Annotated in this window: 102 protein-coding genes and 1 pseudogene (2 of these 103 cut by a window edge); 70 read left to right on the top strand and 33 right to left on the bottom strand. The window is 38.6% G+C overall.

Annotation, left to right across the window (positions count from 1 at the left end; all coding sequences use genetic code 11):
* Together DD649_RS02975 and DD649_RS02980 are read left to right on the top strand one after the other, a co-directional pair.
* Nucleotides 1-1033: the 3' end of a fimbria/pilus outer membrane usher protein gene (locus tag DD649_RS02975; RefSeq protein WP_294103447.1), read on the top strand. It extends 1469 nt beyond the left edge of the window; 1033 of the gene's 2502 nt are visible here — the last part of the coding sequence; its start codon lies off the left edge, out of view; the stop codon is at nt 1031-1033.
* A gap of 8 nt (nt 1034-1041) precedes the next feature.
* Nucleotides 1042-2082 carry a fimbrial protein gene (locus DD649_RS02980; protein WP_294103449.1) on the top strand — a complete coding sequence of 347 codons (1041 nt, stop codon included), beginning with the start codon at nt 1042-1044 and terminating at the stop codon, nt 2080-2082.
* Nucleotides 2083-2219: 137 nt separating this feature from the next.
* Here the strand turns inward: DD649_RS02980 and pyk are convergent, their stop codons facing one another.
* Both pyk and DD649_RS02990 read right to left on the bottom strand, forming a co-directional pair.
* Complete coding sequence (gene pyk / locus DD649_RS02985; RefSeq protein ID WP_294103451.1) at nt 2220-3662, bottom strand: pyruvate kinase; 1443 nt, start codon at nt 3660-3662, stop codon at nt 2220-2222.
* A gap of 200 nt (nt 3663-3862) precedes the next feature.
* The gene (locus DD649_RS02990) at nt 3863-4708 is read right to left on the bottom strand and encodes a MurR/RpiR family transcriptional regulator (protein WP_336428991.1); all 846 of its coding nucleotides are present in this window, start codon (nt 4706-4708) and stop codon (nt 3863-3865) included.
* Between the two features lie 578 nt (nt 4709-5286).
* On the opposite strand from DD649_RS02990, the gene zwf reads away from it, so the two are divergent.
* Nucleotides 5287-6762 (top strand): glucose-6-phosphate dehydrogenase, encoded by a 1476-nt coding sequence (gene zwf, locus DD649_RS02995; protein ID WP_294103455.1) that lies wholly within the window; start codon nt 5287-5289, stop codon nt 6760-6762.
* A 123-nt stretch (nt 6763-6885) separates the two neighbouring features.
* Here the strand turns inward: zwf and DD649_RS03000 are convergent, their stop codons facing one another.
* The 5 genes from DD649_RS03000 to fepB all read right to left on the bottom strand — a co-directional run bounded on the left by DD649_RS03000 (nt 6886) and on the right by fepB (nt 13031).
* Nucleotides 6886-7665 carry an ABC transporter ATP-binding protein gene (locus DD649_RS03000; RefSeq protein ID WP_294103457.1) on the bottom strand — a complete coding sequence of 260 codons (780 nt, stop codon included), beginning with the start codon at nt 7663-7665 and terminating at the stop codon, nt 6886-6888.
* 94 nt (nt 7666-7759) lie between these two features.
* Nucleotides 7760-9841: a TonB-dependent receptor gene (locus DD649_RS03005; protein WP_294103459.1), complete on the bottom strand. Its 2082-nt coding sequence runs from the start codon at nt 9839-9841 to the stop codon at nt 7760-7762.
* Nucleotides 9842-10000: 159 nt separating this feature from the next.
* A complete protein-coding gene (locus DD649_RS03010) occupies nt 10001-11062 on the bottom strand; it encodes an iron chelate uptake ABC transporter family permease subunit (protein ID WP_294103461.1) in 1062 nt (353 codons plus the stop codon).
* Complete coding sequence (locus DD649_RS03015) at nt 11059-12066, bottom strand: iron ABC transporter permease (RefSeq protein WP_336428992.1); 1008 nt, start codon at nt 12064-12066, stop codon at nt 11059-11061. Before DD649_RS03015 ends, DD649_RS03010 begins: the two co-directional genes overlap by 4 nt.
* Nucleotides 12067-12077: 11 nt before the next feature.
* The gene (fepB, locus tag DD649_RS03020) at nt 12078-13031 is read right to left on the bottom strand and encodes a Fe2+-enterobactin ABC transporter substrate-binding protein (RefSeq protein WP_336428993.1); all 954 of its coding nucleotides are present in this window, start codon (nt 13029-13031) and stop codon (nt 12078-12080) included.
* A gap of 114 nt (nt 13032-13145) precedes the next feature.
* Here fepB and DD649_RS03025 point away from each other — a divergent pair, with 114 nt between their 5' ends.
* Complete coding sequence (locus DD649_RS03025) at nt 13146-14441, top strand: NtaA/DmoA family FMN-dependent monooxygenase (protein WP_294103468.1); 1296 nt, start codon at nt 13146-13148, stop codon at nt 14439-14441.
* Between the two features lie 53 nt (nt 14442-14494).
* On the opposite strand, the gene pdxK is transcribed toward DD649_RS03025, so the two are convergent.
* Nucleotides 14495-15343, bottom strand: coding sequence for a pyridoxine/pyridoxal/pyridoxamine kinase (gene pdxK / locus DD649_RS03030; RefSeq protein WP_294103470.1), 849 nt, complete (start codon nt 15341-15343; stop codon nt 14495-14497).
* A 655-nt stretch (nt 15344-15998) separates the two neighbouring features.
* On the opposite strand from pdxK, the gene mdtJ reads away from it, so the two are divergent.
* Both mdtJ and mdtI read left to right on the top strand, forming a co-directional pair.
* Entirely contained in the window at nt 15999-16427 is a 429-nt protein-coding gene (mdtJ, locus tag DD649_RS03035) for a multidrug/spermidine efflux SMR transporter subunit MdtJ (RefSeq protein WP_294103472.1), read from the top strand.
* Nucleotides 16428-16429: 2 nt separating this feature from the next.
* Nucleotides 16430-16762 carry a multidrug/spermidine efflux SMR transporter subunit MdtI gene (gene mdtI / locus DD649_RS03040; RefSeq protein WP_294103474.1) on the top strand — a complete coding sequence of 111 codons (333 nt, stop codon included), beginning with the start codon at nt 16430-16432 and terminating at the stop codon, nt 16760-16762.
* Between the two features lie 121 nt (nt 16763-16883).
* Here mdtI and DD649_RS03045 read toward each other — a convergent pair whose 3' ends face one another.
* Nucleotides 16884-17231 carry a RidA family protein gene (locus tag DD649_RS03045; RefSeq protein WP_294103476.1) on the bottom strand — a complete coding sequence of 116 codons (348 nt, stop codon included), beginning with the start codon at nt 17229-17231 and terminating at the stop codon, nt 16884-16886.
* 152 nt (nt 17232-17383) lie between these two features.
* Between DD649_RS03045 and DD649_RS03050 the strand changes: the two genes are divergently transcribed.
* From DD649_RS03050 to dbpA, 4 genes are all read left to right on the top strand, one after another.
* Nucleotides 17384-19309, top strand: coding sequence for an ATP-dependent DNA helicase (locus DD649_RS03050; protein ID WP_336428995.1), 1926 nt, complete (start codon nt 17384-17386; stop codon nt 19307-19309).
* A gap of 117 nt (nt 19310-19426) precedes the next feature.
* The gene (gene tsaB / locus DD649_RS03055) at nt 19427-20125 is read left to right on the top strand and encodes a tRNA (adenosine(37)-N6)-threonylcarbamoyltransferase complex dimerization subunit type 1 TsaB (RefSeq protein ID WP_294103873.1); all 699 of its coding nucleotides are present in this window, start codon (nt 19427-19429) and stop codon (nt 20123-20125) included.
* Nucleotides 20126-20568: 443 nt separating this feature from the next.
* A complete protein-coding gene (locus tag DD649_RS03060; RefSeq protein WP_336428997.1) occupies nt 20569-21165 on the top strand; it encodes a Slp family lipoprotein in 597 nt (198 codons plus the stop codon).
* 218 nt (nt 21166-21383) lie between these two features.
* On the top strand, nt 21384-22757 hold the full coding sequence (gene dbpA, locus DD649_RS03065) for an ATP-dependent RNA helicase DbpA (protein WP_294103479.1): 1374 nt from the start codon (nt 21384-21386) through the stop codon (nt 22755-22757).
* A 462-nt stretch (nt 22758-23219) separates the two neighbouring features.
* Here the strand turns inward: dbpA and DD649_RS03070 are convergent, their stop codons facing one another.
* The 3 genes and pseudogenes from DD649_RS03070 to DD649_RS03080 all read right to left on the bottom strand — a co-directional run bounded on the left by DD649_RS03070 (nt 23220) and on the right by DD649_RS03080 (nt 27108).
* The gene (locus DD649_RS03070) at nt 23220-24092 is read right to left on the bottom strand and encodes a DmsC/YnfH family molybdoenzyme membrane anchor subunit (RefSeq protein WP_294103481.1); all 873 of its coding nucleotides are present in this window, start codon (nt 24090-24092) and stop codon (nt 23220-23222) included.
* A 2-nt stretch (nt 24093-24094) separates the two neighbouring features.
* Nucleotides 24095-24718 (bottom strand): annotated as a pseudogene (locus DD649_RS03075) (DMSO/selenate family reductase complex B subunit).
* Entirely contained in the window at nt 24715-27108 is a 2394-nt protein-coding gene (locus DD649_RS03080) for a DMSO/selenate family reductase complex A subunit (RefSeq protein ID WP_336429001.1), read from the bottom strand. Before DD649_RS03080 ends, DD649_RS03075 begins: the two are co-directional and overlap by 4 nt.
* A gap of 564 nt (nt 27109-27672) precedes the next feature.
* Here DD649_RS03080 and fadD point away from each other — a divergent pair.
* From fadD to DD649_RS03110, 6 genes are all read left to right on the top strand, one after another.
* Nucleotides 27673-29361, top strand: coding sequence for a long-chain-fatty-acid--CoA ligase FadD (gene fadD, locus DD649_RS03085; RefSeq protein ID WP_336429003.1), 1689 nt, complete (start codon nt 27673-27675; stop codon nt 29359-29361).
* A gap of 104 nt (nt 29362-29465) precedes the next feature.
* On the top strand, nt 29466-30587 hold the full coding sequence (gene rnd / locus DD649_RS03090) for a ribonuclease D (protein WP_294103487.1): 1122 nt from the start codon (nt 29466-29468) through the stop codon (nt 30585-30587).
* A gap of 496 nt (nt 30588-31083) precedes the next feature.
* On the top strand, nt 31084-31830 hold the full coding sequence (locus DD649_RS03095) for a Slam-dependent surface lipoprotein (RefSeq protein WP_294103489.1): 747 nt from the start codon (nt 31084-31086) through the stop codon (nt 31828-31830).
* A 90-nt stretch (nt 31831-31920) separates the two neighbouring features.
* A complete protein-coding gene (locus tag DD649_RS03100) occupies nt 31921-33327 on the top strand; it encodes a surface lipoprotein assembly modifier (RefSeq protein ID WP_294103491.1) in 1407 nt (468 codons plus the stop codon).
* Nucleotides 33328-33346: 19 nt separating this feature from the next.
* The gene (locus DD649_RS03105) at nt 33347-36376 is read left to right on the top strand and encodes a TonB-dependent receptor (protein WP_294103493.1); all 3030 of its coding nucleotides are present in this window, start codon (nt 33347-33349) and stop codon (nt 36374-36376) included.
* A gap of 64 nt (nt 36377-36440) precedes the next feature.
* Nucleotides 36441-37214: an energy transducer TonB gene (locus tag DD649_RS03110; RefSeq protein WP_294103495.1), complete on the top strand. Its 774-nt coding sequence runs from the start codon at nt 36441-36443 to the stop codon at nt 37212-37214.
* A 193-nt stretch (nt 37215-37407) separates the two neighbouring features.
* Here DD649_RS03110 and minE read toward each other — a convergent pair whose 3' ends face one another.
* From minE to minC, 3 genes are read right to left on the bottom strand one after another with little or no spacing between them, the layout of a single operon-like run.
* Nucleotides 37408-37683 carry a cell division topological specificity factor MinE gene (gene minE, locus DD649_RS03115; RefSeq protein ID WP_294103497.1) on the bottom strand — a complete coding sequence of 92 codons (276 nt, stop codon included), beginning with the start codon at nt 37681-37683 and terminating at the stop codon, nt 37408-37410.
* A 3-nt stretch (nt 37684-37686) separates the two neighbouring features.
* Nucleotides 37687-38502, bottom strand: coding sequence for a septum site-determining protein MinD (gene minD, locus DD649_RS03120; RefSeq protein ID WP_294103499.1), 816 nt, complete (start codon nt 38500-38502; stop codon nt 37687-37689).
* A gap of 23 nt (nt 38503-38525) precedes the next feature.
* Nucleotides 38526-39248, bottom strand: coding sequence for a septum site-determining protein MinC (gene minC, locus DD649_RS03125; RefSeq protein WP_294103501.1), 723 nt, complete (start codon nt 39246-39248; stop codon nt 38526-38528).
* A 129-nt stretch (nt 39249-39377) separates the two neighbouring features.
* On the opposite strand from minC, the gene DD649_RS03130 reads away from it, so the two are divergent.
* From DD649_RS03130 to DD649_RS03145, 4 genes are read left to right on the top strand one after another with little or no spacing between them, the layout of a single operon-like run.
* Nucleotides 39378-39647 carry a YcgL domain-containing protein gene (locus DD649_RS03130; protein WP_294103877.1) on the top strand — a complete coding sequence of 90 codons (270 nt, stop codon included), beginning with the start codon at nt 39378-39380 and terminating at the stop codon, nt 39645-39647.
* A 48-nt stretch (nt 39648-39695) separates the two neighbouring features.
* Complete coding sequence (locus DD649_RS03135; protein ID WP_294103503.1) at nt 39696-40784, top strand: lytic murein transglycosylase; 1089 nt, start codon at nt 39696-39698, stop codon at nt 40782-40784.
* Nucleotides 40785-40804: 20 nt separating this feature from the next.
* Nucleotides 40805-41461, top strand: coding sequence for a fumarylacetoacetate hydrolase family protein (locus tag DD649_RS03140; protein ID WP_294103505.1), 657 nt, complete (start codon nt 40805-40807; stop codon nt 41459-41461).
* 20 nt (nt 41462-41481) lie between these two features.
* A complete protein-coding gene (locus tag DD649_RS03145) occupies nt 41482-41925 on the top strand; it encodes a YcgN family cysteine cluster protein (RefSeq protein WP_294103507.1) in 444 nt (147 codons plus the stop codon).
* Between the two features lie 288 nt (nt 41926-42213).
* On the opposite strand, the gene DD649_RS03150 is transcribed toward DD649_RS03145, so the two are convergent.
* Entirely contained in the window at nt 42214-42465 is a 252-nt protein-coding gene (locus DD649_RS03150; protein WP_294103509.1) for a hypothetical protein, read from the bottom strand.
* A gap of 270 nt (nt 42466-42735) precedes the next feature.
* On the opposite strand from DD649_RS03150, the gene DD649_RS03155 reads away from it, so the two are divergent.
* The 5 genes from DD649_RS03155 to DD649_RS03175 all read left to right on the top strand — a co-directional run bounded on the left by DD649_RS03155 (nt 42736) and on the right by DD649_RS03175 (nt 49604).
* The gene (locus DD649_RS03155; RefSeq protein ID WP_294103511.1) at nt 42736-43086 is read left to right on the top strand and encodes a hypothetical protein; all 351 of its coding nucleotides are present in this window, start codon (nt 42736-42738) and stop codon (nt 43084-43086) included.
* 1639 nt (nt 43087-44725) lie between these two features.
* Nucleotides 44726-45325, top strand: coding sequence for a fimbrial protein (locus DD649_RS03160; RefSeq protein ID WP_294103514.1), 600 nt, complete (start codon nt 44726-44728; stop codon nt 45323-45325).
* Between the two features lie 101 nt (nt 45326-45426).
* A complete protein-coding gene (locus DD649_RS03165) occupies nt 45427-46128 on the top strand; it encodes a fimbria/pilus periplasmic chaperone (protein WP_294103516.1) in 702 nt (233 codons plus the stop codon).
* Nucleotides 46129-46137: 9 nt separating this feature from the next.
* Entirely contained in the window at nt 46138-48621 is a 2484-nt protein-coding gene (locus tag DD649_RS03170; RefSeq protein ID WP_294103518.1) for a fimbria/pilus outer membrane usher protein, read from the top strand.
* Nucleotides 48612-49604: a fimbrial protein gene (locus DD649_RS03175; RefSeq protein WP_294103520.1), complete on the top strand. Its 993-nt coding sequence runs from the start codon at nt 48612-48614 to the stop codon at nt 49602-49604. The genes DD649_RS03170 and DD649_RS03175 overlap by 10 nt, the downstream gene beginning before the upstream one ends.
* A 267-nt stretch (nt 49605-49871) precedes the next feature.
* Here the strand turns inward: DD649_RS03175 and DD649_RS03180 are convergent, their stop codons facing one another.
* Nucleotides 49872-50183 carry a helix-turn-helix transcriptional regulator gene (locus tag DD649_RS03180; protein ID WP_294103522.1) on the bottom strand — a complete coding sequence of 104 codons (312 nt, stop codon included), beginning with the start codon at nt 50181-50183 and terminating at the stop codon, nt 49872-49874.
* Nucleotides 50184-50851: 668 nt separating this feature from the next.
* Between DD649_RS03180 and grxB the strand changes: the two genes are divergently transcribed.
* Nucleotides 50852-51490 carry a glutaredoxin 2 gene (gene grxB, locus DD649_RS03185; RefSeq protein ID WP_294103879.1) on the top strand — a complete coding sequence of 213 codons (639 nt, stop codon included), beginning with the start codon at nt 50852-50854 and terminating at the stop codon, nt 51488-51490.
* A gap of 52 nt (nt 51491-51542) precedes the next feature.
* Here the strand turns inward: grxB and DD649_RS03190 are convergent, their stop codons facing one another.
* Together DD649_RS03190 and DD649_RS03195 are read right to left on the bottom strand one after the other, a co-directional pair.
* On the bottom strand, nt 51543-51980 hold the full coding sequence (locus DD649_RS03190) for an META domain-containing protein (RefSeq protein ID WP_294103524.1): 438 nt from the start codon (nt 51978-51980) through the stop codon (nt 51543-51545).
* Between the two features lie 2 nt (nt 51981-51982).
* Nucleotides 51983-52984, bottom strand: a complete 1002-nt coding sequence (locus DD649_RS03195) for a 2-hydroxyacid dehydrogenase (RefSeq protein WP_294103526.1) — start codon at nt 52982-52984, stop codon at nt 51983-51985.
* Between the two features lie 241 nt (nt 52985-53225).
* On the opposite strand from DD649_RS03195, the gene DD649_RS03200 reads away from it, so the two are divergent.
* The 3 genes from DD649_RS03200 to DD649_RS03210 are packed head-to-tail and all read left to right on the top strand — an operon-like array spanning nt 53226 to nt 56363.
* A complete protein-coding gene (locus DD649_RS03200) occupies nt 53226-55814 on the top strand; it encodes a YdbH family protein (protein ID WP_294103528.1) in 2589 nt (862 codons plus the stop codon).
* A 49-nt stretch (nt 55815-55863) separates the two neighbouring features.
* Nucleotides 55864-56037, top strand: a complete 174-nt coding sequence (locus DD649_RS03205) for a YnbE family lipoprotein (RefSeq protein ID WP_336429017.1) — start codon at nt 55864-55866, stop codon at nt 56035-56037.
* Nucleotides 56034-56363: a YdbL family protein gene (locus tag DD649_RS03210; protein ID WP_294103530.1), complete on the top strand. Its 330-nt coding sequence runs from the start codon at nt 56034-56036 to the stop codon at nt 56361-56363. Before DD649_RS03205 ends, DD649_RS03210 begins: the two co-directional genes overlap by 4 nt.
* Before the next feature lie 39 nt (nt 56364-56402).
* Here DD649_RS03210 and DD649_RS03215 read toward each other — a convergent pair whose 3' ends face one another.
* Nucleotides 56403-56783, bottom strand: coding sequence for an NAD(P)H-dependent oxidoreductase (locus DD649_RS03215; protein WP_336429187.1), 381 nt, complete (start codon nt 56781-56783; stop codon nt 56403-56405).
* Nucleotides 56784-57115: 332 nt separating this feature from the next.
* On the opposite strand from DD649_RS03215, the gene hrpA reads away from it, so the two are divergent.
* Entirely contained in the window at nt 57116-61015 is a 3900-nt protein-coding gene (hrpA, locus tag DD649_RS03220; RefSeq protein WP_294103534.1) for an ATP-dependent RNA helicase HrpA, read from the top strand.
* Between the two features lie 296 nt (nt 61016-61311).
* Here the strand turns inward: hrpA and DD649_RS03225 are convergent, their stop codons facing one another.
* Complete coding sequence (locus tag DD649_RS03225; RefSeq protein ID WP_294103536.1) at nt 61312-62703, bottom strand: amino acid permease; 1392 nt, start codon at nt 62701-62703, stop codon at nt 61312-61314.
* A 375-nt stretch (nt 62704-63078) separates the two neighbouring features.
* A complete protein-coding gene (ydgH, locus tag DD649_RS03230) occupies nt 63079-64029 on the bottom strand; it encodes a DUF1471 family protein YdgH (RefSeq protein ID WP_294103538.1) in 951 nt (316 codons plus the stop codon).
* A 383-nt stretch (nt 64030-64412) separates the two neighbouring features.
* Between ydgH and pntA the strand changes: the two genes are divergently transcribed.
* Nucleotides 64413-65942, top strand: coding sequence for a Re/Si-specific NAD(P)(+) transhydrogenase subunit alpha (gene pntA / locus DD649_RS03235; RefSeq protein WP_294103540.1), 1530 nt, complete (start codon nt 64413-64415; stop codon nt 65940-65942).
* A 13-nt stretch (nt 65943-65955) separates the two neighbouring features.
* Entirely contained in the window at nt 65956-67344 is a 1389-nt protein-coding gene (gene pntB / locus DD649_RS03240) for a Re/Si-specific NAD(P)(+) transhydrogenase subunit beta (protein WP_294103881.1), read from the top strand.
* A gap of 132 nt (nt 67345-67476) precedes the next feature.
* On the opposite strand, the gene uspE is transcribed toward pntB, so the two are convergent.
* Together uspE and DD649_RS03250 are read right to left on the bottom strand one after the other, a co-directional pair.
* The gene (gene uspE / locus DD649_RS03245) at nt 67477-68421 is read right to left on the bottom strand and encodes a universal stress protein UspE (RefSeq protein ID WP_294103542.1); all 945 of its coding nucleotides are present in this window, start codon (nt 68419-68421) and stop codon (nt 67477-67479) included.
* Between the two features lie 125 nt (nt 68422-68546).
* Entirely contained in the window at nt 68547-69302 is a 756-nt protein-coding gene (locus tag DD649_RS03250) for an FNR family transcription factor (protein WP_294103545.1), read from the bottom strand.
* A 363-nt stretch (nt 69303-69665) separates the two neighbouring features.
* On the opposite strand from DD649_RS03250, the gene DD649_RS03255 reads away from it, so the two are divergent.
* The 5 genes from DD649_RS03255 to DD649_RS03275 all read left to right on the top strand — a co-directional run bounded on the left by DD649_RS03255 (nt 69666) and on the right by DD649_RS03275 (nt 75218).
* Nucleotides 69666-70676 carry an NAD(P)H-quinone oxidoreductase gene (locus DD649_RS03255; protein WP_294103547.1) on the top strand — a complete coding sequence of 337 codons (1011 nt, stop codon included), beginning with the start codon at nt 69666-69668 and terminating at the stop codon, nt 70674-70676.
* Between the two features lie 406 nt (nt 70677-71082).
* The gene (locus DD649_RS03260; protein WP_294103549.1) at nt 71083-73023 is read left to right on the top strand and encodes a pyridoxal-dependent decarboxylase; all 1941 of its coding nucleotides are present in this window, start codon (nt 71083-71085) and stop codon (nt 73021-73023) included.
* A gap of 82 nt (nt 73024-73105) precedes the next feature.
* Nucleotides 73106-74254, top strand: coding sequence for a tyrosine transporter TyrP (gene tyrP, locus DD649_RS03265; protein ID WP_294103882.1), 1149 nt, complete (start codon nt 73106-73108; stop codon nt 74252-74254).
* A gap of 219 nt (nt 74255-74473) precedes the next feature.
* A complete protein-coding gene (locus tag DD649_RS03270) occupies nt 74474-75016 on the top strand; it encodes a PadR family transcriptional regulator (protein WP_294103550.1) in 543 nt (180 codons plus the stop codon).
* A 1-nt stretch (nt 75017) separates the two neighbouring features.
* Nucleotides 75018-75218 carry a DEAD/DEAH box helicase gene (locus DD649_RS03275; RefSeq protein WP_294103551.1) on the top strand — a complete coding sequence of 67 codons (201 nt, stop codon included), beginning with the start codon at nt 75018-75020 and terminating at the stop codon, nt 75216-75218.
* 315 nt (nt 75219-75533) lie between these two features.
* On the opposite strand, the gene DD649_RS03280 is transcribed toward DD649_RS03275, so the two are convergent.
* Nucleotides 75534-77276: an ABC-F family ATP-binding cassette domain-containing protein gene (locus DD649_RS03280; RefSeq protein WP_294103555.1), complete on the bottom strand. Its 1743-nt coding sequence runs from the start codon at nt 77274-77276 to the stop codon at nt 75534-75536.
* Nucleotides 77277-77684: 408 nt separating this feature from the next.
* Here DD649_RS03280 and DD649_RS03285 point away from each other — a divergent pair, with 408 nt between their 5' ends.
* The 6 genes from DD649_RS03285 (at nt 77685) to ahpF (ending at nt 85996) form a co-directional block, all read left to right on the top strand.
* A complete protein-coding gene (locus DD649_RS03285) occupies nt 77685-78161 on the top strand; it encodes a GNAT family N-acetyltransferase (RefSeq protein ID WP_294103557.1) in 477 nt (158 codons plus the stop codon).
* 420 nt (nt 78162-78581) lie between these two features.
* The gene (locus DD649_RS03290; protein WP_336429027.1) at nt 78582-79652 is read left to right on the top strand and encodes an HlyD family efflux transporter periplasmic adaptor subunit; all 1071 of its coding nucleotides are present in this window, start codon (nt 78582-78584) and stop codon (nt 79650-79652) included.
* Nucleotides 79649-82405: a ribosome-associated ATPase/putative transporter RbbA gene (rbbA, locus tag DD649_RS03295; RefSeq protein WP_294103561.1), complete on the top strand. Its 2757-nt coding sequence runs from the start codon at nt 79649-79651 to the stop codon at nt 82403-82405. Before DD649_RS03290 ends, rbbA begins: the two co-directional genes overlap by 4 nt.
* A 5-nt stretch (nt 82406-82410) precedes the next feature.
* Complete coding sequence (locus DD649_RS03300; protein ID WP_294103887.1) at nt 82411-83535, top strand: ABC transporter permease; 1125 nt, start codon at nt 82411-82413, stop codon at nt 83533-83535.
* 186 nt (nt 83536-83721) lie between these two features.
* The gene (ahpC, locus tag DD649_RS03305; RefSeq protein ID WP_294103563.1) at nt 83722-84285 is read left to right on the top strand and encodes an alkyl hydroperoxide reductase subunit C; all 564 of its coding nucleotides are present in this window, start codon (nt 83722-83724) and stop codon (nt 84283-84285) included.
* Nucleotides 84286-84421: 136 nt separating this feature from the next.
* On the top strand, nt 84422-85996 hold the full coding sequence (gene ahpF / locus DD649_RS03310) for an alkyl hydroperoxide reductase subunit F (protein ID WP_294103565.1): 1575 nt from the start codon (nt 84422-84424) through the stop codon (nt 85994-85996).
* A 261-nt stretch (nt 85997-86257) separates the two neighbouring features.
* Here the strand turns inward: ahpF and DD649_RS03315 are convergent, their stop codons facing one another.
* Entirely contained in the window at nt 86258-87244 is a 987-nt protein-coding gene (locus DD649_RS03315; RefSeq protein WP_294103567.1) for a tyrosine-type recombinase/integrase, read from the bottom strand.
* A gap of 63 nt (nt 87245-87307) precedes the next feature.
* On the bottom strand, nt 87308-87607 hold the full coding sequence (locus DD649_RS03320) for a helix-turn-helix transcriptional regulator (RefSeq protein WP_004254765.1): 300 nt from the start codon (nt 87605-87607) through the stop codon (nt 87308-87310).
* A 102-nt stretch (nt 87608-87709) separates the two neighbouring features.
* On the opposite strand from DD649_RS03320, the gene DD649_RS03325 reads away from it, so the two are divergent.
* Genes DD649_RS03325 through DD649_RS20040 form a run of 3 tightly spaced genes read left to right on the top strand, consistent with a single transcriptional unit; the run spans nt 87710 to nt 88471 of the window.
* Nucleotides 87710-87976 carry a Cox family DNA-binding protein gene (locus DD649_RS03325; protein ID WP_076913935.1) on the top strand — a complete coding sequence of 89 codons (267 nt, stop codon included), beginning with the start codon at nt 87710-87712 and terminating at the stop codon, nt 87974-87976.
* Nucleotides 87973-88170, top strand: a complete 198-nt coding sequence (locus DD649_RS03330; RefSeq protein ID WP_154611080.1) for a hypothetical protein — start codon at nt 87973-87975, stop codon at nt 88168-88170. The genes DD649_RS03325 and DD649_RS03330 overlap by 4 nt, the downstream gene beginning before the upstream one ends.
* Nucleotides 88160-88471, top strand: a complete 312-nt coding sequence (locus tag DD649_RS20040) for a hypothetical protein (protein WP_336429044.1) — start codon at nt 88160-88162, stop codon at nt 88469-88471. Before DD649_RS03330 ends, DD649_RS20040 begins: the two co-directional genes overlap by 11 nt.
* Before the next feature lie 21 nt (nt 88472-88492).
* On the opposite strand, the gene DD649_RS03335 is transcribed toward DD649_RS20040, so the two are convergent.
* A complete protein-coding gene (locus DD649_RS03335) occupies nt 88493-88654 on the bottom strand; it encodes a hypothetical protein (protein WP_272534032.1) in 162 nt (53 codons plus the stop codon).
* Nucleotides 88655-88885: 231 nt separating this feature from the next.
* Between DD649_RS03335 and DD649_RS03340 the strand changes: the two genes are divergently transcribed.
* The 5 genes from DD649_RS03340 to DD649_RS03360 all read left to right on the top strand — a co-directional run bounded on the left by DD649_RS03340 (nt 88886) and on the right by DD649_RS03360 (nt 94441).
* Entirely contained in the window at nt 88886-89107 is a 222-nt protein-coding gene (locus DD649_RS03340) for a hypothetical protein (RefSeq protein ID WP_336429048.1), read from the top strand.
* Nucleotides 89100-89321, top strand: coding sequence for a TraR/DksA family transcriptional regulator (locus DD649_RS03345; protein ID WP_336429050.1), 222 nt, complete (start codon nt 89100-89102; stop codon nt 89319-89321). The genes DD649_RS03340 and DD649_RS03345 overlap by 8 nt, the downstream gene beginning before the upstream one ends.
* 73 nt (nt 89322-89394) lie before the next feature.
* Nucleotides 89395-92055 (top strand): toprim domain-containing protein, encoded by a 2661-nt coding sequence (locus tag DD649_RS03350; RefSeq protein WP_294103582.1) that lies wholly within the window; start codon nt 89395-89397, stop codon nt 92053-92055.
* Nucleotides 92056-92619: 564 nt separating this feature from the next.
* Nucleotides 92620-93510: a type II restriction endonuclease gene (locus DD649_RS03355; protein ID WP_294103584.1), complete on the top strand. Its 891-nt coding sequence runs from the start codon at nt 92620-92622 to the stop codon at nt 93508-93510.
* A 7-nt stretch (nt 93511-93517) separates the two neighbouring features.
* Nucleotides 93518-94441 carry a DNA cytosine methyltransferase gene (locus DD649_RS03360; protein ID WP_294103586.1) on the top strand — a complete coding sequence of 308 codons (924 nt, stop codon included), beginning with the start codon at nt 93518-93520 and terminating at the stop codon, nt 94439-94441.
* A gap of 45 nt (nt 94442-94486) precedes the next feature.
* Here the strand turns inward: DD649_RS03360 and DD649_RS03365 are convergent, their stop codons facing one another.
* From DD649_RS03365 to DD649_RS03375, 3 genes are all read right to left on the bottom strand, one after another.
* Entirely contained in the window at nt 94487-96358 is a 1872-nt protein-coding gene (locus DD649_RS03365) for a hypothetical protein (RefSeq protein ID WP_294103588.1), read from the bottom strand.
* Nucleotides 96359-96791: 433 nt separating this feature from the next.
* Complete coding sequence (locus DD649_RS03370; RefSeq protein ID WP_294103590.1) at nt 96792-97847, bottom strand: phage portal protein; 1056 nt, start codon at nt 97845-97847, stop codon at nt 96792-96794.
* A gap of 2 nt (nt 97848-97849) precedes the next feature.
* Nucleotides 97850-99574: a terminase family protein gene (locus tag DD649_RS03375; protein WP_294103592.1), complete on the bottom strand. Its 1725-nt coding sequence runs from the start codon at nt 99572-99574 to the stop codon at nt 97850-97852.
* A gap of 148 nt (nt 99575-99722) precedes the next feature.
* Between DD649_RS03375 and DD649_RS03380 the strand changes: the two genes are divergently transcribed.
* The 19 genes from DD649_RS03380 (at nt 99723) to DD649_RS03470 (ending at nt 111695) form a co-directional block, all read left to right on the top strand.
* Complete coding sequence (locus DD649_RS03380; protein ID WP_294103594.1) at nt 99723-100544, top strand: GPO family capsid scaffolding protein; 822 nt, start codon at nt 99723-99725, stop codon at nt 100542-100544.
* A gap of 46 nt (nt 100545-100590) precedes the next feature.
* Nucleotides 100591-101640: a phage major capsid protein, P2 family gene (locus DD649_RS03385; protein WP_294103595.1), complete on the top strand. Its 1050-nt coding sequence runs from the start codon at nt 100591-100593 to the stop codon at nt 101638-101640.
* A 20-nt stretch (nt 101641-101660) separates the two neighbouring features.
* On the top strand, nt 101661-102356 hold the full coding sequence (gene gpM / locus DD649_RS03390; RefSeq protein ID WP_294103596.1) for a phage terminase small subunit: 696 nt from the start codon (nt 101661-101663) through the stop codon (nt 102354-102356).
* A 103-nt stretch (nt 102357-102459) separates the two neighbouring features.
* The gene (locus DD649_RS03395) at nt 102460-102948 is read left to right on the top strand and encodes a head completion/stabilization protein (protein WP_294103598.1); all 489 of its coding nucleotides are present in this window, start codon (nt 102460-102462) and stop codon (nt 102946-102948) included.
* Nucleotides 102948-103151: a tail protein X gene (locus DD649_RS03400; RefSeq protein ID WP_154611095.1), complete on the top strand. Its 204-nt coding sequence runs from the start codon at nt 102948-102950 to the stop codon at nt 103149-103151. Before DD649_RS03395 ends, DD649_RS03400 begins: the two co-directional genes overlap by 1 nt.
* A gap of 18 nt (nt 103152-103169) precedes the next feature.
* Complete coding sequence (locus DD649_RS03405) at nt 103170-103457, top strand: potassium channel protein (RefSeq protein ID WP_154611096.1); 288 nt, start codon at nt 103170-103172, stop codon at nt 103455-103457.
* 1 nt (nt 103458) lies between these two features.
* A complete protein-coding gene (locus DD649_RS03410; RefSeq protein WP_336429058.1) occupies nt 103459-103995 on the top strand; it encodes a lysozyme in 537 nt (178 codons plus the stop codon).
* A complete protein-coding gene (locus tag DD649_RS03415) occupies nt 103995-104516 on the top strand; it encodes a lysis system i-spanin subunit Rz (protein ID WP_336429060.1) in 522 nt (173 codons plus the stop codon). Before DD649_RS03410 ends, DD649_RS03415 begins: the two co-directional genes overlap by 1 nt.
* On the top strand, nt 104513-104671 hold the full coding sequence (locus tag DD649_RS03420) for a preprotein translocase subunit SecG (RefSeq protein ID WP_294103614.1): 159 nt from the start codon (nt 104513-104515) through the stop codon (nt 104669-104671). Before DD649_RS03415 ends, DD649_RS03420 begins: the two co-directional genes overlap by 4 nt.
* Entirely contained in the window at nt 104671-105129 is a 459-nt protein-coding gene (locus tag DD649_RS03425; RefSeq protein ID WP_336429063.1) for a phage tail protein, read from the top strand. The genes DD649_RS03420 and DD649_RS03425 overlap by 1 nt, the downstream gene beginning before the upstream one ends.
* Nucleotides 105122-105760, top strand: a complete 639-nt coding sequence (locus DD649_RS03430; RefSeq protein ID WP_336429065.1) for a phage virion morphogenesis protein — start codon at nt 105122-105124, stop codon at nt 105758-105760. The genes DD649_RS03425 and DD649_RS03430 overlap by 8 nt, the downstream gene beginning before the upstream one ends.
* Entirely contained in the window at nt 105757-106386 is a 630-nt protein-coding gene (locus DD649_RS03435; protein ID WP_336429067.1) for a phage baseplate assembly protein V, read from the top strand. Before DD649_RS03430 ends, DD649_RS03435 begins: the two co-directional genes overlap by 4 nt.
* Nucleotides 106383-106724 (top strand): GPW/gp25 family protein, encoded by a 342-nt coding sequence (locus DD649_RS03440; protein ID WP_294103624.1) that lies wholly within the window; start codon nt 106383-106385, stop codon nt 106722-106724. The genes DD649_RS03435 and DD649_RS03440 overlap by 4 nt, the downstream gene beginning before the upstream one ends.
* Before the next feature lie 4 nt (nt 106725-106728).
* Nucleotides 106729-107640 (top strand): baseplate J/gp47 family protein, encoded by a 912-nt coding sequence (locus DD649_RS03445; protein ID WP_294103626.1) that lies wholly within the window; start codon nt 106729-106731, stop codon nt 107638-107640.
* A complete protein-coding gene (locus tag DD649_RS03450; protein ID WP_336429072.1) occupies nt 107633-108244 on the top strand; it encodes a phage tail protein I in 612 nt (203 codons plus the stop codon). The genes DD649_RS03445 and DD649_RS03450 overlap by 8 nt, the downstream gene beginning before the upstream one ends.
* On the top strand, nt 108241-109923 hold the full coding sequence (locus DD649_RS03455; RefSeq protein WP_294103630.1) for a phage tail protein: 1683 nt from the start codon (nt 108241-108243) through the stop codon (nt 109921-109923). The genes DD649_RS03450 and DD649_RS03455 overlap by 4 nt, the downstream gene beginning before the upstream one ends.
* Nucleotides 109923-110549, top strand: a complete 627-nt coding sequence (locus DD649_RS03460; RefSeq protein WP_294103632.1) for a tail fiber assembly protein — start codon at nt 109923-109925, stop codon at nt 110547-110549. The genes DD649_RS03455 and DD649_RS03460 overlap by 1 nt, the downstream gene beginning before the upstream one ends.
* A 267-nt stretch (nt 110550-110816) precedes the next feature.
* Nucleotides 110817-111287 carry a hypothetical protein gene (locus DD649_RS03465; RefSeq protein WP_294103634.1) on the top strand — a complete coding sequence of 157 codons (471 nt, stop codon included), beginning with the start codon at nt 110817-110819 and terminating at the stop codon, nt 111285-111287.
* A 69-nt stretch (nt 111288-111356) separates the two neighbouring features.
* A complete protein-coding gene (locus DD649_RS03470; protein ID WP_294103636.1) occupies nt 111357-111695 on the top strand; it encodes a hypothetical protein in 339 nt (112 codons plus the stop codon).
* Nucleotides 111696-111823: 128 nt separating this feature from the next.
* On the opposite strand, the gene DD649_RS03475 is transcribed toward DD649_RS03470, so the two are convergent.
* Together DD649_RS03475 and DD649_RS03480 are read right to left on the bottom strand one after the other, a co-directional pair.
* Nucleotides 111824-112255, bottom strand: coding sequence for a phage tail protein (locus DD649_RS03475; protein WP_336429076.1), 432 nt, complete (start codon nt 112253-112255; stop codon nt 111824-111826).
* A 3-nt stretch (nt 112256-112258) separates the two neighbouring features.
* A protein-coding gene (locus DD649_RS03480) for a phage tail tape measure protein (RefSeq protein ID WP_294103642.1) crosses the window boundary here: on the bottom strand, nt 112259-115343 show its 3' portion. Its footprint extends 80 nt past the window's final position; the window shows 3085 of its 3165 coding nt (coding positions 81-3165); the start codon falls outside the window, past its right edge; its stop codon occupies nt 112259-112261.

The following is a 115343-nucleotide window of genomic DNA, read 5'->3' on the forward strand; positions in this document are numbered from 1 at the left end:
AAAACAACAAATTCAATTATCAGTATCACAGTCTCTCGCTGATATTGGATATTTATCGCTTAATGGCTATCAACAATATTATTGGGATAAATATGCAATAGATAAAAATTTAACACTGAGCTTCAGTGGCTATTATAATAGGGTAAATTATGGTATTTCTTATTCATATTATCAACAAGATAACGATAAATCAAATGACGAAATGCTTTCTTTAAATTTTCATATTCCCTTTGATTTGGCGAAAAAAAATAATTGGTTAACTTACAATTACAATACCAGTAAAAAAGGTGATTTAATGAGTGCTGTGAGTATGAGTGGAACGAGTTTAGTAAATAATAATCTCCAATATGATATTTCCCAAAAATATAATCATAACCGAAAAGAATACAGTAATTCTGTGGATATTAATTATTTCGTATCGTTTGGTGACTATAATGCGGCATATCATTATGACCCACGTTATCATTCAGTTAATTTAGCGGCTACAGGGGCATTATTATTTCATTCGGATGGTCTAACAGCTGGACGTACTATGTATGATGCAGCCGTATTAATTAAAGCAAAAGGTATTAACAATCTAAAAATAAATAATGGACAATCGCTTTATACCGATATTTTTGGTTATGCTGTTATTCCGTCAGTTACGGGTTATGAGCGTAATCAAATTAGTGTAGATACTGCAACACTTAGCGCAAATGATGATGTAGGAAAAAATACGATAACAATAGTACCTACACAAGGTGCGATTGTGCTTGCAGATTTTGAAGCAAAACGCGGCGCACGAATTTTATTGAAATTATCTTATAAAGGTAAATTGATTGCCTTTGGTTCATTGGTATCTGTCTTTACTAATGGAAAGCTCATCACTAATGGGATCGTTGCAAATGATGGTGAGGTTTATTTAAGTGGTATTCCTAAAGAGCATCACATAGTTGTTAAGTGGGGAGCGAAAGATGAACAACAGTGTGGATTATCGGTGCCACTTTCATTAGATATTGGTGAAATTCAATTCATTGAGCGAATGTGTCAATAGGAGCTGTTATGATAAAATTAGGTTCTGCTAGTTGTGTATTGGCTTTTATATATTCTCAATTAGTGCATGCAGAATTTAGCGCTAACGTTAAAACCAAGTTTAGTGCTGAATTTACATCACGAACAGTACCTATATTATCACCTATTTATGTACCAAGAACGGCACCGATTAATAGCTATTTAGATTCTGTTGATTTAGGAACATACACGCCTTGGGTTTGGTGGAATGCGACCGGAATGACTGAGGTTGGCATTTATTTACCGGTTATTGTTGGAACAAATACAAGAATGTTAGGAGGCGCTTATGTCAAAGAGATAAATCGCTCAGGTATTGGATTTGTATTATATGGTAGCGTTAATTCTCCCTGTTCTGGTGGCGCTTACGTAGATGGTGTAAATACCAAAGATGATAATCTAAGTAATCGTATTCTTTGTGGCACAATGAGTCGTTCTAATTATTATTCGGTGACGTTAAGAGCTGCATTTTACAAGATCAGAGATCGCGTTCAAACTCAAATATTACCAAGCACACGAGCTGCTATGTTAGTGCTATATAATAATGGTTTTATTACTTCAGATAGTAATGGAAATCTAGAACCTAACATCTGGATGGGACCTATAAATGTGGTATCGGGTGGCTGTGACATTATTAATAAAACAATTACAGTTCCGTTCGGTAAAGTGGATAAATCAACTTTTTTTGGGGTTGGTTCAACAAGTGCTAACAGCCAACGTCACTTTCAAATTAATTTAGATTGCGACCCTATATCGCCGATTAAAATTACCTTTATTGGTACTGCGGATTTGAATAAAACACCAGGAACTATCGCATTAAATGATCCTAATGGCAGCCACACAGCAAAAGGATATGGGATACAAATAAAATATAATAACCAGCCGATTAAATTAAACCAACAAATGACAATTTTAGAATCCAATAATACTGGACAATATAGCATTCCACTTGAAGCGTCTTATATTCAAACCTCGTCGATAATGAAGTCAGGCAAAGCAAATGGCACGTTGCAGTTTAACATGCAATATCACTAAACTTATTAGATTCAAAATATCGAAAAATATTTATTTGAGTCGGGCAAGATTAGAAAAAATGCAGTAAAAAGAAAAGAAGTAGGGGAGCTATTGCTAGCCCCCCTAGATTAGTTATATTGGCTTACTATTTCGTTTATTTATTCGACTTCTAATATGCGGCAAGTATTGGTACTACCGATAGTGCCCATCAAGTCACCTTGGGTGACAAGTACAAGGTCGCCTGTCATTAGATAGCCGTTATCACGTAAACGAGTTACCGCTTCGTTTGCAGCTGCAATTCCATCGGTATGGGTGCTACAAAATACAGGGGTCACACCACGATAAAGTGAACATTGGTTTAAGGTTTTTTCGTGGCGAGACATAGCAAAAATAGGTAAACCTGAACTGATACGTGACATCATACGTGCTGTACGGCCAGACTCCGTCATTGCAATAATTGCTTTAACCCCTTTAAGGTGGTTTGCAGCATACATAGTTGACATGGCTATCGCATCTTCAGGGCTGTTAAACTCTGCATCTAAGCGGTGTTTAGAGATATTTAGACCTGGCATTTTTTCTGCGCCAAAGCAAACCTGAGCCATTGCTGCTACGGTTTCTGCTGGGTATTGACCTGCAGCAGTTTCTGCCGAAAGCATGACGGCATCTGTGCCATCCAGAACGGCGTTAGCAACGTCCATAACTTCAGCACGCGTTGGCATCGGATTAGTAATCATCGATTCCATCATTTGTGTCGCAGTAATCACAACACGGTTTAATTGACGTGAACGACGGATTAATTTTTTCTGTACTGCGACAAGCTCAGGATCGCCAATTTCAACACCTAAATCGCCACGGGCAACCATAACAACATCAGATGCAAGGATCACTTCGTCCATGATTTCATCAGTAGCAACCGCTTCTGCTCGCTCAACTTTTGCGACAATTTGGCATTCACAGCCTGCATCACGTGCTAATCGACGTGCATAATTTAAATCTTCACCTGAGCGAGGGAAAGAAACCGCTAAATAATCAACATTAATTTTTGCGGCTGTTTTGATGTCTTCTTTATCTTTTTCAGTCAATGCTTCAGCAGAAAGACCACCACCTAATTTGTTGATGCCTTTATTATTTGATAGTTGGCCACCAACAGTGACTTCAGTGAAGACTTGTAACCCTTGAACTTCACGTACTTTTAATTGAACGCGGCCATCATCAAGTAATAAAATATCACCAGGAACAACATCAGCAGGTAGGCCTTTATAGTCGATACCGACTTTTTGTTGGTCGCCTTCACCTTTACCTAAGTTTGCATCTAATGTGAATTTGTCACCAATATTGAGGAAAACCTTACCATCTTTAAAGGTTGAAACACGAATTTTTGGTCCCTGTAAATCACCGAGGATAGCAACGTGGCGACCCAATCTAGCGGCGATTTCACGCACTTTATTAGCGCGAATAATGTGGTCTTCTGGAGTTCCGTGAGAGAAATTAAGGCGAACAACATTAGCGCCAGCATTAATGATTTTTTCGAGGTTATTATCGCGATCAGTTGCTGGACCTAGTGTTGTAACAATTTTAGTTCTTCTAAGGCGTCTAGACATGTATTACTCCGTTGACCTGTAATGGTACTGATAAAAGGATGAAACCGTTTCACCCCATTTCGAAACCTGTTTACTGCAAATAGTGATGCTGACACGAGCACAGCTATTATAGTCTGCTAATTATTTTATGCTATCAGGACTGTAAAAGTATTAAAGCCTGAAAAGCGAAGAAAACAGCTTCATTTGAACAGTTATCTGTTTCATGCATTATCAAACCGCGAATCGCGTAATGCTTCTTTGACGCGTTTCAAGTTATCTCTAAATTTTTCGCCTCTTCTTAAAGTAAAACCCGTCGTTAAAACATCAATCACAGTTAATTGTGCTAAACGAGAGACCATTGGCATGTACATATCAGTATCTTCAGGGACATCAATGATAATAGAAAGTGTGGCCTCTTGTGACAGCGGGGAATTTTCTGAGGTAATGGCGATGACTGTTGCATCATTTTCACGCGCTAAACGTGCCATATTCACTAATGCTTTGGTTCTTCCTGTATGAGAAATCAGTACGATGACGTCACCCTCGCTACTATTGATACAGCTCATACGTTGCATCACAATATCATCAAAATAAATGACAGGAATATTAAAGCGAAAGAATTTATTCATTGCATCATGTGCTACGGCAGCAGATGCACCAAAACCAAAAAAGCTAATTTTGCGTGCTTGTGTTAGTAAATCAACTGCTCTATTGATGGCGCCGATATCAAGCGAGTGTTTGACATTATCTAATCCCGCCATTGCTGATTCGAATATTTTATGCGTATAAGTGTTAACGGTGTCGGTTTCTTCTATATGCCGATTAACATAGGGTGTGCCGTTCGCCAAGTTTTGCGCTAGACGTAGTTTAAAATCAGGAAAGCCCTTGGTATCCATTTTACGGCAAAATCGATTGACAGTAGGTTCGCTGACTTCAGCGAGTTGTGCCAAGGTGGCAATACTGAGATGAATGGCCTTTTGTGGCATACCCAAAATGACTTCAGCAACTTTTTTTTCAGATTTACTCAAAAAATCAAGACTGGTTTTCATTTGTTCTAAAATATTCATATAGCAAAAGTGCCTATTTCATCAAAAGGAGAAATTTTTCTGCCATCACGATATCCTGTGCTAATTATTGGTTATAGTTTTAAAGGCAGTCTGTATAAATGAAAATATACTATGTGTTAGCGGTGAGTTATCTAGCCATAGGGAATAAATGACTGATTTTTTGTGAAAGTTTGACCAGTATCTAATTTTCATATCAGTAAACTCACTACATATTTTGTTGTTTTATTTCAATTGTGAATTTTATTTAGCTTATAAATTAAATGTAGAGATAAAAGACACTAAAAATGCCTAGTGATTTGCTGTTTTTTTCAGCATAAAAACTGTGAGCTGCATCATCAATATTTACTGAGCACTTGCAAAAAGGTACATTAGCAAGAAGTAGCGCTAATTTTTAACAAAATGACAATAACAGCCTATCCCATTAGGCTATTTTTACCCGCTAAATTGAAATTAGGTCGTCTTAAAAACTGCTATGTATCAGTGTATGCTTTGATTTTTTAGCGATTTGGATTCAAATTAGCATTAACATTATGCCTAATGGGATAGGCTCTAAATTCCGCAAATTGAGGAGAACCAATATGGCGGTAAATAAAGCTGCTCAAGCTTGTGACTTGATTATTTTCGGTACTAAGGGAGATCTCGCTCGTCGTAAATTGCTTCCTTCTTTATATCAACTAGAAAAAGCAGGTTACATCCATCCTGATACACGTATTATCGGTGTGGGTCGGGCGCAATGGAGCCAGAGCGATTATATCGAATTCGTTAAACATGCATTAGATGAATTTTTAAAAGAGAAACTTGACACCGCACTTTGGGAGAAATTAAGTGCGCGTTTAGATTTCTGTAATTTAGATGTTAACGAAACGGATAGCTTTGTACGTCTGGCTGAGATGCTGAAACAAGATTGTCAGCCTGCAATCCATTATTTTGCTATGCCACCGAATACTTTTGGCGCAGTATGCCAAGGGCTTGGTCATGCAGGGTTAAATAAAATGCCAAACCGCGTGGTGATGGAAAAACCATTAGGAACGAACTTGGCATCTTCTCAAGAAATCAATAATGAAGTTGCAAAATATTTTGATGAAAGCCAAGTTTATCGTATTGACCATTATCTTGGTAAAGAAACGGTTTTAAACTTATTAGCATTGCGTTTCGCTAACTCGTTATTCATTAATAACTGGGATAATCGAACAATTGATCATGTCCAGATAACAGTTGCAGAAGAAGTTGGTATAGAAGGGCGTTGGGGTTATTTTGATCAAGCGGGTCAAATGCGTGATATGGTGCAAAATCATTTACTGCAAATTTTGACCATGATTGCGATGTCACCGCCTGCAGATCTCACAACTGACCGTATCCGTGATGAAAAAGTTAAAGTTCTGCGTTCATTACGCCGTATTGACCACACTAATGTACGCGAAAAGGCGGTACGTGGACAATATACTGGTGGTTTTGTGCAAGGTAAAAAAGTGCCAGGCTATTTAGATGAAGATGGCGCGAATAAACAAAGCGCAACGGAATCATTTGTTGCGATACGTGTGGATATTGACGATTGGCGCTGGGCAGGAGTTCCATTCTACCTGCGTACAGGAAAACGCTTACCGGCAAAATGTTCCGAAGTAGTTGTTTATTTCAAAAAACCAGCGTTGAACATTTTCTCTGAAAGTTATCAAGATTTACCTCAGAACAAACTAACTATTCGTTTACAGCCAGATGAAGGCATCGATATCGAAATAATGAATAAAGCGCCGGGGCTAGATCATAAGCACCGCTTGCAAACCACAAAACTCGATTTGAGCTTCTCCGAAACTTTTAACCAGACGCACCTTGCTGATGCTTATGAGCGTTTATTGCTTGAAGCAATGCGTGGTATTCAAGCGCTGTTTGTTCGCCGCGATGAAGTTGAAGAGGCATGGAAATGGGTTGACTCAATCATGGATGCTTGGGCAATGGATAATGAGCCACCTAAGCCGTATCAAGCGGGGACATGGGGTCCTATTGCCTCTGTCGCAATGATCGCTCGTGATGGTCGTTCTTGGAATGAATTTGAGTAATATTTTACCTTATTTTTAGGGTTGAAATAGCCTAATAATTCAAAAAAGCATCGTCAATAACACCCCAATGTTAGGTTTTAATATTGGGGTGTTTTTATGTCAAAAATAAAAATTTGACTATATTTATCGGGGAACAACCATTGGTGTACCAGTAATAGGATCGGGAATGATTAAACAGGCTAAATTAAAGACTTGTTGAATGAGCTGCTCATTAATAATATCTTGCGGTTTCCCTTGAGCAAATATTTGCCCTTTTAACATCACAACTAAATTATCTGCATAGCGACAAGCTTGATTCAAGTCATGCAACACTGTCACAATAGTGCGTCCTTGTTCTTGATTTAATAATTGAAAAATAGTTAATAATTCAATTTGATAAGAAATATCGAGATAAGTGGTAGGCTCATCTAATAACAGAATTTCTGTCTGCTGTGCTAATACCATCGCTACCCAAACACGTTGGCGTTGTCCACCAGATAAAGCTTCCACGGGCTTATTTGCATATTCGGTGGTTTGTGTCACTTGCATTGCATTTTCTACCGCGTTCTTATCCTCATGGCTCCATTGGTGAATTAGACCTTGGTAAGGAAAACGACCTCTCGCCACTAAATCTATCACGGTGATACCGGGAGGCGCTTGCATGGTTTGTGGTAGTAGCGCAATTTGGCGTGCAAGAATTTTAGTTGGATAATGAGATAAGGGTAAATTATCAAGAGAGACATGACCTTCCAATGGTTTGAGTAAACGACATAAACTGCGTAGTAAAGTCGATTTACCACAGCCATTAGGACCAATAATCACCGTGACCTGTTTATCTGGAATAGTTAATGAAATATCTTGGCAAATAGTGGTTTCTTGATACCCCAGTTTTAATTTGTGCGTTTGTAATCGGTTAATATTCATGAAGGATTCTATTATCTTTGTTTGAGAACGAATAAATCTGAAAATAAACAAATATTAAAGGTGTCGGTTAATCTAACACCTTTATTAATCATGATTAGAAGCGTAATTCTACAGTAGCTCCTAGCATTCTAGGGCGCTGATAAATTGCAGTTTCAATGTTGTTATCTGGAATAAGAATACGTTTATCAGAATCAAATAGATTCTGTGCGTAAAGGGTTGTACGTCCCCATTTGAAATCATAACCTAACTGTAGATTAGCAAGCCAAAATGAGTCGACTTTAGAGGTCTCGGTATTATTCGATTGAGAGAAATAATCGCCAGAGAACTGTACATTACCACTAACGTCAATCGATTCGGTTAATTGATATTTTGCCCCTATGTTTGCTGTGTAATTAGGTGCACGAGCAAGTTCCTTGCCCTCAATTCCGCTATCGCCAAAATCTTTAATTTTCGTTTTTAATAATCCTATTCCCGTATTGAGCTCTAATGATTCAATAGGTTGATAAGCAATACTTAATTCTGCACCATAGGTTTCTACTTTTTTCGCATTACGAATAGTTGTTGAATCAGGACCTAGATAGAAAGGTAATTGCATATCCTTGTAATCGTTATAAAATAAGTTGGTCATAATAGACAATTTGTTATCAAGCAAACTATTTCGCCCGTAGAGGCTATAGTTCCACACATACTCAGGGGAGTAGACGTAAGTGACAATCGGTTTTCCTAATGTGACACCTGCGCCTCCTCCGTTGTAGCCTCTCCCAACAGCAAACCCAACCGTTTGATTTTTTGCAGGTTTCCATGCTAAGTCAGCTTTAGGTAAAAATGTATTATAGGTTTCATCAAAATCAATCATCACTGTAGAGCTGCCACCTTTACGTGTATGTTGTTCGCGCTCAAAACGACCCGATAATGTGATATCAATTTCAGGGACCACAGTGTAAGTCAGTGAACTATAAGCTGATGCGGTATTGGTTTTATCATCGAAATAGCTGCCACCGAATAAATTCACAAATTCATCTTGTTTTGAGTGAAAATAACGCAAACCAACTATTCCACTGAGTATTTCATCGTCAGTTTTAAAACGAACCATGGGTTCGAGTTCAAATTCTTTTGCTTCAATATCGGCGCGTGGGCTTGGTGCTTTGGTTAAGCGGTGAGTTGTAAAGTCGGTATAAATGAGCGTATTTTCTAGTGTGATATTTTCATTCGTTTCCCATGAAGTGTTCCATATACCGCTGGTGGTTCTGCGCTCAATAACGGGACGGAAACGTGCTGGTGCTTCTGGCGCTAAGTTACTGGCCATTTTTGCTTCATTTTGTGGCGACCGACTATCAAGATGGCTAAACGTTAACTTACTTTTAAATTCAGGCATATCAAGAGGTTCATATAAAAGCTTACTACGGATTGTTGTTGATTCAATATCGCGGGGGTTACCTGCGGGGGAATAGCTATCCATTTTTGTAAAACTTTCACGTTCTTGTTTCTCGACAGTAAAGCGGAATGCCAGTTTGTCATCAATTAATGGGCCTGAAACCATCGCCGCAGTTTGTTGTGAGCCTTGTTGCCCTAATCCGCCTTTTACCGCACCTTCCCAATAAAACGTGGGGTCAAGTGTTTTGACTAAAATAGCTCCTGCAATCGCATTACGGCCTTGCACATAACTTTGTGGGTCACGAAAAATTTCAACTGTATCAACATCCCAAAGTGATTGTGCACCATAACCAAACTCATTATAGGTAAATGAACGGCCATCTACTGAAAAATTGACACGAGGGCGGGTACCACCTAAGAAGGCGATAGCCCCTTGTGCTGGGCCAGAACCATCAACACCACGGATAGCGGGAAGGGCATTACTATTTCCGGTATCAACAACATTGGGTGTCATCTGTAAGAGCGTATTTACGTCTGCATTTGGAATAGCTTCAATTTGTTTAAAATCATAAACCGTGACACTAGAACCTGTGTCATAAATAGATTTATTTAATTTTTCGCCTGTAACAATTAATACATCACCTTGGCTATCACGTTTTTTATTTTCGTTAACGGTAGTTTCTTTTTCAATCTCTTGTGCGCTAACGGTGAGAGGTATGGCCCAAAGTGTCGTCACTAAGGCGGCTTGAACCATTGTTGTTATCGTTGTTTTTTTTGTGTATAGAGTAAAAACACCAGACATTAATCTTTTCCTTTCATGCTATTAGCATGGTACAAGATGATTTGTAAGCTGCCCTTATTATTTCCAGTCTTAAAAAGAATAGTGGATTACTATTCTGAAAATACATCCCTAAAAAATATCTAACTTATTATTAGTATGATGACGGATTATTTTTATTAACTAGATCCTCTGTGTTCGTGCTAATAGCCAAAGTAAATAGCCTCCTCCAATGATCCCAGTCATTAAGCCAACAGGCATCATGACATTGAAAGGTAATTGCTGAGCAAGTGTATCGGCAAAGGTCAGTAACAACGCACCCATCAGTGCAGAACCGATAATCGGTAGTTTGCCTGAGTGGTTTAGCCGGATAACTAATTGGGGGGCTGCAAGTGCCACAAATGCGATAGGTCCTGCACAAGCCGTTGCTAATGAGGCAAGTATGACTGCACTAAAAATCATCATCCAACGTACTCTCGGGACATTCACGCCTAGTTGTTGTGCCATATCATCCCCCATCTCCATTAAAGTGAGCGATTTGGCATATAGAACAATAAAGGGAATTAATAACAGTAAGCCAATATAAATAGGGTATACATGGAACCATGTTCGGGCATTGAGTGAGCCAGCAAGCCACAAATTGGCAATAGTTGCATTATCAATATTACCTTTAACAAGTAAAAAACTATTAAAAGCGTGTAAAATAGCACCAATACCAATACCGACAAGGATCAAGGTATAACCTGACATTACCCCATTTTTAAATGATAGAAGGTACACCAATAATGCGGTTAATAATCCACCCGCTAAAGTCGAAAAAGCAATAGCGGAAATACTGCCATTAAAGATAATTATTTGCAGTAGTGCGCCAGTTGCCGCGCCAGTGGTAAAACCAATAATATCTGGAGAGCCTAAAACATTTCGCGAAATAGATTGGAAAATTGCACCTGAAATACCAAGGGCTGCACCAACACCGATTGCAGTTAATAAACGTGGCAATCGAATATCCATGACTATTTTTTGTTGAATCGTTCCGTGTTCTTCGCCTGTAAAGATATTGATTAACGTCGTGAAGCTGATAGGGAATTTTCCTGACGTGATTGCCCAAAAGCTTAATGACATAATTAATAGGAATAAAATGGTAGATATGAACATATCTCGAGGTGTGAAAACCCATGAAAATGAACGAAAATGCAAAACTAGGGTGCGATTGTGCCGACTCAATTTATTATTTTCATATTTCATAATATTATGATCCGCCAGCGTTTTACGAGGTAGATAAAGAATGGACCACCAATTAATGAAATCATAATGCCGACACTAATTTCACTCGGTGCGCCAATTATCCGCCCTAAGCAATCCGCAGCTAACATGAGTGTTGCACCTATTAACATCGACATTGGAAGAATGCGCCGATATTCACTTCCGACTAGACGTCGAGCAAAATGGGGAGCCGTTAATCCTAAAAAACTAATGGGGCCAACCGCTGCGGTTGCACTACCTGCGAGTAATACAATGGCCGTAGTTGAAAGTAACCAGACTCGGTTTTGATTTGTGCCTAACGTCTGGCTAAAATCATCACCTAAAGCGACAATATCTAATGATCTTGTTAATGAATAGGCGAGGATACTGCCTATTCCCACTAAAATCGAAATCGGGAAAAGTACCTCAAAACTTCTACCTTGCAAAGAGCCGACAACCCAGTGCCTAAATTGGTCAAATACGCGTTCATCGCTATTGACGGTTACCATATGGGTAATCGCGAGTAAGATTATTGACAGGGCAACCCCTGATAAGACCATTTTTACAGGATTTAACCCTTGGCGGATACCACCAAGAAGGTAGATGGCAATTCCAGCTAAAAATGCGCCGAGCAGACCAAACCACATATATACGGTAACATCAGTGATGCCAGTGAGTGCAATAACGGAAACAATAGCAACCATTGCACCTGCATTAATACCGAATAATCCAGGGTCGGCAAGAGGGTTACGGGTGAGGGCTTGCATTAACGTCCCCGCAGCACCTAAAGCAATACCGATAACAATAGCGAGTAACGTGCGAGGCAATCGTAAATAACGGACAAGAAGATGTTCACTATCTTGAGGATCAAAAAGCGTAAATGCGTGCCATGTAGTTGATATATCAACAGAACGACTACCTACACATAAACTTATTATGGCAAATAGGAGTAAGAGTAAAAAACATCCTCGTACTCCCCAATTTGTTTGGAGATTAATGGAAGACATTGGCTTAAGTCTCACTGACCAAAACGCGAGACAATGTCATTAATCATCTCTTGGGCACTGTAATAATCAACACGAAATGAATTCACGCCTAGGCCATAAACTTGTTTATTTTTTACTGAAATGACATTTGCAAGGATAGGGTCTGCCATAAATGTTTCGGCTTCTTTTTCGGTTCCTCTCATTAAAAAGGTTGTTGGTGCGGTTAATTGAGTTAAGTGTTCGTATTGTGCCCAAACAAAGTCAGAAACAGGCTTATCTTTGGGCTGCCAATTGATATTTGCACTTTCAATGGTGAAGCCGAGTTGTTGTAACAAAATTGCATGAGGGCTGGTTGTTAATGAAATGGGGTTGACTGTACCGGGGCCAAAGTAGGAAACGATATTAACCTCACCTTTAGGTATTTTAAGCTTATTTTTACTTTCAGTTACTAAAGTTTTAAAGCGTTGTAAAACATCATCCGCTTGTTGCTCCATACCTGTTGCTTGACCTAATTGTACGGCTAAGCTTTCCCAGCCTTGTTTGCCATAATCCAATATAATTGTAGGCGCAATTTGTTGAAATTGTGCCACTTGTGGATAAACCGTATCACCACCATTGATTGAAACAATGATTAAATCAGGTGCGACTAAGTAAGCCATCTCTAAATCAACGCTGCCAGCGGGCCAAAGTTTTTCAATACCTTTTTCTTTCGCAAGTTGATCCCATTGGGCAAAATACTGACCATTTGCTGCTGTTGAACTTGCGACTACAGGCGCATTAATTGCCAGTAAGGTTCCTGTAATGGAAACTGAAGCAGATAGGATACGCTTAGGCTGAGTTTTAATTTCGACAGAGGAACCGTCTACACTGGTAAAGGTGCGAGGCCATGATTGGCTATTGGCACCAACTTGGGTATTTGAGACCGCGTAACTCGAAAAATGAGTAAATAAAAACAATAAAATAGTGCAGGCAAGCGTTTTTAGCATGACAGATTTCCAAATTAAGCGGGTAATTATTAACACAATGAATAGTATTGTTAATGATAATCATAACTAATATCATTAGCAACAATGTGATTGGATAAAATAGGAAATGTGCGTGTGAATACACAAAAATCACTTTGTATTGGTCTGTCGCTATCACCGACTTGGTTATCGACTAAGAACGAGAAAAATCAAGATGTAAATAAGGCGCTAATTCTTTCATTACCTTATTATATGAATCTAGCCAAACGTGCGGAGGTTGCAAAACTAGATTTTCTATTTCGACCTGATGCACTTTTTTTAAATATTGATATATTGAATCAATCACCGGCTTTTGGTGGTTTAGACCCTTCGATATTAATAGCCGCTATTGTACAAGAAACTGATTATATTGGTTTTATTTCGACACTATCCACTTTATTTTATCCACCATTTATAGCAGCTAGACAATTACAGTCATTAAACTGGATAACTCAGGGACGGATAGGCTGGAATATCGTTACTGCCTTGAAAGGCCAAGAAAACTTTGGTCAAAAAGTTTTACCTGATTCACAGGAGCGATATGAAATCGCAAAGGAGTTTACGCAAGTATTGGAAGCACTTTGGCAAAGTTATCCGCATAGCAGCTTAGAAAATAAGGGTAGAGCGGATAGGGTTCAACAACCAATAAAACCTATTGAGCATCAAGGGCGCTTTTTTGAGGTTCAAGGCCCGTTAAATATTCCAGCTTATCCCGCTAAAATTCCTTATTTTCAAGCTGGAGCATCAGAGGCGGGGCGAGACTTTGCCGCTTCTACTGCAGACGGTATTTTTGCCGCAACCCCCGATATTGATTCTGCCATTGAATTTCGCCGTGATATTAGAGAGCGAGCGCAACAAATGGGGCGAGATGTAAATAGTATAAGAGTATTACCTGGTTTAAGTTTTTATATAGCGGCGACACGTGAAGAAGCATATCAGTGTTTTGAACAGCAGCATACGACACCTGACTTCAACAGACAATTTCGCTATATAGAATCATTAATTGGTATTAATTTATCGTCGTTATCCCTCGATACCATTGTAACCGAAGCGATGATCCAGACGGATTTTAATTCATCATATAGCCAAACACATGCGCAGTTATTGCGGCGGTTTATTTGTCGTAATCAACCCACGGTTAAGGCGTTATTGGCCTCTCCAGAAGTAAATGGTTCCGCCCATTGGCGTATTATTGGTACTGTAGATGACATGGTTAATGAAATTGAAAATTGGAGCGCTTGCCAAGCTTGCGATGGTTTTATTGCATTACCTTGTGGTTCAGAGCAATCATTAAATTTATTTCTGGAGCAAGTGATTCCGAAATTACAAGAAAAAGGACTCTTCCGACAGGATTACCAAGAACAATCGTTATGGGAAAGGTTACGAGGTTAACCACTTATTTATGCTAACAGCCCCTACGGGGCTGCTGAATTTTTAATTTTTATTTATAAAACTAATTCACTGCGACCTGTTGCAACCATATGAATAATCGCTTGCTCAATACGCAAGCATGCCATTTTTGCAGCATCAGGAACGGATAATCCAGCGAGTAGTTGTGCTGTCAATTCTGCACCAAATAAATCACCGGTTCCTTTTGGTGTGACAGGGTAACGTTTGTGCTGGATGACTGCGACATCTTTTTGGGTCACGCAAACCACTTCAATACTGTCATCATCAGGCTGAAATGCACTCGTAATAATAACCCATTGAGTATGGCCTTTTAATAATGAACGAGCCGCATTCACTGCATCGTCTAAATTATTTATTTCTTGACCACTTAAAGTCATCAATTCAAATCGGTTAGGTATGATCCCGGTCGCTAGGGGGATCACGGCGTCGCGATAAACATCTGCAATCTCTGGGGGAATGTAAAAACCACTGTCTTCATCCCCCATCACAGGATCAACAATAACGGGTATTGTTGGACGTAAGTCACGAACGCAAGAAAGCCAATTAGCTAAATCTTGTGCTTTTTCTTTTGAACCTAAATAGCCGGTTAAAATGGCTTTAACGCTATCCAGACTACCTCGTTCAAGAAAACCTTTTAAATAACCACGAAACCATTCACCCGGCAACTCACCGCCATAGCAAGATGTATAGTGAGGTGTATTACTTAAAACGACAGTGGGGACAGCTGCGACTCGTAAGCCTTGTTTGCTCAATGCCGGAACTGCAATGCTATTGCCAACACTGCCGTAAACTACTTGGGATTGGATAGACACAACATCATAAGGAAGTGGGGTAGCATCTGCGGCATTTTGAAAACTATTAGAGGTAAGATTGAAAGTATCCATTTGTTTCTCTTCGGTGTATCTCATTCATATAACTCTATAAGAATCTGGTTCGTTTAAGTTGTCAATGGCAAACATGAGAATCGAGATCCATATGGCTTTTACAGCATAAAAAAGGGAAAAAACGATTTTTTTTACTCAAAACGTCGAGCAGAAAATGTCATTATTATGGTTGGTTATTCGTATTTCATCTCATGATTCAATGGTTTGTTTGTATGTTAATGAATAATTATGCACTATATTATGCATTCTTTTTTGTGATATAAAAAATGTTTGTATTCATTGACTTAATGAAAATGGCATGCTAAAAATAGCAGGTAATCATTAATCAACATGAGGGTTCGGAGTAAATTGGATGGATGTCCATCTGATGAAATGAATAAGATATCATGCTTAGCTCAACTAGCGGCAAGATCAATAAGTCACAAAAAAGAACGTCACATAAGCTTTTCCTTTCAGCTATCCTTTCCAGTGAGCATTACTGGTGTGGTGCATTATAGCGTCTCTCTCTTATATTCATTCTGCTGAATAAAATCAGCAACTCGTTGTTATCGATTGAATTTATTAACAACTTTGCGGCTAGAGAATTAACTTAATTGTGAGTTTTATCTGTATAAAAAACAGACTAGCGTATGGTTGTGCTCAGAGGGACTATATAATGATTTATTGGATATTTTTAGCATTAGCTATCGTTACGGAAGTTATCGGTACATTATCAATGAAACATGCCAGTGTTAGTGGTGATTTCACCGGAATGGCGGTCATGTATGTGATGATAGCGACATCTTATGTTTTATTAGCTATTGCAGTAAAAAAAGTAGCGCTCGGTGTGGCTTACGCATTGTGGGAAGGATTTGGTATTTTATTGATCACCACATTCAGTGTGATGTGGTTTGGTGAGTCTTTATCGCCAATGAAAATTGGTGGATTAGTATTACTGATCACTGGTATTGGATTGATTAAATCAGGAACGAAAAAAGCAACCGTGCGCGGTTCTGCGCAAAAAGTAAAACAAGTGGCAGAACACGCAGTAAATGTTGCAAAATCAGGGGCTTTACCACGTAGTGAAGCCAAGTCGGAGGCGTAATCATGGCCAGTCAATTTGAGTGGTGGCATGCAGCGTTTTTGATTTTAGCTGTAGTGTTAGAGATTATTGCGAACATTTTTTTAAAAATGTCTAATGGTTTTAAACGCTATTGGTTGGGTATTCTCTCTTTAGTTGCAGTACTTGGTGCATTTAGCTCATTGGCACAAGCAGTAAAAGGAATTGAATTATCAATTGCTTATGCACTTTGGGGTGCTTTCGGTATTATTGCAACGGTTGCTGCTGGTTGGATTTTGTTTAACCAGCGCCTCAACTATAAAGGTTGGGGGGGTATCGTACTGATGTTAGTGGGTATGGTATTGATAAAAATGTCTTAGTTCACAATATATCAAGTAATTACAATAAATTGATATACCTATCACTAAAACCAAGTGACATTATAAGCACAAAAAAAGCTTCTTTTTAAAGAAGCTTTTTTATTGATAATTTTTAAATCAATTAGTTAACTGCCGCAATGATTTTGATTTCAACTTTGTATTCAGGTTTCATCAATGTGGCTTCAACAGTACAGCGCACAGGAGCGCTACCAGCAACAACCCATGCATCCCAAGCTTGATTCATTCCAGAAAAATCAGCTTTGTTAGCAAGAAAAATGGTTGCATCTAAGATCTTACTCTTATCAGAACCAACTCGTTCTAACATGATATCAATCGCTGCCAATGTATTGGTTGTTTGCGCAATAATGTCGGCATCTAAATTTTCAGGGACGCTAGTGTAATAGATAACATCGTTGTGAATAACGGCTTCAGACCAACGGTTGTCGGGGTCAATACGTTTAATCGTCATGGTTTTTCCTTATAATTAAAGCTAATCAAGGATATCAGTTTGCTAATGTGATGAACATTGGTTCTATTCATGAAAATATAATTAGCTCAGCAGCCAAAGCCAACTCATGGTAAAGTGAGTGACTTTTTATTGTATAATTGACGGATTTTTTAGTGCACGATGACTTTTCTGCAAATGGCTTTCTAGCTAGAACAATCCCCGGATTTCAACCTCGAGCCGCACAGGTCACCATGTCCAATGCGGTGACTGAATCAATTGATGCGCAAAATGTGCTGGTGGCTGAAGCGGGAACAGGTACAGGCAAAACTTATGCTTATCTTGTGCCTGCATTACGTTCGGGTAAAAAAGTGATTGTTTCCACAGGATCAAAGGCACTACAAGACCAGCTCTATCACCGAGACCTGCCGACAATTATTGATGCGATGAATTACACGGGACGTACCGCTTTATTGAAAGGGCGCTCTAACTATCTTTGTCTCGAAAGACTCGATCAGCAATCGTTGGGTGGCGGAAGCCTTGAGCCTGAAATTCTTTCGGCTGTTGTGAGATTGCGTAGTTGGTCGATAGAATCAGAACTTGGAGACACCAGCACTTGCCATGATATTGCGGAAGATAGCCCTGTCTGGCCATTGGTTACTAGCACTAACGATAATTGCTTAGGTAGTGATTGCCCTAGGTATCAAGAATGTTTTGTGTTAAAAGCCCGCAGAAAGGCGCTTGAAGCTGATATTGTAGTGGTCAATCATCACTTATTTATGGCAGATAGAGTCGTTAAAGACACTGGATTTGGTGAGTTAATTCCACAAGCAGATGTGATGATCTTTGATGAGGCCCACCAAATACCCGATATTGCGAGCCAATATTTTGGACAGCAACTCAGTAGCCGACAATTGCTCGATCTCGCTCGTGATATGGTTATAACTTATCGGACTGAATTAAAAGATCAGGTCCAATTGCAAAAAAGTGCGGATAGGCTGACACAAAGTACCCTTGATTTTAGGATTAACCTTGGGGAAAACAGTTTTCGCGGAAACTTGCGTGATTTACTCAAACAATCGGTAGTTCAGCGTGCATTAACCTTACTCGACGATGCTTTAGAGCTCTGTTATGAAGTTATTAAAACTTCACTCGGACGTTCACAATCATTAGATTCGATATTTGAACGAGTCACAATTTATCGTAATAGGCTCAATCGACTTAAAGATGTCACTATTCCAGGCTATAGCTACTGGTTTGAAAGTTATGGTCGCCATTTTCTATTAGCGTTAACGCCTTTAACTGTTGCGGATAAATTCAGTGAAATGATAGCAAATACACCAGCAAGTTGGGTATTTACGTCAGCAACGCTGTCAGTGAATGATAAACTGAGCCATTTTACGGATAGGCTTGGATTAAAATCAGCCAAAACATTGTTACTGGCAAGCCCCTTTGATTTTGCGAGCCAAACCTTGCTTTGTGTTCCGCGTTTTGCACCGGAACCGAATCAAAGAGGCAGCGCACAAAAGCTTGCGACTATGCTCAGACCATTGATTGAAAAAAATGGTGGGCGTTGCTTTTTTCTTTGTACCTCCCATTTAATGATGCGGGAATTAGCGGAAGAGTTTAAATCGACCTTAACCTTGCCTGTATTAATGCAGGGGGAAAGCAGTAAAAATAAATTGTTATCCCAATTTATTGCAGCGGGTAATGCTGTTTTAGTGGCAACCAGTAGTTTTTGGGAAGGGGTTGACGTGAGAGGTGACAGATTAAGCTGTGTCATTATTGATAAACTTCCATTTACTGCACCGGATGATCCATTATTACGCGCTAGAATTGAAGATTGTGAATTACGCGGTGGCGATCCTTTTGCTGATGTACAATTACCTGATGCCGTCATCACCTTAAAGCAGGGGGTAGGTCGCTTGATCCGAGATACTAGTGACTATGGTGTCATTGTTATTTGTGATAATCGATTGGTTACTCGGCCGTATGGTGAGGTTTTTTTGACGAGCCTACCACCGTCACCTCGAACTAGAAGTTTAACTAAAGCAATTGAATTCCTAGAAAAAAAAAGAAAGCAGGTTAATAACAAAAGTTGAATCAACGGGTTATCGTTTTTCTGCTATTGAATTGTTAGTTTATGCTACTATAATTGCTCTCTTTCAGGTTGCTACTGATGTGGCAACAAAAATTTATTAATTTGCCGGAGTTCAGGCATGTCGAGTCGTATTCTCGCTGTCGATACAGCAACAGAAGCATGTTCAGTCGCACTTTTGTGTGATGGTGAAATTATTTCACGTTTTGCTATTTCTCCTCGTGAACATACCCAAAAAATACTGCCAATGGTGGCAGAGGTATTAGCACAAGCTGAAATGAAGTTAAATCAATTGGATGCGTTAGCTTTTGGTCGCGGTCCTGGGAGCTTTACTGGCGTAAGAATTGGTGTTGGTATTGCACAAGGGCTCGCATTGGGGGCTGACTTACCGATGATTGGGGTTTCATCTTTAATGACCCTAGCACAAGGCGCTTTTCGTGTAAGTGGACATTCTAATGTGTTAACCGCCATTGATGCACGTATGTCAGAAATTTATTGCGCACAATATCAGCGTACAGCAGACGGTTTTTGGCAGGGTGAAGAAACTGAAGCAGTTCTTATCCCTGATGACTTTAAAGTTAAGTTTGCTCAGTTAACAGGGCAATGGGGTCATGCAGGTACAGGTTGGGAAGCTTATCCACAGTTACTCGTTGATAACTCACAAATTACTGATAGCAATGTCTCCTTACCTGATGCACAAGATATGTTACCAATCGCTGCACAACTATGGTTAGCAGGTGCTGTTATCGCGGTTGAGGATGTCGAACCAACTTACTTACGTAACGAAATTACGTGGAAGAAATTGCCTGGACGAGAGTAATGTTTATCTCGTTTGCCTAATTTGAGTTGTAGTTGATGGAACTACAACTTTTGGGTTGAGCTTATAATTAAATACATAAAGTTATATGACTAATTTGCTCTTCTTTTAATTATTCAAATCACTTTTTATTTAGTTGTTAATTAATACATCTTATTAATTAAGATGCGGAGTCATTATAAAGTAAATCAATACGCCGATAAATAGGCATTAATTGAGTTGAGATAATCTTTAGCGAAAATGAATGATAACGTGATGAATCATTTGTTAATCTACTCCAATTAAGAATAAAAGCATTTAAAGTAGAGAATAGGAATAAATTTACTTTATTCCTCAGCTGTGATTAAACTAGTAGCGTATTAATTTAACATATAATGTTATGGAATTTTAATTTCGTGTTATTATTATAGATAGCAATTTATAATACAGCTAATCGGAGGTGGTGAATGAAAAAACAATTAAACTACCGCTCTGCGCTTAAAGGCATTTTAATTGCAGGCGCATTAGCATTAACGGGTTGTGTATCGATACCTGCGTCTATCCAAGGAACGGTACCGAATCCGACAGATAATTTAACTTCAGTCCAAAACGCACCAGAGATGTACATTGGTCAGGAAGCGCGCTTTGGCGGTAAAGTGCTCTCAGTTTATAATGAGCCAGCCAGAACGCGATTAGAAATCGCTGTGATGACACTGAATAAGTATGATGGCTCTCCTGAATTAAACTCAGCTTCAGTAGGGCGAATCTATGCTTACCTTAATGGTTTCCTTGAACCAAATGATTTTAATAACCGTTATGTGACTGTAGTGGGTAAAATCACTGGAGAACAACAAGGTAAAGTCGGCCAAGTTCCATATAAATATGTGACGATGAATGCGACAGGTTTCCAACGCTGGAATATTGCGCAAAGTGTCATGTTACCGCCGTCAGGTCCTTGGGGTTATGGATATTACGGTGACCCGTACTATTATAATCATCCATGGGGTTGGGGTTATGGCTATCCAGGTGGTCCCGCACAGGTGCAAACCTACTTAACCGAATGATTGAATATTAATTTTAATCATATTGGCTGATATCAAAGAAACCTCATGTAATTGCATGGGGTTTCTTACTTTTGTCTTATGGAATGTTAATGATGATGAGTAGCAGACTGATATCATCGTTAATTTAGTCATGAAATGAAACTTCCTCACGACATAACAAGGAAGTAATAGTATCATTACCAGTCATTCGTCTTTTTATTTTATTCGGAATTTTCATTGTGACCTCATTTGCTGAACTTAACGCACTTCCTGCGGAACAACTTTCAAACCTTAATGAACTCGGTTATCTCACTATGACCCCAGTTCAAGCTGCGGCGTTGCCCGCTATTCTTGCAGGAAAAGATGTTCGTGCTCAAGCAAAAACTGGTAGTGGGAAAACTGCTGCTTTTGGTTTGGGTCTGTTGCAGCGCATTGATGCTAAGCAATTTAATACTCAATCGCTAGTGTTGTGCCCAACTCGTGAACTTGCCGATCAGGTTGCCAATGAATTACGCCGTTTAGCACGTTACATACCTAATATCAAAATATTGACCCTGTGCGGTGGTGTTCCATTTAGTATTCAACGCGATTCGTTGAATCATGCAGCTCACATTATTGTGGCTACGCCGGGTAGATTACTTGATCACTTAAAAAGACAAACGGTTAATCTAGATGCTTTGCAAACATTAGTATTAGATGAAGCTGACCGTATGTTAGATATGGGTTTCTTTGATGCTATTGACGAGGTGATTGCAAATGCACCGGCTGAGCGTCAAACTTTACTATTTTCTGCCACATGGCCTGAGGCCATTACAGCGATCAGCCAGCGCATTCAACATGACCCATTAACTATTGAAATTAACTCAGTAGATGAGTTACCTGCGGTTGAACAGCAATTTTATGAAGTATCACGCAATGGTAAAATAGATTTACTACAAAAATTATTGAGCCGTGATCAACCGGCCTCATGCGTAGTGTTCTGTAATACCAAAAAAGATTGCCAAGAAGTCTTCGATGCTTTGAATGATAGCCATCAAAGCGTACTTGCACTACATGGTGATATGGAACAGCGCGATCGTGACCAAACATTAGTACGTTTTGCTAATGGTAGCAGCCGTGTGCTAGTGGCTACAGATGTTGCTTCACGTGGGCTTGATATTAAAGCATTAGAAATGGTGATTAACTACGAACTGTCATGGGATCCTGAAGTTCATGTTCACCGTATTGGTCGTACTGCTCGTGCTGGTGAAAGTGGTTTAGCAATTAGCCTTTGTGCTCCGGGTGAAGCTCAACGTGCAAATGTGTTAGAAGAAATGCTAAATATGAAACTTAACTGGCTACCAGTGCCAACAGGCTTACAGATTACACCACTGGAAGCGACGATGGCGACTCTGTGCATTGATGGTGGTAAGAAAGCTAAAATGCGTGCAGGTGACATTTTAGGTGCACTGACAGGTGATGTAGGCCTAGATGGAGCCGATATTGGTAAAATTGTTTTACACCCAATGCATGCTTATGTCGCAGTAAAACAATCTGTGGCGGCAAGTGCATGGAAAAAACTACAGCAAGGCAAAATTAAAGGCAAAACAGTAAAAGCGAGATTGCTTAAGTAGCCATACCTTAGTGCGGTGAACAAATAATAAGGCCCTCAATTTGAGGGCTTTATTGAAAAAAGTGTCCAGTACTCAGTATGATTTTTTAAATAAAGTTATAAACATATTATAAAATCAATTGATTATTTATAATGTGTTGGTCGTATGTTTAAGTTGTCATTTATTCCGCTAATGCTAAAGATGGTTGGCAAGTATACTAAAAAATATAATAGTTAATTTAGATTCTAATATCATTAAAAGCCTGGTTTAGACTAACCCTGCGTAATAGAAATTCATATGAAAGTCTATTTATATGTATTTTATATAATTGATTCCCTTGCCCCTTATTAACTAGACAGATGATTTAGTATGAGTTTGATAACATCATGTGTTAAATGAAAAAATACCCGATGAGCGATAACGGGTATTTTTATTAGGAGGTTGTTAATCTATATTAAAATCAAAATACATTATAAAGCCATATTAATTAACAATAAAAAAAGCGAAGCGATTTAGGATTTCACCTAAGAAAATCACTACACAGGCTAAAGTAATTATTGGAATACTCGTTTTGAATGGTGATACTTGTTTTTTCCAAATACTGAAACCCAAAAGCAAAATACCAATAATACCCCAAGACCATGCAGAAACTCTTAATAGAAAAGTACTTGCATAAGCGGTCGTAGGCGATTCAGGGAAGGTAATTGAATTACTAGAAATAACAGCATGAGACAGCCATTCTAAATAAAATGGCTGTACTGCCATACGTATAACAATAGCAATAAATACTAAGGAAAGGGCGCTTATTACCATTTTATTGGCTAATTCTAAACTCACTAATGTCTTGGTACGACAAGCAGTTAAGCCAAGTGTAATTGCAGCACCCGCCGTAAATACTGAACCAAAGAACATAAAATAGGTATTAGCATGCATCCAAGTCATCATCGACGTATTGAAATACAGTGACGCCATACAAAAAACATCAATTAATCCCAACAAACCTATAAAAGCGAGGATGCTTTTGTTCATTTTTCCTTTAATCAAAACAATTAAGGTATAAAGACACAAAGCGCCTAGATAAAGTGCAGCAAATACAATTTCACGACTTAGCCAAGATGAAGATATATGGCGCAAGGCATGAAATGCATTCCATGGATATCCCATATGCATTGTTGATGCTAACAAACCTAAACAACCGAGTATTGCACTGATGAGTAAAACTGGCTTCATAGCAGCAGTTGCTTTTTGATTACCAGTTTCTTTTTCAATCCAACAAAAATAAAGTGCGGTGAAAATAACAACACCCACAGAGCTTTGTACCAATAAGGTAAAGGCGACTAACGGCCATTCACTCATAACTAATTACCTCCTTTATCTATTGCACCCTTATGGGGTTTGATCACTAAGTTTGGTCGAGTGATTGCACTATCGGGCAATCCTTGAACTTGGCTTAAATGGCCATATTTTTCGCGTAGTTCTTTAATAGTGCCGAATTTAATGGCATTGAGAGGGCAAGTATCTACACAAATTGGATTTTTACCTTCTGCGAGTAAATCAACACAGAAATCACATTTAGACATTTGCCCAGTTTGCTCATTTAATTGCGGAGCGCCATAAGGGCACGACCATGAACAATATCCGCAACCGACACATTTACTGGTATCGACTCTTACAATGCCGTCGCCTTCTCGTTTGTGCATAGCAGTGGTTGGGCAATTTTTCACACAAATAGGGTCGTCACAGTGATTACATGAAATGGTCAAGGTGTATGAAAAAACATTATTTTCATAGCCACCTTGGCCATTAGGTGCAAAACCACCACCTTGAACCTCATAAATACGACGAAAACGTCGACCAACTTCGAGGTTATTTTTATCCTTACACGCAACTTGGCAAGCTTTACAGCCTGAACAACGGGATGAGTCGATAAAGAAGCCTAATTGCTCGTCACTTACTGAGGCATACTATTTGAAATCACTCATGCTTTGGTTACCTCAACTAAAACGGTTAAATGTGAATTACCATGAGCAAGAGGTGTCATTCGTGTTGATGTTAGCACGTTAGGGCAACCACCATGATCCACTCCATCTTTATCAGGATTCCACCAAGCACCAGCTTGCATACCCACAACGCCAGGAATAATACGTTCAGTGACTAATGCAGGAATTTGAGAAATACCTCGATCGTTAAAAATGCGGATCATTTCACCTGTTTTGATGTTGCGTTGCTGCGCATCTATTGGGTTTATCCATAGTTCTTGTCGTTGAACTTCTTGCAATATTGGGTTGGAATATTGAGTTGAATTAGCACGGTTTTTACCTTTCCACGTCAACATCTGTAGTGGATAGGTAGCTGTCAGCTTATCTTCCGGCCCTTCGATGGCTGGAACATAGTTAGATAATGCTGGAATATCGGGATTATTCATGTCATACAGACGCTTTGAAAAAATTTCAATTTTGCCTGATGGAGTTGGAAATGGATTTTTCTCAAGATCTTTAATATTGTCTTCAAATGCGACAAAACCAATATCTTTGAATAAATAGCGACGAGATTTTAGTAGCTCATCAAAGGTCGGAAAATCAGGTTTATCTGGGAATCGAGCTTTATTCATTCCAACAAGATATTCAATCCATTGTTTTTCAGTTCTATTTTCAGTAAAAGCTTCTTTTACACCAAGCTTTTCTGCTACATCGGTTATCCAGTCGTAATCAGAGCGACGTTCAAAATCAGGTTCAATCACTTTTTCAGACAAAATAAAGTAGCTACCAGTACCCCAAGTATCACCAATATTCCATCTTTCCATAAAGCTGGTTTCTGGCAATACCAAATCCGCATATTTTGCAGAAGGGGAAAGATATAAATCACTAGAGACAATAAACTCAACTTTTGACTCATCTGCTAATAATTTTGCTGCTGCGTTAACATCTGGGTTTTGGTTAACCAGATAATTACCCGCCAGTGAGAATATCATTTTGATATTGCTATCGAGTTTATCAACACCCAATAAACCATCTTCAGGGCGAACTTGGCTTGCATCTTCAACAGCCTGCATCCAGTTCATAATTGAAATTTGGGCTTTAACTGGATTTTCACCAATATCAGGGCCGTGCATCGATTGGCGATTACCAATACCACCATAGCCTGCGGCCCAAGCACCACGTTTACCTACATTACCTGTAATAGCCGCTAACAGTGTGGTTCCTCGGGCACTACGTTCACCACATATATGACGTTGTGGCCCCCAACCTTGAATCAGTGCCGCAGGTTTTGTCATCGCATATTCACGCGCTAATTGGCGAATAGTATTTGCGGGTACTTTAGTGATTTTTTCAGCCCATTCAGGCGTTTTCGTTATACCATCTTTTTGTCCCATTAAATAAGCGACTAATGACTCATTTGCGGGAACACCTTCAGGCATATGCAGCTCATCAAAACCAACCACATATTTGTCAATAAACGGTTTGTCATGCAGGTTTTCACTAACGATCACATACATCATTGAATCGAGTAGCGCATTATCGGTTGTCGGTAATAATGGGATCCACTGATCAGCTAATGATTGTGCGGTATCCGAATAGCGTGGGTCGACAACAATAAATTTAGTTCCCTTATTTTTCATTTTTTGAAAATAATGGTTGGTATGTCCAAACACAGTCTCATTAGGATTATGGCCCCAGAGGATCACTAATGGAGTGTTCTCTAAGGTATCAAGAGAGCTTCCTGTTTTGGCTAAGCCATAAGTAAAGGGAGTGACTTTGACAGTGTTGCCTAAGCTAACGGAGTGGTAGTAGGGTAGAAAACCACCAGTCAGATTGAATAATTTTTTCATCATGGTATCACCGGAGAAAATCCCACCAGTTACCGCGGTATTTACCGTTAAGAAACGGCTCGCTGCACCATGTTTTTCGGTTAAACGAGTAATGTTATCGGCAATTAATGTAGTCGCTTCATCCCATGATATCCGCTCAAATTTACCTTCACCACGTTTACCCACTCGTTTCATCGGGTATTTTAGACGTTCTGCATCATAAACAAATTTGCGATAGCCGCGACCGCGCACGCAGGCACGCATGATTGGCATAGTTTCATCCAAGGCAGCATCAGGCCGAGTAGTAATGCGTGTGACAATACCATCTTTGACATGTGCCCGAATATCACATTTGCCACCACAGTCAAATGTACTACAAGTGGATACAATTTCAGTGCCATCATTTAATACGTTGGCAATGGGGATATTAGCGGGTTGAGATTTAACATTGCTTGAAATAAACGGCAAGCTAACTAATGCCGCACTGGCTTGCACAAAATGACGTCGGCTTAGTGGTAGCCCTTTTTCATTGTACAAATTCTGTTTTATTATTTTAGTAGACATAGGATTCTCATTTAACGACCTTAACTAATGAAGATCATAGGGAGAGAGTGGATTATTCTTATTGATTAATATCAACACTACTTTAGTGGTATTTATTTGTATTGAATATATGAGTGAGAATGATTTTGTTTGCCACATTATCGTGTTAAATCAACTCTAGTTAGCATTTAGTTGCCTCGAAAGTTAAAAAAACGATTGCCATAGTTATTATATGGATATAAAAATGGGTTAAAAACAGTAGGATTGACTACTATGCAATCAATTTATATTGGTTAAGTGAATTATAACGCTAATTTGATTAAGTAATCAGGGATTACACTTTTTAAAATTAGGGCTGATACGTGTATAATTGTCCGAAAATATTTAGACTAACTTTTAATAAATGATATCTAACAAAAGTAAGGCGGTGTGATCCGCCTTATTTTATTTCGATGGAATGGTATTTATTTAGTGATAGACCTCTCAACCTTGACACAGGGTATTTTTCAAACTGGTACGCTGAGTTAATAATTTGTTAAAAGATATGTTGAGCATCTTAAGTTCACTAAATTCAGGAGCAATATTTTGGAAAAAATCTGGCTGAAAAATTATCCTGCTGATGTGCCGGAAGAAATCAATCCTGATCGCTTCGCTTCATTGGCTGAATTACTTGAAAATGCGGTTTCTCAGTATGCAGACCAGCCTGCGTTCATTAATATGGGCGCAGTAATGACATACCGTAAGCTAGAAGAGCGAAGCCGCGCATTTGCAGCTTACTTACAAAATGGATTAGGTCTTAAAAAAGGTGACCGCGTCGCACTGATGATGCCAAACTTATTACAATATCCAATAGCGCTGTTTGGCGTATTGCGTGCGGGAATGGTTGTGGTGAATGTTAATCCTCTATATACCCCAAGAGAATTAGAGCACCAGCTTAATGATAGTGGTGCAACGGCCATCGTCATTGTGTCTAATTTCGCCCATACGCTTGAAAAAATTGTTTTTAACACCAAAGTTAAGCACGTTATTTTAACTCGAATGGGTGACCAACTGTCACGTCCTAAAGCGACGATTGTTGATTTTATCGTCAAATATGTAAAACGATTAGTCCCTAAATATAATTTACCGGATGCTATCTCATTTCGTCGTGCTATGCATTTTGGCTATCGAATGCAATATATTAAGCCGAATATTACAGGGGGAGATTTAGCATTCCTACAATATACGGGTGGCACAACAGGCGTGGCAAAAGGGGCGATGCTAACGCATCGGAATATGCTTGCTAATCTGGAACAAGCAAGAGCCGCTTATGGCCCTGTGTTAAAATTTGGCGCTGAATATGTTGTTACAGCACTACCGCTTTATCACGTTTTTGCTCTCATGGTTAACTGTTTACTTTTCATTAGTGTGGGGGGCGTTAATCTGTTGATTACTAATCCTCGAGACGTGCCTGATACGGTTAAACAGTTAGCTAAATTTCCATTTACTTCAATAACTGGTGTGAATACATTATTTAATGCATGGTTGCATAATGAAGAGTTTCGTCAACTTAACTTTTCGAAACTCAGATTATCGGTGGGTGGTGGAATGCCGGTACAAAAGGCCGTTGCCCAAAAATGGAAAGAGTTGACTGGTAAGCATTTACTTGAAGGTTACGGGTTGACCGAATGTGCGCCATTAGTCACCGGAAATCCATATAATCTGACTGAATATAGTGGTAGTATCGGCATACCTGTTCCATCAACAGATGTTAAATTTCTTGATGATGATGGTCATGAAGTGGCTCTTGGGCAACCTGGAGAAATGTGGGTGAAAGGCCCGCAAGTCATGAAAGGCTATTGGAATCGTCCAGATTCTACTGCTGAAGCCATTGTTGACGGTTGGTTGGCGACTGGGGATATCGCTGAAATTGATGATGAAGGTTACATTCGCATTGTTGATCGTAAAAAAGATATGATTATTGTTTCAGGATTTAATGTTTACCCTAACGAAATAGAAGAAGTACTTTCTTCCCATCCTGATGTTATTGAGTGTGCTGCGATAGGTATACCAAGTGAAAGTACGGGAGAGGCGGTAAAAGTATTTATCGTCACCAAAAATAAAAATTTAACTGCTGATGAACTAAAAACGTTCAGTCGTCGTTCATTAACTGCTTATAAAGTGCCTAAAGTGTTTGAATTTCGTGAAGAGTTACCGAAATCCAATGTGGGTAAAATTTTACGCAAAGAATTGCGTGATGAAGAAAAATTGCAAAGAGACAAATCGCCAGTATGACTGTGATTTAACACCATACATTAGTATATGTAACGCCGGTTTTTACCGGCGTTACTGTGATGAAATTTTTGTTTTGATAAATATACAAAAAAGAGAAACTTGTTTTGAATTATCGTTTAGTCACCACAGATAGTGAATTAGTACAGGTATGCCAAGAGGCCAGTGATGCGCCTTGGCTAGCCTTGGATACCGAATTTGTTCGCACAAGAACCTTTTACCCTCAGTTGGGTTTACTACAGATGTATGATGGAAAACAGGTTTCATTGATTGATCCTTTATCAATAACTGATTTCAGTCCTTTCAAAGCGCTATTAACCAATAAAGAACAGCTCAAGTTTCTTCATGCGGGTAGTGAAGATCTTGAAGTCTTTTTTCATGATTTTGGTTGTGCACCGGATCCTATGATTGATACCCAAATTGTCGCTGCGTTTCTGGGTTATCCTATTTCATGTGGTTTTGCTTCTTTAGTCGCGGAACATATCGGCATTGAACTTGATAAAAGCGAATCTCGCACGGATTGGTTGGCTCGCCCATTAAGTGAAAAACAGTGTGATTATGCAACGGCTGATGTGCTGTATTTGTTGCCTTTAGCTGAAATATTGATGAAAAAAGTGACCGAAGCGGGTTATTTAGACGATGCATTAGATGAATGTCAAAGAGTAGTTGCTCGTCGTCAAAAAACAGTTGAACCAGAAAAAGCGTATTTAAATATTACCAATGCTTGGCAGCTGCGAAACGAACAGTTGGCCTGCCTACAATTACTCGCACAGTGGCGATTAGAACAAGCTAAAGCCCGTGATATGGCGATTAACTTTGTGGTCAAAGAAGAGCACTTATGGAAAGTAGCTCGTTTTCTACCAAGTTCGTTAGGTGAGTTGGATGCATTAGGTTTAACGGGACAGGAAATTCGTTGTCATGGTAAGCGTTTGCTAAGCTTGGTTGAGAAAGCGAAACAATTAGATGCAAGCGAGTATCCGGCTCCTGTTGCTAACATTATTGAACAAAGCCAATATAAAAGCCTATTCAAAGAGATAAAATCTGTAGTAAAAGATATTGCTGAGCATGAAAGTTTTAACGCTGAATTATTAGCTTCTAGGCGACAAATTAATCAATTACTTTCAGTTCATTGGGGATTAAAAGAAATGACAACCCCACCAGAGCTGTTAGATGGTTGGCGTGGTAAGTTGCTTGCTGAGCCTATTTCAGCATTACTCAAAAAAGCGTAGTGATAATAAGGCACAAAAAAATAAATTTTGTGCCTTATTGATTATCCTTTCATTATTTGCTGTTATTCATTTTTTTATTTATATAAATAACTCATATATTAATATTTCCATGTAAAACATAAATGACATAAATAGTGTCAACGGTATTTTATGGGTTAATTTAATTGCAAGGCAATTCTTTATTATAAACAGTCCTAAAAATAATAAAATAATATTAGTTAAGTTTAAGTAAACTAGTGATTAATAGTATTTAATAAAATAAGGTTAATAGTTAACGTGCTAAAAAGAAAGACTAAATTTTCATAGTTAATGAAATGATTTAAATTCTAATTATAAATTTCTTATTTGTAAATAAAAACCATTCTCATATACTGAGTTTCGTTGTTAACCGAATAGTTAATGAAAATTAGCTAACGGTTATTAACTAAAACACTATTCTTTATTAATTCATAAAGAAATAAACGGAAAATTGGTTTCAATATATAAGGATTTTATTATGAATAAATTATCTTTAATTACTTTAACTTTATCGTTAGTCGCAACCTCATCTTTTTCATTAGCAGAAACAGTGTCACAACAAAGTCAAAGTTATATTGATGAAGCAACAAATATCATTGTTGGTGAAACACAGTCAACAATGGGGCCCCATGGTGGTTCTATCGGTGATCCCGGTATTGGTTCTCGTAGCATGAAAAACGGAATGACAATTTCATTTTCAGGACTAAAAGGTATGGTTACCCATAAGCCTGATAATGTCTATGTATTAGAGAGTAGTGGCGGTCCGCATGGCGGCAGCATGGGTAAGTTCCAATTTAGCCAAGTGGCAGATGCAGAAGTGTATTATGGTGACTGGTCTCAAACCGGTGTAGCAGGCGATACTATGCATACTGCTTATTTCTCAGGCAAAGATGGCAGTACTGAGGTACCAACAAGTGGTCAAGCAACTTACACGATTGAAGGTATTAATCAATTTGATGGTGAAGCAAAGTTAATCGGCAAGTTTGACGCTGACTTTGGAGCTAAGGATTACACAGGCTCATTACTCGGTGAATCTTTAAATATTGCATTTAAGGGTGACATTCATGACGGAGGAACCTTCTCCGGTGACGCATTGGCTAATGATTCGATTAAGGGGGTGAACTCGGGTCAGTTCTTTGGTGATAATGCAGAGCAGTTAGCCGGTATTGCGACATTTGAAGATAACAACTCATTAGACACAGCATTTGGTGGTAGCAAAGACTAATTATAGCTTAATAAAATAATATCTATTAATGAGTAGGTGAAATGATATTTCACCTACTTTTTTATTACTATTAAAAAATAGTGGCTACCAATGAAAAATTTAAATAAATCATTAATTAATGTAATTTTTATTATTGTGTTAATTTCTTTTTCCTCGCTTATCAAAGGAGATATGTTATTAGATGAAAAAATGACTAGCATTTTAAACGCTAAGGGTAACGGAATTAATGAACAGCTAATCATTAATGAAAAAAATACAAATAAAAATATCGACGAACTTGGATTTATTCTTTATGATTTAGTTAGAAAGAAAAAGTTTGAAGAAATTGATAGTATTCTCGCCCAGTACATTCAAGATGAAAAACATGATGACAATTTAGTAACATATATATCGGCAGAAAAAGCCATAGTAAAACAAGATTATAATCAGGCGATTAAGTTATATGAGAAAATGTTAAACCAACAGCCTAATATAATTTTAATCGAATTGAAATTAGCGAATACTTACACTAAAGATAAGTTTTATGAACGATCATTAAAATCTTATATAGAAATTAAGAAAAAATATAAAAACAAGTTATTAAAAGAACATATAACTCTTATAGATAGCCAAATAATAACAATTAAAAAAATAAATTCATGGCAAGGTCGTATTAGAGTTGGTTCAAGTTATAATTCAAATTTAAACGAAGCAGAAGGTCAAAGTAAAAGTTATTGTCAGGTTTACTGTATGCAGGGGGCTGAGGTTATTGCTGGCACCAAATGGAATTATTATGCAGAGTTATCTAAACGGTTTCCGGTTTTGGGTAATCACTCTGCATATATGACCATGGGTGTATTAGGCGTTGAGCCAATGAAAGCGATATCAAAGCCTGAGATAAAAACTTTTATTTATGGTGGATATCAATTTGAAAAAGCAAATAGAAAAATACGCTTACTACCTGTAGTCGATACTAAATGGGTAGATAATCAATATCGAAATCACAGTTTAGGCGCTAAAGTTAGTAGTGAATATTATTTAAACGATAATGTGATATTTTTAGCTGATATAGAGCTGAAAAATAAGCAATACCATTCTGACTATAAATTCAATAATGGGATGAAAATTAATTATTCATTAACAGGTGCTTACATTATTAACCCCAATACGATGGTGTTTATTCGTGGTCATGGAATAAATAGAAATAAACAATCAGCTAGTGATAGTTATCAGCAATATGGTATGAAACTAGGACTATTAAAAATAACAGGGCCGTTAGAACTACTTAGTGCAATAGGTTATAAAAATACCCAATTTAAACAGTTTGATTATCATTTAGACACGAAAAGAAAAGATAATAACTGGTATATGAATACGGCTATTTCATTACCGAATAAAAAAATACTCACATTTCATCCGTCTATTTATTTTAATTATCAATTAAATAGTAGTACTGCTGATGTTATTTACTCTTTTAAGCAAAGTGAAATCGGAATCAACTTTATTAAGACTTTTTAGTTTTTATTTGGATTTAATCATGAAAGTTAAAACCGTGATGGCAATTAATATTGCTACAGGGCTATCTGTTTGTTGTGTTCCTATTATTAGTTGTGCTGCCGAACGGGAAAATATCGGTAAGATAACGGTGCAAGATAAAACAAAAACCATTAAACAGCGCGATCGTAAAGGTGCTGATGATCAATACGATAAAGACGAGTCAAATATCTATATTAGTAAAGAAGCCGTTGAGCGTTATAAAGGAACGAATCCCGCAGATGTGCTTACACAAGGTGTGGGTGTGTACAGTGGAGATGCACGTAATAGTGGAGCGTTAGATCCTAATGTACGGGGTATACAAGGGCAAGGAAGGGTGCCAGTTACTGTTGATGGTACGGAGCAAGCAATTACGGTCTGGCGTGGTTATAACGGAGCGAATAACCGCAACTATGTTGACCCAAATATGATAAGCAGTATTACAGTAATAAAAAGCCCCATGTTAGACCGCAATATTCGGACCTCAACGGGGGGAGGTGTCGCCGTTAAAACCATCACAATAGATGATGTGGTTGAACCTGAAGATAAATTTGGTATTGATATAAAACTAGAAACCAGTAGTAATTCAACTAAGCCAAAAATTAATCATCTAAATCATGGGGTGGATTACCGCGATGATGCTGAACTTATGGAAAGCTTTCATAATAAACCCAATGCTACGCGGATTTATTTTCAGGATGAACAAGTATTAGTTGAGCCAAATTCGAGAGGAAATACGAGTTTATTTAACTTAAAAGATAATGCCGCTCGTTTTGCTATTGGGACACGTCAAGACGTATTTGATTTTATGATGGCTTATAGCTACCGTAACCAAGGTAACTATTTTGCAGGCAAGCGAGGTGCAGATCAATTTAGAGGTGAAATTGTAACTTATGATTATTCAACGCCTAACAAAGGGATGGACCCCTACATGCCGTTTGTGGCCAATATATATGCACCGAATAAAGAAGTTGCTAATACTTCTAATGAAATGAAAAGTTTACTTAGCAAATTAAATATCAAGCTAACGGATACTCAGAAATTATCACTTGGCTATATTCATACCCAAAGCCAATATGGTGAAATTATGCCTTCTCAAATTAGATATCATGATTTGGTAGGAAAAATTCCGCAATGGCCGTTGGCTAATTTAACATTGGAAACATTATATGCAAATTATGCATTTAAGCATGAATCTAACCCTCTGATTGATTTACAGCTAGGTTATTGGTTGACTAAAACAGACCTAAATTCAAATACGGCAGGTGGTCAGCCAAGAGAACCTATGCAGAGGGATTGGGGATTTGATTATGATAAAGATAAACCTAGAGATCCTAAAGTCAATGGCACGCTAGTTGATGGAATTAAATTAAATCAGTTGGATGAACGCCAAGGTATTTCAGTCTCTAATAAATTTAAATTAAATTCTGATTTTGATGTAACCATTATGGGGAATTTTATTAAAGAAACCATTGGTAGTCGTGACGATATATTTAATTCTGATTCTACACCTATTTCTGGCTTATTCAGAGCAATGCCTCGAGAAGGGGAGCGTCATGAATATAATGGCGCAATTAAGCTTGATTGGCGTCCCACAGAATGGTTAAGTTTAAATGCGGGTATGCAATATATAAATTATTGGTCTAGGGATAAATTACATGAACGGCGAATAGAAGCTAAAGATGCTAATTTTGCGCCTTATTCACGTCGATATGCACGTAATTATAGAATATCCCGTACATTGACAGCAGATGAAGCACAAAAAGTTATGCAATATGTAGACGAAGTTGGTCTAAGTTTTAATGAATATAAACCGAGTAGTCATTATAAAAATAAACAATTAAAATATAAAGAACGGCACGTCTTTGTTCAAGAAGCATTATCCTTACCTAAGAACGCTATACTGGAAGCCAGTTATCGACGTCATAATAGTAAACCACATGAATTTAGAATCGTTGAGAATAAATTTATTCAATGGAAATTAGATAATAACAATCGATTAATGCGGGATCAAAACCCTTTCTATAATGGTGAAGTTGATCTCGATGCTGAAGTCATTGATCCAATTACTGGCTTATTTTCTAAAAAATTTCGCCTAGCTGATGCGTTGAATAATAGATGGGATGAAATTAAATATACAAATGAAGAAAAATTTAAAAAACCAGAAAGAAAAGAAGACTCCGCGTGGGCCCCTTCATTTGGTGCATCCGTTTATTTAACGGATAATGATAGAGTCTTTGCACGTTATTTAGAAACCGTTAGAATGCCGAGTATTTTTGAAAATACAGTTGGTTTTTCGGGGTCGGGAAATATCAATTATGTGCCACCGAAATTTGCACCTGAACGGAGCCATACTATTGAAATTGGTTATGTGCGTAATTTACAAGAATTATTAGATGCTGAAAATCATGCAGATATTCGACTCAATTATTATAATACTGTAATTACTAATGCATTTGAAAGAGACATGGATTTAGTTTTTACTCAGGTTGATAAACACAAAACAGCAGGATTAGAATTATTAGCACGTTATGATAACGGACGGATATTTGGTGACGTTGGTGTGGATTATCGTTTAAAGAACGAAGTATGTGATGAAGCATCACTCATGAGGCTAGACCCATATAATAAATATGATACTCCTGAGTGTGTTGAGGCAGGCTTCCCTGGCGGTTATTTACGTACACAATTACAGCCAAAATATAGTGTACATGCCAATATTGGTGTGCGCTTTTTTGAGGAAAGCCTAGAAATAGGTAGCCGTATGCGTTACCACAGTAAAGCTGAAAATAAAGATGAAGCCGCAATGATGGGTAAATATCCCTATCAATATGCACCGTTAAATAACACGCCAATGAATTGGAATTCAATATTTATAGCGGATGCATATGCGAGCTATCAAGTTAATAAAGATATGCTAATTGAATTATTAGCGACTAATCTTTTAGATGAGTATTATTTAGATCCTTTAACTCGTAGCATGATGCCCGCACCGGGCAGATCTATACGTTTTAGCGTAACCAGCCGTTTCTAAAATAAAGCCCTTCGTTGTGCTATCGAATATATTAAACAGCGAAGGGTTTAATTGAGATCTAAAAATGATTAATCGACGTTTTAATTATACTTTTACCGCCTCTTTGCTATTACATGGTGGTTTTATTTATTATTGTCTTATGTCTTATAGCACTTTATCGTCACAAATTTACACACCGATTAACGCAACTGTTATTTCAATTGCATTAACTCATGCAGTGATTGAAAAACAAGTTAGTACGGTGGCTATCCCAGAAAGTAATGGAGGGGGATTAATTAGTGTTACTGCTCAAGTGGAAAATGCAGCCATCAAAGTTAATAAACAAAAAAGTGAAACTCATAATGAAAACAAAGTATCCAAAGTGACTAAAAAAAATATCAGCAAAAAAAACATGGATGAACCGATAAAAGATAGAGTGATACAAAAAGAGGATAAGCCCAAAAGTGAGCGAAGCGACGATGAAAAACAAAGTTCTAAGGATGGTGAGAATAGTGCTCAATCGCAGGCAGTTGGAACGCAAGGTTCACAAAATTCAGTTGCATTAGGCGATGATATAGATAGCTTGCATCAATTATATCTTGATAAGCTTAGGCAAGAAATTGAAAGACATAAAATATACCCAAGAAAAGCGAGAAATATGCATATTGAGGGTAAAGTAAAGGCTAACTTTGAATTAACCGCGCAAGGTGAATTAACTCGTATTTTGGTAGCTAAATCGTCAAATAACAGTCAATTAGACAACGCTGCTTTAGAGGCTATGCGAAAAAGTCGTTCAGTGGGTGTGCCACCTGCAGATCTTAATAGATTAATTACACTAGAAATTGAATTCACGCTTTAGTTGTACAAAAATAAAATCGGCTTTTGGGATAATACATATCGTTGATTAAGGCAAGGATCACCGTCCAATTGTGCCGATTGAATAGCGCTAGTTGAGATAAAATAGATAAAATAAAAAGCAAGCCGCCAGCATTAATGCACTTAGCTAGGTTAATACTATTAAATTAATAACAGCGGCTTTCTTTGCGGTTTTCTTATTCGGTCGTTTTAATGTCATCGCCTTCAGGAAGGGTGACGTTTAACTCAAGAACAGAAATATCATCGCCTTTTTGTTCAAATTGAACGGATAGCATTCCTGGGTCAACTTGAACATATTTACAGATAACCTGCAGAATATCTCGTTTCATATCCGCAAGATAAGCCGGTTCGCTATTACCACGACGACGCTCTGCAACAATGATTTGTAATCGCTCTTTTGCGATATTCGCTGTCGGTTTTTTTCTCGACAGAAAGAAATCCAATAAAGCCATTATTTACCCCCCAAACAGGCGTTTTAAGAAGCCTTTTTTCTCTTCTTCAATGAATCGGATAGGGCGATCTTCACCTAAAATACGTGCAACACAATCGCTATATGCTTGGCCTGCATCGGATTCTGTATCTAAAATAACGGGTTCACCTTGGTTTGATGAACGTAGTACAGATTGGTCTTCTGGAATGACACCAATAAGTGGAATACACAAAATTTCCAGAACATCTTCCATACTGAGCATATCACCGCGAGTTACCCGACCAGGGTTATAGCGGGTTAATAACAAATGCTCTTTAATTGGGTCTTCGCCCCTTTCTGCACGGCGTGATTTAGAGGCAAGAATACCTAAAATACGGTCAGAGTCACGGACTGAAGAAACTTCAGGATTGGTAGTAATAATTGCTTCATCAGCAAAATAAAGGGCCATTAAAGCACCACTTTCAATCCCTGCGGGTGAATCACAAACGATGAAATCAAACTCTAGTTTATCGCCTAACTCATCAAGTATTTTTTCAACACCATCACGAGTTAGTGCATCTTTATCGCGAGTTTGTGAAGCAGGAAGAATGTATAAATTTTCTGTCCGTTTATCTTTGATCAATGCTTGGTTTAAGGTTGCATCGCCTTGGATGACATTAACGAAGTCATACACTACTCGGCGCTCGCAGCCCATGATGAGGTCAAGATTACGTAGACCGATATCAAAATCGATAACGACGGTTTTCTTTCCACTTTGTGCCAGCCCAGTAGCTATGGCCGCGCTTGAAGTGGTTTTACCAACACCACCTTTACCAGAAGTAACAACGATTATGCGTGCCATGAATAATTCCTTGTAAATAAGGTCTAATTTAAGTATTCAATATTAAGTTTGTTATCAACTAAACGAAGTTTTGCTGCTTTGGAGAGAAATTCTGTTGGAATTTGATCGCTCAGCCAGTATTCACCTGCAATAGAAACTAATTCTGCTTGCAAATGCGTACAGTAAATCTGACTTTCAATATCACCAGAAGCACCGGCTAATGCTCGGCCTCTCATTACGCCATATATATGAATATTACCATCTGCTAATAATTCTGCACCCGCACTAATATTACTGGTGACGATGAGATCACTATTTGGTGCATAAATGCGTTGGCCTGAACGTACTGGAGTATTAATAATGCGAGTTTTACGATACCCGGCTTCTGTTTGCACTGGTACTGTTGATATTTCAGGTTTTGGGTTTACAACGTCTAATTGAATTTCAGCTGTTTTTTTACTTTTCCCTTCACTCAGTACTGGCAAGCCTGCATCATTAACTTTTTTTCTCAACAAAGGGTCAGTACAGCCACTCACACCTACAATTCTTAAACCTGCCGATGCAATTGCTTTATGAATGCTATATAAATCCGCATTTGGCGTCAGTTCTGCAATATTAATGACAACGGGGGCATTTTTTAGGAAGTCAGGCGCTTGGCTGACTTTATCTAGCAATGCTTTTTTGATGAGTTTAGGTTCTTCACTATATAAGTGAAGAACTGAGAGAGTAAAACTACTGCCTTTAAGTTCTATTGGCGATTGTGGCATCTATCTAGACTCAGCAAATTAAAATTTCCGAAGCAATCCTCGGGTGAAGATATTCTGTAAAACAATAGCATGTTATAGTTACTGTATTCTTCAAGCAAGCTAATGAACCAAGAAAAAGAGTTAAATATAATGATTTGTGCAATTTATAGAAGCCCTAACCGCTCCCAAACATATCTTTATGTTGAAAAAAAAGATGATTTTTCCCGCGTGCCCGAAGAACTATTAAAACAATTTGGCAGGCCTCAATTCGCTATGGTGATTTCTCTTGATAAGCGAGAAAAGCTAGCCAATGCAGACGTTGCGCGTGTTAAAGCTGATCTATCAGCTGTCGGTTATTATTTGCAATTTCCACCTCCAGTCGAGGATTTGCTTTCTGAATATAGAGAAACAAACGGCTAAAGCAAATTAAGATAATCCTTAAAAGTTAATACTGTCTGGAGGGTGAAAATGAAACCTACATTATTATATACATTAGTCGCTGGTGTGCTTTTAGCAAGTTGCACAGCACGACAGCCAACAAATACGACAACCCAAACGATTAGTGTTGAGCAAGAGGCGGCAATTGCAAAAGAGGTTGTCGCCTTAGATAAAGCTTTTCCTATTGAGCAGCGTGAGCCTTCTCAATTTCCAGCCTATGTTGAATTATTGAAACAACATGCTGAGGCTCAGGGAATTAAGGCTGCGACCATCGATCGCGGATTTGCCAATATTCACTTTATTGAGCGAGTAGTGAAAGCCGATAAAGGACAGCCTGAAAAGAGGGCTACCGTTACCTTAGCGAGCTACCTAAAAAATGTGTTACCTAATTCACGGATTAATGCAGGCGCTGACAAGTATTTCGAAAATCAATTAATACTTGATACAGTTAGCCAGCGCTATGGTGTTCCACCACAGTTTATTGTTTCTCTATGGGGACTAGAAAGCGGATTTGGTCGTTCTCAGGGGAAAGAAGATGTTATTTCAGCATTGGCAACGCTATCGTTTGAAGGTCGCCGCGAAGCACTTTTTAGTAAACAACTATTAGCTGCTCTCGAGATTATGGATAAGGGTTATATTCCAGAGAACCAACAGCTTAAAGGATCATGGGCTGGTGCAATGGGGCAAAGCCAATTTATGCCAACCTCCTATTTGTCTTATGCGGCAGATGGTGATGGTGATGGCAAAATGGATATATGGAATAATAAAGCGGATGTTTTTGCTTCTATTGCTAATTATTTATCTACAGAAGGCTGGCAATCTGCATTACCTTGGGGTTATCAAGTTAGTTTACCCGCTGATTTTAATCGAAGCCTAGAAGGTGTTAAATCAGAGCAAGGAAAAACAGTGAGTCAGTGGGAGCAACTGGGCGTTAAATTACCTGCGTTCGCGCAGTTGTCTCCAGATGTAAAAACATGGATTGTTATTCCTGATGACCCAGAGGGGCGAACGTTTTTAGTTACTGAGAATTTCCGGACTATTATGCACTGGAACCGTTCATACTATTTTGCATTGAGCGTATGCATGATGGCTGATGGCATCGCTAATAAAATACAATAACGATAAGAGGAGTTACCATTATGTATCAACATCGCGACTGGCAGGGTGCTTTACTTGATTTTCCAGCAAATAAGGTTGTTTGCGTTGGTAGTAACTACGCAAAACACATTAAAGAAATGGGTTCTGCACATCCTGAAGAACCTGTTATTTTCATTAAGCCGGAAACGGCATTATGTGATATCAATCAATCGATTGTTATTCCAAAAGATTTAGGTGCCGTGCACCACGAAGTTGAACTCGCAATATTAATTGGTATGCCATTAAAAAATGCGGATGAGGATAGGGTTTCTCGTTCAATTGCCGGATATGCGGTTGCGTTAGATTTAACGCTTAGAGACTTACAAGCTAAATTTAAGCAAGCAGGACAGCCGTGGGAAAAAAGCAAAGCATTTGATGGCTCTTGCCCTATATCGGGTTTTATTCCTGTTAGCGCTTCAAGCGACCTGCAAAATGTACAGCTTTCATTAGAAATCAATGGGGAGGTTCGCCAGTCTGGTACAACGCGTGATATGATCACACCGATTTTACCCCTTATTAGCTATATGTCCCGCTTCTTCACGTTACGTGCAGGGGATGTCATTTTGACAGGGACACCAGAAGGTGTCGGTCCATTGATTTCTGGCGATATGTTAAAGCTATCAATTAATGATAACTCGTTGACCACTAGAGTTATTTAAGTAAAGGATTAATAAGTATTATGTCTCAGGCGTTCTGGCAGATTAAAACATTAGATGAAATGACTGATGGTGAATGGGAATCACTTTGTGACGGTTGTGGGCAATGTTGCCTGCATAAACTCATAGATGAAGATACCGACGAAATTTATTTCACTAATGTTGCGTGTAATCTGTTGAATCTAAAAACCTGTCAGTGTAAGCATTATGAAAACCGTTTCGATTATGAGGAAGATTGCATCAAGTTAAATCGTCATAACCTAGAAACTTTTGAATGGCTGCCAAATACTTGTGCTTATCGTCTTTTATTAGAGGGTAAGCAACTTCCTGCTTGGCATCCACTTAAAACGGGCTCAAAGATAGCAATGCATAATGAAGGTATTTCTGTTCGTCACATTGCCGTAAAAGAAACTGATGTGGTTGATTGGGAAGATCATATTATGAATAAGCCGACGGGTAGGGGTTAATATCCTGATTTACTGGCTAAATTACATTAGGTTAATATGATTTAAGCATGGACGGGTATGTTGTTAAAGCTTTGGGCATAATAGCGTAATTTGATTGTCATTTTTATCTTGTATAAATGCGATAATCACTTGTGTTGACATATGCCTCGTCTGTGCCCTGTGCCGCTATTAAACTCCAGCGCTAAAAGTCCAATAAGTGAATATATGTGGTGGCTCATATACTTTACTAAGAGAATATTCATTAATTCTGTTTTTACCATTCACATTAGGTTTACTTTCATATTGTTTTTATTTAAAAACCATACCTATAATACCAACGATACCTAACAGAACATCTGAACCTGTAAGTGCATATATGTTCTTAATTTCCTCGCCGCGAATATCTGCAAAACGTTTAAATGCCTTTTTCGTTGACGTTGCTCTTACTTCTTCAAACTGCTTTTTATATCCAGCAGCAATGAGTTTTTGAATATTTTGCTCATTTGATTTTTCTATAGCGATAATCTTTTCTGACTTCACAAAAAAACAATAATTATTCATATAGAGTCCTATAAGGCGTGCTAATTTGCGGATATTAGGTTTTTTATTTTTTGGATAAGTCGCTTAAGACCAATAAACTATCAATACAACTAACATTGAATGATAATCATTGTCAAATCAAAGAAAGTACTAATTCATTGTAGATTATGCATTACATAACTTTTTTGTTTATGTCATTACTAAATTCCAATCTATCATTGAGGGGTTTTTATTGTTTAACTGATTGTAATAGCCTATTATTTTATGACATCAAACTAAATATTGTAGATCATGAAAAAAATATTATTAGGCGCATCCTTCTTGTTATGTACTTTTGGCGTACTTGCCGAGAAAAATTATACTGTTGAGCAATTGCATGAAATGATTGCCGCTAAACATTATCCTGAAATCAAAGAGTACAAAGTTTCTGGTAGCGGTGATATGCCAGATATAGATGCGTGTAAGCAAAGATTAGAAGAAAGAAGTGGTGATTTCGCACAGTATCCTAGAACTGTCGAGCAAGATACTGTAAACGTTAAATATGAAATTACCACTTGGATGCTGAATAAAGCGCAGAAAGTTATTTGTGAAATGAAAGATGGAAAAGCTGAGGTTGTACAACTCGATGCTGAATATAAGTAATCTCTCAATATACATTTTGTTTTTAATTTAATGAAAACACAGTACTTAAGGGCTGGTTTCTGTTCAACACAGGAGCCAGCCTTTTTATTTTGGTTGTCTAATTTATATTGTTAAATAACAATATGTTATATCTGTAATGTATTGGCTCAAGGTATTTTAAAACACTCCTCTATTAACCTGATTACGAAATTACTATCTCTATTGATTTAGTTTAATCGGCAGCGAATCCATTTTCCATCTATAAACTATTACTACTAATAAAAATATGTTGCAGAACACTTAATTGATATACGATAAATTATTGATATAAAATATTTTTATCTTTCAATGTCTCAAATTTGTCTAATTATGATTTTCAAAATGGGATAGCTATTTTATGTTAGATAATTAGAACAAATTTGATGGTTAATGTCGTGATTGAATTTTTAGATTGGTTGTAAAATTCCAATTCTGAAATTAATTTATCTAACAAAGAGGGTCTTTTTTAGATTGTTTTAGAGGGTAAGTCACATGATTACACCTTATGTGAGTAAATTAGGAATATTCTTAATGATAATATTCGGTGAATAGAACTTTTTATTTACATTGGCCTATGGTTTATAAAACCCATAACTTTCAATAAGTTATGCATTCATATTTTTGAGGCTTAATGAATTGTATTTTTAACAAAATGTAGACATATTCTGTATTTTAATTAAAAAAAGATAACTTTTGCTAACATAGGTACAGAAAAAGACTATCTAGTTGAGATGTATATTTAAATGTATTTTAATATGGCAAGAGAATTAAGTTGTGGATTTAATGTTTTTTTCTTTACGCTATTCTAGATTAAATCTACGTATATTTTTTTATTTTAAATAAAATAGAATATTATCTCGCCAAAATGAGACTATCGTTCTTTTTTAATGAAAAAAGTATGCTCTTAGTATTAAAAAGTAATTTTACTCTCATTTTGAGTTAAATTTATATCAAGAACGATAATTCGAGATATAATTTTTTATTTTATCGTTCTGTGTTATTTTTTTTAAATCGACAAATCATTAGTTAAATTAATGTTTTTGGTTTTTCAAGTATTCGTATAATGATAAATATAGTTATGAATTTAATACTAAAATTATCTCTATGTATTTTTTTTCATCATTTTAGGTCCATTTATTGATTGTTTTCATTTTATTTAAATCTACATAATTCATTTATTCTGCATATTAATTTAATTAACCTGCTGAAACAATTGTAAAGTTCTATTTTAATTCTCGAATGAGAGTAATTGAGCCAAATAAATCTATCGCTATTTTCAATTAATAATCAAAGTCTAATAGCTTGCGCCTATCAAATAATTCATAAGTGATGATAAAAACGATTTAATTAAATTTAAGTTTTTATGTATCCTCTTTTCGAAATCATACAGAGCTATGATTATAAATTCGAAATAAGACTATTTAAGAAATATATTTATTTGCCTTAATGCAGCTGCATTTAAACAACAGCATTAAAGCAATTAGTTTAAAAATAAAATATGGATATTTCCGCTGTATTTTTATGCGGCAAGTTTCCTGTTTTTTCATTTTCTACTAAATAAAACTAATGCTTAATAAGTCTTTAAATACAAAAAAGAAAACCCTCATAATAGGACATAAAAATGAATAAAGTATTATTAACTACAGTTGCAACTGCATTCATCGGTCTATCTACAGCTAATGCGGCGAGTACTAATGTTGGCGGTGGTCAAGTTAATTTTCATGGTAAAGTAACTGATGTTTCTTGCTCTGTTTCTGTAGATGGCCAAGGCAGTGATGCAAGCGTTTACTTAGCGCCAGTTTCACTAACAGAGGTCAATGCAGCGGCACCAGATACCTATTTAAAACCTAAATCATTTGTGATTGATGTTACGGACTGTTCTGCGGCAACGACTGCAGTGACCGGTGATAAATTAGGTGTTACTTGGACTGGTGGTAATTTACTGCAAAGTGGCGCAGGTAAATCATTAGGTTATTTAGCTAACACAGAAACGACAGGTGCTAAAAATATTCAATTAGTACTTTCTGTGAATGACGAAACTAATTTAGGTAAGAAAATTATTCCTGGTGAAGCTGGGCAAGAAAAAGCGACAGGCGATACAACTAAAGTTGCAAACGGTGCTCGTTTTCAATATTACGTAGGTTACGCAACTTCTACACCTAAAACTGTTACTACAGGTGAAGTTCAAAGTTATGCAACTTATGAAATTACTTACCAATAACAAAAAGAATATCTTTAATTAATATTTGAATTTTAATATTAATTAATAAGCATGATATTAAGAAGCGGTGGAGAATCTGCCGCTTTTATCCTGAGGTAAAAATGAAAGCGTTAGTATTTATATTTTGCTTATTTTTCAGTATAAACGTATTTGCTAGTAATATTATTGTTAATGGTACTAGGTTTATTTATCCTGGAAATGAAAAAGAAATTACTGTGCAACTAAGTAATACAGCTGATCGTCCTGCTGTTGCCCAGGCTTGGCTTGATACTGGGGATGCGTCCGAAACACCGGATACAATAAAAACACCTTTTCAAATTACACCACCTATTTCGCGTGTAGAGGCTAAGGGCGGGCAAACACTGCGAATTAAGCTAATGGATAAAGCGAGTATTCCTCAAGATAGAGAAAGTCTGTGGTGGTTAAATATTTTAGATATTCCGCCCATGGAAAAGAATAAAGCTCAGGAAAATCAAAATGTATTGCAATTAGCAATACGTTCTCGTTTTAAATTTTTCTATCGTCCGATTGGTTTAAGTAGTCGCGAATTGGCACCTGAGCAATTAATAATTAAAGCAAACGGTAATAATATTATTATAGACAATCCTTCGCCGTACTTTATTACTATTACAAAAATTTCTACTGACGGTAAAACAAGTCTGAATGAAAAAACTATTTTAGTAGAACCTAAAAGTCAATCCATAGTGATGTTAAAACAAACACTAAAACCTGGCAGTAACATCATTATTAATAATATTAATGATTATGGATCAGATATTGCGGTGAAAACCACCGTAAGATAGGAATATATAATGAAACAACGAGAGTTAATAAATAAATATAGCAATACACTCTCGGTGACCTGTTTTGTCACTGTATGTATAGCCTCTACTTTTCCTGCTTGGGGTGAAGAAGATACAACCTACGAATTTAATAGTGGCTTTATTATTGGTAGCAAAGAAGATATTGATTTAAAACGTTTTAATACCTCAGGTATTAGTCCTGGTAAATATTCTGTAGATGTTTACACCAATAATAATTGGAAGGGGCGTTATGATCTTAATTTTGAACAGACAGAAACAGGCGAGCTAGGAATATGTTATACACCTGCAATGCTCTCTGATTTTGGGATTAGTGCAGAAAAATTAAACCCTAAAATAGCCCAAGATAGCAAAGATTGTTTACCCTTAAGCCAATGGAATAACGAGAAAGATGTTAGTAGTGTTTTTCATTCATCAACATTACGTTTAGATATTTCAGTTCCACAAATTTATGAACAAAGAATTTCTCGTGGCTATGTTTCTAACCAATTTTGGGAAACAGGTATTCCAGCACTAAACCTTGGCTACATGGCTAACTATTATGATAATCATACCAGTGGTTCTCAAGGTACTAATGATGCAAGTGCTTATATTGGATTAAATGCAGGATTAAGTTTCGACGGTTGGTTACTTAAGCATATGGGGAATCTTAGTTGGCAACGTCATGATGGAACAAATTGGAATAGTAACCAGACTTATCTACAAAAACCAATGGCATCATTAAAGTCTAAAGCGACTGTGGGACAGTTTTATACTGATGGTGACCTTTTTGATAGCATTAGTTTGCGTGGTGCGAAGCTAGCCACTGACGATAATATGTACCCTGATGGAATGACAACTTATGCACCAGAAATCAGAGGAATTGCACAAAGTAATGCTTTGGTGACTGTTAAACAAAATGGCTCCATTATATATCAAACATCAGTGCCTCCAGGGCCATTTAATTTAACTGACGTATATCCATCCGGTTATGGTAATGATTTAAACGTGACAGTTAAAGAAGCTGATGGAAGTGAAACTATTTTTAGCGTTCCTTATTCATCGTTAGCTCAGTTATTGCGTCCTGGCTATACCCGATATCAAGTGTCGAGTGGTAAAGCGGATGCGGATGGTTTAAGAAATCGACCTCTCATTTTGCAAGGTACTATTCAGCATGGCTTAAATAATACCTTTACCCTTTATGGGGGCGTTACCGGATTTGATGATTACCAAGCTTATTTAGTGGGTACAGGTATTAATACAGGTATTGGTGCTGTTGCTATTGACTTAACTCAGTCACGTACAGCATTTAAGTATAGAACTGAAACTGGACAAAGTTATCGTTTTACCTTCAGTCGTCTTTTTACTCAAACTGATACCAACGTAGTGCTTGCGGCATACCGTTATTCTACAGAAGATTATTATAGCGTTAGTAATGCACTGTATGCGATCGACAATGATAAGCGGGGAATAGAGAACACGTTAGGACGCGAAAAAAATGGTTTCAGCTATACCTTGAACCAAACATTACCTGACGGTTTTGGTGGCGTATATTTTACGGGGCGTGTTTCGACTTATTGGGATAAATCCGGTACCGAAAAGCAATACCAACTTAGTTATAACAATAATTTCAATCGTCTCTCTTATGGTATTTCACTCATGAGAGTTTATGCGGAAAATACTAATAATAAGAAAGATGACCGTATAGCGTTGAATTTAAGTTACCCACTCTATTTTGGAGAAAGTCAAAGTACAACGATTACATCGAATACGACTTTTAATAATGAAAAATTTGGATCAAGTCAAATTGGAGCGAGTGGTGCGTTTGATCGAGATAATAACTGGACATATGGCGTAAATACATCAGTTGCTAATGGCGGTGAAAAAAATGTAGGGATTAATACCGGCTACCGAACTTCATCAGTTAGTACCAATGCAAATTATAGTCAAGGACAGGGGTATCGCCAATTTGGTCTTGGTGCAAATGGGTCCGTTATTGTGCATTCAGGAGGTGTAACTCTGACACCTAACAGTTCAACGACCTTAGCATTAATTGAAGCAAAAGGTGCTGAGGGGGCATCGATAGTAGGTGCACCTGGGGCACAAATTGATCGTAATGGTTATGCTATCGCACCTTATGTTCGACCATACCGTATTAATAATATTGAGCTTGACCCAAAAAATAGTCCTGAAGACATTGTATTTGAAAATACATCTAGTCAAGTGGTTCCTTATGAAGGAAGTGTCGTAAAAGTTAAATTTGAGACTAAGATTGAAAAAAATACGCCATTTAATGTGATTAGATTTGGAAATAAAGCGTTGCCATTTGGTGCAAATGTGACTGATAAACAAGGCGAGTCTATCGGTATTGTTGGGCAAGGTGGCACTGTGTTTATTAATAATGAAAATGCAAAAGAGGCCATCATTAAATGGGATAATGGCCAGTGCTCATTCTCTTTAGTTGCAGGAAACAGTAAGGAAATTCTATGTCAATAACAACTCAATGGCGCTGGTATGTTGGCATTGGTTTACTCTTTACTGCTAGCTACGCTTCTGCTGCTTGTAATCGTTCCAATGCAAAAACTTATGAGCTTGATATGCGCATGGGCAGGGTTGTGGTTAATCCTAATCTTCAGGTAGGAGATACCATTGCAGAACAGCGATGGACTATGAGTGAAAACTCAAATGTTACTTATGGATATTGTGATGCAAGAACAGCGATTACTGCGCAAGTAATAATGCCGAATTTAGCTCCGCTTGGTAATAAAGTCTATCAAACTAACGTTGCGGGTATCGGAATGAAATTTCATCGAGAAGGTGCTGTTCGAATGACCTATCCGGATGTTTTTTATACACCTTCATCTTCAAATTATTATTTGGCGGGTTCTGTTTTCATACTGACATTGATAAAAACTGCGCCTATAACGGGTTCCGGTACGATAGCGAGTGGAAATTATACTTCTTACGGTTATATACCTAATAATAATCCATGGTTGGTCACTAAATTAAATGCCGAAGCTATCACAATTGTTTCACCATCTTGTCAAGTTGAAGGTGGTACAGATAAAAATGTATTTCTTGATCCTATTAAGCGTTCAGAATTGAAAGGTAGAGGAACGACAGCTGGAGAGCGAAACTTTGATATTACATTAAGGTGTAGTGGTGGGGTGAGTGTATCCGGTTTTGCAAATGTAAAGATGACGTTTAATGGTGAAAATCCAGTTGGTATTAGCAGCACACAGGGTGTGTTGGTAAATCAAGCAGCGTCAAGTGCTGCTAATGGCGTAGGTATACAAGTTTTAGAGCGCGGAAATAAAAAACCATTATCGTTTAATTCTGAATATAGAATAGGAAGGTTAGTTGATAAGCAAACACAAAATATAGATTTAAAATATATTGCACGATACTATCAATACGGGTCAACAATTTCATCAGGGGAAGTTAAGTCTAAAATGGTTTTTGATATTACGTATGATTAGCTAATCTATTATACGTAATTATTTTTTAATGCGTATTCTTACTGAAAATGATTTCTGAATTTATAATGAGTTAATTTGATATAAGGGTGTTTAAACCTAATTTAAATAGAAACAATAAATGTTTCATTGTTTCTATTTTTATTTAATTTATGCTTGATGATTTTAGAGAGGTTCACAATCACAGCATTTTATAAAATCAAAGATAACGTAGCATTTTTAATGCTATGTTTTTTGTTTTTGATAAATTGAAGTGATTGTGTAATGTGTTTAAGAGTAATTTTTAGACGTAATAATCACGCTTTCAGCTACATACTCAAACCCTTGATCTACTTCGTTAAAATCTTTATTTTTATTATAAAGAAGTTCATTTTTATAGTCTTGAAAGAACCATTCAATTGGACACTTTAAAACATCAGCAATATCTATTAGATGATTAATAGGGATTTTATTGATACCATTTTCATAACGGGATATTTGTTGTTGGCTCAACTTTAATTTATTAGCTAAATCTGCACCAGATAAACCTAATTCTTTTCTCCGATTTTTTATTTTAATACCGATAATACTATGAATGTCCATATGACATCCTCAATTTTTAGAAGGATTATTATTGTCTGTGATTTTTAATAAACTGTGCTAGCTATAGTATATTAAAAAACAATCTAATTTAAAAGTTTTATTACCCATAATTATGATAAATATTTATATATTTTATGTGGAAATTTTAATGTTCTAACTGGAAATAACACTGCAATTAATGTGGTATCATTTACTTAATGAAAATAAAATCAATTATAGTTAAAATTACGTAACTAAATGATTTGATATAGATCTTTATCTACAAATAACCTGACGCTATTATTTGTTCCAAATTGGAACGTAACTCTAACTCTAAATAAGAGTATTTAATATTTTGTAATCTTAAATATAAGTGTTAAATAAAATAATGTTTTTTGTTGATTAAATCCTGGTGATGCTAACACATTAATTAATAAGCCATTATTGGTGATAGTAGACCCGCGATATTTCAAATTTCATTTATATTAAATTGATATAAATTAATATGGCGCTATCAGGTTTAATATGTTTATATTTTAAAATATAACATACTCTTCAATTCTAATCGAATTTTGACATTCATTCGGCCATTATTAATTTTATGTGTTGATTGCAAATTTAACATAAAGAACTTGATGTATACTATAATTTTGAAGAGGTATTTTATTGATTAACTGGTGAGGCCTATGATGAAACTATATATTTATGACCATTGCCCATTTTGTGTACGCGCGAGAATGATTTTCGGTTTAAAAAAAATAGCAGTTGAGGAAATTGTTCTATTAGATAGTGATATAGATACGCCAACTCGAATGATTGGTCGTAAAATGTTACCTATTTTACAAAAAGAAGATGGTAATTATTTACCTGAAAGTATGGATATTGTCCATTATATCGATAAGTTAAATGAACCCAGATATGCAGGGGGAGAAGTCTCTGCGGAGATTGATGCTTGGTTCAAAGCCGTATCAAAGACAGTATCTAAGTTGGTCACACCTCGTTTTGTTGAAACTGATTTTCCTGAGGTAAGTACAGCTGAAGCAAAAAAAGCATACCTTACCCGAGTCGCTAAGTCTTATGGTGATTTAACGGTATTATATAAAGAAACTCACACCTTGTTGATTGAATTAGAACCACAAATGCAATTGCTTGATATATGGTTAGAAAATCGTAACGATAATTTTGATCTTAATGATTTTATTATATTTCCAATATTACGAAGTTTAAGCATTGTAGATGAATTATCATTTAGTACTAATGTCAATAATTATATGGTGCGGGTAGCTAAAGCTACAGGTGTTAATTTGCTTTTTGAACAAGCAAAATAGAATATTAAACTCGCAGCTAATTTTTGGCTGCGAGTTTAATTCTAAATTGATACTAATTGATGTAATCACGTAATATGTAGACTAGGCTGTATGGGCCTTGAGTAAGAACTAACTGATTATGTGAATATGTTACAGTAGCGCCTTTGGTTAACATTTTATTAATGAGAATATCTAATTTTGATAAATCTTCATCTACACATTCGAGCTCTGTTTTACTTATACTAGTGACTAGCAGTTTTGAGTCGGTGATACTGGCTATTCCATTAAATTCATTGCACATTGTCGCAGATGTGAACATATTCTCTCCAAATGATATTGATGGAAGAGTTTGTTTATAACGTATCGTTTTGCCATTTACCTTAGTTAGCACAAAATTATGATGAACTAATTTTTGTACTAATGTTTGGTTATCGTTGCCTGCATTTACTTTTGGTGTCTGACAAGCCGTCAATAGTAAGCCAAATAATGTTAGCGGAATTAAACGTTTCATTATTACTCAGCTTTAACAACATTTGGGCAAGTTTCACCAAGACTAATCTGGCGAATATTATTTAGAGTCGTAAGACTAATACTTGTTAATGCTTCTTCAGTTAGGAATGCTTGGTGTCCTGTGAATAAAACATTGTGGCAGGACGAAAGACGGCGGAATATATCATCTTGTATAACATCATTTGATTTATCTTCAAAAAATAGGTCACGTTCATTTTCATAAACATCCATCCCGAGTGAACCTATTATTTGTGATTTAAGTGCATTAATTGCTGCGACTGAATCAATAAGTGCGCCACGACTTGTATTAATGATCATCACACCTTTTTTCATTTTGTGAAATGCAATTTCATCTAATAAATGATGATTTTCAGGTGTTAAAGGGCAATGAAGAGAAATAATATCTGATTGTGCATATAAAGTATTCAAATCAACGTATTCAGCCCCAAGATCTAATACTGCTTGATTAGGGTATGGGTCATGTGCGAGTAAACGCATGCCGAAACCTTTTAAGATCCTTAAGGTTGCTTGTCCTATTTTACCTGTACCAATAATACCAGCGGTACGGTTATGCATATTAAAGCCAGTTAAACCTTCTAGGGAGAAATTGGCATCGCGGGTACGTTGATATGCCCTGTGAATACGACGATTGAGGCAAAGCATCATTCCGACTGCATGTTCTGCGACAGACTCAGGAGAATATGCAGGAACGCGAACAACTTGGATGCCCAATTCTTCAGCGGCAGTTAAATCAACATTATTAAATCCCGCACAACGTAAAGCTAATATACGAATATTAAGTGCTGCCAGCTCTTCTAAAACAGCACGATTAGCTTCATCATTAACAAAAATACAAATGGCATCAGCACCAACAGCATTTTTTGCAGTTTGTACAGTTAATGGAAAATCAAAGTATTCAATACTAAAATTAAACTCTGATTGTTGATTGACTTGCTCCATATGCTTACGATCATACTGTTTGGTACTATAAGAAACGATTTTCATCAAAGAGACTCCACAAATTTTCAGGAACCAAAAAAATAAATAATAGGCGAAAAAGAGCACCTACAAAGAATGAGATCAGGATAAGACAATTAGTGGTGTAAAGCATCAACAAATTAACAAAACAAGCCTCTGTTTACTTTTGATTATTACTCAGGTTTCATAAATTGCGATTTAATGTGAAAATAGAATAAGAGATATCGGCTAACAATAGTTGTGTACAGACAAAACAAGGAAGCAGTAAATGAAAAGGGCACTTAAAATTCTGCTATGGGCATTTATAGGTAGCATTACGCTCTTGGTTTTACTATGGATAAATATTGCACGTTGGACTCCTATTGTAGCGGCATATTTTTTACCACCATCAGTAAGTTTGTCATTGACTGAGCCTAGACTTAATAATAAGCAACTTTTCATTGAGCAAGTAACACTTAATTCGGGCAATTGTCATTGGGTTGAACTTAACAATGTTCGATTATCACTGTTTCCTTTGCATGCAAAAATAAACAATTTAAATGTCTCTCTAAATTGTCCTAATGAATCAAATATTGATAATAATGAAGCTGTTACTCCCATTAATATTATTGAATTAATAGACAGTATCCCCTTGTTTTCACTCGTTATTGATAATGTAAATATTCAACCATGGTCGAATTATCAAGGAAGCCTTTGGCTATATAAAAATGAAAAATTGCCATTGAAAGTTCAATACCGTGGAGAAAACTTAACGCTTACATCGTCAATTACTGAAAATCATCAATTAATCATTAATGATTTTGCGATATTGTTACCTGATCAAAAACAAAAAATAGAATTGGCTGGCGATCTGCAACTTCCTTTAATGACAGATCAAATGCCCGAAAATGGTGTGCTTGAAACGCAATTTAGGTTAACAGGGATTGAGAAATTTTTTCAGGCCAAACTACAATGGCAACATAACGAAGGTATATTGACCTTAGTTGATGTAGATAATGCTAAGGAATTACTTCATCTACCATGGTCTCTGTCAGCGGAGAGTTTAAATATTACCCAAGGGATATGGCAATGGCAGGATGCAGGAATGCCCATTCAGGGTGGGATAACATTACAAATTGACAACTGGAATAATTCATTGAGCAACATGGTTATTTCGGGGCGATTAAATATGCTAACGCAGGCCAAAAAAGGTAAAGCTAATCTTGTTTTAACGCTCCCTCCTAGCCAATTTAATTTATTAAATACCGATATCACCTTCAGTTTAAATGGGCAAGTTAAATATGATGATATGGTTTTAGATATTAATTTGCCAGCTCGACTTACCGGGCAATTAATCTCACCGGCAGTGACTTTTTTGCCGAGTTCATTATTAAGAGCTTACGGAAGAGTGTCTCCAACTCTTGTATTACAAGAGGCTCGTTTACCTTTAGCAGGAACATCTTTGGGAGCAGAAGGTATTTCTGGACGGCTTCAAGCCATATTGAAAATTAAAGAACAATACTGGGGAGCCTTTGCTATTCATCTCGATGGCAATGCAAATAAATTCACACCTGATAATGGTAAATGGTTTTGGAATTATTGGGGAAATGCAAAATTGCCTTCTCTAGATGCACAATGGGATATTAAAGGGAGAGGTAGTTGGCAGGGTACTTTATTAACGCTTAACAGTTTGACTACAGGATTTGACCAAATTAAATACGGGCTTTTAGCGATGAGCTCACCGAGATTGATACTCACAAAGCCTTTGCAATGGCAACGTGATGAGAATAAAGCTAATTTTAATGGTTCATTACAACTTACTAGCAATAAAATGCAATTTGGTGAGTATAGCTATTTACCAAAAATAACAGTTAGTGCTGATATTAAAGGTGAGTCTCCAGCAAACTTTCAATTAAAAGGTGATTTGAGTACGAAAGAAGTCGGACCTATTATTATCTTTGGTCGTTGGGATGGTGAGCGCTTAAGAGGAGAGGCTCGTTGGCCAGAGCAATCAGTGACTGCATTTCAAACGCTTATACCTGAAGATTTAGGTATTGAATTGCGTCGAGGTAAGTTATTTTCGCAAGCTGCTTTTTCTATGACACCAAATGATGGTTTTATTGCTGGTGGGCATTGGCGAGTCGAAAATACAAGTATGTGGTTAAAAGATGGTGAACTAAATGGTTTAGATTTTGTTTTGCCGTGGAGATTAAAAAATAGTACTTGGACATTAGGTGAAAAATCGTCAGTTAAATTACGAATTAAACAACTTACTAATTTATTTGAGTTAAGCGATATAACCGCAGATTTGATGGGAACTTATCCTCCATCAGAGATTAAACCGCTAGAATTAAGCAATGTTGGTTTTAAAATGTTAGGTGGTGAGGTAAATCTCGATTTACTTCGTTGGCCACAACATGATGCTGCCATTATTAAATTACACCAAATTGAACTAAGCCAGTTATTTACCATACTAAAGGTTTCACAATTTGCAGTATCAGGAAAAGTTAATGGAGAATTACCATTTTATCTTAATAATCCTGAATGGATTGTTAAAGGTGGTTGGATGGAAAATAATGGGTCATTGACTTTACGTCTTGATACTCAATTTGTTGAGTCAATTAAAAAAGATAATATCTCTGCGGGATCGGCAATTAGCTGGTTACAATATTTGGAGATACAACGTAGCCGAACTGATGTAAATGTGACTAATCTAGGATTATTAACAATGAAAACAATCTTAGAGGGATTTAATTCTCAAGAAAAGAAAAAACGTGAAGTGCATTTAAATTATCAGCAAGAAGAAAACATATTTCAATTGTGGCGTAGTTTACGTTTTGGCAGCAGTTTAGAAGAATGGCTAGAAAAAAACTTATAAAGGATGAATAGGTAAAGTGAAAATACTCAAAATAAGCGTAGTATTTATAATGGCAATGTTTTTGTCATCTTGTATTAGAGTTGAGGTCGCGACACCAGAAAAGCCGATCAACATTAATATGAATGTCAAAATTGAACATGAAATTCAAATTAAAGCAGATAGACAGGTTGAAGAATTACTTAAAGAAAACAGTGAGTTATTTGGCGAGGTTGACGTAAAATGATCAATTTTATTAAAGCCATTACACTATGTATTTCAGTTATCTCATTTTCTGCATTTTCACTGACGGTCGATATAGCGAAAGAGCAAGGTGTTATTGGTGAAACATTGTCAGGTTACTTAGCAGTAGTTAACGAAAGTAATAGAGATGCAGATCAATTAGTCAATAAAATTAACCGTGAACGTGAAATCAAGTACAGTGAAATAGCATCAAAAAATAACCTTAAAACTAAAGATGTCGCTAAAATCGCGGGCCAGAAACTAGTCGACCGCGCAAGTCAGGGGGAATATGTACGAGGTATTAATGGGCAATGGTTGAAGAAAAAATAACAAAGGTACTTTAGGCTATATTGATTCGATTCTTCTATTTTAAGGTACTAGGCAATTAATATATTTTTGAGCCTGAATGTATGCTTGGTTGGCAAATATATCTTTATAGATCCCATCACGGCTAGTAAAAATATAAACATGTTTGCTTTTTAAGCCAATAGCACCTTGTTCAGTATATTTAAATGTATGGCCGGACCCGGCGATAAAATCAAAATAGTGTTTTAAGTGAAAAGAAATAGTAAAATTGTATATCGGTGCCACAATGACAATGATGTTATTTTGCTTAATTTCTTCAATTAATTGATTTGACAGATCCAATTGTGCTTGTTGTTGCTTCGTGAGCGTGCCACTAGAGGTAAAAGCTGCTAGTATTTTGCTATCGAGTGTTGGGAGCAGATTGTTGATTACACTCCGAACAATTCATTTATCAGTTGGATTTTTTCCCTGCCATTGTTGAATAAAATAATCTGTCATTTTATTAGTTTATAATGTGAAGTATCTGACAGGGTACCTGACTTCAATGATAATATTTTGCTCATTTATTTTCTCAAAACTGATTGATATTGCGTGGTTAACGATTGGCGCGAGACGCAATTGATTGATAAATGAAAATTAGATTATAAATTTTAAGAAAATTGATGGTGTGTATATGCGATAACTAAAATCATAACCAAAAAATGAATGATGCCGCATTATGGGTAATTAATCATCATCATAAAGTATATAAACATATAAAAAATAAGGATTTAAAGGTGAAATCCATTCTGACAGCATTAGAAGCTGATATTGGACAAACTTCATTGCGTGACCAGTGGTTTTTGAATAAACGACTCCGCGGTGTGACAAAAATACACGATGAAAAATCACGTCAGGCCGTTCTTGAAGTAATAAAAACGGAGATTGAAACGGCAAAACAAAAAATTAGTATGAAACGGTTAAATCCGCCAAAAATTGTTTATCCTGAAAATCTACCTGTAAGTCAGAAAAAGCAAGCCATCCTTGAAGCAATTAAACAGCACCAAGTTGTTATTATTGCGGGCGAGACAGGTTCAGGTAAAACGACGCAAATTCCTAAAATTTGTCTTGAATTAGGACGTGGAATTCAAGGGTTTATTGGTCACACACAACCACGACGTTTGGCAGCTCGATCGGTTGCTGCACGTTTAGCCCAAGAGCTAGAGTGTGAAATCGGAACAAATGTAGGTTATAAGGTTCGCTTTAGTGATCATGTTGGTGAGAATACTCAAGTCAAATTGATGACTGATGGTATTTTGTTGGCAGAGCTACAAAATGATAAATTACTCCTACAATACGATACTATTATTATCGATGAAGCTCATGAAAGAAGTTTGAATATTGATTTTATATTAGGATATTTGCGTCAATTATTACCTAAAAGACCTGATTTAAAAATTATTATTACCTCTGCAACTATTGATCCTGAACGTTTCTCTCGTCACTTTAATAGTGCGCCTATTGTTGAGGTCTCTGGTCGTACTTATCCGGTAGAGGTTCGTTATCGTCCTATCATGGGGGATGATAACGATAGCGAGCGTGATCAAATTGATGGAATTGTTGATGCCGTCAATGAACTTACGCTTGAAGGACCGGGTGACATTTTGATTTTTATGAGTGGTGAGCGTGAAATTCGTGATACTGCTGATGCACTTGCTAAATTACAGCTTCGTCATACAGAGGTTTTACCATTGTTTGCGAGACTTTCAAATAGCGAGCAAAATCGGATTTTCAATCCTCATGGTGGCCGTCGAATTATTTTGGCCACAAACGTTGCTGAAACATCTTTAACAGTACCAGGTATCAAATATGTGATTGATACCGGTTATGCAAGAATAAGTCGTTATAGTTATCGAACTAAAGTACAACGATTACCTGTAGAAGCAATATCACAAGCATCTGCAAATCAACGGAAAGGGCGTTGTGGCCGCGTATCTGATGGTATTTGTATTCGTTTATATTCCGAAGAAGATTTTTTATCACGAACTGAATTTACAGATCCCGAAATTTTAAGAACTAATTTAGCTTCTGTTATCTTGCAAATGACCTCCATTGGGTTAGGTGACATTGCTGGGTTTCCATTTGTTGAGGCACCAGATAAACGTAATATTCAAGATGGTGTAAAATTATTAGAAGAATTAGGGGCTGTTAAATCTCACCAAGATGTCAGTCGTGGTTATCAACTTACAGAAATAGGTCGTCAGTTAGCGCAGCTTCCAGTGGATCCTCGACTTGCTAGAATGGTGATTGAAGCAAGAAAACATGGTGCAGTGCGTGAAACTATGGTGATTGTTGCGGCGCTATCTATTCAAGATCCGCGAGAAAGGCCGCTTGATAAGCAACAGGCATCCGATGAAAAACATCGTCGTTTTCATGATAAACAGTCTGATTTTCTTGCGTTTTTAAACTTGTGGGATTATTTGAAAGATCAACAAAAAGAACTTTCAAATGCTCAATTTAGAAAAATGTGCCGCCAAGACTTTATCAATTACCTTCGTATTCGAGAATGGCAAGATTTATATACTCAACTTAGACAAGTCGTGAAAGAACAAGGCTTTGCGATTAACAGCATAGAAGCTGATTTTCGGAGTGTGCATGTTTCTTTGTTGGCGGGTTTATTGTCCCATATTGGGCAAAAAGATGCGGATAAACCTGAGTTTACAGGTGCAAGAAATGCACGTTTTACTATCTTTCCAGGCTCCGGTTTATTTAAAAAACCACCTAAGTGGGCAATGGTGGCTGAATTGGTTGAAACATCAAAACTTTGGGGCCGTATCGCTGCATCGATCGATCCTGAATGGATTGAACCGTTAGCAGAACATTTAACTAAGCATAATTACAGTGAGCCGCATTGGTCTAAATCTGAGGGTGCAGTAATGGCCTCTGAAAAGGTTACTTTATACGGTTTGGCTATTGTTGCGGCTCGTCAGGTTAATTTTGGTAATATTGACCCTTTGTTATGTCGCGAATTATTTATTCGACATGCGTTAGTGGAAGGTGATTGGGCTACTCGTCATGCCTTTTTTAAGGAAAACCTAAAGCTATTATCAGAAATTGAAGATTTAGAACATAAATCAAGACGTCGAGATATCTTAGTTGATGATGAAACACTATTTGCTTTTTATGATCAACGTATACCGAATGATGTTATTTCATCACGACATTTTGATAATTGGTGGAAATCAGCATCAAAAGAAAAGCCTGACCTGCTTAGTTTTGAAAAAAATATGCTCATTAAAGAGGATGCGGCGAATGTATCAGCACTCGATTACCCAAATTACTGGTATCAAGGTGATTTAAAATTTCGTCTGAGTTATCAATTTGAGCCGGGAACTGATGCGGATGGCGTCACTGTTCATATTCCATTGGCGGTATTAAATCAGGTACAAAATATTGGTTTTGATTGGCAGGTTCCGGGATTACGAGAGGAGCTGATTATTGCACTGATTAAGTCACTACCAAAACCAATTAGGCGAAATTTTGTTCCAGCGCCGAACTATGCATCTGCATTTTTGGAGCGAGTGCCTGCACCTGAAGGAAGCGTGCTGGATAAACTAGAGCGTGAATTACGTCGAATGACTGGTGTAACTGTCGATCGGGCATCATGGCAATTAGACCAACTGCCTGTACATTTGAAAATGACTTATCGTGTTATTGGCGATAAAAATAAAACAATCGCAGAAGGGTATGATCTTGATGCGCTAAAAAGTAGTTTGAAAGAAAAAGTGCAAGAAACTCTTTCTGAAGTTGTCGATGATGGTATTGAGCAAAGTGGTTTACATATTTGGAGTTTTGGTGAATTACCTCAACGTTATGAACAAAAACGAGGTGGATATTCAGTTAAAGCTTATCCTGCACTAGTTGATGAAAAAAGTAGTGTTGGTATTCGTGTATTTGAAACGGAATTTGAACAGCAGCAAGCTATGTGGGCAGGTGTACGCAGATTATTATTACTTAATATTCCATCACCAATTAAATATTTACATGAAAAACTACCAAATAAATCTAAACTTGGTCTTTACTTTAATCCTTATGGCAAAGTTCTAGAGTTAATTGATGATTGCATTGCTTGTGGTATCGACCAGTTGATTGCAAATCATGGTGGGGCCGTTTGGAATGAAGAACAATTTGAGCACTTAAAAGAGCTTGCCCGTGCAGAACTAAATGATGTTGTGGTTAATATCGCAAAGCAAGTTGAGCAAATTTTGACGACTGTATTTGCAATCAACAAACGATTAAAAGGGCGTGTCGATTTATCTATGGCATTGGCTTTATCTGACCTAAAAGCACAAATGTCAGGGTTAGCTTTCAAAGGATTTGTAACGGCTCATGGCTGGAAACGCTTACCTGATGTTCTGCGCTATTTAAATGGCATTGAACGTCGATTGGAAAAATTGGCTATTGACCCAAATAGAGATCGAGCTCAAATGAGCCGAGTTGAGCATGTGCAAAATATGCATCAACAATGGCTGTCAAAATTGACTCCAGTACAGAAAATGTTACCTGAAGTATTGGAGGTTCGTTGGATGATAGAAGAGTTGAGAGTAAGCTTATTCGCACAACAATTAGGCACTCCATATCCCATCTCAGACAAGCGAATTATCCAGACGATGGAAAGCATCGCACAACGATTATAATTTGTTGTGTAAGTAGTGTTATTTTAAATATCAGGCTCCTATCTTTTATAAAGGTAGGGGCCTTTTTTATAAAGGTAGGGGCCTTTTTTATAACATTACTATAAATTAAGGTTTTTTAGTTACAACATACTATTGGTGTTCATAGAGATAAATAAGCATCTGAGTTGCTTTTTATATCAAAAAGCTAAAAATGAAAAAAGAGGTAAGTTGTTAAATAAAGCAGATGGAGTAGGGCGGAGGAATAAGTAAAAGAGCACTAAATTTAATCAAATTTAGTGCATATCCACATAGGCTTATTAAGCCATTAAATAATAAAGTGCTGGTATTGAGGTAATTGCTATGGCAAAAGCGGCAACTTTCTCAACTAATTTTAATGGTGATTTTGCTGTTTGCTGGGAGCGTGCATACAAGAAAACTAAAATACCAGGGGCGTATAGCACAACAGATAGCAGCAAATTGATTAAGCCGGAAGCATATAATAACCATAAACCATAAACACTGGCGACTAAGCCTACCGCTAATAATGGCTTATTGTGACGCTCAAAGGCAACCTTCATTAAAAATGCACCTACTAAAAAATAAGGTACTAATATCATCTCAGAAGCAATAGTAAGCAATGTGTTGTAATTGCTACCACTAAGCCAGATTAATACTAAAGAAAGCTGTACCGCGCTATTGGTTAACCATAGTGACGATGATGGTGCATCATTAGCGTTAAGTTTATTAAATATTTTTGGAAATGACTTATACTGTGCGGCGATGTATGGAACCTCTGCGGCCATTATAGTCCAACTTAAATAGGCGCCACAGACAGAGATGATGAGTCCTGCGGCGATGATAATATTGCCACTTGTACCAATTAAATTCACCATTAATGTTGCCATTGACGGGTTTTTAATATCAGCAAGTTCAGCCTGAGACATTAAGCCTAACGATAGTAACGTGACTAAAATATAGATTATTAATGCAGAACAGACTGCAAATACCGTAGCTAAACCAACATCACGACGATTTCTAGCTCTAGCTGAAACGACTACTGCGCCTTCAATACCAATAAATACCCATAAGGTAATTAGCATAGTGTCTTTAACTTGTTGCCAAACAGGGACACCAAGCTCAATACCACTAAAATCGGCATTAAAAATATCTAATTTGAACGCGATGAAAGCAAGAACAATGAATAATCCAAGTGGAACCAGCTTCGCCATTGTTGCTAATTTATTAATACCAGCAGCAGTTTGCACACCTTGTAAGACTAAATAATGAACAAACCAGAGTAGAATAGATTCACCAATTAAGGCCTGCCATGTATTACCATCACCAAAAATAATATTATCAGGAGTATCAGTAAAAAAGCTTATTGCAGCAAAAACAATCACTAAATAGGAAACATTGGCGACGACAGCGCATAGCCAATAACCCCAAGCGGAACAAAAGCCAACAAATTCACCAAATCCAACTTTTGCATAAGTAAATATCCCACCATCTAAATCCGGTCGGATTCTTGATAATAATAACAGTGAAAAGGCTAAAAAAAGGATACCAACACCGGTAATGCACCATCCAATAATCAGTGCCATTGGACTGGCCACTTCAGCCATATTTTGTGGAAGACTAAATACACCTGCGCCTACCATAGAGCTAAGCACTAAAGCGGTTAGGGCAGTGAGGCTTAATGTATTTTTCAATGTATATCCTGGTTGTTCTGCAATCAAAAGTTAAAATGACGTTAAAATAATCATTGTTATGAGTAATTAATCTATTCTGCCTTAAAATGGCAGTTAAATTGACTATCAAAAATTAAGAGTGGATTCTACGAATGAAATGGTTGAGATGCAATGGAAAAATATGCAGTTAATTAGCTATTTTATGCATATTAACGTTGTAATATTAATTTAGATTAAGTTTATTAACTAACTCATTGAATTGATAGCATGAGATTAATAAATACAAGCGCTAAAGAGTGGGTAGTGTAGGAAAATAGCGGGGGTTATTGTATATGGAATTAGAAGGTAAAAAAAAACCAGTTTTTATAAACTGGTTTTTCATAGGTTATTAATTTATTATTTGAATAAATCCGCGCTAATGGTAACGCTGCCACCATTAGACTGCCATTCTCTTGTTATATGGAAATATTTAGCACCTTTAGCTTCAGCACGTTTTGCAATTTGATAACGTACTTCTGGTGTATTGGTGTAATAACCTGAGAAAGTAATTGAATCGTATGGCACCATTTGTGCCGCCGCAGTTTTGTTGATTTCTTCGATAACATAGCCGTTTGGTAGGGTTACACTTGTGCGGCCCGGTTGGCTACTTGATGTCTCAAAGAAACGGCCAACAGCAACTGTCGGTTCTTCAGAAGATGCAACACCTGGAATACGTACTTTCTTAGCAGCTTCGCCACCTTCAGCAAGTAACGCACGGCCTGCATCAGAGTCCGCAGGAATAACTGCTTCATCTAATTGAACTTGGCGCTTAGGTGCATCTTTTTTGTATATATAAGCAGTTGCTAATGTGTTACCACCATCATTCATCGCAATATTACGAACGACGTAGAATGATGCTGCATCTTTCTCTTTAGCTTTCTTAGCGATTGCTTCATAGAGGTCTGGTTGAGAAGGGTAAAAGCCGCTTACACTGACAGTATCAAAAGGTTCATACTGGGCAGCATCGGTTTTTGACATTTCTTCAACACCACCGAATATACGGCGATTTGATTCTTCAAATTTAGGTGCGTCTTTTGCAAAAACATCAGCAACAACACGCATGTTGCCACTATCACCTATATCATCAAGGCTTTGAATGTAAAAGGCATACGCCCCCATTTTATCAGCCCTACGGGAGACCGCGTCAGATGCTTCATAAATAGCATTAAAGCGTCCAGTGACCGTTATACGCTCATAAGGTTTTAATTCTTCGGCCTGTTTTGGCGTTAACTCAACAGCTGCCTGACTAGCAGTAATACTAGATAATGATAACACCGCGGCTGCGATGACCGTAGTTTTCAGCTTCATACAAAATCCTTCCGCCTTGCGCAATTTATTATAAACGTGCTGAATCTTATTTGTACCACATGTCCATGATTATTACACGTAACTGTTCTTGTTGTCTCATGATTTTCTTTTTATGAGAAATAAATAATGATTGACTAGTCAAATTTACCAGTTATTTCAAAGTATCCAGTGTTTTATTGACCTAAAACTAAGATTTTCACTGCGAATTCCATTTACTGTTTAATAATCGTGATCAATTATGGATCAATAACGTTATTTTCAGTAGGTTATTAGCACATTTTAAAACTGTTTTATGCAGAAAATAGGACTTTTCCAAGAAAATGGTCATTTTTTTTGCAAACACCCTACATACAACATTACTTTAGGCTATAAAAGGGAACATTATGCGTATTGGTATACCAAGAGAACGACTTGCCAATGAAGCGCGTGTTGCTGCTACACCTTCAACAGTGACTCAACTTTTAAAGTTGGGTTTTTCTGTTTGTGTAGAGAAAAACGCGGGACATTTGGCCAGTTTTGATGATGCAGCATATGAGGCTGTTGGTGCAGAAATAGTTGATCGTGATGCTGCATTTGCAGCGGATATCGTTTTTAAAGTGAATGCGCCACTAGATGATGAAATTCCTTTATTTAAGGAAGGTTCGACGTTGGTAAGCTTTATTTGGCCAGCTCAAAATGCTGAACTAATGGAAGCGTTAAAAACACGCAATATTACTGTTATGGCAATGGATGCGGTACCTCGTATCTCACGTGCGCAGTCACTTGATGCATTAAGCTCAATGGCAAATATTGCAGGTTATCGGGCAATAGTTGAAGCCGCACATGAATTTGGCCGCTTTTTTACTGGACAAATTACAGCCGCCGGTAAAGTGCCACCAGCAAAAGTCATGGTGATTGGTGCAGGTGTAGCAGGTTTAGCAGCTGTCGGTGCTGCGGGTAGCTTAGGCGCAATAGTTCGCGCATTTGATACTCGTCCGGAAGTAAAAGAACAAGTACAAAGTATGGGCGCTGAATTTCTTGAACTTGATTTCAAGGAAGAAGCGGGCAGTGGTGACGGTTATGCCAAAGTCATGTCAGAAGCGTTTATTAAAGCTGAAATGGCATTGTTTGCTGCGCAGGCCAAAGATGTTGATATTATTGTAACTACTGCGTTAATTCCTGGCAGACCAGCACCTAAGCTTATTACTAAAGAAATGGTTGAGTCGATGAAACCGGGGAGCGTCATTGTTGATTTGGCGGCTCAAACTGGAGGTAACTGCGAACTGACGCAAGCAGATAAACTCGTTGTCACTGATAATGGCGTGAAAATTATCGGCTACACTGATTTACCAAGCCGTTTACCAACTCAGTCTTCTCAATTATATGGTACTAACCTTGTTAATTTGATGAAGCTGCTATGCAAAGAGAAAGATGGTGAAATTGTCATTGATTTTGATGATTTAGTCATTCGTGGTGTTACTGTGATTAAACAAGGTGAAATTACTTGGCCAGCACCACCAATTCAAGTTTCTGCACAGCCACAAGTCAAATCTAAAGCAATAGAACGCGTCAAAGCTCCCGAGAAAAAAATGTCTCCAGCGGCTAAATATAGCTTGATGGCACTGGCTATTATTCTATTTGGTTGGTTTGCAAATTCGGCGCCAAAAGAGTTTCTATCTCACTTTACTGTTTTTGCACTCGCGTGTGTTGTGGGTTATTACGTAGTTTGGAACGTCACTCATGCTCTGCATACACCATTAATGTCTGTCACTAATGCGATTTCAGGAATTATTGTTGTTGGTGCAGTTTTACAGATTGGTAGTGGTGGTTGGGTAAGTTTCTTATCCTTTGTTGCTATATTGATCGCAAGTATCAACATTTTCGGTGGATTTACAGTTACTCACCGTATGTTAAAAATGTTTCGTAAAGGGTAAGGGGTAACTTATGTTGTCGAGTGGAATTGTGACTGCAGCATATATTGTTGCTGCTATCCTATTTATTTTCAGCCTAGCAGGGCTATCGCGCCATGAAAGTTCTCAAAGAGGGAACGCTTATGGCATCGCAGGGATGGCAATTGCATTAATTGCTACCATACTTGGACCAGATAGTAGCAACATTAGCTGGATGATCATTGCAATGGTTATCGGTGCCGTTATTGGTATTCGATTAGCCAAAAAAGTTGAAATGACTGAAATGCCAGAGCTGGTGGCTATTTTACATAGTTTCGTCGGTTTGGCTGCTGTATTAGTAGGATTCAATAGCTTTATTGCTAGTGAAGGCCATGCTGATGCGGTTATGGAAAATATTCACCTAACTGAAGTCTTTTTAGGTATTTTCATCGGCGCGATCACTTTTACGGGGTCAATTGTCGCTTATGGTAAATTATCTGGAAAAATATCATCTAAGCCGATGATGTTACCAAATAAACATAAGCTCAACTTAGCTGGACTTATTATTTCATTCATTCTGTTAGTTATTTTTGTTAAAACAGAGAGTGTTGGTCTGCAAGTATTTGTTATGTTGATCATGACATTGATCGCATTAGCATTTGGTTGGCATCTTGTTTCATCAATTGGTGGTGCGGATATGCCAGTTGTTGTATCAATGCTAAACTCATACTCAGGTTGGGCTGCCGCCGCCGCTGGTTTCATGTTAAGTAATGACTTACTGATTGTCACGGGTGCGTTGGTGGGGTCTTCAGGGGCAATTTTGTCCTATATTATGTGTAAGGCGATGAACCGCTCATTCTTTAGCGTTATTGCGGGTGGTTTCGGTACTGATGGTACTGCATCAAGTTCTGACGAAGAGATGGGGGAGTATCGCGAAACATCGGCAGAAGACGTTGCTGAAATGTTGAAGAACTCAACATCAGTTATCATCACTCCAGGTTATGGATTGGCAGTAGCGCAAGCTCAGTATCCAGTACATGATATAACGGCTAAATTACGTGAACGTGGTATTAATGTTCGATTTGGTATTCATCCAGTTGCTGGACGTTTACCAGGTCATATGAACGTATTACTAGCTGAAGCGAAAGTACCTTATGACATCGTGCTAGAAATGGATGAAATCAATGATGATTTCGCTAATACAGATACAGTGTTGGTTATTGGTGCTAATGATACGGTTAATCCTGCGGCATTAGAGGATCCTAATAGCCCAATTGCTGGAATGCCAGTACTAGAAGTTTGGAAAGCGAATAACGTTATTGTATTTAAACGCTCAATGAATACGGGATATGCAGGTGTACAAAATCCATTATTCTTTAAAGAAAATACACAGATGTTATTTGGTGATGCTAAAGATAGTGTAGATGCTATTTTACGTGCACTCTAAAACTCAAAGGTGTTAACAGAAGGCTCTGCATGTAAATGCAGAGCCTTTTTTAGAGTGAAAACTGAACGAAATGTATGAAAATGTGAGTATTAGGCAGTCATGTAACTAAAATAAAGTGCTCGGACTTCGCTGCTATTCATCTGTTGGATTAATCGGGCATACAAATCCATCAGGTTTAATTGCCAGTAAATCGCATTTTAGTTTATCAATGATGTGTTCGGCAGTATTGCCGAGAAAAGCAGCTGAGATCCCCGTGCGCCCTAATATTCCGAGAACAACAACACCTGCTTCCAATTCTTCACACATATCGGGAATGATTTTTTCAGGTAGGCCCTCGCGAACATGTGTGAATTTTTCATCGATACAGAATTTCTGCCGTAGTTCTTTCATTGCTATCAGATGTTGTCCACGTAATGCATTGTTATATAAGCTAGGGTCAAAATCAGGTAATTCAATTGCAATATTCATTGGTGCGACAGGATAGGCACTTACTAAATGAATATCTTGATCTTTCATAATCCGTTGAGCTAAATCTTTTGTTTTCTCCACCAGCTTAATATTAAGGTCGTCATGATAAGATTCTTCATTAGATAAATTAACAGCGACAACAGCTGAGCCATGGTCGGGCCAAATTTTATCTTTCACCATCCAAACAGGACATGGACATTTTCTTAATAAATGCCAATCAAGTGGTGTAAATATGATTGATTCAAAATTATCAGTTTGATGGGCCATTTTCAGTAATAAGTCATGTTCTCCGCCAATGACTTCCTGAATAATGGCTTCATAAGGCTTATTATGCCAAATGACTTTAATTTCAATATCAATTCCAGCTTCTAAATAAAAGTGTGCTTGTTGCTTTATCCATGCGGTTTTTTGGCTGATAACGCCTTTTCTCATTGCATGGCGTTCTTCAGGGGAGAGCAGCGTTGTCATATCGTAGGAAAGGTCATAGATAGGTAAAAACGCTTTTATCCGTCCACCATTACGCTGCACAATGTAGACAGCACGTCTCAATGCAGGTTGATCATCCTGATTTGGGTCGATCGCAACTAGGAGATTTTTGTAGTTTGCCATATTGAAATCCTCTCAACGTACGGATAGTTCCATAAGGATAAATTAAGTTATTGAGAAGAAATAGGCAAGAAAACTGAGGAAAAAAACAAAACCGAACCACAGAGATTGTGATCCGGTTTAGGATATTAGTTAGTAATAGCTGAAACTTTACCTGCGATATCAGTAAGTTTGGTCATATCTTCGATGGTAATATATTTACCTTTAACACTGAGCATACCACTTTTTTGGAAACGACCTAAAAGGCGGCTAATGGTTTCAACTGTTAAACCAAGGTAATTACCAATATCGCCACGCGTCATTGTTAACCTGAATTCTCTAGGTGAAAAACCACGCTCTGCAAAACGGTGTGATAGATTAAGAATAAATGCAGCTAATCTTTCTTCCGCATTTTTCTTGGATAAAAGGAGGATCATTTCTTGATCTCCTTTAATCTCTCCACTCATTAAGCGCATAATTTGTTGACGTAGATTAGGCATTTTGCCAGACAAATCATCGAGTGTTTCAAAAGGTATTTCACAAACCATTGAGGTTTCAAGTGCCTGAGCAAAACTTGGGTGCTGTGTATGAATAATTGCGTCAAAGCCAACTAAATCACCAGCAAGGTGGAAGCCTGTAATTTGCTCATCACCTTCCTCAGTAATAGTATAGCTTTTTATAGTTCCTGAGCGAATGGCATACAATGAACGTAGTTCATCGCCAGCCTTAAATAAGGCTTGCCCTTTTTGAATTGGTTTTTTACGCTCAATAATATTATCAAGTTGATCCAGTTCATGTTCATTCAGTGTGAAAGGAATGCAAAGTTGGCTAATACTACAGTCCTGGCAATGAATAGCACAACCACCAGACTGGATGCGACGAACAACTCTTTTTTCTGGGATCATATTAAATGCTCAATCAAGTTAGAATTATTGATATGAGTCAATTTTAACATAAGATAACGCGACTGGTAAGTAGTAATATAAAACAGAATTGACTTATTAAATAAAAAAGCAAGAGATGTCAAAAGTAATAAGTTAATGAATTTAGAGGTAAATGCTGAATTAAGTAATATTATTAAATAATAAACTGGCTGTATATTAAATATAAAATGGCAAAAAATGAAAAAATGCTTTTAGTGTGTATTAAAATGTATTCATAAATTTAGGATTCAACCCATGTATACGTTAAACTAATTAGCATTAAATTAACACAAAAATAAACATATAAATATCAATTTTTTAAATAAACCCACAAAGGAAATCATAATGACAAACAATCAATTGCTCTTGCCTACTACAATGCAATTTGTCGATATTATAGAACCTGGGGGGGCGGATAAATTGCAATTAAAAGTAAAAGCATTGCCTCAGCTAGCTCCAGGTTATTTACTTGTCAAAGTTGAGGCTATTGGTGTTAATCGCCCTGATATTTTTCAAAGAATGGGTTCTTATCCGCCACCCGCAGATGCTTCGCCTATTATGGGGCTAGAAATTTCAGGAAGTGTTGTTGCTAAAGCTGATGACGTCACTGAATGGCAACTTGGCGACAAATTATGCGGTTTAGTTGAGGGCGGTGGTTATGCTGAATATTGTTTAGTGCACAAAAATATTGCGTTGCCATTAGGTCATTTATCTTTTATTCAAGGTGCCGCTATTCCAGAAAATTTTTTTACGGTGTGGGCAAATGTTTTTCAAATTGGAAAACTTAAAAAGAATGAAACAGTGCTGATTCATGGAGGCACCTCTGGAATTGGGAGTGTCGCGATTATGTTAGCGAAAGCCTTTGGTGCAACAGTTATTACCACCGTAGGTTCAGAAGAAAAAGTGAAAGCGGCGGAGTTGTTAGGTGCAGATTGTGTGATTAATTACCATACAGATGATTTTGTTCAAGTCTCATTAGATTATACCTCATCTCGTGGCGTTGATATGGTTGTTGATATTATTGGTGGTGATTATGTCGCTAAAAATTATCTTGCAGCGGGGAAATTTGGGCGAATTATTCAAATTGGCATGATGAAAGGAAATCCAATAAATTTGAATATGATGCCATTAATGGTTAAGCGATTAATTCATACTGGTTCAACAATGCGATCTCGTACAATTGAAGAAAAAAGCCAGATTTCCGCTGAATTAAAACAACAGGTATGGGGTATGTTGCAAAATAGTGAAATAAAACCAATTATTAACAAAGTCTATAAGTTAGAACAGGTTGCGGATGCCCACCGTCATATGGAATCAGGTGACCTTATTGGTAAAATTGTATTATTAAACAATTAATTAATTTTATTTCTTATGTGACTAATTAGTTGCAATATATTTTTATTTTGAGTGATCTTAATTTTTATTTATAACAAATTATTTACATTATCAAGTCTTTTTGGCGTAAATATCTCTTTACAGCTGACTAAATTTTGATTTTTTGTGCCTGACCACAAATCCGAATGAAATTATGCTGAGTTTATTAATATTTTAATGAATATAGATTATATCTATAGGCAAGTTGGTTTCTTAGCGGCTTGTCTATCAGTATTTAATTGAGGATTGATATTAAGAATAACAATGTTATTAATAAGTTGTTGTCTTATAAAGACATATGTCCGTTATTGCACTTTCCAATGATAATAAGTTAATAAACTTAAAAGCAACTGACTTGGGTCAATTGTGAATCGAAGGTGTAGTGATAATGAATAATTTTAAAAATTCAAATATGAATGTGGATGCATTATTTCTTGGGCCAAAATCTGAAAATGCTGTTTTTTTCAAAGAAATGATGGAGTATGCCGTTTCTGAACACATGTATTGGCGTTCAGGTTATCACCCAGAAGATCCAGAGCTTATCTCAACCGTCGATAGGTATGCCCCCGAATATAGGGATACATTGTATCGTACAGAAGGCATCCTTAATCAGCTTTCTTCTAAGCTTAAAACAACATCCGTTCCTTGGTTTTCGCCTCGTTATATGGGCCACATGAATGCAGATACCTTTATGATATCTAATCTCGCTTATGTGATGGCAATGCTGTACAACCCAAATAATTGTGCACAAGAATCATCTCCCACGACCACAGTACTTGAAATAGAAGCAGGGCTCGATTTATGTGCAATGTTTGGTTATGACACACAACAAGCATGGGGTCACATTACGTCAGGTGGTACGGTTGCTAACTATGAGGGGTTATGGGTTGCTCGAAATATTAAAACACTGCCTTTAGCAATGGCGAAACATCCACAAGCACAACACTTATTAAAAGATAAGACAGCGCAAAGTTTACTGAATATGTCCACTGATGCAGTGCTTGATTTAATGGATGAGCTAAAAAAACAAGGTTTATTTGAACAGGTCAGAGAAATGAGCTGTCGAGGTGAGGGAGTTGAACAGGATCAATTAGGACAATTATTAGTCCCTCAATCTAAACATTATTCGTGGTTGAAGGCGATGGATATTTTGGGATTGGGTCAACAAAATATAACGCAATTACCTGTCGATGCTCATTATCGTACTGATATAGTAAAAATGCGTCAGATTGTATTTTCATTAATAGAGCAAGGTGAGCCAATATTAGCGGTTGTTGCGGTTGTTGGCACAACTGAAACAGGGGCGATTGATAATGTCGCTGAAGTTATCAAACTACGTCAAGAATGTGAAGAACGCTTTGGCGTTTCATTTTATGTGCATATAGATGCAGCTTATGCGGGATATGCATGTGCGATGTTCCGAGATGAAAACAATCAATTTCTTGATTATGAAATATTAATACAACGCTTCCACAGTGAAGGTGTTTTTCCAACAGATATTATTTGGCCACAACCTGATGTTTATGAAAGTTTTAAAGCACTGAGCCAAGCAGATTCAATCACCGTTGATCCCCATAAAGTTGGTTTTATTCCTTATGCGGCGGGGGCCATTTGTATGAAAGATAGGCGTATTGTTGATTTAATTTCCTATCATGCTGCTTATGTTTTCGAAGAAGTACAGGAAAAAAGCCGCAAATCGGAAAAACAGCATAATGTTTTATTAGGTTCTTCAATAATGGAAGGTTCAAAAGCGGGTGCCACAGCTGCTGCAATATGGGCTGCCCACCGACTTGTTCCTTTAAATCTTTTAGGTTATGGCAAGGTGATCGCTGCTGGGATCACCACGGCTAATTGGATGATTGAAAAAATTAATACCAGCAAACCTTATATTATTGATGGTCGAGAATTTCAAATTACCGTGATGCCGTCACCCGATTTTCACATGATAAATTTTATGTTTAGGGAGTGTGGAAATATATCGTTAGCTAAACAAAACCAACTTAATAAGCGTATATATGAATTATGTTCATATGCAGCAGGGCGCACGTATACTAATGATTTTTTAACATCATCGACTTCGCTGACTTATGAAGAATACGGTAATAGCCCACTGGAACTCTGCCGGAATGCAGGATTTACTGATGATGAATGGCATAAAGTGCGATCAATCTATGTATTAAGAGCTGCAATCATGACGCATTGCCTACGTGATAAACAACATTTTGAGCGTTATTGGGTTGAATTGAGAAATATTTTTGAAGATAAATTACAACAGCTTATCGATGAAGAAAATAAATTTACTCAGATTAATCAAAAGGTTTGTATTTAATTTTATTGGCTAGGATCTCAATATGAAAAATCGCACGCTAGGTAGTGTTTTTATTGTTGCTGGTACGACAATCGGTGCTGGTATGTTAGCAATGCCAATTGCAGCGGCTGGTAACGGCTTTATGGTGAGTTTGGCGATGCTGTTAGGTTTGTGGGCATTGATGTGCTATACCGCGCTATTACTCGTTGAGGTTTATCAGCATGAATCTCATGAAACAGGGATAGGTAGTGTAGCTGAGCGATATTTAGGCTCAGGCGGTAAATTTATCACCGGTTTTAGTATGATGTTTTTGATGTATGCTTTAACAGCAGCCTATGTCAGCGGTGCAGGGGAAATTATTACCTCTAATTTAAAGAGTAGTTTTGCAATTGATTTAGCTGATTGGCTAGGTATTGTTATTTTTACTGTTATTGGTGGTGGCGTTGTTTGTTTCGGTACGTCATCAGTGGATTTTATTAATCGTATTTTATTTGCTGCAAAAATTGTTTTTTTAGTGATGATATTGGCACTAATGATGCCGCATGTTGAGCAACAAAATTTATTATCCGCACCGACAGAAAAAATATTAATTTTATCTGCGATACCTGTTTTTTTTACATCATTCGGTTTTCATGGCAGCGTGCCCAGTATTGTGAAATATATGGGCGGAGATGTTAGAAAGCTACGCATAATATTCATTATTGGTAGTGCTATTCCGCTAGTCGCTTATATTTTATGGCAAATTGCCACATTAGGCAGTATTGGCACCACGACATTTGTAGGCATTTTATCTGAAAATGTCGGATTAAATGGGTTGTTAGATGCCATTAAGGACGTTGCTCAGTCGGGTAAAACAGAATTAATTGCTCAAATGTTTATGAGCCTAGCTTTAGCGACATCATTTCTTGGAGTGGCTTTAGGATTATTCGATTTTTTAGCTGATCTATTTAAAAGACAAGATAATGCATCAGGACGACTACAAACGGGATTACTCACGTTTTTACCTCCGCTCATATTTGCTTTATTTTATCCTAAAGGCTTTATTATGGCGTTGGGCTTTGCGGCAATTGCCTTATCGATTCTGGCATTATTACTACCGAGCGCGATGGCTTTTAAATCAAGAAATATTAATTCACGTAAGTATCAGGTATTAGGTGGTAGTACTGCATTATTGATTGTGTTCCTTTGTGGCATAATTGTTATTGGTGTACAGCTCGGGATAGCGTTTAAAATATTACCTAATGTTGGTTAATTAACTGTCATTTGTTTTAGTCTTAGAAAGCCAGCCATTATAGGTTTTATCTGAATAATGGTTGGCTTTATTGTTTCTTTTTATCCTCTACTTAATAATGATTATCATTAGCACTTTATGCAAAAAACCGATATATCTAAAGCTGGTGTTTTCTGTAGAATATACTATTATATTAGATATATCGGTTTACTGTAGTAAAAACAATGCCAGAGAGTGTTAATGAACAGTATGCAACAGCCTGAAACATGCCTATGTAATGGCAAAAGTGTAAGGCGAATGTTTAATCCCAAACAACTACGTATCTACATTTTACACTTGCTTGCGGATGGGACCAATTACGGATACGAATTGATCAAAAAAATAAGTCAGGGTACTGCGGGTTTTTATTGTCCGAGTCCTGGTGTTATTTACCCAACGTTGACACTTTTAGAAGAATTAGGCTTTATTATTACAGGTAAAGATAGTGGGAAGGGGCGTAAATGTTATGCTATAACCCCAGAGGGCCGGTGCTTTTTATTACTAAAAGCAGATATCTTTGCTGAAGTTAAAATGAAATTAAATTATGCACAAGAACTTAAAGCAGGAAATCAATTTGCGAATGAGATTGAGTGTGCAGTAGATAAATTTAAATCGTTATTGAGGCATAAAATTGTTTTGCAGCAACTAACGACAGAAGAAACTGAAAAAGTGATTGAAATCATTAACAGCGCAGTTGATAGGATTGAACAGGTTAATGCCGTATTAGTGGCAGAGGATAAATAAGATGGCAAAAACTCATGATATTATTCAAGTGAAAGAGCATTTATATATGAACGAAATAATCAAACCAGTACAGAATAATTCAGCAGAAGAAACTAATGCTGAACAAGCAAAAAAACCAGCTACAGATGCTAAATTTAAAGAAGTTGTTTGCCCTAAGGTGCCGACATCTTATTTTAAGCGAGCAAAAAAACAAAAGGCTTAATATTAGAATTGATGGTTTACAAAATCTTTATTCATAAAGTGATTATCTCTAATGCATTAGAGGGAATTATTTAATGCGTTATAGAAAAACTTATCATTATTCAATGTTTATTTTAGCGATGAACTGCGTTTCTCATGAAATAAAGTGTCTGAAATATACGGACGAAAATGGAAGTGTTAAGTGTCATACGTATAGCTATTTTGTAAATTAAGTTAAATATCATTTACTAAATAATATCAAGCTTTCACTATAATTTCCCAACATTTGTAATCCCCTGACTACGCAAGGTAATCAGGGGCTATTTAAAAACCCAAATTATAAATCTAATTGTGATTGAATTTTGGCTATTTCATCAACCCACTGTTGTTGCAATTGTGGTTTTTGATGTGCCAACTTACGTAGTTTATCTGTCTGTAATTTTTCTTCTAATATCAATAGTTGTTCTAATAATTCATCTTCATGAGAAACATGGCTTTCACTTATTTCTGTAATTAAGTTAAGCGAATTATCTGCAATGAGAATATTATTCGATTGATGAGATTGCTGCTCAATTTGCTGATATATATCATCAAGATTGAGGTACTCTTCCAAGCGATTATTATGGATATACCAAAATCGCTGACAACTATTTTCTATTAACCATTTATCATGACTGACGACTAATAAAGCCCCAGAAAACTGAGTAATTTGCTCACTTAGCGCTTCTTTACCTTCAAGATCAAGGTGGTTTGTCGGTTCATCGAGTAAGATCAATTCATATTGAGCAAGGCTGAGTCCAATAAAAAGTAATCTGGCGCGTTCACCGCCACTTAAAGTTGAGACTTTTTGCTGATGCCTGATATAGGGAAACCCTGCGCCAATTAAGGCCATTTTCCGTTGATCATCGGTTAATGGTGCAAAATTTCGCAATGCATCAAGTAAATTGTCATTGTCATTAAGCTGCGCTAATTGTTGGTCATAATAACCCGCACTAATTGCAGGATGAAATTTCAGTTGAGAACTATAACGTAGTTCTTGCTGATAATTTTGCCAAATTAATCGTAATAATGTTGATTTTCCACACCCATTAGCGCCAATAATAGCGATGTGATCGCCACTTTTTACTTGATGAAAACTTGTTGAAAATAAAGGTGTAGCATCAGGCGTTTTAATGCGTGCGTTATCGAATTCAAGCACTCTATTGGCGGGTATTGATTTGCCATTTAGCGCAAGTTTCCATTGATAACCCTCTGAAAGTTCAGTTTGTGCATCCTTCAAACGGTCAACTTGTTTTTCCATTTGCTTGGCTTTACTCGCCAGTCCTTCATTGTCATACACGCGTCCCCAAATAGCTAAACGCTTTGCACTTGAGGCAACACGATCTATTTCCTTTTGCTCTGCTTGGTGACGATGCTCGTCAGCAGCATCTTTTTCAATTAATGCTTTACGAGCAGCACTGCAAGGCAGCCGATAAAAATGCAATGTTTTATCACGTAATATCCAAGTACAGTTTGTGACTTTATCGAGTAACGATTGGTCATGAGAAACAAGGACAAAGCTGCCTTTCCATGACTGTAGGAAATTACCTAACCAAATCAGCGTTGGTAAATCCAAGTGATTACTGGGTTCATCAAGTAACAATAAATCCGGTTGAGAAATCAATGCACGGCCTAGCAACAAGCGGGTGTGTTGACCTCCACTGATTTCATTGGCTTTTTGTAACCATTGTTCAGAAGTAAAACCTAATTCAGATAACAGAACTTCAGCTCGCCAACGCTCTGATACCTTATCTTGTTCAGGCAATTTTTGTACTAATGCTTCAATTAATGTTAATCCAATAATATCATCAGGTAAGTGCTGTTCAATATAGGCAGTTACACAATGGTTGGCATAGGTAATGCTGCCACTATTTGGTAATAATTGATGAGTGATTAATTTTAAGAGAGTGCTTTTTCCGCTCCCGTTATGGCCAATTAAACCAATGCGATCACCTTGTTGCAAAGTGAATGTCATATCGTTTAATAGTGAACGAGTGGAAGTATCATAGTTCAATGATTTTACAGATAATAATGTGCTCATAGCTTACTCAAATTTTAGGCATAAAAATGCCAAGGTATCGTAATAACGATAACCCAGTAAGCTGAGGAAGTTTCCTTTAGTTAGTGTCTTCGCTCAGGCAGGATTATCGCAGTATAAAACTGTGAAAGCCTGAGCTTTGACGATTGCCAAAGAAGTGTGAATATTCAATTAGATCACACAACAGCATAGTTTAGCCTCCTTATTTTTAGGTTAAGTTGAACACTATTCTTATCATAGCAAATGATATCTTTTTAATGCAATAGCTATAATTGCGTTGTTTATTATTGGTTTATTGATTGCTATAACTAATTCTAATAATGGATATATTTAAATGAATTATATTTCTACTGCTAGTGAAATCGATGATAGCTATTTAAAATTGGCGCTCAAACTACAAGAGATCAAAAAATGAATATCGAAATAAAACCCGCTACTCTCGAAAATGCCACGTTAATTTTGGAGATGATTATCGAGCTTGCTGATTATGAAAAAGCGCGCCATGAAGTAAAAGCAACGGTTGCGGACATTGAAAACTCACTGTTTGGCCCGAATTCAAAAACGGAAGCATTAATGTGCTATGTGGATGGGAAACCAGCCGGATACGCTGTTTTTTTTACAAGCTATTCAACATGGCTTGGTAATAATGGCATTTATTTAGAAGATTTATATATTTCTCCTGACTTTCGTGGAACGGGAGCAGGAAAGACATTATTAAAACATATAGCAATACTAGCCTGTGAAAGAAAATGCCAGCGACTCGAATGGAGTGTATTGGATTGGAATCAACCTGCTATTGATTTCTACAAGAGCATTGGTGCAGAACCACAAGATGAATGGGTTCGTTATCGTATGGATGAAAAAACAATCATTAGCTTTGCAAGTTAAGTATCAACTGAAATAAAGTCGGTTTATAATCCATACTAAATAGAAGCAATAAATTTAGATAAAGTCACTAATGTTATAATAATTATTGGCTTTATTTTTTGTTTCTCCCTTCAAAGCTATACAATAAATGCCTTATATACTCTTTTATTTTTTTAATTTATTTTTTGTGATACATGCACTGTTACACCTAAGCAAAATTTTGATAAAATATCATTAAATTAGATAGATAGCTTTCTAGTAGCCTATAGGTGTTTTATTTTTAGGTTTGTGAAGAAAAATAATAATAATAAAAATTTCGAATTAAGTGATTATCCGTATCTATTTCATGCATAAACAGTCGTGTGGGTTTATTAATTCATCAGGTTAATAGTCAAAACTATTTTGTTCGTTATTTTCTTCGTTGAATGGAAAAGGAATAGTATGAAAATTAATAAGCAAAAAATATCTTTTTACATAGTTTTAATTTTAATTATTGGTGCGGGTGGTCTTTATTACTGGAATGCCAATTCAGGAGGATTACCTTCCGGTTTTGCACAAAGTAACGGGCGAATCGAAGCCACTGAGATAGATATTGCAACTAAAACTGCCGGTCGAATTGAAGTTATTACCGTAAAAGAAGGTGATTTTGTTAAAGAAGGGCAAGAACTTGCTCGAATGGATACTAGAGCCTTACAAGAGCAGTTACATGAGGTTCAAGCTCAGTTACGTCAAGCTATTAGTGCGGTGGTCACCGCAGAATCCAGTCTTATGCAACGAAAAAGCGAGAAATTAGCTGCACAAGCCGTTGTTCGCCAACGAGAAGCGGAGCTTGATGCCGCACAAAAAAGGCTCAATCGTTCAAAAATACTGGTGAGAACTAATGCAGTGTCACAGCAACAGGTTGATGATGACACTGCACAAATGTTAGGTGCAAAAGCTGCATTAGAAGCATCTAAAGCTCAAGTTGCGGCATCGACAGCGGCAATTGATTCTGCAAACGCGGGTATCGTACAAGCTAAAACTCGTGTTGAAGCCGCAACTGCAACCGAAAGACGTATAATTGCCGACTTAGAGGATAGTGTACTAAAAGCTCCGAGAAATGGGCGTATACAATATCGTGTAGCGGAGCCAGGTGAAGTGCTAGGCTCAGGTGGTCGGGTGCTTAATATGGTTGATTTAAGCGATGTCTATATGACGTTTTTCTTACCTACAGAAGATGCAGGGAAGGTCGCTTTAGGGAGTGATGTACATATTATTTTAGATGCAGCGCCTAATATTGTGATCCCAGCGAAAGCGACTTTTGTAGCAAGTGTTGCACAATTTACCCCTAAAACTGTTGAAACACAGAATGAACGCTTAAAACTGATGTTCCGTGTTCGTGCGCGGATCTCTCCTGAATTATTAGAACAACACCTTGAATATGTTAAAACGGGTTTACCAGGAAAGGCGTATATCCGTTTAGATGCCAATGAACCATGGCCTGCTGACCTTGAGGTGAGATTACCACAATGACCAACAAACTGATGGATGATGTGATAGTAGATATAAAGCATGTCAGCCAACATTATGGTGATAATTGTGCGTTGGATGATATTGTACTTTCTATTCCTGCTAAAAAAATGGTTGGGTTAATTGGCCCTGATGGCGTGGGTAAATCTAGCCTAATTTCACTTATTGCAGGTGCTAGAGCTATTCAACAAGGTAGTGTGATTGTTCTCGATGGGGATATGAAGGATGAGGATCATCGTCGAGCTGTTTGCCCCCGTATCGCCTATATGCCCCAAGGTTTGGGTAAAAATCTTTACCATACGTTATCTGTTTATGAAAACGTAGATTTCTTTGGGCGATTATTTGGTCAATCCAAAGAAGAACGTGAATATCGGATACAGGATTTATTAGAGAGCACTGGCCTAGCGCCTTTTAAAGATAGACCGGCGGGCAAGCTTTCTGGTGGTATGAAACAAAAGCTCGGGTTATGTTGTGCCTTAATTCATGATCCAGATTTATTAATTTTAGATGAACCCACTACCGGTGTTGATCCACTATCTCGTGCGCAATTTTGGGATTTAATTGACCGAATTCGTGAACGTCAAACTAATATGAGTGTATTGGTGGCAACAGCTTATATGGAAGAAGCTGAGCGCTTTGATTGGTTAGTCGCGATGGATGATGGAAAAATTTTAGCGACGGGGCACGCCTCAGAGCTTAAAGCTCAAACTGCTTGTGACGATCTTGAGGCTGCTTTTATTGCGCTATTGCCTGAAGAAAAACGTAGTGGCCATAAAGAAGTCGTTATTCCGCCTCGTGATACCTCAAAAGATGATGTTATTGCCATTGAAGCGCAAGATTTAACTATGCGCTTTGGACAATTCGTGGCGGTTGATCACGTTAATTTTAAAATCCCGAAAGGGGAAATATTTGGTTTTCTTGGTTCTAATGGTTGTGGTAAATCAACCACCATGAAGATGTTAACGGGCCTTTTGCCTGCAAGTGAAGGGCAAGCTTGGTTATTTGGTCAAGAAATTGACCCAAAAGATATCGAAACACGCAAACGCGTAGGCTATATGTCACAGGCGTTTTCGCTTTATAGCGAATTAACTGTTGAGCAAAACCTTGAATTGCATGCGAAACTTTTTCACATTCCAGAAGCGCAAATAAAACAACGTTTAGATGAAATGTGTCAGCGATTCGAACTTAATGACGTACGCGATACAATGCCTGATGACCTGCCATTAGGTATTCGCCAGCGTTTATCTCTCGCCGTTGCGGTGATCCATAAACCCGAAATGTTAATTCTTGATGAGCCAACATCTGGGGTAGACCCCGTAGCGCGGGATATGTTCTGGAATTTAATGGTTGATTTATCAAGAAGTGACGGTGTCACAATTTTTATATCAACCCACTTTATGAACGAAGCGGAGCGCTGTGACCGTATTTCACTGATGCATGCAGGGAAAGTACTCGATTGTGATACCCCTGATAATTTGATTAAAAAACGGGGGCTTGAAACACTTGAAGATACCTTTATTGCTTACCTACAAGATGCTGTTGGTGATGCGGGGGCAGTGCAAGATAGTGCACCAGAGTTTCATGTTGACCCTGCATTAAAAGATAATGCCACGGAAGCATTAAAAAAACGGTTCAGTTTCCGCCGTCTGTTTAGCTATACAATCCGAGAAGGTATGGAATTACGTCGTGACCCTGTGCGTTCGACGCTTGCATTGCTCGGTACCGTTATTCTGATGTTTATTATGGGGTATGGTATTAGCATGGACGTGGAAAATTTACGATTCGCTGTGCTCGACCGTGACCAAACGGGACTTAGTCAAGGCTATACCCTTAATCTTGCGGGTTCTCGCTATTTTATCGAGCAACCACCAATTCAAGATTACGAGCAATTAGAATCAGGCATGCGCAGTGGACAGATTACTGTTGCCATTGAAATTCCACCTAACTTTGCTCGTGATGTTGCAAGAGGAACGCCAGTTAAAATAGGGGTTTGGATTGATGGTGCGATGCCAAATCGCGCAGAAACTGTGCGTGGTTATGTGCAGGCGATGCATCTGGCATGGTTAAGTACCATGGCGGCCCGTCAGCCTGCGGGCGTTGCGGGTACACCTGTCATTGATATTGAAACCCGTTATCGTTATAACCCAGATGTGCGAAGCCTACCTGCTATTGTACCTGCGGTTATACCGTTGTTGTTAATGATGATCCCTGCGATGCTTAGTGCTCTCAGTGTAGTGCGTGAAAAAGAGCTCGGCTCTATTATTAACTTATATGTAACCCCGATCACCAAATTAGAGTTTTTACTTGGAAAACAATTACCTTACATTGTGCTTGGGATGTTTAACTTTGTCCTACTATGTATTCTCTCGGTCTATTTTTTTGGTGTTGAATTTAAAGGTAGCTTTTTAACTTTATCTCTAGCTGCATTTCTTTATATCACTATTGCAACAGGAATTGGCTTGTTGATTTCATGTTTTATGAAAAGCCAAATTGCAGCAATATTCGGGACATCAATTATTACTTTGATCCCTGCAACTCAGTTCTCAGGAATGATTGATCCGGTATCATCACTTGAGGGTATTGGTAGATGGGTTGGTATGATATATCCGACATCCCACTTTTTAACTATCACAAGAGGTACTTTCTCAAAAGGTCTCAATTTATTTGATCTACAGGCATCGTTTATTCCACTATTGATTACGATCCCACTTGTGATAGGCCTGAGTGTTTACTTCCTGAAAAAACAGGAGTCTTAGTGATGATGCGTAAAATACAAAATATTTTAAATCTGGGTATTAAGGAATTACGTAGTTTGGGACGAGATAAAGCCATGTTAGGGCTGATTGTATTTGCTTTCACGGTTTCTATTTACTCATCAGCAACGGTGACGCCAGGCTCGTTGCATAATGCACCTATCGCGATTGCTGATCAGGATAAGTCTCAGTTATCGAATCGAATTATTAATAGTTTTTATGCACCTTATTTTTTACCTCCCGCGGATATTACGCCTAATCAAATTGATGAATTGCTTAATAGCGGTACTTATACTTTTGCACTTGATATTCCGCCCAATTTTCAACGAGATGTATTAGCTGGGCGTCATCCTGCAATACAAGTAAATATTGATGCAACGCGGATGAGTCAGGCATTTTTAGGCAATAGCTATATTCAAAACATTACGTTAGGTGAAGTAAATGAATTTTTAGCCAAGTCGCGCAGTAATGCCAGTTTGCCTGTTGATCTTGAGGTTCGTATGCGTTTCAATCCAAACCTAACGCAGTCTTGGTTTGGATCAGTGATGGCCATCATCAATAATATCACCATGCTTTCTATTGTACTGACGGGGGCTGCGTTAATTCGTGAGCGTGAGCACGGTACAGTTGAACACTTGATGGTAATGCCTTTGACACCTTTTGAAATCATGATGTCTAAAATTTGGTCGATGGGATTAGTGGTATTAGTCGCTTCGGGAGTTTCATTACTTTTAGTTGTGAAAACTTTACTTCAAGTGCCAATCGAAGGCTCAATACTATTGTTTATGTGTGGTGTGGCATTAAGTTTATTTGCTACAACATCTATCGGTATTTTTATGGGAACCATTGCACGCTCAATGCCACAGTTTGGTTTATTAATGATACTGGTATTGTTACCATTAAATATGCTTTCCGGTGGAATGACCGCTCGTGAAAGTATGCCGCAGCTAGTGCAAGATATTATGCAAACAATGCCAACGACCCACTTTGTTAGTTTGGCGCAAGCTATATTGTATCGAGGCGCTGGTTTTCAAATCGTGTGGCCCCAGTTTATTGTTCTGATGGTTATTGGTAGTGTGTTTTTTGGTCTTGCATTGATTCGCTTCCGAAAAACTATCGCAACTATGGCTTAGTAAAAATTAAAAAGCGCTTGCTGAATGTTACTGTAAGCGCTTTACCTTCGCATATAATATTAATATAAAACCTATCAATTAATATTTATTGATTCGGTTCTACCTATCAAATCAATAGTACCTACTGATTGGATTAAGATGCTTATAAACAGTAACTTAATAGGCAACCCAACAGGAGGACTTCAAATGTCACTAATTAATACAAAAATCAAACCATTCTCAAACCAAGCATTTAAAAATGGTGAATTCATTTCAGTTACTGAAAAAGATATTGAAGGTAAATGGAGTGTGTTTTTCTTTTATCCAGCTGATTTTACCTTTGTCTGCCCGACAGAACTTGGTGATGTTGCTGATCATTATGATGAATTACAAAAATTAGGTGTTGATGTTTATTCTGTATCTACTGATACCCACTTTACTCATAAAGCATGGCATTCAAGCTCAGACACTATCGGTAAAATCAAATATGCAATGATCGGAGACCCAACAGGTGCATTAACACGTAATTTTGAAAACATGCGTGAAGATGAGGGCCTAGCTGACCGTGCTACTTTCGTTGTTGACCCTGAAGGTATTATTCAAGCAATTGAAATCACAGCTGAAGGCATTGGTCGTGATGCATCAGATTTACTGCGTAAAATAAAAGCAGCTCAATATGTTGCAAGCCACCCAGGCGAAGTTTGTCCTGCTAAATGGAAGGAAGGTGAAGCGACTCTGTCTCCATCTTTAGATTTAGTCGGTAAAATCTAATTCGTTGATAAATCTATTCATAGATTAGTAATACGATAATGCAAATTGTAGGTAAGTGATAGTGATTATTAAGACACCTGCAATTTGCTATCTGACGGGTATATGTACCCGATTTTATCATTAAAAAGGGAATTACATGCTCGATAATAATTTACAGGCTCAATTGAAAGTCTATTTAGAAAAACTCACTAAGCCATTAGAGTTAGTTGCCAATTTAGATGACAGCAATAAATCAAATGAAATAAAACAATTAATTGAACAAATTGCAGCGTTATCAGACAAAATTAGTGTACGCATTGAACATAATAATTCATTAAGAATGCAATCTTTCTTAATTACCAACCCAGGTGTAGACCGCGGTGTACGTTTTGCCGGCTCGCCATTAGGACACGAATTTACATCTCTTGTGCTCGCATTATTGCAAGTGGGTGGACATCCATCTAAAGAAGCACAAGAGTTATTGGAACAAATTGAAGCCCTCGAGGGTGAGTTCCATTTTGAAACATACTATTCATTATCATGTCATAATTGCCCAGATGTTGTACAAGCTCTTAATTTAATGGCTATTTTGAATCCCAAGATCAGCCATACGGCTATCGATGGCGGGCTTTTTCAAAATGAAATTGAAGAGCGAAATGTGATGGGTGTACCAGCTGTTTACTTAAATGGTAAGGAGTTTGGTCAAGGCCGTATGACTTTAAGTGAGATTGTGAGTAAAGTTGATACTAATGCTGATTTACGTGCAGCTAAATCATTGACTGAACGTGAGCCATATGAAGTTCTGATCATCGGGAGTGGCCCTGCTGGCGCATCAGCGGCAATTTATACGGCACGTAAAGGTATTCGCACCGGTGTTATTGGTGAGCGTTTCGGTGGTCAAGTCATGGATACCGTTGATATCGAAAATTATATTTCTGTGATTAAAACAGAAGGTGCAACATTTGCGGGAGCGCTTAAAAATCACGTTGATAACTATGATGTGGATATTATTGATGGCCAGTCGGTGACTAAATTAATACCGGCAGAGAAAGAAGGCGGTTTACATCAAATAGAAACGGCTTCTGGCGGAGTTTTAAAATCACGCAGCATTATTATTTCAACGGGTGCACGCTGGAGAAATATGGGTGTACCGGGCGAACAAGAATATCGTACCAAAGGGATCACATTCTGCCCGCATTGTGATGGCCCATTATTTAAAGGTAAACGTGTTGCTGTTATTGGCGGTGGTAACTCAGGAATTGAAGCCGCTATCGATTTAGCAGGTATTGTTGAGCACGTGACAGTATTAGAATTTGCACCTGAACTTAAAGCTGATGCTGTTTTACAGCACAAAGCCCGCAGCATGAAAAATGTAGAGATCATCTTGAATGCACAGACCTTAGAAGTAAAGGGTGATGGTAGCAAGATGACGAGTTTAGAATATAAAAATCGTGCAGATGAAAGTGTTCATTCTTTAGCGGTCGCAGGTGCATTTGTACAAATCGGTTTATTGCCAAATACCAATTGGTTAGGTGATACGATTACTCGTAACCGTATGGGCGAAATTGAAGTTGATGCTCGCGGTGAAACGAATATCAAAGGTATTTTTGCCGCTGGCGACTGTACCACTGTGCCTTACAAACAAATCATCATTTCAGCCGGAGAAGGTGCAAAAGCCGCACTTAGCGCCTTTGATTACCTAATCCGCACAAGTACCAGAACCGCTGAATAGTCGTATTTGTCTATAAATTCAGTAGGTTGTAGTCAAAAGGCACTCGGGGGCGAGTGCCTTTTTTTTGTACATTATCTGTACAAAAAAGGCTCAAAAGTGCCTAAAAGTGTTCAAGTGTGGACAACTTGTGGACGATCTAAACGCTGATTTGGTGGTACTTACAGCGAAGAAATGCATCCCAGTGTGGACAATTTGTGGACATGCAAAAGTTAAATTTGTATTGCTTTTCGTCGTTAAAATCATCCTAAAATGAACAATCTATTAAGCTAACTTTGTTCCTCCTTTTAATGGATTATACGTAATTGCATCTTGAAGAAAGTCCGGTGCAAAGTGAGCGTAGGTCAGAGTTTGCTGTAATGTCGAGTGACCTAGTATCCTCTGCAAAGTAATAATGCTACCGCCATTCATCATAAAATGGGTTGCGAAAGTATGCCGTAATGCGTGCGTGGCTTGACCATGTGGCATGTCAGGCTTAATGGTCTTTATGTGTTTTCTAAACATATCGTAAGAGGTGTTTGGAAAAAGTAGACCGGATTTTCGCGTACAGACCTTATCTGCGACTTCTTGGGAAATCGGCACAATGCGCGCTTTGCCTGTTTTGGTAAAAGTGAAACGGATTTTATTTTGGATCACGTGCTCGCGTTTTAATTTAACGGCTTCCCCCCAACGCGCGCCGGTGCTTAAACATAAAATAGCCACTTTTTTATTATCACCTTTTAATATATTCAGCAGCAGCCCAATTTCTTCATGCGTTAAATAGGACATCTCAGTCGCTTTTTGCTTTAACCGTGATAGCCCTCGAATTGGGTGTTTACCCATAAATAAATCCGTGCGCTTTAAGGCGGTAAATATGCCGCTTATCGCTGAAAAATCACGGTTTATCGTGGAGGGTTTGATACCCGCAGCGAGCCGAAGTTCGCGGTAAAGTGCTAATTGCTTATCGGTTAATAAGCACATTGGCGGGTTATCGAGTGCGGTCGCAATGCGTGTTGCCCTTAATAACGTGTCCCGCGCATAGTCGCTACTTTTACCAAAGGTGTTCCACCACAAATCAATTAAGTCTTGTAGCGGCCGAATATCATTGGATTTATCTAACCAATCTTTGTGCATTTTGTTTGATAGGGCGTAACGTTCAAACAAAACGGCTTCGTATTTTGTATCAAATCGACGTCTGACGCGTTTTCCTTGACGGCCAGCCGGTCTAATGTCCACTTCATATTGACCATCTTCGAGTTTCTTAATTGCCATAAGAAAGTCCTCCGAGGGTCGATTGGCCTTGCGAGTTAACCTCACAAAATGCCTGATAAATTGTTAACCAGTTTTCTTGTCTGAGTGGGGTGAGCCTGAATTTTCGTGCCCAGTGTGCGCTAAAGCCGGTGCGATTTGGCCAGCTTCGGGATTAACCTCATCGAACATGAACCAATCGCGGTATTTTCTGAACCGTTTAACTGCAAATATTTTCACGCCAGATTCAAAGGTCATTTTAGATTTATCACTCTCATAGCCGTGATAAGTGGCGTAGTTTAGCCCCGTCAAATCTGCCAACTCTCTTTTTGTCATTTGTTCGGAATTGCGAATAAGCCGCAATTTCTCTCCTTGCGTTCTTGACATTATATTGAGAACTCCATATTGTATCGAGTAATTGATATATCCTTTGCATTGATGCAAAGAGTCCTAAAGCGCTAGAAAGCGCCTGACATAAGAGGGTAGCAGATGAGAGAGAAAATCGTAAGTCTGTCAGATGTTGTGACTGAGGAAAAATTCGCTGAGTTGATTGGTAAGCCAGCAAGCGCAGTGGCAGATATGCGTAAAGCAGGTAAGTTACCGATTGTTCAGATGAAAAGACCCGGCTCTAGTCGTGCGGAGAATTATGTGTATTTGCCTGCATGGAATAATGGTTTAAGGCTGGCCTATGAGTCGTTACCCGCAGAAATGCGCGACGGTTGGTTGGTGTGGTTAGGTTTGGGTAAACCGCAATGAGCCGGATTGTTGGTGTGAGCCGTCATTGTGCGGTGTATCGCGGGTTTACGATTATTACGTTGCCTCGCAAGACATGGACACCAATCACTCGTTATCACGTTTGGCATGTCGGGGAGTCGTTCGGTAAGTTCGATGCAATGGCTGAAGCGACAAAATATATTGATGGGCTGTGGAGGGCGAAAGATGGAAAGTAATTTAAACGTGCTTATTCAAGAGAAAAAATTAGAAATTGTCGAGCATGTTACAACAATACTCATACCTCTTATTATTGGTGATTATAGAACGTCGATTTCATTAGATGATTCTATCAAAGCAATAGAAAATATATTTTCAGGGTTCGATGAAAAAGATAAATTTCTGAAAAACAAATTACAAATAATTTCATCAATTTTGAAAAGAGATATTGATTGGGTTACAACTACGGAGACACAAATAAATATTAAACTTAATGAAATAAACGAAAATATTAATAGAGCCTTAAAGATAATTAAGTAAGGCTCTGATGCTATAAATATATTATTTTTCTTTTAATTTTTTATCTAATTGTTCTTCAAGTGCTTTATAGAAACGGTCAAAGTCATGAGTAAGGTCAGATGGGACAGCGCCTTGGCCTCTATGATTAAGTACAGCTTGGAGAGTTTGGTCAAATAAAAAACAGACTTTTTCTTCATGAGTCATCGTTCAATATCCTTTATTAGGTGGGTTATGCCTGATTCCTGTCAAGAAATTGCAGGCATAGCAAATATACCACACACCATGTTGCCGATCATGGTTAAAAAAATCGGATTAAATATCGTAAGGTGATTATTAATATAGAAAATAATTAGAGTTAGCAATTAAATAATCAAATTAATAAACAGTGACCTTTATCGGTCAGGGCTTTTTATTACCTAAAAATGAGGTTTTAAAATGAGACATATTCCAGAACCTATATTTACCCCTGTGGCTGAAAATATAAAAGCAAATAGGGAAGATGAGCGTAAATCATTAATGAATCGATATGCCGATCGTCAACGTCAATTAGCCGACAAAGTATTAACTGAGAAATTAGATTATGCGCAAATTCATCAGCTATTGATTGATGAAGCGGATAAATTCGAGTCACAAGCGGGAGATCTTAACTATGTCTGATGTTATCGATCGTGCCAATGACCATGCGGCGCTAGTGCTGGAACAGAATATTCAAGCCGCTAGAAAGCCGGTAAATGGCGTATCTGCATTTGAATGTGAGAATTGTGATCATCCGATACCTGAGGCAAGGCGTAAAGCGGTAATGGGCTGCACGTTCTGTATTGACTGCCAAACGCTATTTGAGCTGAAAGAAAAACATTATCACAGCGTATGAGAAATCATTTTATATAAGTAAATAGCACACAATCAACGCCTATCCCGCGGGTTGTGTGCTCAAAGGTTATCACATGAAATCATATCATATTCAGGCGTTATTACCTCGCCTCGTACACGACTTTCAATTTAAAGAGCAAAACGGCTATTTTCGCCAAGGTGTATGCCCGAATTGTAAGAAAAAAGAGTTGTTTACCTCAATTGAAATGCCGTTTGTATTGCGTTGTGGCCGTGAAAATAAGTGTGGAGCTGAGTTGATTGTTAAAGAAATCTATCCCGACATATTTGATGACTGGTCAACACACTATCCTAAAACGCAGCAAGCCCCCAATGCCGCAGCCGATGCCTATTTACAGCACGCCAGAGGGCTTGATATCGCACCGTTAAAGGGGCTTTATTCGGAATCGAGTTATCATGCTAATGGGTTGGGGGCGGCAACGATTAAATTTGCGTTGCCTGAAGGGGCTTATTGGGAGCGTATTATTGATAGGCCGTCACGGTTTGATCGCAAAGCTAACTTTTTTGGTTCGTATAAAGGGCATTGGTGGACACTGCCGCAACAGGATTTGACTCAAGCTAAAGAGATTTGGCTGACTGAGGGGATCTTTGATGCATTGAGCTTGATTCAAAATGGCATTCCCGCTGTTTCTCTAATGACTTGCCATAACTACCCTGAAATTGCTTTAAATACGCTGAGAACTGCGCTAGGCAATAATAGAAAGCCGCTTTTAGTTTGGGCGTTGGATAATGGTGCAGCCGGTGAGCGCGCCATGAAAAAGTTTGTTGCTCGAAGTATCGATGATGGATGGAAAGCCACCGCCGCCAGACCGGCTGAAAAAGAGTGTGGCAATGATTGGAATGATTTATTGATGCGAGGCAAGTTATCTGAGCGAGATATTGCCCGTTATCGTTATTATGGCAAGTTGTTGTTAGCCTCAACAGCGTTTGAAAAAGCTCGCCTGATGTTCAATTGGACTGAGCGCTCAGAGTTCGATTTTCAGCACGATAACCGCTTGTATTGGTTTAAGTTGGATATCGATAAAATGATGAAAACGATAGAGCGAATTCATGATGCTGAGCCAGATTTAGATGAGGATGAAGCCCGACAAAAAGCGGTAAAAGAGTCCGGTACGGTAGTTGAAATCGCCAATTGTTATCCTACTCCGTTATATTTCCAAAAGTCCGTTGAAACCGATGAATCATGGTATTACATGCGTGTCGATTTTCCTCGTCAACCTCAGGTTAAAGCCACTTTTACCGCCTCACAGTTAACCAGTGCCAGTGAATTTAAAAAGCGTTTATTGCATGTGGCCAAAGGGGCAGTTTATACCGGCACGACTTTGCAATTAGATCGTATCTGCAAGCAAGCTTTGCCGGATATCAAAGAGGTGATCACGCAAAATTATGTGGGCTACAACAAAGAGTATGGCGTGTATGTATTTAATAGTGTAGCGGTGCAGGATGGTAAGTGTTATTCGTTGAATGAGGAAGATTATTTTTCTCTTAATAAGTTGGATATCAAGACGTTAAGCCTTAGTCCGTCATTAGCTATTAATACTGATTTTAGCGAGTTTGATACTAATTGGTTAGGCTCGCTTTGGGAAGCGTTTGGCGCGAAAGGCTATGTGGTACTGGCGTTCTGGTTAGGTTCATTTTTTGCGGAACAGATACGAAAGATACATAAAAGCTATCCATTTTTAGAAATTTGCGGTGAGCCTGGTTCGGGTAAAAGTACGTTGATTGAGTTTTTATGGCGTTTATGTGGTCGTGCCGATTATGAGGGATTTGATGCGTCAAAATCCAGTGCAGCAGCTCGCGGACGTAATTTTTCACAAATAAGTAATTTGCCGGTGTGTTTAATTGAAAGTGACCGAGTGCAAGATAATGCAAAGCTGAAAGCGTTCGATTGGGAAGAATTAAAATCTTTATATAACGGTCGTGCAACTCGTTCGCTAGGGGTAAAAAATAGCGGTAATGAGACCTATGAACCGTTATTTAAAGGTAGCATTGTGATTGCACAGAATGCCGAAATTAACGCATCACGTGCGGTTTTAGAACGAATAATTCATCTTTATACCGATAAAGCTGAGCAGAGCATCGAAACTCGTTATGCCGCAGTAGCCCTTGAGCGTTATCCTATTGAAAAGTTGTCAGGTTTCCTGCCTACGGTGCTGATGAAAGAAGCGGCAATATTAAAACAATATAATGAGCGCGTAGATGGTTTGCAGGCGCAGTTATTTGCAGATAAGGCGATTAACCATGAGCGGATCGCCAAGAATCATGCACAGTTAATCGCTTTATTGGAAACGTTAGCGTTAGTTTTACCCGTAAAAGCGGCTCATATTCGTCAAACGCGCGACTTTATTATTGAGTTGGCCAAACAACGTGTTCAAGCGATTCAACTCGACCAGCCGCCAGTGATGGAGTTTTGGGATATGTTCGATTATCTGCAAGATAATGAAGCGTTTGGTGTGAATCATAGCGTTGAGCAGGGTGTTTATGCGGTGAATTTTAACCATATTGCACAGGTGGCCAGTGAACATCGTCAATCGATGTTGTTAAATACAGATATTAAGAATTTATTGAAATCGGGCCGAATGCGTAAGTTTGTGGGCGTTAAGACGGTGAGAAGTGTGGTAAACAGTCAGTTTAATAGTTCGCTTGCGGTGGGGAGTACACTTAAGAAGCCCGAAGTGATTAAGTGTTGGGTGTTTCAGGATAACAGTGAGAGTTAGTTTGTCGTCAATTCATCTATAGGCTGCCGGTGTGCAGCCTTTCTTTTATCTGTAGAAAGCCATCAAGTAGATATCATAAATACTCTGAATAACAAAAGAGAGAAGATATGGATTGTGTACGATAAATAAGCATTATTAAGTGTCTTTTATATAAATAGAGAATTTGTGGGAGGGGTTCGGAAAGCGGTTACAATGGTTACAAAATCAAAATAGTCTTGTATCTTATTGATAGTATATATAAATATAAGAATAGTAAAAGGTTACAAATGGGTTACTTTGCGGTTACGTGTAACCGTTTTAAGAGGTTACAAATTAAAAGTATAACTTATTGTTTTATAAGGGTGTAACTTTTTAACCCCTGCTTTGTAACCCGTTGTAACCAGTAAATAGTTACAACGGAGTTGTTTGTAATCAGTGAGTTAGAGATGGTTTTAGTGGGATGTAACCGATGTAACCGATTTCCGAGAGAGGGGGGGGATAATGCGAAACTGAATTTTATATAATAGTAAATATGGGCTAATATGTATGACCTTACACTAATGTTATGTTTAAAGGCATGTTTTAATGGACAATAGTATTCAGAATTTAATAAAACTATCAGAAATAGAAGAAAAAAAATTTGCTAGTTTTATAAAGACAACTCGAGGAAAATTGATTTCTCCCCCTAAAGTTGCGGCGCAAAAAGCAACCGAAACTAACCATGATTTAATGACAGGCCTATTGGAACAAAAGCAAGTAACTCAAGCTATTATTCAACTGCGTGAATTAGCTTATGATGAATTCTTAAAAGAAGAATCTGTATTTAATGCTGTAATTTTAAAAGAAATAGGTGAGAAATTTGCGGCGCCAAAAGCAAAATTAGAAGAGCTATGCGCCCAATTATCGTTACCTGACTTGACTGACCTCGAATCATTAACACATACAATTACAGAGTTGTTTGGTAGCTATTCTGGATATATTAGTCCTTATATTTATCAACTTTGTTTGAGTAATACTCAATCAAGAAGGTCTCGCGCTGGGAAAACGTTTGAAGGGATAATTTATTTTCTATATGAATACTATGGTTATCCTTTTGAATCACAAGCCTCAATAGGTAAAAAAGCTTTCACTGAACTAGGGTTAGGTAAAGTGGTCGATTCTATCCTACCAGGTATAAGTGCTTTTAACCAACGTAGAGATAAAACAATTGTTGGAACAATGAAAACTACATTAAGGGAACGTTGGCAAGAGGTTGTGGAAGAAGTGGCAAGATCTAATCTTCCTAATATTCATTTGCTTACTGTTGATGATAATATTTCATCATCAAAGGCAGAGCAAATGGCTCGTCATAACATAGTGTTGGTTGTCAGAAATGACATCAAGAATTCTGATACAATGAAAGACAAAAGAAGTATTATTGACTTTGAGACGTACTTTTTAGATGAGTTACCAGCAACATTAAAATTTTGGAATTAGTAGCATTATGATAAAGGTCATTGATCTTTTTGCCGGCATAGGTGGAATTCGTTTAGGGTTTGATCAAGCATTTGGTGGCGTAAACTGTGTTTTTACCTCTGAAATAGATAAGTTTGCTATTCAGACGTATAAAGCTAATTTTGGTGATGACAATATTCATGGCGATATAACTGAAATTTCAGAATTCGATGTACCTGAGCATGATATTTTACTCGCAGGATTCCCATGCCAGCCTTTTTCACAAGCAGGGTTGAAGAAAGGATTTTCAGATACTAGAGGGACACTTTTTTTTGACATTGAGCGCATCCTTCTGGAAAGAAAACCAAAAGCATTTTTACTTGAAAATGTTAAGCAGCTTCGTGGACATGATAAAGGTAGAACACTTCAAGTTATATTAGACCATCTTAAAGATGCCGGTTATGTTGTTTATCACGATGTTCTTAAAGCCCGAGATTTCGGTATTCCTCAAAATAGAGAGCGTATTTTTATCGTTGGTTTTTTAGATCAGAGTGTTGAATTTAAATTTCCTGAACCAGTTGGGATAGAAACAAAAGTTGGCTCGATACTAGAACCAAAAGTTGATGATTTATATACAATTTCAGATAAGTTATGGGAAGGTCATCAACGCCGTAAAATTCAGAATAAATTGAATGGTAAAGGTTTTGGCTATGGTCTTTTTAATGAAGAATCAGCTTATACAAATACTATTTCAGCTCGCTACTATAAAGATGGTAGTGAAATATTAATAGAGCAAAAGGGAAAAAATCCCCGTAAAATCACCCCAAGAGAAGCGGCTAGGTTGCAAGGTTACCCAGATACCTATGAGATACCTGTTTCTAACGCTCAAGCGTATAAGCAATTTGGTAATAGTGTCTGTGTTCCAGTCATTGAAGCTATAGCTAAAGAAATGCGAAAAGCGATGAAGTTATAAACAGTAAATGATAGCCGCAACTTCGGCTATCATTTGAAACAAACATTAGGCAATATGAATTTTTATACGACTTTCTAATGTTGGATCAGTAGTGAAAATTTGGTTTAGTTTTCCTTTTATAATCTTAACGGTTTGCTCTATGTCATTTTTAAACTGCTCTAGACATTCACTATATTTTGGATTTTCAACCTCAAAATCTTCTGTAGATTGATCCTTGTCAAGGATGTCATTTATATTAAATTCTGTCATATATATGAATTTATAAAATGATTTTACTAACTCAAAGTTGCCAACTTCTTCAAATAGAAGTTTTATTATATCATTAATATCGATACTTTGTATTAATGTATTGTTTTTTCTGAAGTAATTAGAATCAATTGTCTCATAATCAGAGACTCTTAAAAGAAAAGGTCCTTTATTAGGAAAGAAAAAAAATTGAGAGGATACGTAAGGTTTTATTAAGTAAGTTATTATCTTCTTAAGTTTAAATAAATCATCTTGTGTTTTATTGGGGTTTGGGATATTTTCTTGAGTTTTAAATTCGAGCTCATTCAACTCATCATAAAAATAATTTAATATACTATGTTTATTGATTTTTTCTTTTAATAATTTTATATGGGTCTCCATATTTTTTATTCTGGAAGTTTCATCTCCATTGGATTCTATGCATTGCTTATAATTTTCACAAATATTATGAATAATACCTTTTATAGTGACATTAAAGAATTGAGTGAATTTCTCATCCTCTCCATAAATAGTAATTAAGTTTAGTAAAGTATATATATCAACATTGTAATTCTGTATGTTAGAGATGTGTTCTATTTCATCTTTAGTTAATGGATTGATAGTGTTAACTATTTTCCCAACTATTTTATCGGCATGGTCATTTTTATTTAGAGTGTCATTCTCTTTAAACAAGTCGTCTAGTTTGACTTTTAAAGAATGATAGTTAACATAAGTTTTTTCGAATATTTCATTTAATAATTCCAAACATATGCTTATTGTTTTTAATGATTTAAGATTGATTCTTGATTGTTTGAATTTATTCGCTAGCATGTTATCAATAGAATCGGTAGTTAAACTTTTTTCTATTTTGCTTTCATTTTCAGATAGCGTATACAGTGATGTATTTATAACCCCAATGCTTTTTAAATACGATAAAAAAACAAATAACCCATCAAATTGGTTGGGTTCTCCATTTGGTTTAAAATCAATATAATGATAATAAAATATGAACATCTTATATAGTATCCTAATGTTCTTTATTTTACAGTCTTTAATTATTGACTTAAATTCATCAAATGCTATTTGGAGTTTTTTTACATCATAATTTTTTGTGTTTAGGGTGAATAATTGATGGATAGCTTTGTTGATTTCACCATCGGTAGGGGAGTATCTAATTATATTAGAAAATATTTTATCAAATGTAATTAATTCGTTGCTAATCTCATCATGTATTTTATCAAGATTTGAGATTATTATAAATTTGCAGCTAAAATTTTGAGTTATTCTATGAGCTAACGCTATTAAGTCTATTGTTTTTAGAGTTTCACCTTTTCGTTCTAAATCATCTAAAATAATAATGGTCTTATTTAATCGATTCGGTACGAAATTTGTTATATCGAATGATGCATTTCTGAACTTTAGTTTTTTATCAATTTTTAGAGTGTCTTTTATTAAGTTAGTTACTCCATCTTTATTAAAGTACCTTATATTATCGTGAATATTTCTTTCAACATCTTCTATCTTATTCATTCCCAAAAGAGATACATAAGATTGAGAGTCAAATCGGTGGCCATGGTTGATAGTCTTTAAAAGATTAAGAGTGTAGAAAGTTTTACCTATTCCCCAATCACCAACTATCATTAATCCCGAATTATATTCTTCTGATAAAAATGATTCTATCTTGTTTCTCATATCGTGTCCTTCAGTTGAGATTATTAATTTTGTATTTAATTAAGTTTTAAAAAATTGCATTATAATGAATAAATAGAAATTTGTCTTATTACCCATCAAACCCCATACACAGCCTAACTTCCAACCATCCACACACCTGCACAAAATCCCACACCTTTTGTGTGCGGGCGAGGCGGGGGAGCAAGCGCGCGCAAAGGGGTAAAGATTGGCCGCGCTGGCTATGATGTGATTAGCTCATTAGTAGTGTTATTTGTGAGTATTCAGGCTGTACAGCCAAGATGAGATAAAAAATAGATTCTGTATGCCGAATAGATAGAACGGCGCTGGGGCCGTTCTATTGTGTTTGAGCGGAAATGTTTGTGATCAGGTTCCCTACACTAGGTTGGAAATAGATTACTTTCAGTTATGTTCTCTGTACTTAGCTTGTGATGAATTATTTATAATTCGGCTCTTTACCTTTCTCCTGTGTCAAAAAATCCAGCAACGCATATTGTTTAAAGCGGATCGCCTCAACGCCTAGCATGTCATTAATTGACTTCATGCTTTCCATCAGTGGCAATAACTCATTGAACCAAAAAACCATTGCGGCCTTTTCGATATCGCCGAGGCTACCGGAACCTTGCGGAATGATCCCCATCAACTGCGGTGGGATGCGGTGCATTGCCAACAAATCATCGCGTGTGGTGTCTTTGATACCAACAAACTCATCTTTTGCACTGATTTGTGAGAATGGCATGATTTGAATCCCATCCTTGCCGCCATTGGCTGCATACACAAAAATATTCTTAAATGCTTTACCATTGCGGGCTTCGGTGAGTGATTTTTTTAATGACTCGACTGCCTTGTCGTCGGCCAATGCCGCGGAAAGATAAACCATCACACCGGCGTGACTGCCGTTCTCATAATAGTTTGTCCGAAATAGGGTGGCTGAATGATTCAAATTTGCTGAAATTAGTCCAGCTAAATAATCGGGTACGCCATAAATCTCTTGATGAATACAGGGGTTTTTCAGGTGAATAACGCTATTTTTGCGGAACTCATAAGCATCTTGGTAATTCTTCACTTGCCAGAACTGCCCCTCATTCACACCGGCGCGGGTGTATTTTGCCAATGAGGGTTTAAGTGCCTGTATGTCGCCGAGCCTGTTGATACGTTTTTCGAGGTAGCCATTGCCAAAAACCACAAAATCTTGTGCAAATGAAATGAAATCAGGTCGTGATAAATAGGGTGTAGGTTCAAAGCAACTGGTGATCACATTGCGCTTAAATACCAAGGGGGATTGATGATAAGCCGCAGATGACGTAAAAGAGCGCGCAATACCATTAAAATCAATCGGGGTTTCATACCAGCGGCCATTGTGGGCGCACTCCATGCAGTCGAGTAAATCGCTACCACTAGACACAATAGAGGGCGGGTCAAAAGTAAATGAGCAAAATTCAGGGGCTTGTGCTTGTTCGTCTGTTGCTGTTAATTCAGTTGCTTGTTCCATGTTTAAAACTCCATTACTTGCGCGCCAGTGCCGCCAGTTTCACTGGATATGGCTTCGTTAGAGAAAATGTTCATTGCCGCCCATGCCAGATCGCCATGGTCTAAACCACGTACACGGCTTGATTCATACGTGATAATCCCGCTTGGGGTTTGAATTTTTTTGATAGTCATAAAAGAGGTGATCAGCGGTTTATGTAACCCCGCATCGTATTCAAAGCGGCCACTACGAATAAGCATCTGCATTTTCATGATCATCATGCGTTTTATCGGGGCTGAGTAGTTGAGTAGATTGGCCGCAGGGAAGAATTTCACAACTAGCTCGTGAACGGCTGCGCCAGTACCACCGGTGCCATCAATCGTGATGGATTGCACGTTATAACGCTGTGTAATACGCCTGATTTCTTCGGCTTGTTTCTCGAATGCCATACCGCGTAATTGAATAGTTTCAATAATGCGAAATTTGCCACCACTTACCGCCGGTGGTGACGCGATAACAAGCCCTAAACCATCGCCATTATCCCCCGTGCCGGTTGGGTCGGCACCCACCCAAACAGGACGATTACCTAATGGGCGCGGGGCGTAAGGTTTCCAATCGGCCCATACATGGTTGTTATAACCATCCACGCCGCAGTTAATCAATGCATCGTAGCTGAATGCCCGCTCACCGGTTTTAACAAACTCACATTCGTATAAATTGCGAAAATCGTCAGGCGGGTTTTCGTCTTTAATTTCTTCTAAATCAACACGATCAAGACCACGGGCGATAGCATCGTGAATATTAACGATTTGTCGCCACATTTTATCCGCACATTTGTGACCAAACGTTAGGACCTTATGTGAAAGCTCAATGATTTTACGTTCTTTTTCGGGTTTTCCTTTGTTATACAAGTCACCTGTCCAAAATGAATAGGCCTCGTGATCTTCACTGGATGGAGTCGAAAAGTAGGTACGTCGTAAATGGGTATGTGATGCCATAGCCGAGGCGACTTTACGTAATTCTAAGAAACGCGATACCCAAAACACCTCATCAAAATAGAGGTCGCCAGTGTACGATTGCGCTGTCGCAGCTGCCGTGCCAAGAAAAAACAGAATACCGCCGTTGGATAACATAATTTCGTCACCGCCTTTAAGCTCAACGCCGACTTGCCTTGCGAGCAATTGAATAAAGCGTTTGAACTGAAAAGCTTGGGCGCGGCTAGCAGAGAGAAATATCTGGTTATTGCCAGTTTCCAATGCGGTTAATAAGGCCTCGCGGGCAAAATACCACGTGGCACCAATTTGCCGTGATTTAAGAATAAAGCGGTTTCGTTGGGTGCGTTCATCCCACCATTGGCGCTGATACTCAAATAAGCTATCCAACACCAAAGTTTTTAGTTGTTCGATTTGCTCTGGGGTGAAATGGTTTTTTGGTGTTTTAGTCTTGGCCGTGACTGAACTTTGCTTTTTCGCTTCTAACCGTTCAAAGCGATCTAATTGCCGATTGAGAAAATCCACCGTTTTAAAGTCATGTGCGGTCATGGTGTCTTTCGCCATGATACGCAGCACTTTTACATGCGTTTGGTCATTCACGCGATGAATAGGGGAAGCCTCATCCCACTTATCACGTCGTCGCCATGAATAAATTGTATGAATACTTGTGCCCAGCCGTTTTGCAATCTGCGAAACGCTGTAAGCCTGCCAATAAAGCTCTTTGGCCTCTTGTCGTGGGTCAATGTCTGTTTTCATCATGTTGTCACTTTGTCACGCCCGCGCGTAACCCTCTATGAATAAGGGTTCTCATAGCCTTGTGAGAACCGTAACCCTTTGAGCAAAAAGAAAATGATTGCGATAGTAGCGTTATCGAAATGACAGAACTGTCAGGAATGGAGATTGATTTATGCCACAGGGTAAAAAAACGCGTCAGATAAAACTGGTTGCTTGCGCCGAAGGAATGACACTTAACGGTTTTCCCGTTGAGCGTGAACATATAGAGCAGATGGCGAAGGACTATGATCCTAATTTTTATTGTGGCCGCGTGAATTTAGACCACATTAAAAGCCTGTTTCCAGATAGCCAATTTCGCAGCTATAGCATGATTTCAGCGGTTAATACCGTCGAACTTACCGAGGGTGAGCTAAAAGGTAAATTAGGCTTAGAAGTCACTATTGAGGTTGATGAGCTGAAAGATGAATACATTGTTAACCTGAATAAATCTGGCCAGAAGATTTTTTCCAGTATTGAATATTATCCCTCGTTTCCACAAACCAAACGCGCCTATTTAACCGGCGTGGCATTAACCGATTACCCTGCGGCCGTAGGTTCTCGCCCAATTGAACTTAGTACCGCATCCCGCGGTTTACCTGAGATCGGTAATCGATTTACCGCATCATTAGAAACGCAATGCCATTTGTTGAGTGAGCAACGAGCGGAACATCAAGAAGATAAAGAAGCCGGTAAAAAATTCTTATCCACGGTGAAACAGTGGCTAGGACTTGAACGTAATCACAATTCAGAAGAAGCCGCCAACTTACAAAAAGCCATTGAATTAACCGCGCAGCAATGCGGCACGTTATTAACTGAAAATGAAGCGCAAAAGCGAGCGTTATCGCAGCTTACCAATGACTTTAATGCATTAAAGCAAAAGCTTGAGCTAACAGATAGTTCGGGAGAAGGTCGCCCGCCAGTGACCGGCGGCTCTACCAAGTTGGCCGAGTATTAATTCTGGCTTCACTTTCTTAAATTCAAATAAATAAAAGGTTTTTACTATGGGTATCAGTAATGAATCACTCGCGAATTATCTCTCATGGCTTGACCAACAAGCCCGATTAAACGGGGTACGCCGTGAGGGCTCGTCGTTAAATTTTAGTGTTGATCCAACGGTTCAGCAGCGTTTAGAAAAAGCCAAAATGGAAAATAGCCCATTTCTAAAACAAATTAATTCATTTGGTGTGACGGACCAGGAGGGGCAAAAGGTATTTGGTTCCGTAAATGGACCGATCGCTAGCACTAACACCTCTAACACCGATCGCCGTAATCCTGAACAAGTGAATGATGAAAATAGCGACGATTATCGTTGCGAGCAAACGAACTGGGATACTTACGTACCTTATTCATGGCTCGATGCATGGGCGGGGCACCCTGAATTTCAGCCGATGATTAGCCAACTAATTGCACAGCAAGAAGCGAATGACCGCTTAATGATTGGTTTCAACGGTATTCAGCGAGTGAAAAAGTCCAATAAAGCCGAAAATCCATTATTACAAGACGTCAATATCGGTTGGCTACAAAAAATCCGTGAAGCAGCGCCACAGCGCGTGATGAAAGGCGTCACACTGACTAATCGTGATGAAAATGGAAAGATCATTGCCAAAGGCACGTATGCCAATGTGGATGCGATGGTATTTGATGCGGTGAATTCACTGTTAGACCCATGGCACCGCCGTGCGCAAGGTTTAGTGGCCATCACGGGCTATCAGCTTTATACCGATAAAAATTTCAAAATCATGAACAAGCACAGTGAGCAAAATCCCAACATGGAAATGCTCGCCGGTAATGAATTATTGAAACTCAGTTCAATGGGCAATTTACCAACGCTACAAGTGCCATTTTTCCCTGATGGCACAACATTAATCACTACCTTTAAAAACCTCTCAGTGTACTGGCAGAAAGGCAAATATCGCCGTGTGATCAAAGATGAGCCGGAATATAACCGCGTAGCGACGTATTCGTCGGGGAATGAGGGCTATGTAATTGAAGATTATGGCCTATCTTGCCTGATTGAAGGTATCAACTACGCAGAAAATAAAGACATTTAAGCCAATATTAGGGAAACCAAATGGAACATTTAACACCGGCACAGCAACATTGGCAAAAAGTGATGGCCTCACGTCGTGGTGAATCTAATGGCGAAATGTCACGAGCCGATATGACAGCATATGAAAATATTTTGCATCGTCTACGTGCTGACCAATCGCAGTTAAGCAACATTCAAGGCAACGACCGAAAAGCCGCTTATAAACGTGAAATCTTACCTAATTATCAAGGTTGGATTGAGGGTGTGTTGGAAAGTCAAAGTGGTGTGGCCGATGAGGTCTTTACTCGCACCTTGGTTTGGTACATCGACGCCGGTTTATATGCTGATGCGTTAAAAATGGCGGAATATGCCATTCAATTTAATTTGCCGTTGCCTGATAACTACAACCGCACCTTAGCCACTGTTTTAGTGGATGAAATTTGCGACTGGTCATTAGCCGTTAAAGCCAGTGGTAAAGAGGGTGAGGTGACAGCGTCACTTGATGAGTTGCTAGTGTTAGAGCGCATTACCGAGAAGTCAGATATACCCGATGGCGCGCGAGCCAAGTTGTATAAGGTGATTGGTTTAACACTAAAAGGTGATGAAAATCAACAAGCTTTAGCACTCGAATATCTGCAAAAAGCCATTCTTATCGATAAAGACATTGGTGTGAAAAAAGAAATTGAACAGCTATTACGGGCAGTTCGCAAGCAAGACGACGAAACGCCTAAAAAATAGCAATAACCGAGTTGCACCCGCAAGCCACGGAGGCACAGCAATAATAAAGGGCTAATCCTCTTATGTTATCGCTGTCCACCTCCGTTTTCTCAGAGGGTAAATCATGAGCTTAGTGGCTACAAAACAGATCCATTCCGTACAAGAAGAAAGCATTAACGATGGTGACGAAAAAATCACCTCGGGCGACTTCTGGCCAGTGATTGTGCTTGCTCAATTAAGGCAGTCGATGCGCTTGACCGGCAATGTCACTACAAGTCGATTAAAGCATATGGCCACGGAAGCGGTTTTGTATGTCAATCAGCTATTGGATGAGTGGCGTGAAGTACAAAAAAATAACGGATTCAATCAATTATCTGAGGTGCCTTCACCTCAAATTAACGACACCACGGCGATAATTTTTCGTTATCACCATGCGGTGTATAGCTTCACGAAAGCGTTATTGATTGAAAACTACCGCGATATCGACACAACACGCGAGGGTGAAAAGCACGCTCAAGCCCTAAGTACACAAGTCGATGATTTACGCCGCGATGGACAAAATGCGGTGCGGGATATTCTCGGTAAATTACGCATGTTTGCGGAGCTCGTTTAATGAAAGTGCAGGCGTTGCAAGGTGACACCGTTGACCTATTATGTTGGCGGCATTATGGGCGCACTCAGGGCATTGTGGAACAAGTATTACAGGTCAATCCGAATCTGGTAGAGGGCGGCATACAGCTTGCCGCGGGGCAATGGGTGGAACTACCCGATATTGCACCGGCGGCACAACAAGAAATGATCCAACTTTGGGATTAATAAAAAGGGATTAATAGCATGAGTGAATGGTACAGCCGCCTATCTTACACCCTTTCAGGATTCGGTAGCTTCTTCAGCGGGTCAGGCATTTTAGGTTTTTTTGGTGATTTTTCTTTGTATGAATGGGGTTTCTTGGCTGGGCTGATTGCCAGTATTTCGTTAGGTGTAATGACCTATCGGCTAAACCGTCGTGAGCAGATAAAGCGCACTCGTATATTAGAGCGTTATTTTTCACGCCATCCCATTACTGAGCGTGATATTCAAAACATCGTAAAAGTCACAGAGCAATCACCAAAGGATTTATGAAATGAATACAAAATCACGATTAAGTCAGGCGGTAATTGCGTTGATTATTTCAGGTGCCAGTGGCGGTGCGATCCTCTCCGGCTTTTTGGATGAAAAAGAGGGTAATACACTCAAGGCTTATCGTGATGCGGGCGGCGTTATCACCATTTGTCGCGGGGTAACGCGTATTGATGGCCAGAAAATCAAACTGGATACCAAACTCACGCAAGGGGAATGCGACAAATTAAATTGCATTGAAGCAGATAAAGCCATTTCATGGGTTAAACGTCATGTTTATGTACCACTCACAGAGCCACAAATTGCTGGTATCGCGTCATTTTGCCCTTATAACATTGGTCCTTCCAAATGTTTTTCATCCACCTTTTATCGAAAGTTGAACGCTGGTGATATCAAGGGCGCCTGTGCTGAATTACCCAAATGGACGCGTGATGGCGGCAAAGATTGCCGACAAACCAAAGGCCAGCCAAACGGCTGTTATGGCCAAGTGATCCGCCGTGACCAAGAGGCCGAATTACTGTGCGGTGAGTGGAAGCAATGATGGTCAGTTATCGTCATGTTTTATTAGGATATTTGGCTGTTGCGCTAGTCAGTGGTGGGGCGGCAATCGGTATCACTCGATTGGTTTATCAGTCCAAATTAGATGCAACTGAATTGGGGCATCAGATGGCGCTAAATGCTATCAGCGCCCAAGCCTTTATTGATGCGACTGAAAAACTCGCCCAATTACAAAAAGCACAAGATACCGCGCATCAGCTTGATGTGGCCTATAACCAGAGGTTATTAAATGAACAAAATGATTCTCAGCGTTTGCGTGATGATTTGCTCACTGAGCGTCGCCGCGTGCGGTTCGCCAGCGCCGACCTTGCAACCTGTCAGCTCGCCATCAATCACACTGCCCGCACCGGCAGCGTGGGCGATGTTGCCGCCGTCGGACTCACTCGAAAAGGTGGACTTATTGTTCACGATATCCGAACCGGAATTAAGCGAGACAGAGCGAAAATAAGCTATTTACAGGGCTATATCCGTGACGTGATCGACCAGTGCAAGGCGAACAAATGAAATACGTCACTTTGTTATTTATCACACTGTTTTTAATTACCTTTTTCTTTAGTGGCTTGGTGCTATTACAAGAGCCTAAATGTGCTACGGCATCACCACAAGAACGCGTTGAAATGCGTTGCCAAAAAGCACTGTATGACTATCGGGGGAAATAATGCTAAAGCCGAACTTATTACGCCAAATTATTGTTGAGCAAATTCCTTTCTTCAAGCAAGACCCTGATTTATTAGAGGTCTATATAACAGAGGGCGGCGTACAGGCCACGGGTACACAATCAGCCTCTTACTTGAATGAATACCAAATTCAGGTGTTGGCCATGGATTATACCGGCGAGTTAAGCGAGCTCTCATTGGCGATATTGATGTTTGCCCGAAAGCATCAGCCAGACTTGTTATTTAACCCTGATAAACGGGCGAATGGCATTCGTTACAAAGCGGATATTCTCGACAATGAAAAAATCGACGTGCTGTTTACCATTCAAGCCTCTGAACGGGTGATCGTCAAAAAAGAGAATGGAAAAATTACTCAGACTCATATTACAGAGCCAACACCAGCACTGCCGATGCCTGCATGGGATATTGTCATTGATGAGGGGGTGATGACTCATGAGTGATAACAACCTGTTTATGCAACTTGAAAATGAGCTTAATGGCTTGTTATCCACAACCTCACCGGCTTATCGCCGAAAACTTACTGGCAAATTGGCGCGGGCAATTCGTGCCGACCAACAAAAGCGTATTCGCAGTCAAAAAAATGCGGACGGTTCGGCCTATAAGCCTCGTAAACACAAGGTATTACGGGCACAGCAGCAAATTCGGTTTATTCATCGTGGTGATGTTCGAACTTTGAGAAATTGGCAAGGTTCAAAAGGCAAGAGAGGTAAAACTATCACCGGATTTGATGAAGATAGAGGCGCGGTAAGAACTTTTTATCGTCAAGATATTGCCCGTTTTCTAGATATCAATTTTTCATCGATAAAACGCAGTACCAAGCGTAAAGTCCCGATGTTTAAGCGACTCAGAGCAGCGCGATTTCTACATATCCGTAATAACCAAGACAGTGCGATTGTGGGCTTTCAAGGCAAAGCCGCCGCCATTGCCAGAGAGCATCAATATGGGCTTGAGGGCGCGGTGAATCAATTGGCGCGGGCGCGTTACCCAAAGCGTGAGTTGTTGGGGCTTTCAGAGCATGAGCGCCTTGGCTTGTTAGAAATGATTTATCTCGATTTAGTGGGGCAGCTATGAATTCACAAGAGCTATACCGCTTGCTCAGCAATATTTTCCGTCAAGGTGTGGTCACCGAGGTGGATTTAGACACTAGTTGTTGCCGTGTTCAATCGGGTGAATTGGTCACGGATTGGATTCGATGGTTAGTTTATCGCGCCGGTGAATCTCGCAGCTATTGGGCGCCAACGGTGGGTGAGCAAGTATTGATTGGGGCAATGGGAGGCGAGTTAACCACCGGTTTTGTCCTTGGGTCGCTGTATAGCAATGACAATCCCGCGCCGTCACATTCAGCTAATGCATTGAACCATACCTTTTCCGATGGTGCGGTTATCGAATACGAGCCGGAAAACGGAACATTAAAAGCGGTTGGCATTAAAAAAGCGGTGATTGAAGCTAGTGACGAAATTACGGCCACAACTAAAAAAGTGATTTGCAAAGCCTCTATTGAAATCAAATTTGATACACCGAATGTGATTTGCACAAACAATCTCACCACTGCCACGTTAAATGTGGAAAAGGGCGGTGAAATGACCGGTAACTTTAACCATACCGGCGGGGCGATAACCTCCAATGGTGTGGTTATTCATACTCACCAGCACAGTGGCGTGCGTTCTGGCGGTGAAACTTCAGGGAAACCCGTATGAAGTATTGCGGTATGAATGCGAAAACAGGACGCAGCCTAAATGATGGTGAACATATTCGCCAAAGTATCGCCGATATTTTGCGAACGCCGATCGGTTCGCGAGTGATGCGCCGCCAGTATGGCTCAATGTTATATGACCTGATTGACCAACCACAAAACCCTGCGTTGCGCCTCAAAATTATGAGCGCGTGCTATATGGCACTGATGCAGTGGGAGCCGCGAGTTAGGTTGCAAGCAATTGATTATGTTCGTTCAGATATTGGCGAAATGGCGGTGAGTTTATCCGGCGTGATAGTGCCATCGGGTGAGCCAGTTTCGATTTCTATTCCTGTGAGGTAAAAGTATGGCAGCCAGTATTGATTTAAGTTTATTACCCGCACCGGATGTGGTCGAAATATTAGATTTTGAGGTGATATTTAGTGAGCGCAAAGCCGCATTAATTTCTGCTATGCCGTCGGAAAAGCGGGAAGCTATCGCCCGTACTTTGGAATTAGAATCCGAGCCCCTAACCAAATTACTGCAAGAAAATTGTTACCGCGAATTGATTCTACGCCAGCGCGTCAATGAAGCAGCGCGTGCAAGCATGGTGGCTTTTGCTACTGGCGCTGACCTTGATCAACTCGCGGCCAATAATAATGTTCAACGCCTAATATTATCCGCCGGCGATGAAAATGCTATTCCACCTATTGCGCCGGTGTATGAGTCAGATTCTAACTTACGTTTGCGTATTCCTGCCGCCTTTGAAGCGCTAAGCGTAGCGGGTCCGATTGGCAGCTATGAATATCATGCTCGCAGTGCTGATGGTCGGGTATCAGATGCCTCAGTGATTAGTCCTGCACCGGCTTATGTCACCGTAACGGTGTTATCTCGTGAGGGAAACGGCAGAGCACCCGTTGATCTCATTGAAAAAGTTACTTTAGCGTTAAACGATGAAGATGTTCGCCCCGTAGCTGACCGTGTCACCGTGCAGACAGCTACCATTGTTAACTATGAAATTGACGCCGTGATCTACTGCTATCCCTCGCCTGAATACGAACCGATCACCGCCGCCGCCGAGGCGCAATTAAAACGTTATACCACTCAACAACATCGGTTAGGCCGTGACATTGTTCTCAGTGCTATTTATGCCGCGCTACATGTTCAAGGCGTTCAGCGTGTCGAACTGAAAAAGCCGGTTGCCGATATCAAGCTTGATAAAACGCAAGCCAGTTATTGCACACAAATTAATGTGGCACTTGGGGGATCTGATGAATAGCCAATTATTGCCGGTTGGCTCGTCACCGTTAGAACTCGCAGCGGCTGAATCACTCGCGCAAATTGAGCGCGTGCCTATTCCTATTCGTGAATTGTGGAACCCTGATTTATGTCCAGTACATTTGCTGCCGTATTTGGCGTGGGCGTTTAGTGTTGATCGCTGGGATAAAAACTGGTCAGAAAAAGCCAAGCGAGATGCGATTAAAGCCGCGATGTTTATTCATAAACACAAGGGCACAATCGGAGCCTTACGCCGTGTGGTTGAGCCATTGGGCTATTTAATTCGCGTGATTGAGTGGTGGAAAACCAACGAAACCGCCGGCACGTTTCGCCTTGATATCGGTGTTCTTGAAACCGGTATCACTGAGGAAATGTATCAAGAGTTAGAAGCGTTAATTTTTGATGTGAAGCCAGCGAGCCGTCACCTTATCGGGCTGACTATTCGGCTTGAAACGCGGGGCGATATCTACTGCGCCGCATCAAGCTATACAGGCGACTCAGTGACTGTTTATGCTTATACGCCGCCGCTAATTTCTGTCTCTGGCCTTGATGTTCACGGCGCAGCTATTCACCTAATTGATGAAATGAGGATTAATCCACAATGAAATACTTTGCTCTACTCACTAAATTAGGTGAGAACTTATTAGCCCAAGCCACCGCGCTAGGCACAAAGCTAGAACTAACGCATATGTCCGTCGGTGATGGCGGCGGTGCATTACCGACACCCGATACGAATCAAACAAAGCTAATCGCCGAAAAACGTCGAGCGGCTATCAATACCTTGTTTATTGATGAAAAGAATAAAAATCAAATTGTTGCAGAGCAGATTATCCCTGAATCCGAGGGCGGTTGGTGGATACGTGAAATCGGTCTGTTTGATAAAGCCGGTAATTTAATTGCTATCGCAAACTGCCCCGAAACCTATAAACCACAATTAGCTGAGGGCTCAGGCCGCACACAATCAATTCGTATCGTATTAATTGTGAGTCACACTGAGTCAGTCACATTAAAGATTGATCCATCGGTAGTACTTGCGACCCGTGATTATGTGAATACTGAAATCACTGTAGTCGATAAAAAGATTGATGCACTATCGGCGCAAACCAAACTGGATTTAAATAAAAAATTCGATAAAGCGAATATTTCAGGCCAGAAAGGCAACGATAACGACAGAGTCCCTAGTCTGAATTTGTTTACTACAGAAATTGGTAAGCTTGCAGTAATTGGGTACAGCTATTCAAAAATTGAATCAGACGGCAGATATCAACCTAAAGGGAATTACGCACCTGCGGGTGACTATGCAACCAATACAGCATTAAACAACGGCCTTAATTCTAAAATGGATGTAAGGTTCATGAATACCGGAGTTGGTAACGATGTAACATGGAAAGGACAACACGCGTTCACGCAAGTAGGGATTGGTGAGGTTGGAATGGGTGGTAAGCGTATGTGGCTTACATTAGATGGACTTTCTATGAATCCAACAGGTAACAGTTTTTATAACGTTAAATGGCCTGAAAGAGCAGGAAATTTAATGCTCCATGGTGATTTTGGCGTCGGTAGTCAATCTGTGTACTCCAGTATTGATAAAACCCGCCCTACTGTTAATGGATTTCGCACGTATGATGCCTCATTGACTAATACAATTAATAAAAATTTGATTGGCGTTACCTTATCTTGGGCTGCTAATGGAGCAGGTAGAGCCGTAAAAGTACTTGCGTGCGAGGGAGGCAGTGCTGCATATCCAAACTGGTACTCATTATCTTATACAAGCAGTGAGACCGTTCCCTTTACTCAAATGTTTTACACAACAGCCAATGCTAAAACGGATCGGAACGGACACTTAAAAGTATCAGGTATATCTGAGGAACTTAGTGATTATCCGGTAGGCGCACCTATTCCATGGCCTCAAGCTACCGCTCCGTCAGGTTTTTTAGTTTGCAATGGCCAATCATTCAATAAAACAACGTATCCACTTCTAGCAAAAGCATACCCAACAGGAGTTTTACCTGATTTGCGGGGAGAATTCCTTCGTGGCCTTGATGCTGGGCGTAATATTGATAGTGGACGTGTAGTTTTGTCTAATCAGGTGCATTCATACCAACAGCATACTCATGATATTAAATTGAATGGGGCGAGTGGTAATGGGGGATTAGAGACAAGAGCTATGCGTACGCTTGGTCAGAACTTAGGTACATTAAATTTTACGACAGAAAACTCAGGCTCAAGTGGTGAAACTAGACCTCGTAACATTGCATTTTTATATATCGTGAGAGCAGCATAATGAAAAATTATAATTTAGAGATTGAACAAGCCGAAATTGGTGACAATGGTTTAGCAACAAAAGCAGGTTGGATTAAAGTCTATATTGCAGACCCACAAACGCGCGAATATTTAAACGCAAGCATGGAGAATATTTATTTTGATGTGAGTGTATCAGCGGGTGCTTATGTTGACGCGCCTGAATTACCTACAAAAACAGGTTTTGCGGTAGTTCGCAGTCAAGATGAAACGAAATGGGAAATTGTTGTAGACCATAGGACAAAAACCGCTTACAGCACTGACAACCGCCAACCGATTGAGATTGATTTTATCGGTGATTTGCCGCCGACATTGACTTTGTTAGAGCCGAAAACTGAGTTTGATAAGTGGAACGGCAAAAAATGGGTCACTGATGTTGAAGCGCAAAAAGCATCATTTGTTGCTATAGCGGATAACGAAAAAAACCAGCGATTAGAAGAAGCCGAGCAACAGATATTAATGCTTGAACGTAAAACTCGCCTAGAAATGGCAACTGATGAAGAAGTTGCGTTACTAAAACAGTGGGAAATATACAGTATTAAAGTTTCTGATATTGATACTTCATTAGCCCCAAATATTGAATGGTCAATGAAACCGGAAGAAGATTAATCTATCTTAAAGCCCCCAGTCAGTGGGGCTTTGTCATCAAATGCTTATAGCGATATTCACTCTTTTTCCCTCACTGATTCATTCTCTCCACTCAACAATAAATATCGTTAAAAAATTATCAAGAACACCAAGAAAGGGAGATAGGAAATTATTTCGTTAAAATTGTGTGTTAATTGTCCAGTCAGCCCAAAGTGAGACATACATTAAGATAATTAATATATTTATTGTGTAGAATCATTTGCGTGTATATTAATTATGGGAAGCACCATGTTCCAACCGCATATTTTAGCTTTGAAAGGCCCAATCAATATAGGTAAAACTACCACAATAAAAATTGTTCGTAGAAAGATATTGGATCATTATGGAAATCAGGCTATAGAAACAGATTTTTTAAGTAAAAGAGCAACATCAGATATTAAACGTATTATCGAAATAGGTGAGTTTAAAATTGGTATTGAGAGTCAAGGTGATCCAGTTGGACCTTCTAAAGGGCTAGGACGTCTTCATGATAGTCTCAAATATTTTGATGAACAAGGATGTAATTTGATTATTTGTACATCAAGAGACAGTGGAAAAACTGCCGAATATATCAATGCATATGAATCTAAATATACCATTATTTCCTATAAAAAAATAAAAGAACCTGAAAATAAAATGGAATCTATATGGAATATAACCGCTACAGAAATATTTAATAAAGTAATTAGCCTATATGATGATTTTAATAAGGCCAAATAATATAAGTAATAAGACGTAGTCATGTAATAGTTTTATTTATTATTCATCTTACAATCCTCTGGAGGTCATATGAGCGTAAAAGAAAGAATTTTGAGTTATCAGATCACACACGGCGTCTTTGATGGTGAAGATCCAAAGGTCAGCGGTATTGCTCAATATGCTGTTGACAACGGATTCGCTTCACTTACACCTAAGCAGCAGAACGTAATAGAACCGTTCTTGACGCAGAGCTGTTCTGGAATAACCGATCCGGGCGGCTATCATAACGAATGTGAACAAACTTTGATGGGTGAAGAATTGCTAGAAGCCTATGAGCTTTGCGATGATAGTGAAAGCCTTGAATGTGAAAGTTGTCGCAGCGAAAGCAGTTTCCATGCATATCAAAGGGATAGACACGAAAGAGAATAGTTTTTTGATTAATAAATAAGGCCGTCTCCTGAAGTGACCCCATAAAGTTGGGCACTTTTAGTTAAGCGGCTTTTTTGGTTTTTTTATTCTTCATCCGACTAATCGTGTAAATAAAACTGTATTTTTATTCAAAACACTCCCATCAACCCCCCAACATCCACACCCGCCAATCTTTCCCTCACATCTTCACTAACCCGACTTAACGACAGTGTAAAATCTATTTTCTTCGCCTTACCGTCGGTAAAAAACTCGGTCCTATCCATAACCAGATTGGTGATTACATACATACCATAAATGGTTCCTGTACCTTCAATCAAAGGCAGTGGCTTAGCCACATAGGCCGATGTTTTCAGTAATTCCAGCGACATATCACCGCCGGTGACTTCGGGGTAAAGCGTGCCGGCCAGTGTGATTTTATCTTCACCGGCGCCGATGTATTGCCATTTTGCACTGCGGCCAACACGGTCATTTTTCACATGTCGCCAATCAAGGGAATGGTTAAAAGTTTGATAAGGGGCGGTGCGCAGCTCAAACACAAACATGCCGTAAATCATCATCATAATTTAGTCCTGATCTTTTAAGCTGGAACGGCGACGGTTATCGCGTTCACGTAATAATGCGGTTAATTGTTGTTTCACAACGTCGGCCAGTTTCTTCTCGTTATTCACATCAACCCCGTGAAAATGTAATTCAAAAGTATTGTATTCAGGCTGCATGATGTGGCGTTCTGGTCGGGTCGGGGATACAGCCACCGGTATTGCGTTTAATTTGGGCTGAATAGGGGCAAAAGTATTGATAAGGGAATCATTGAGTTGAGATAGCAATGATGGTTGCTTTTGGGCGGCAATACGAGGCTCTCGATACAGACCATCAACCGCTGTCACAGATGGAAAGTTTTTAAATACAATATCGCCGAGTTTATTTTTATCGACACTTTCAGCCGCATCGCTTAACGCGGATTTACTGCCTTTGGCTTTACCCTTTTTCTCTGCGCCGTCATAAACCAAAGTACCGTATTTTTCCGCATTTTCTAACGGGTTAACCTCATTAGCTTTTTGCTGTAACTCGCTATTTTTTTCTAGCTGTTTACCGGCAACCATTACGCTACTGGTGATTTTATTGGTTGCCTCGGCTTGTTGTTTTTTGGCTTGCTCATTGGCTTTGGCGGTTTTTCCTGCATAGGATGAAACCGAATTGAGTACCTTAAATGGGTCTTTTTCGTTCGGGTCAACACCCATGGATCTTGCTGCATCGGCGGCGGCACTGGCTGCATCAGGAATAACGCCAAGCTTTTCTAATATCCAACCTAATCCTTTGGCGACTTGCTGAATTGGCCAAAATAGGGCGCTAATTGCTTTCCCTACCACATCACCAAATACCTGACCGGCTTCAGTGCAGGATTTCAATTCTTCGGTAGACAGTTGAACCGGTGAAAGTAATTCTTTAAACCAATTCCACACCTTGCTGACGGCGTTTGAAATGGCATCAAATATCGGTGCGAATGGGGCAAAGGTGGCACTGAATGTTGCGCCCATCGGGGCAAGGGCAGACGTGAAACCATCCCAAAACCCACTAAAAAAGGCTTTAATCGGTTCCCAGTATTGGTAAATCAGCACGCCAGCCGCCACGATGGCTGCGATAAATAGCCCAACAGGGCTCAATAACAAGGAAAAACCGCCGCCAATAACACCAATCGCGTTACTACCGGCAGCCATTAAGCTACTAAATCCAACGGTAACAAGTCCTTTAATTCCAGAGCCAAGAGCCGTTAATGCCCCCAATGGATTGGTGAATAACAAAGAAAGGGCGCCACCGGTAGAGGCTGCACCAGCAAGAATGCTCGTAAAGCCGGTTCGACTAAGCGCCATCACGCTAGATGAAAGCCGGCTAACAGCCCCTTTGGCATTACCAAATATAGGCAACCAGTCGCGCACGCTGCGACCTGTTTTGCCAATGGAAGGAATTAAACTTTTTAAGCCAAACGAAAACGAGCCTAATTTAGGAATAAGTCCACCGAGGCCGCGGCCACCGGTGAGCATAAACACGCTGAGTCGCATAGCCGCAAAAGGTACAATAACCGCTGCCAAAGCAAGGGCTAAGGCACCGAGTGCAGTGACTAAAGTGGCAATGGCAATCCCTCCGACAGCAAGGGCTTGCGTCATTTTCGGGTGTGCTTTCATCCATTGACCAACTTGACCAATAAAGCCAGTCAATGATTGAGTCACACGCCGCAAAGGGGAATCAACATTTTCTTGGATCTCAATACCGAGATCTTCCCATGCAGATTGCAACTGTTTCAGGTCGCCTTTTAAGTTATCAATCTTAACTTTAGCGTTTTTATCAGCTTCACCTTCGGCGCCCATATTGGCCGTTTTCAGCGCGCCATAACGGCCATTCAGCACTGAATCAATTACCGCGCCCATGCCGACCATCGCCTCCTCGCCGAAGATATCTTTTTTCATGCGAATTTGGCTAGCTTGGTCGAATTTACGCATACTTTTACCAATATCTTTTAATATTGTGTCGGCATCGCGCAATTTTCCGCTGGCATCTTTAACGCTAATCCCTAGCTTGTCGAGGGCGGCTTGACCTTTGCCAACAGGGGCAACCATTCGTGATAAGCCGGCGCGGAGTGATGTACCCGCCATACTGCCACGGATACCGTTATCGGCCATGGTTCCTGCCATTGCTGCCATGCTTTCAAGGCTGACACCGAGCTGTGCTGCAATCGGGCCGGCATAGGTCATGGTTTCACCTAGTTGGCGTAAATCGGTATTACTGCGGGTAAAAGTGGCAGTCAGTACATCAGAAACGCGGTTCATCTCATCCGCTTTCAATTGAAATTGCGTCAAAACATTTGAGCCGATATCCGATGCCTCACCGAGATCCATATCACCGGCTAAACCCATATTTAATACGCCACCTAATGCCTGTTTAATGGCATCTGGCGTAAAACCGGCCATGGCCAAAAACTTCTGACCGGCGGCAACATCAGTGGAGGTATAAGCGGTACTGGCGCCAAGTTCACGGGCTTGTTGACGTAACATGGCGAGTTGAGGCGAGTCCTTATCTAATCGGGTCAGAGCTTGAACAGTCGACATACCCTCATCAAAGTCTCGACCAGGCGCAGTGATTCGGGAGCCTGCATAAAGCGCACCGGCACCGCCTGCGGTCGCGATTGCACCACCCGTTGCTAGCTTATTACGTAACTCTTTTGACTTTGCATATTGGCCTTGCGCTCGAGTCACGGCACCTAGTCGCCGGCGCTGCTCATCTAGCTGCCTATTATAGATTTCCGTTCGCCGAGTCACTTGTGCTGTGGCATCACCGCTTTGACGCGCCGATACGCCATGACGATAGAGTGACGCTGTCACGTTATTAAGCTTTTGTTTCTCTTTGTCGAGTGTCCGGCCGTAGCGATCACGTTCCAAACGGGCAGCGGCTAAAGCTCTTTTTTGCTCATCTGTTTGTTGAGTTAGCGGTGGGTATTGGTCTCGCAATGCTTTGACTTTATTTTTAGCTGTCTCGTAAGCCTGCGAGTTTTGATTTACAGAACTAGAAAGCCGCTCGAAGGTTTTCGATTGGCTTTGTAGGTTGCGGATAGTATTTTGTGTGGCTTTGATTTGCGTCGCTAACCCTGCCGCGCTG

Origin of the sequence: Providencia sp., assembly GCF_003533305.1 — a bacterium.
Lineage (GTDB): Bacteria > Pseudomonadota > Gammaproteobacteria > Enterobacterales > Enterobacteriaceae > Providencia.

Bases quoted from the DNA above. Each gene is read 5' to 3' on its own strand.
- DD649_RS02980 (WP_294103449.1), top strand. From the start codon at position 1,042: ATGATAAAATTAGGTTCTGCTAGTTGTGTATTGGCTTTTATATATTCT.
- pyk (WP_294103451.1), bottom strand. From the start codon at position 3,662: ATGTCTAGACGCCTTAGAAGAACTAAAATTGTTACAACACTAGGTCCA.
- DD649_RS02990 (WP_336428991.1), bottom strand. From the start codon at position 4,708: ATGAATATTTTAGAACAAATGAAAACCAGTCTTGATTTTTTGAGTAAA.
- zwf (WP_294103455.1), top strand. From the start codon at position 5,287: ATGGCGGTAAATAAAGCTGCTCAAGCTTGTGACTTGATTATTTTCGGT.
- DD649_RS03000 (WP_294103457.1), bottom strand. From the start codon at position 7,665: ATGAATATTAACCGATTACAAACGCACAAATTAAAACTGGGGTATCAA.
- DD649_RS03005 (WP_294103459.1), bottom strand. From the start codon at position 9,841: ATGTCTGGTGTTTTTACTCTATACACAAAAAAAACAACGATAACAACA.
- DD649_RS03010 (WP_294103461.1), bottom strand. From the start codon at position 11,062: ATGAAATATGAAAATAATAAATTGAGTCGGCACAATCGCACCCTAGTT.
- DD649_RS03015 (WP_336428992.1), bottom strand. From the start codon at position 12,066: ATGTCTTCCATTAATCTCCAAACAAATTGGGGAGTACGAGGATGTTTT.
- fepB (WP_336428993.1), bottom strand. From the start codon at position 13,031: ATGCTAAAAACGCTTGCCTGCACTATTTTATTGTTTTTATTTACTCAT.
- pdxK (WP_294103470.1), bottom strand. From the start codon at position 15,343: ATGGATACTTTCAATCTTACCTCTAATAGTTTTCAAAATGCCGCAGAT.
- mdtJ (WP_294103472.1), top strand. From the start codon at position 15,999: ATGATTTATTGGATATTTTTAGCATTAGCTATCGTTACGGAAGTTATC.
- mdtI (WP_294103474.1), top strand. From the start codon at position 16,430: ATGGCCAGTCAATTTGAGTGGTGGCATGCAGCGTTTTTGATTTTAGCT.
- DD649_RS03045 (WP_294103476.1), bottom strand. From the start codon at position 17,231: ATGACGATTAAACGTATTGACCCCGACAACCGTTGGTCTGAAGCCGTT.
- tsaB (WP_294103873.1), top strand. From the start codon at position 19,427: ATGTCGAGTCGTATTCTCGCTGTCGATACAGCAACAGAAGCATGTTCA.
- DD649_RS03060 (WP_336428997.1), top strand. From the start codon at position 20,569: ATGAAAAAACAATTAAACTACCGCTCTGCGCTTAAAGGCATTTTAATT.
- DD649_RS03070 (WP_294103481.1), bottom strand. From the start codon at position 24,092: ATGAGTGAATGGCCGTTAGTCGCCTTTACCTTATTGGTACAAAGCTCT.
- DD649_RS03080 (WP_336429001.1), bottom strand. From the start codon at position 27,108: ATGTCTACTAAAATAATAAAACAGAATTTGTACAATGAAAAAGGGCTA.
- DD649_RS03095 (WP_294103489.1), top strand. From the start codon at position 31,084: ATGAATAAATTATCTTTAATTACTTTAACTTTATCGTTAGTCGCAACC.
- DD649_RS03100 (WP_294103491.1), top strand. From the start codon at position 31,921: ATGAAAAATTTAAATAAATCATTAATTAATGTAATTTTTATTATTGTG.
- DD649_RS03105 (WP_294103493.1), top strand. From the start codon at position 33,347: ATGAAAGTTAAAACCGTGATGGCAATTAATATTGCTACAGGGCTATCT.
- DD649_RS03110 (WP_294103495.1), top strand. From the start codon at position 36,441: ATGATTAATCGACGTTTTAATTATACTTTTACCGCCTCTTTGCTATTA.
- minE (WP_294103497.1), bottom strand. From the start codon at position 37,683: ATGGCTTTATTGGATTTCTTTCTGTCGAGAAAAAAACCGACAGCGAAT.
- minD (WP_294103499.1), bottom strand. From the start codon at position 38,502: ATGGCACGCATAATCGTTGTTACTTCTGGTAAAGGTGGTGTTGGTAAA.
- minC (WP_294103501.1), bottom strand. From the start codon at position 39,248: ATGCCACAATCGCCAATAGAACTTAAAGGCAGTAGTTTTACTCTCTCA.
- DD649_RS03130 (WP_294103877.1), top strand. From the start codon at position 39,378: ATGATTTGTGCAATTTATAGAAGCCCTAACCGCTCCCAAACATATCTT.
- DD649_RS03135 (WP_294103503.1), top strand. From the start codon at position 39,696: ATGAAACCTACATTATTATATACATTAGTCGCTGGTGTGCTTTTAGCA.
- DD649_RS03140 (WP_294103505.1), top strand. From the start codon at position 40,805: ATGTATCAACATCGCGACTGGCAGGGTGCTTTACTTGATTTTCCAGCA.
- DD649_RS03145 (WP_294103507.1), top strand. From the start codon at position 41,482: ATGTCTCAGGCGTTCTGGCAGATTAAAACATTAGATGAAATGACTGAT.
- DD649_RS03150 (WP_294103509.1), bottom strand. From the start codon at position 42,465: ATGAATAATTATTGTTTTTTTGTGAAGTCAGAAAAGATTATCGCTATA.
- DD649_RS03155 (WP_294103511.1), top strand. From the start codon at position 42,736: ATGAAAAAAATATTATTAGGCGCATCCTTCTTGTTATGTACTTTTGGC.
- DD649_RS03160 (WP_294103514.1), top strand. From the start codon at position 44,726: ATGAATAAAGTATTATTAACTACAGTTGCAACTGCATTCATCGGTCTA.
- DD649_RS03165 (WP_294103516.1), top strand. From the start codon at position 45,427: ATGAAAGCGTTAGTATTTATATTTTGCTTATTTTTCAGTATAAACGTA.
- DD649_RS03170 (WP_294103518.1), top strand. From the start codon at position 46,138: ATGAAACAACGAGAGTTAATAAATAAATATAGCAATACACTCTCGGTG.
- DD649_RS03175 (WP_294103520.1), top strand. From the start codon at position 48,612: ATGTCAATAACAACTCAATGGCGCTGGTATGTTGGCATTGGTTTACTC.
- DD649_RS03180 (WP_294103522.1), bottom strand. From the start codon at position 50,183: ATGGACATTCATAGTATTATCGGTATTAAAATAAAAAATCGGAGAAAA.
- grxB (WP_294103879.1), top strand. From the start codon at position 50,852: ATGAAACTATATATTTATGACCATTGCCCATTTTGTGTACGCGCGAGA.
- DD649_RS03190 (WP_294103524.1), bottom strand. From the start codon at position 51,980: ATGAAACGTTTAATTCCGCTAACATTATTTGGCTTACTATTGACGGCT.
- DD649_RS03195 (WP_294103526.1), bottom strand. From the start codon at position 52,984: ATGAAAATCGTTTCTTATAGTACCAAACAGTATGATCGTAAGCATATG.
- DD649_RS03200 (WP_294103528.1), top strand. From the start codon at position 53,226: ATGAAAAGGGCACTTAAAATTCTGCTATGGGCATTTATAGGTAGCATT.
- DD649_RS03205 (WP_336429017.1), top strand. From the start codon at position 55,864: ATGGCAATGTTTTTGTCATCTTGTATTAGAGTTGAGGTCGCGACACCA.
- DD649_RS03210 (WP_294103530.1), top strand. From the start codon at position 56,034: ATGATCAATTTTATTAAAGCCATTACACTATGTATTTCAGTTATCTCA.
- ydgH (WP_294103538.1), bottom strand. From the start codon at position 64,029: ATGAAGCTGAAAACTACGGTCATCGCAGCCGCGGTGTTATCATTATCT.
- pntA (WP_294103540.1), top strand. From the start codon at position 64,413: ATGCGTATTGGTATACCAAGAGAACGACTTGCCAATGAAGCGCGTGTT.
- uspE (WP_294103542.1), bottom strand. From the start codon at position 68,421: ATGGCAAACTACAAAAATCTCCTAGTTGCGATCGACCCAAATCAGGAT.
- DD649_RS03250 (WP_294103545.1), bottom strand. From the start codon at position 69,302: ATGATCCCAGAAAAAAGAGTTGTTCGTCGCATCCAGTCTGGTGGTTGT.
- DD649_RS03255 (WP_294103547.1), top strand. From the start codon at position 69,666: ATGACAAACAATCAATTGCTCTTGCCTACTACAATGCAATTTGTCGAT.
- DD649_RS03260 (WP_294103549.1), top strand. From the start codon at position 71,083: ATGAATAATTTTAAAAATTCAAATATGAATGTGGATGCATTATTTCTT.
- tyrP (WP_294103882.1), top strand. From the start codon at position 73,106: ATGTTAGCAATGCCAATTGCAGCGGCTGGTAACGGCTTTATGGTGAGT.
- DD649_RS03270 (WP_294103550.1), top strand. From the start codon at position 74,474: ATGAACAGTATGCAACAGCCTGAAACATGCCTATGTAATGGCAAAAGT.
- DD649_RS03275 (WP_294103551.1), top strand. From the start codon at position 75,018: ATGGCAAAAACTCATGATATTATTCAAGTGAAAGAGCATTTATATATG.
- DD649_RS03280 (WP_294103555.1), bottom strand. From the start codon at position 77,276: ATGAGCACATTATTATCTGTAAAATCATTGAACTATGATACTTCCACT.
- DD649_RS03285 (WP_294103557.1), top strand. From the start codon at position 77,685: ATGAATATCGAAATAAAACCCGCTACTCTCGAAAATGCCACGTTAATT.
- DD649_RS03290 (WP_336429027.1), top strand. From the start codon at position 78,582: ATGAAAATTAATAAGCAAAAAATATCTTTTTACATAGTTTTAATTTTA.
- rbbA (WP_294103561.1), top strand. From the start codon at position 79,649: ATGACCAACAAACTGATGGATGATGTGATAGTAGATATAAAGCATGTC.
- DD649_RS03300 (WP_294103887.1), top strand. From the start codon at position 82,411: ATGCGTAAAATACAAAATATTTTAAATCTGGGTATTAAGGAATTACGT.
- ahpC (WP_294103563.1), top strand. From the start codon at position 83,722: ATGTCACTAATTAATACAAAAATCAAACCATTCTCAAACCAAGCATTT.
- ahpF (WP_294103565.1), top strand. From the start codon at position 84,422: ATGCTCGATAATAATTTACAGGCTCAATTGAAAGTCTATTTAGAAAAA.
- DD649_RS03315 (WP_294103567.1), bottom strand. From the start codon at position 87,244: ATGGCAATTAAGAAACTCGAAGATGGTCAATATGAAGTGGACATTAGA.
- DD649_RS03320 (WP_004254765.1), bottom strand. From the start codon at position 87,607: ATGTCAAGAACGCAAGGAGAGAAATTGCGGCTTATTCGCAATTCCGAA.
- DD649_RS03325 (WP_076913935.1), top strand. From the start codon at position 87,710: ATGAGAGAGAAAATCGTAAGTCTGTCAGATGTTGTGACTGAGGAAAAA.
- DD649_RS03330 (WP_154611080.1), top strand. From the start codon at position 87,973: ATGAGCCGGATTGTTGGTGTGAGCCGTCATTGTGCGGTGTATCGCGGG.
- DD649_RS20040 (WP_336429044.1), top strand. From the start codon at position 88,160: ATGGAAAGTAATTTAAACGTGCTTATTCAAGAGAAAAAATTAGAAATT.
- DD649_RS03335 (WP_272534032.1), bottom strand. From the start codon at position 88,654: ATGACTCATGAAGAAAAAGTCTGTTTTTTATTTGACCAAACTCTCCAA.
- DD649_RS03340 (WP_336429048.1), top strand. From the start codon at position 88,886: ATGAGACATATTCCAGAACCTATATTTACCCCTGTGGCTGAAAATATA.
- DD649_RS03345 (WP_336429050.1), top strand. From the start codon at position 89,100: ATGTCTGATGTTATCGATCGTGCCAATGACCATGCGGCGCTAGTGCTG.
- DD649_RS03350 (WP_294103582.1), top strand. From the start codon at position 89,395: ATGAAATCATATCATATTCAGGCGTTATTACCTCGCCTCGTACACGAC.
- DD649_RS03355 (WP_294103584.1), top strand. From the start codon at position 92,620: ATGGACAATAGTATTCAGAATTTAATAAAACTATCAGAAATAGAAGAA.
- DD649_RS03360 (WP_294103586.1), top strand. From the start codon at position 93,518: ATGATAAAGGTCATTGATCTTTTTGCCGGCATAGGTGGAATTCGTTTA.
- DD649_RS03365 (WP_294103588.1), bottom strand. From the start codon at position 96,358: ATGAGAAACAAGATAGAATCATTTTTATCAGAAGAATATAATTCGGGA.
- DD649_RS03370 (WP_294103590.1), bottom strand. From the start codon at position 97,847: ATGGAACAAGCAACTGAATTAACAGCAACAGACGAACAAGCACAAGCC.
- DD649_RS03375 (WP_294103592.1), bottom strand. From the start codon at position 99,574: ATGATGAAAACAGACATTGACCCACGACAAGAGGCCAAAGAGCTTTAT.
- DD649_RS03380 (WP_294103594.1), top strand. From the start codon at position 99,723: ATGCCACAGGGTAAAAAAACGCGTCAGATAAAACTGGTTGCTTGCGCC.
- DD649_RS03385 (WP_294103595.1), top strand. From the start codon at position 100,591: ATGGGTATCAGTAATGAATCACTCGCGAATTATCTCTCATGGCTTGAC.
- gpM (WP_294103596.1), top strand. From the start codon at position 101,661: ATGGAACATTTAACACCGGCACAGCAACATTGGCAAAAAGTGATGGCC.
- DD649_RS03395 (WP_294103598.1), top strand. From the start codon at position 102,460: ATGAGCTTAGTGGCTACAAAACAGATCCATTCCGTACAAGAAGAAAGC.
- DD649_RS03400 (WP_154611095.1), top strand. From the start codon at position 102,948: ATGAAAGTGCAGGCGTTGCAAGGTGACACCGTTGACCTATTATGTTGG.
- DD649_RS03405 (WP_154611096.1), top strand. From the start codon at position 103,170: ATGAGTGAATGGTACAGCCGCCTATCTTACACCCTTTCAGGATTCGGT.
- DD649_RS03410 (WP_336429058.1), top strand. From the start codon at position 103,459: ATGAATACAAAATCACGATTAAGTCAGGCGGTAATTGCGTTGATTATT.
- DD649_RS03415 (WP_336429060.1), top strand. From the start codon at position 103,995: ATGGTCAGTTATCGTCATGTTTTATTAGGATATTTGGCTGTTGCGCTA.
- DD649_RS03420 (WP_294103614.1), top strand. From the start codon at position 104,513: ATGAAATACGTCACTTTGTTATTTATCACACTGTTTTTAATTACCTTT.
- DD649_RS03425 (WP_336429063.1), top strand. From the start codon at position 104,671: ATGCTAAAGCCGAACTTATTACGCCAAATTATTGTTGAGCAAATTCCT.
- DD649_RS03430 (WP_336429065.1), top strand. From the start codon at position 105,122: ATGAGTGATAACAACCTGTTTATGCAACTTGAAAATGAGCTTAATGGC.
- DD649_RS03435 (WP_336429067.1), top strand. From the start codon at position 105,757: ATGAATTCACAAGAGCTATACCGCTTGCTCAGCAATATTTTCCGTCAA.
- DD649_RS03440 (WP_294103624.1), top strand. From the start codon at position 106,383: ATGAAGTATTGCGGTATGAATGCGAAAACAGGACGCAGCCTAAATGAT.
- DD649_RS03445 (WP_294103626.1), top strand. From the start codon at position 106,729: ATGGCAGCCAGTATTGATTTAAGTTTATTACCCGCACCGGATGTGGTC.
- DD649_RS03450 (WP_336429072.1), top strand. From the start codon at position 107,633: ATGAATAGCCAATTATTGCCGGTTGGCTCGTCACCGTTAGAACTCGCA.
- DD649_RS03455 (WP_294103630.1), top strand. From the start codon at position 108,241: ATGAAATACTTTGCTCTACTCACTAAATTAGGTGAGAACTTATTAGCC.
- DD649_RS03460 (WP_294103632.1), top strand. From the start codon at position 109,923: ATGAAAAATTATAATTTAGAGATTGAACAAGCCGAAATTGGTGACAAT.
- DD649_RS03465 (WP_294103634.1), top strand. From the start codon at position 110,817: ATGTTCCAACCGCATATTTTAGCTTTGAAAGGCCCAATCAATATAGGT.
- DD649_RS03470 (WP_294103636.1), top strand. From the start codon at position 111,357: ATGAGCGTAAAAGAAAGAATTTTGAGTTATCAGATCACACACGGCGTC.
- DD649_RS03475 (WP_336429076.1), bottom strand. From the start codon at position 112,255: ATGATGATGATTTACGGCATGTTTGTGTTTGAGCTGCGCACCGCCCCT.